The sequence below is a fragment of the Mycolicibacterium komossense genome, assembly GCF_025822605.1.
Classification (GTDB): domain Bacteria; phylum Actinomycetota; class Actinomycetes; order Mycobacteriales; family Mycobacteriaceae; genus Mycobacterium; species Mycobacterium komossense.
This window is the reverse complement of record NZ_JACKTY010000031.1, coordinates 1-115,343: the sequence shown is the minus strand read 5'-3', so window position 1 is coordinate 115,343 and position 115,343 is coordinate 1. Positions and strand designations below refer to the sequence as shown.

The window sequence follows — 115,343 nt, the reverse complement described above, 5'->3', positions numbered from 1 at the left end:
TCTGCGGACCTCCATTGAGCTCGGCGTCGATCCCGCGTCACTGGTGCATGCGCTGCAGAACCATGACGAACTCACCTATGAGCTGGTGCACTGGTCGACCGGGCACCGCGACGACATCTTCACCTACAAGGGTCAAGACATCACCGGTGAAGAGTTGGGCGCCTCCGTCCGCGCCGATCTGACCGAAGTGCTGACCGGGCCGAACGCGCCGTACAACCAGGTTTTCACCACCAACGGCATCGCCTCCACCACCGCGACGGTCATCACCGCGGCCTTGGGTATCACCGATTTGGACAGTGTCGACGAGTCCTTCGATATCGACCCGATCCGGCGGGCGCATCTGCTGCTGGCGATGTTCAACGCGCTGCAGCCCGGTGTCTTCGCGCTGTCCGGCTGGGACATCTGCGGCATGCTGACCCTGCCGCCCGACCAAGTGGCAGACCTGCTGCGCGAAGGTGACACCAGGTGGATTCATCGCGCCGGTCACGACCTGATGGGTGTCAACGACCGGGCTACCCGGTCGATGGCCGGAATGCCGAGGGGTAGAAGCCTTTACGGTTCGATTCCCGCGCAGCTCGCCGATGAGACCAGCTTCCTGCGGCAGCTGCAGGCGATCTTGCGTGTCCGCTCGCACTACGGCATCGCCACCAGCCGCCAGGTCGATATCCCTGAAGTATCCCATCGCGGCATGCTGGTGCTGGTGCACGAGCTGGAAACGGTCGGCCAGCATCAGCTCACCGTGCTCAACTTCGCCAACGAGGATATCGCGGGCACGGTGCGCTCGGAACATCTGCCGCCGCGGGCCCAAGTATCAGATATGTTCACCGGCAAGACTTTTGCCTCGGTTGACGACCTACACAGCTTTACCGTCGAAATGCCGGCACATCACGGGATGTCGCTGCTGGTCGAGGCACCCGGGCCCGACGACCAGGACTGAGCGGGCCCATCCTCAACCCGGTCTGATGTGCTGAAAAAGTGTTGGTGGCCGGCTGTCAGGTTTCCTGTGCGCCGCTTGTGGGTACAAACACGCCGCTGTCGGTCAACGACGATCCGTAAGGGGAAAACATGATGAAACGCGGCACACTTCTCATAGCTGGTCTCGCCGTTGCGGTATCTCTGAGCGGCTGCTCATCGGGCATCGTCAACCAGGGTGGCGACACGACGTGCAAGGACTTCCTGGGCCAGGACGAGAAGACTCAGAACGAGACGATCTCCAAGATGCTCAAGGACGAAAAGGGCACGGACCCCGCGAATCTGGAGCTCACCGGAACGCGGCTCTCAGCGCAGACCTACTGCCAGACCGCCGGGACGCAGGACACCAAGATCAGCCAGGCCCCGCACCTGTAGGGCGTTTAATCCATCCGGCCGGCGTCGACAAGACGGATGACCGCGACTCCTTCTTCGTCGGAGGCTTCCAGGTCGACCTCGACGTCGAAGCCCCAGTCGTGGTCGCCGGCCGGATCGTCGAATACTTGGCGAACCCGCCATACTCCGGGCTGGCGGTCGATGATCAGCAGCGCGGGGCCGCGGGCGTCGGCGCCAAGGCCCACGTCGTCGTGTTCGTCGAAGTACTCGTCGCCGACCTCGGCCCAGGTCTCGGCCGTCCAGCCCGAATCGAGTTGGGCGAGTTCGGCCCAGCGGCGGCGGGCGAACAGCTCGACACGCCGGAACAGCGCATTGCGGACCATCGCGGTAAAAGCTCGTTCGTTGCCGGTCAGCGGGCGTGGTCGGGCCGGCACCGCAACCGGGGCATCGATTGGTTGGTCCGGGCTGGTGAGCTGCTCCCACTCGTCGAGCAGGCTCGAATCGACTTGGCGCACAAGCTCACCGAGCCATTCGACGATATCGGTCAGCTCCTCGGTCCGGGCCGTGGCGGGTACGCCGGAGCGTAGCGCCTTGAACGCGTCGGACAGGTAGCGCAGCACGGCGCCCTCGGATCGGGTCAGCCCGTACACGCTGACGAACTCCCGGAACGTGAAGGCGCGCTCCCACATCTCGCGCACAACGGATTTCGGTGACAGTCGTGCGTCGGCCGCCCAGGGATTGCTCTGCAGATACACCTCGAAGGTGTGGGCCAGTAGTTCCTCCAGTGGCTTGGGGTAGGTGACCTCGTCGAGCAATTCCATCCGCTCGTCGTATTCGATACCTTCGGCCTTCATCTCGGCTACTGCTTGGCCGCGCGCTTTGTTGAGTTGCGCGGAGATGATCTGCCGGGTGTCCTCCAGCGTCGATTCGATCACCGAAACCACCTCCAGCGCATAGGTTTCAGCTTCCGGGTCCAGTACGTCGATGGCGGCCAGCGCGAATGTCGACAACGGCTGGTTGAGGGCGAAATCGGGCGGCAGATCGACGGTCAGTCGGTAGCGACGTCCGTCGGGCTCCGGTTCGGGGAGCCGTTCGAGCACACCGGCCTGCAGCAGGGAGCGCGCGATGCCGACTGCCTCGAGGATGTGCCGGAGCTGGCGTTTGCGCGGTTCGTGGTTCTCGGTGAGTAGCCGTCGCATCGCGATGAAAGGATCGCCGGGCCGGTCCACGACGTCGAGGATCATCGACGTCGACACCCGCATATTGCTCGTCAACGGCTCCGGCGTGGCCTCGATCAGCCGGTTCATGGTCTTCTCGCTCCACGGGACCATTCCCTCAGGTATCTTGCGGCGCACCAGCTTTCGCCGCTTCTTCGGGTCGTCGGCGACTTTGGCGAACTGTTTGAGGTTCTCCACTTCGTGATCGGGCGCCTGCACGACGACGGTGCCCGCGGTGTCGTAGCCGGCGCGGCCCGCCCGCCCGGCGATCTGGTGGAACTCCCTGGCATTGAGCATGCGCGTGCGGATGCCGTCGTATTTGGACAGCGCCGAGAAGACGACGGTCCGGATCGGCACGTTGATCCCGACGCCGAGGGTGTCGGTGCCGCAGATGACCTTGAGCAGCCCGGCCTGGGCCAGCTGTTCCACCAACCGCCGGTATTTGGGCAGCATCCCGGCGTGGTGCACGCCGATCCCATGCCGGACCAGCCGCGACAGCGTCGTACCGAAAGCCGACGAGAACCGAAAGGCGCCGATCAGATCGGCGATCGCGGCTTTCTCGTCTTTCGTGCTCACGTTGACGCTCATCAGTGCCTGCGCACGTTCCAACGCCGAGGCCTGCGTGAAATGGACGACATAGACCGGCGCCTGCCTGGTGTCGAGCAGGTCCTGGATCGTCTCGTGCATCGGCGTGGTCGCGTAGTAGTAGTGCAGGGGAACCGGTCGCTCGGCGTTGGCGACAAGCGCCGTGGCCCGTCCGGTACGCCGGGTGAGGTCCTCGCGCAGGAACGTGACGTCGCCGAGCGTGGCCGACATCAGCAGAAACTGGGCTCTGGGCAACTCGAGCAGCGGAACCTGCCAGGCCCAGCCGCGGTCGGGGTCGCCGTAGAAGTGGAACTCGTCCATCACCACCAGGCCGATATCCGCGTCGGCACCCTCACGTAGGGCGATATTGGCCAGCACCTCCGCGGTGCACGCGATGATCGGCGCGCCCGCGTTGACCGAGGCATCGCCGGTCAGCATCCCGACGTTGACTGCGCCGAATACGTCGCACAGGGCAAAGAACCGCTCGCTGACGAGCGCCTTGATCGGTGCGGTGTAGTAACTGCGGCGGTCGGCGGCCAGTGCGGCATACAGGGCTCCGGTGGCCACCAGGGACTTTCCGGAGCCGGTCGGGGTCGCCAGGATGACGTTGGCGCCGCTGACCAGCTCGATCAACGCCTCTTCCTGCGCCGGATACAGCACGGTGCCGCTCGACTCGGCCCAGCCGGCGAACGACGCGAACAGTTCGTCGGGGTCGGTGCCGTGCGCGCGGAGTGCGGACAAGTCGCTCGGGTCTCCCAGAAGCGCAGGTGCAGGAATGGCGGGAGGCATGGTGGACACCAGCCTGCCTGACGCTAGGGCCGAGTTCATCACCACGGTCGTGGTCGGTCGCGCTTTCTGCGGAATTCCGAGCAATTCGCAGCCTTGGTGATGAACTCGGCCCTAGCGCCTGGCAATGCATATCTCCCTCGGCGCGGCAGGTACGGATGGGGCAGGAGTTAATGGATGATGCAGGAGTGGTTGACACCGGTGTGATTGACGACAAGCCGACGACGGAAGCCGATCAGGTCGAGGCGCCCCAGGTAGAGCAGGTGACAGTCAGCGAGCCCCAAACGGCGCCCCGGCGCGGTTGGTCGATGCCGAAGGTCACGCGTCAGCAGACCGACGAGGTCGCGCGGGCAGCACGGCGCGTCGGCTCCGGGATCGCCAAGCTGCTCCGACGGATCGGCACGATGTGTGCCGCCGTGGCCGGGTTCGGCTGGCAGCTCATCAGGCAGGTGCCCCCGGCGCTGCAACTGCTCGGCGCCCTGGGATTGTGCACGCTGCTGAGCATCGCGGGTTCGGTGGCACTCGACGACGCCCTCGGAAAGACCTGTGCGGTGGTGTTCGTGCCGGGTTTTGCGCTGGCGCTCGGCGTCGTCGCGCATCACTGGTATCTGAGCCTCAGCACAGAGGATCGCACCCTGAAGAGCGGGTCCTCTTCCGCTCCGCTCGAACTACGGCGTTCCGTCGAATACGTGGACAGCAAGCTGGCGTTCGCGCTCAATGCGCTCGGCACTGACCGGCAACAGCAGGCGGTCATTGCGCTGATTCAGGCGAAAACCGCCACCGAACTCTCGTTCGGCCCCGGGCAGGAGCCCGTCCGGCCGAGCCTACGGCCGCGCATCAGGGCCGGCGGACTGACGAAAGCACAGCCGCGGGAGAGTGTTTCGGTAGCGGGGCTGGCATGACCGGCCCGCAGATCACCGGATCGGTGGCACTCCTCGAGGATGAGTACACCCTTGTCATCAACCGGGGCGCCGCCGCGGGCGTGACTCCGGGCATGGTGTTCGCGGTGTTCTCGGGTAACGGCCGGCTCGTCACCGATCCCGAGACGGGTCGAGAGTTGGGCCGGCTCGACGAGGAGAAGCTCCGGGTCAAGGTGTTCGAGGTCCGCGAACTGTTCGCCCGCGCCGAGACCTACAGCACCGGGGTCGGGCGCCCGTCGGGAACGCCGCTGGCCGAGCACCCCCGCACCTACGAGATCCCCATCTTCACCGGACCGGCGGAGCTGGCGCAGTTCGCCGGTGACACCCTCGTCGATGAAATGCCGACCAGCGCGCTGTCGTCCTGCGAGGTCGTCACGGTCAACGTCGGTGACGCCGTGGAACTGGTTGACACGCGGCAGCAATAGCTCACGGCCGGCGCTTTTGGATAGCTGCCCACCGCGCGGTGTGTGATAGACACTGCGCTATGTCCGCGCCGGATGATGGTCCCCTGCTTACCGCAGGCAAGACCTGCTGGCGGGTGGAGCGGGCCGATCAGTTCGCCTGCATCATCGACGCCGCCGACTACCTGTTCCATGCCAAGGCGGCGATGTTGCGTGCCGAGCACCGCATCGTCCTGATCGGATGGGATTTCGACACCAGGATCACCTTCGAGCGCGGCCGCAAGACGCTGCCGGGCCCCAACCAGCTGGGTGTGTTCCTGCGCTGGTTGGTCCGGTCACGGCCCACGCTGGAGATCTACCTGCTGCGGTCCAACGTCCGGCTGCTCCCGGCGTTCGAGGGACTCTGGGGCCGGGTGACGCCGGTGGCCCTGCTGAATTGGCTGAGCAACGAACGGCTGCAGTTCGCGGTCGACGGAGTCCACCCGATCGGCTCGGTCCCACACCAGAAGATCGTCGCCATCGACGACGCGCTGGCGTTCTGCGGCGGGATCGACTTCGCCGCCGACCGCTGGGATACCCGAGAACATTTGGACACCAACGCTTTACGCCTCTTCGCCGGGAAGAACTACGGGCCTCGCCACGAGGTGGCGGCGGCGGTGGACGGCGACGCGGCGAAAGCGCTCGGCGAGTTGGCCCGTGACCGGTGGCAGACAGCCACCGGCCGCGCCTTGGCGCCGGTCGATGCAGAGAACGCACCGTGGCCCCCCGGCCTCGAACCGACCTTGCGTGCCGTCGACGTCGGGATCGCCCGGACAGTGCCAGATCTGGAGCGCAGCAAAGAGATTCGCGAAGTTGAGACGCTGAACCTGGCGGCGATCGCCGCAGCGCGGCACGTCATCTATCTGGAGAACCAGTATCTGGCCTCGCGCACGCTCGTCGACGCGCTGGCGGCCCGGCTGCAGGAACCGGATGGCCCGGAGATCGTGGTCGTCATGCCGCGGAACTCCGAGAGTCGGCTCGAAGAGCAGGCGATGGACAGCGCCAGGTATCGGCTGCTGAACGTGCTCTGGGGTGCGGACCAGCATGAGCGCTTCGCGGTGTACTGGCCGGTGACTGCCAGTGGGACACCGATCTACGTGCACGCCAAGGTGATGACCATCGACGATCGCCTGCTGCGCATCGGCTCGTCCAACATCAACAACCGGTCCATGGGGTTCGACACGGAGTGCGACGTGGCTGTCGAAGCGGTCCCCGGTGCCGACGATCAGGACTACATCGGCGAAACGATCGAGTCGCTGCGCCACAGCCTGGTGTCCGAGCACCTCGGGGTGAGCACCGACGAGTTCGAGCGCGAGTTGGGCGAATGCGGGTCGTTCCTGCGGGCGGTCGAAGCGCTCCGCGGCGACGGCAGGACGTTGCGCCGCTTCACCAAGGACACGGTGGCGGGTGAGGCCAGTCCGCTCGCCGAGAACGACCTGATGGATCCCGACGAGGTGCCCCGGTCGCTGACCAGAAGCGTGCAACGGTGGATCGCCGGGTTCTCCGAATAGGGTTATCGTCCCTGACATGAGCGAAGGGGCGACTTCAGCCGGCCAACCCGGCCCAACGCTCGCCCCGACGAGTACGCGACGGGCTGTGCTGAACACGATCAAGGGCTCTGCCGGCAACCTCGTCGAGTGGTACGACGTCTACGTATACACCGTGTTCGCCACGTATTTCGAGGCGCAGTTCTTCGACAAGGCCGACACCAACTCCACGCTGTACATCTACGCGATCTTCGCGGTCACCTTCCTCATGCGACCGGTGGGGTCCTGGTTCTTCGGCCGGTTCGCCGACCGGCGCGGTCGCAAGTCGGCGCTGATGGTCAGCATCACGGTGATGTCGACATGCTCGTTCGTCGTGGCGGTGATGCCTACGCGTGAGGTCATCGGGTGGTGGGCGGCGGTGATCCTGGTCCTCGCCCGGTTGGTACAGGGATTCGCGACCGGTGGCGAGTACGGCACGTCGGCGACGTACATGTCGGAGGCGGCGACCCCGCACCGGCGCGGGTTCCTCTCGTCTTTCCAGTACGTCACGCTCGTCGGCGGTCAGGTGTTGGCGCAGTTCACGCTGCTCATCCTGCTCAGCATCCTCGACGTCGAGACGGTCACCGCCTGGGGGTGGCGGGTCGGTTTCTTCATCGGGGGCGCTGCCGCGCTGGTGGTGCTGTGGATGCGTCGCTCGATGGACGAATCGCTGAGTGAATCGCACCTCGAAGCGATCCGCGCGGGCAAGGACCGCGCGGCCGGATCGATGAAGGCGTTGTTCACCACGCACTGGCGCGCGCTGCTGCTCGTCTTCCTCATCACCGCAGGCGGGACGGTGGCGTTCTACACCTACACGGTCAACGCACCGGCGATCGTCAAATCGACCTTTGGTTCCGACCGGGCGTTGACGGCGACCTGGATCAACCTGCTCGGCGTGATCTTCCTGATGCTGCTGCAGCCGTTGGGTGGGCTGCTCAGCGACCGGGTCGGGCGCAAGGTCCTGCTGGTGTTCTTCGGCGTCGGCGGCGTCATCTACACCTACGTCCTGCTCACCTATCTGCCGCAGACCACCTCACCGCTGGTCGCGTTCGCCCTGACAGCCGTGGGCTACGTCATCCTCACCGGATACACCTCGGTCAACGCGATCGTGAAAGCCGAGCTCTTTCCCGCCGAGATCCGGGCGCTGGGTGTGGGATTGGGCTATGCGCTGGCGAACTCGGTGTTCGGGGGTACCGCGCCGCTGCTCTTCCAAGCGGCCAAGTCCGGGCATCATGTCGGCTGGTTCATCTGCTACGTCACCGTGGTGATCGCGGTCAGTTTGCTGGTCTATATCTTCGGGTTGAAGAACAAGGGCATCACCGTGCTCGATCGCGAACAGGGCAGCGCCTGGGCGGTGCCTACCGGTCGGTGATTTCCGGTCAGGTTCCCTTGAGGCTGCCGATGCCCAGTGAGGTGTCCTTCGGCTTCTGCGCCGGGCCGGCTTCGTCGACGTAGGTTTGTCGGCCGGCGGGCGCCAGAACTTTTCCAGCGCTTCACTTTTCGTCGATGACCGGGCTTGCAGGTAGTCGAGGCGGGCGAACTGCTCGCGGAACCAGTCGTGATCGGCGAGGATCAACATGGTGAAGTCGGCCATCGGGACTCCAGAGGTCTGCCGGGCGCGCTGCCGAGAGTCTAGCCGCGGCGGCGGGACGGTTCACGACGCCTCGGCGTCGTCGCGCTCCTCCTGCAGCCGGTCCTTGCTGCGCAGCAGGCGCAATAGGGTGACCAGCAGCAGCCCGCCCGCCATGTTGCCGACGATGGTGTAGCCGAACCATTGCAGCCAGTCGAGGTAACCGAACGGGGCGTCGCCGGTCGCCAGTGCCCCGAAGATCAGCAGAGAATCCAGGATCGAGTGGAACATCTGCAGGCCGGCCAGCAGAAATGCCCCGGCCACGGCGGCCGCGATCTTGCCGAACACCGAATCGGTGCCATGTTGCATCCGGGTCATCAACGTGATCGCCATGCCGCCGAGTAGTGCAAGAGTGACGGTTTCCGCCGACAGCGGTGCAGTCACGTAGTGCGCGGCGGATTCCACCGTCTGTGCGTGCAGTTTCGGGAATCCCGTCATGATCAGCCACATCAGCAGCCACCCGCCGGCCAGATTGGCGACCAGGGTGCCGCTCCAGAGCTTCGACAACTGTCGGATGCTGGCCCGTTTGGCGACCACCGTGGTGACCGGGACCAGGAAGCCCTCCGTGAACAGTTCGCTGTGCCCGAGCAACAGGGCGAGGAACCCGATGGAAAAGGCCAGTCCGGCAAGCAGATTGTCGTGTGTGGCGTTGAGCACCGAGAGGTAGGCGAGCACGCCCATCGCCACTTCGGTTCCGCCGAAGAAGCCGGTCACCAGCACCTCGCGCCAGGTGCGGTGAAGGCGCTGGCTACCTTCGTCGACCATTCTGTTGAAGGCGTCCTCCAACTTGTCCTCGATGGGGCTGTCGGAATCGCCGAGCTGGCGCTGGCTCGTTTCACTCACTTCGGATCCTCACGGTGACTCGGCTGGACCGTGTCGTGTACCCGTCCCGTGAGCAGGCGAAAAGCCCGCCGGTGCACATTTGATGCCCGGCCTGGTGACCCGCCGATCCTGAGCCCGCCTCCGGGGCACCTATGGTCAATCGGTGACCATCGCCTACGACGACGCGCTGCGCGACACGATCCGTGCCCACCTGGCCGGGCACGAGCGGCGGGCGGTGGCAGACCCGACGAAGCGGCGTGCCGCCGTCGCGATGGTGCTCGTCGACTCCGAAATCGGTGAAGACAGGGTGGACCCCGCTCCGGTGGTCGACTGGAACCAGGGGCGAACGATATCCGAGGACCTCGACGGCCGCATGGTCGACGTCTCCGGTGGTGCCGCTTTTCTGTTGTGCCGCAGGGCTTCTCGGCTACGATCCCACTCTGCCCAGTGGGCGTTGCCCGGTGGCCGATTGGACGCCGGCGAAACCGAGATCGACGCCGCCCTGCGCGAGTCGCAGGAAGAACTCGGCATCGAACTGGCCGAGTCGTCGGTGCTGGGGCTGCTCGACGACTATCCGACGAGGTCTGGCTACGTCATCACGCCGGTGGTGATCTGGGGTGGCGGTCGGCTCGATCTCCAGCCGGCGCCCGATGAGGTGGTGGCTGCTTACCGGGTGGGCCTGCACCAGCTGCAGCGCGACGATTCACCGCGGTTCATCACGATTCCGGAGAGCTCGCGGCCGGTGGTGCAGATCCCGTTGGGAAACGACCTCATCCACGCGCCGACGGGTGCGGTGTTGCTGCAATTTCGCTGGTGGTGCCTGGAAGGCCGCCATGATCGGGTCGACGAGCTGGAACAACCGGTGTTCGCCTGGAAGTAGTTCGACGAGGCCCCAACCTGTAACGCCTGACGACCCGGCTGACGATCTACCGGCTGAGTTGGAGGGAAGATTTTCGTGATTCGACGCACGTGTTCGGCCATCCTGATCGCCGGTATCGCAGCGGCGGGCCTGGCCACCGGTACTGCAACTGCTGCATCCACCTGCGCGGATTATCACTGGATCGGTGCTGCCGGCTCGGGTCAGCGAGACGGCGCGGGACTGACCGCGAACGGTGGCATGGGCAGGGTGGTCTACCAGTCCTACCTGCAGTTACGCGATGAACTGGCGGCAAACGGCCAGACGATCGACGCCGAAGCCGTGCAGTACCCGGCCGCGCCGGTCCCGCTGGAGGGCGGCTTGGGCGGTTGGCTCGACTTCCTCGGCAGCGTCAAAGACGGGACCACTGCGACAGCAGAGCAGTTCACCGCGTTCACCGCGCAGTGCCCCAACACCAAGGTGATCCTCGCCGGCTACTCGCAGGGCGCCATGGTGGTCCATCGCAACCTCTACGACCTGGCCGACGACCCGCACGTGGCGGCCGCGCTGCTGATCGCCGACGGGGACCGGTTGCCCGTCGACACCACCATCGATTTGGGTTCGACGGCCGTCACGCCCGGCGTCGGCCAGGGTGTCGGTCAGGAGCATTCCTTCCTGGCCTCGACGGACACGTCGAAGTTGCCGCCGGAGATCGGTATGCGCACCATCAGTGTCTGCGATGTCGGCGACCCGGTCTGTGACTACAACCCGGATACCACCGAGTTGTCGGCCGCGAACCTCGCGATCCACACCTCGTACGCGCCGACGTCGAGTGGTCCGCACGCCTGGGTCGCACCGCTGTACACCGTGGTCGCCGGCGCCGCTGCGGCACCGGCAGCCGCGACCGAGCTGAGCGCGCACGGCGCCTGACTCGTCGGGCTTCCAGCCGGGCCCGGGTCGACCCACCGTACCGACGCGATCAAGCCTGATTTCGCGACGAGTGTCCCGCGGGCGGCGCGGGCCGGTTCAGCAGTGCGAAGAAGCCGTGCGACGGGTCGGTTTCATCGGGTGCGCCCAGCGGCGTTCCGGCGGTGATCGGGTGGCTGAAGTTCACCGAGGACGGGTCGTTGACGTGGGCCCAATCGGTGACGATCATCCGCTCGACGAATTTCCATGTGCCGTCGCGGTTCTCGTATTTGTCGAGATAGCGGCCGCCGACCACGATATCGACGTCCCGGGCGCCGCCGGCGACAGTGTGGGTGGCGATCGTGTAGATCTCCCCTTCGGCCCTGGCGCCGCTGATGGCGAAGTTCACGGTGGTGATGTTGTGCTGCATCGACCGGATATAGGGCCGGGTGGCCGCGAGCTGGTCGAGAAACTCGGTGACGGTTCCCGGCGAAGACCCCGTCAGCGCGCCATGGCTGTCGAGCGCGTCGCGGTGGTAGAGACTACGCAGCCGGGCGAAGTCGCCGCGATCGACAGCACGGCAGTAGGTGTGGACGAGCTTGCGCAGCGCGAACTCGTCGAGCATCTCTTGGACTTCGGGATCCCTCGTTGGCATCGCTATAGGCTCGCACGTAAGCCCGGGTGTCAAGGTTGGGAGACTCGATGAGTTGCTGTCATTACCAGTCCGCCGGTGACGGATTCGAATCCGCATTCACCGTCGACGCGTCCAGGGTCACCTTCGGCAGGGGGTGTCTGGCCGAGCTCGGCGACCGTTCCGCGGCCCTCGGGATGACCCGGGTGGCGTTGTTCTCCGACGCCGCCGTGTCGCGGCTGGAGATCTTCCAGACCGCGCAACGCTCGTTGCGGGACGCGGGCCTGGACGTCGTCACCTACACCGATGTTCGGGTCGAACCCACTGATGAATCCTTCAAACAGGCAACGGAATTCGCGGTCGCCGCCAAGCCCGATGGCTACGTGTCCGTCGGCGGTGGGTCGGTGATCGACACCGCGAAAGCGGCCAACCTGTACGCCAGCTATCCGGCCGATTTCCTGGAGTACGTCAACGCCCCGGTCGGTGCAGGTACGCCGGTGCCCGGCCCACTGGCGCCGCATATCGCGTGCCCGACGACGTCGGGAACCGGCAGCGAGGTCACCGGTATGGCCATTTTCGATCTGCTGTCGTTGGCGGCCAAGACCGGTATCGCCGCTCCGGCGCTGCGCCCGACCGAGGCGCTCGTCGACCCCGACTGCACCGACACCCTGCCCAGCCAGGTGGTGGCGTGCAGCGGACTCGACGTGCTGTCACACGCCCTGGAATCGTTCACGGCACGGCCGTTCACCCAGCGGCCCGCCCCTGGCCCGGGTGCCCGGCCGATGAGCCAGGGCGCCAATCCGTGGAGCGACCTGGGGAGTCGCGAAGCCATGCGGTTACTCGGTCGGTACCTGGAGCGCGCCGTCCGTGACGCCGACGACCGCGAGGCGCGCGAACAGACCATGTGGGCCGCCACCCTGGCCGGTATCGCGTTCGGCAATGCCGGCGTCCATGTGCCGCACGCGATGGCCTACGCCGTGGCCGGACAGGTCCGCGGCTTCCATCCCGACGGGTATCCGGGGTCCGAACCGATGGTGCCGCACGGGATGGCGGTGATCCTCAACGCGCCGTCCGTTTTTCGTCATACCGCGCAGACCGACCCGCAGCGTCATCTGGAGGCCGCGCAGCATCTCGGTGCCGACACCCGCGGTATCGGTCCCGAGGAAGCCGGTGCGGTCCTGGCCGACGACCTGATCCGGATTATGCGTGCGGTCGGCATGCCCAACGGGCTCGCAGCGGTCGGTTATACCGAAGCGGACTGCGGTAGTTTGGCCGACGGCGCGTGGCCCCAGCAGCGGCTGCTGCAGAACGCGCCGATCGAAGGCGATAAGCCGTTACTGGAGAGCATGTTTCGCGGAGGGATCAGCTATTGGTAGCCGAAGTGCATAGTGTCGACGATTACCGTTACTTCCTGCCCATCACCACCAGGTGGATGGACAACGACGTGTACGGCCACGTCAACAACGTGACGTACTACAGCTACTTCGACACGGTGGCCAATCACTTCCTGATCCGCGAAGGCGGCCTCGACATCCACACGTCGCCGGTCATCGCCCTGGTCGTCGAGTCGATGTGCTCGTATCACGCGCCGGTGGCCTACCCGGACGAATTGGTCGCCGGTCTGCGGGTGGACAAGCTCTCGACCCGATCCGTGACCTACGGGACGGCGATCTTCACCACGACCGGGAAAGCCGCTGTCGCGCAGGGACATTTCGTGCACGTATTCGTCGACCGGGAAAGTCGCAAAGCCACCCCGATCCCGGATCCGATCCGTGCGGCGTTGGCGACGCTCGTCGTCGATTAGGTTTTCGCGGCCCGCTCCGCGGCATGGTCGTCGATGGCCTTACCGATGGCGTGTGCAGCCCGGTCGACGAACTCGGTCCCGCTACCCAGCACCCAGTCCTGTGATGCGGCGGGACCGGCGAGCTGACCGGTGAAATGTGGAATCACATACTGCGCGAACAGTTCGTAGCTGTGCGCCTTCGCCGCCGGGGCGGCCCAATCGTGGTCGAAGAGTAGGAACGCGCCGAAACCGCCGTTGCTCGCCTCGACCAACTCCTCGATCTTCGCCACCGCGTCGTCGGGGGTGCCGATCACCGCGAAACCGGACTGGCGGTTGTTGGCGATGATCTCCGCTACGGTGTCACCCTGCACCGGGCCGGCCGGCAGGATGTGCTTGAAATAGCGGGAGAACTGCGCGATGCCGTACTCGACCTCGCGTTCGGCCTGCTCGCGGGTGTCTGCGAGGTGCATCGGCCCGACGAGCCGCCATTTCGACCGGTCGGCGACGTGGCCGTGCTCGAGTGCCACCTCCTCCCATGTCTGCCAGTGCTGGGCCAGCAGGTCCATGCCCTGCCTGGCGGTGGCCGCGATCGACAGCATGCCGATGCCGTGGGTGCCGGCGCCCCGTGGCCCGGTGGGCGAGAAGGACGCTGCGACAGCGACATCGAAACACGGGTCGCTGTAGGGCTTCAGTTGCAGGCGGGCATCCTGCAACGTGAAACCGTCGGTGTGCATGGTCACGGTCTCGCCGCGCAGCAACCGCATGATCGCGCCGAGGCACTGTTCCATCCGCGGCCGTTGCTCGTCGGCGGGGATCCCGAGCATGTGCGCATCCGAGGTGAGCTGACCGGGGCCGCAGCCCAGCATGACTCGGCCCCGGGTGAGGTGATCCAGCAGCACCATTCGATCGGCCAGCATCAACGGGTTGTGGTACGGCAGTGAGCTCACGCCGGTGCCGAGCTTGATGTGTTTGGTGCGTTCGGCGGCGACGGCGATGAAAACCTCGGGAGAGGCGATGATCTCGAATCCGGCGGAGTGGTGTTCACCGACCCAGGCCTCGTCGAATCCGAGCCGGTCCATCGCGACGATCAGGTCGAGGTCGCGTTCGATCGCGAGCGTGGGATTCTGTCCAACGGCGTGGAAGGGGGCCATGAAGTTTCCGAAGCGCATCCGCTCATTGTGGATGCCGACCTCGTTTTGTGACCCGGGTTCCCAGGGAAAACACTGGCGCTTCGAGCTGCGATGATGATTGTCTTGGATCGAACGACGTTGACCGTCCAGCACAGCGCGGAAGCAACGTCTCCTGGTAGCGCCGACGAAAGGGACCCCGGTGGTCTTCCGCGCGGACGATGAGGTCGGTCGCGATCTTGCCGCGGTCGACTGGGAGTCCACCCCGCTGGGCCTGCCCGATGAGTGGCCGCAGAGCCTCCGCACCGCCGTCAGCATCCTGTTGTCCTCGCGGTTTCCGATGTGGATGGCCTGGGGACCGGACCTGACGTTCTTCTGCAACGCGGCGTACCGCCGCGACACGCTGGGCAGCAAGTACCCCTGGGCGTTGGGCCGCTCGGCCCGTGAGGTCTGGGCGGAGATCTGGCCGGATATCGGCCCGCGGATCGAGAGCGTGCTCACGACAGCGGAAGCCACCTGGGATGAGGGTCTGCTGCTCTTCCTGGAGCGGTCGGGCTACTCCGAGGAGACCTATCACACGTTCTCCTACAGCCCGTTGCGCGACGAAAGCGGGCTCGTGATCGGCATGCTCTGCGTGGTCAGCGAGGACACCGAGCGGGTCATCGGCGAGCGCCGAATGGCGACCCTGCGTGATCTCGGTTCTGACCCGAGCGTGCTGCGCACCGAACAGCAGATCATGGATTTCGTCGATGAGCAGCTCGACCGCAACCTCGCCGATCTGCCATTCACCTTGACGTATCTGTTCGATGACGACGGTGCCGCGCGGCTTGCCGGTGTCAGCGGAATCGAGCTCGGCCATCCGGCGGCGCCGCAGTCCCTGCCTGCCGGCACTCCCACGCTCTGGCCCGTCGACACGGTCGCCCTCGGCGAATCCGCGCTGATCGATTTCGACGACGCGCTCGAGCTGCCCACGGGTGACTGGGATGCACCGCCCGAGCAGGCGCTCGTGGTTCCGCTCCTGCAGCAAGGCGCCGCACCGGTGGGTTTCCTCGTCGCCGCGCTCAATCGCCACCGGACGCTCGACAAGGGTTATCACGGATTCGTCGACCTGGTGGCCGGGCACATCGCCGCCGGCATCGGCAGCGCGCGCAGTTACCGGACCCAGCAGCAGCGCGCGGAGGAGCTCGCCGAGCTGGACCGGGCCAAGACGACGTTCTTCTCCAACATCAGCCACGAGTTTCGCACCCCGTTGACGCTGATCCTGGGCCCGCTGGACGATCTGCGGCGCCGAACGTCCGGGGTCGACGAGCAGGCCCGCCAAGAGCTGGAGCTGGCCCACCGCAATGGTCTACGGCTGGCCAAGCTGGTCAACACCCTGCTGGACTTCTCGCGCATTCAGGCGGGCCGGATGCAGGCCCGGTTCGAACCGGTCGACCTGTCCACCGTCACCGCAGAACTGGCCAGCGTTTTCCACTCGGCGATCGACCGGGCCGGTCTGACCTTCACCGTCGACTGCCCACCGTTGGACGAACCGGTGTATCTGGATCGCGATATGTGGGAGAAGGTGGTGCTCAACCTGCTCTCCAACGCGTTGAAGTTCACCTTCGACGGCGGTGTCACGGTGCGGGTGGGCCGCGACGGCACGGACGCCGTCGTCACCATTGCCGACACCGGGATCGGCGTGCCGGCCGCCGAGATGCCGCGCCTCTTCGAACGGTTCCACCGCATCGAGAATGTCCGCGCCCGCTCCACCGAGGGCAGCGGAATCGGGCTGGCACTGGTCCGGGAATTGATCGGGTTACACGGCGGCACCATCACCGCCGACAGCCGCGAAGGTGCGGGAACGAGTTTCACCGTCCGGCTGCCTTTCGGGGCAACGCACCTGTCGGCCGATGATCTCGCCGCACCGGAGGACACCGCGGAAACCGCGCGGGTACTCGGCGAACCCTATGTGCAGGAGGCACTGCGCTGGCTGCCCGGCGAGGCGGAATCCGCCACGACCACGGCCACGAACGCGACCACGGCCACGACCGCGGACGCGCCGTCCATCGGTGGCGAACGCGCGCAGGTGCTGATCGCCGATGACAACGCCGATATGCGTGAATACCTGACCAACCTGTTACGGACCGCCGGCTATGACGTCCGCGCCGTCGACGACGGCAGGCAGGCACTGGATGCGGTCCGTTCCGAGCTGCCCGACCTGGTGATCAGCGATGTGATGATGCCGGTGCTCGACGGCCTCGGGCTGCTCGCCGCGTTGCGGACCGATCCGCGCACAGCCGCGTTGCCGGTGCTGCTGCTTTCCGCCCGTGCCGGTCAGGAAGCCTCCATAGAAGGTCTGCAGGCCGGCGCCGACGACTATCTGGTGAAACCTTTCGCGGCGGCAGAGCTGCTGGCCCGGGTGCGGGCCAACTTGCAGTTGACGCGGTTGCGTAATCACCACGCCCGCTGGCGTACTGCTCTGCTGGACTCGCTGCAGGAGGCATTCTTCGTCTGCGATGAGCGTGGTGCAGTCATTGAGGTGAACACGGCGTTCGCCGACATGCTGGGGTACGGACCTGAAGGTCTGCCCTACGAGGGCGCCCAGCCGTGGTGGCCGGACGCCGAGGCCGACCCCGAGTCGTACCGGCTGGTGGAGCAGGCGTTCAAGGGACTGCTCGATCATCGTCAAGGCGCCTTCACGGTTCCTGTCGAGCACCGCGACGGGCATCGGCTGTGGATTGCCGTGACCTTCAACCCGGCGGCCGATCCGGAGTCCGGGCGCGCGGTGATGGTAGGAACCTTCCGTGATGTTACCGCCGAGCACTACGCCGGCCAGCGCCAGAACGCGCTGGCGGCACTGAATCAGCAACTGGCACAGGCAGATACGCTCGATGATGCTCTTCGTGGCGCCATCGAGGAACTGCGCGGGGTGTGGCGGGCCCGGCGGGTTCTGGCCGTGACCTTCCCGGCCGATGCGGCGAAGGACGACCAGCCCGATCTGGTGTGCGCGGGCGATCCCGCCGAATGGGCAGACCTGGCGCCGCATCGGCGCGAACTCATCGAGTCCCTGCGCGACGCGGACCTGCTCACCACCGTGACCGCCGAGTCAGGCGTGGCCGGCATCGCGTTGCAGCACCCGCGCGGCGTCCTGGTCGTGTGGGTGGAGCTGGCTGAATCGCGGCCCTTCATTCCGGAGGACCACACCCTGCTCACAGTGCTGGCCGGCCGGCTTGGGCAGGGGCTGCAGCGCGTCTACCAGTTGGACGAGCAACGCGAAACCGCTGTGGCGCTGCAACATGCGATGCTCGGCCCCGCGAGGCTGCCCGAAGGTTTCGCCGTGCGCTATCGGCCGGCAAGCCGGCCGCTGCAGGTCGGCGGTGACTGGTACGACGTCGTCGAACTCGACGACGGCCGCGTCGCCCTGATTGTCGGCGACTGTGTGGGGCACGGTCTGGCTGCGGCCACCGTGATGGGGCAGCTGCGTAGCGCGTGCCGTGCGTTACTGATCGAACAGTCCAGTCCCAGTGCCACTTTGGCGGCACTGGACCGCTTCGCGGTGCGGCTGCCCGGCGCCAGGTGCACCACCGCGTTCTGTGCGGTGCTCACCCCGTCGACGGGGGAACTGGTGTACTCCAGCGCCGGGCATCCGCCACCGATCATGGCGCTCGCCGACGGCACCACCGTGATGCTCGACGGTGGTCGTGGGCTTCCGATGGCGCTGCGGCCGGACTGGGCCAGGCCCGAGGCGCAGGTGACGATGCCGGCGCGCGCGACGGTGTTGCTCTACACCGACGGACTGGTCGAACGCCGTGGAGTGTCGATGGACGACGGGATGGCCAAGGCCGCCGACCTCGTCCAGGGTGGCCGTTCGGAGGCGCTCGACGAGGTGGCGAACGAGTTGATGGCCCGGCTCGAGCCCACCGGCGGCTACGCCGACGACGTGGCCATGCTGCTGTATCGGCAGCCCGCGCCGCTGGCGATGAATTTCGCTGCCGACGCACAGCATCTCGCCCCGACCCGGGCGGCGTTGCGCAGCTGGCTGGTTCAGGCTGGAGTTGACCCCGAACAGATTCAGGACGTTCTCATCGCGACCGGAGAAGCCGTCGCCAATGCGATCGAGCACGGCCATCGTGACCGGCCTGAGGGGATGGTCTCGTTGCGCGCGTCCGCAGTCGTCGATCGATTGGAGGTGACTGTCACCGACACCGGTGTCTGGAAGACGCCACGTGAGATCGCCGATATCAGTCGTGGCCGTGGTCTCGCCCTCATGCGAGGTCTGATGGAGGACTTCAGCATTCACTCCGACGAGGCCGGAACCACTGTTCACATGTACGCGAGGATCCCGTAATGGCCACTCTGCTCACCTTGAACACCTATCGTGGCGCCGACGGAGCGCCCACGGTGGTCGCGGAGGGCGAGATCGACCTCAGCAACGTCGACGTGTTCACCGAGGAGCTGAACAACGCCAGCGCGGGCACCCGGCAGCCGATGACAGTCGACCTGAGTGCGGTCAAGTACTTGGACAGCGCGGGTATCAACGTGTTGTTCACGTATTCAGACGAAGTCGACCGTCTGCATCTGATCGTGCACCCCTTCCTGATGCGGGTCCTCACCATCAGCGGCCTGAGTGAGATCGCGGATGTCCTACCGGCTGAGGGAGTCGACCGCGAGGGCGGTCTCGGCTAGCGGGGGCATCGCGGAGATAGTTGGCCCGCCGCTTAATGTTTCGAAGTCCTAACGATCGTGTTGTATCTCGGCATCTTTGCGTGCGCAGATCGCGCGGGCATGGTCAGGTAGAAGAGATGAGCTCCTCCGTGAGGCCTTCCGTCCATCTGTTGACCGTGCCTGCGGCAGTATGTGCCGCACTGTTGGCACTCGTGATTCCCTTGGCCAGTGCCGAGCCTGGTACCGACAGCCAGGGCTTTGTCGATTCGACGGCGCGGTGCGCATCACCGGATACCGCCGCAGCGTTCGGCAGCACGGCGACGTCGCGCGTCGCGATCTGTGCGACATCGGGTGGCAAGTACACCTACCGCGGCGTGCGAATTCGCGACGGCGCCAGACTGATTCTGCCTGCGACACAGTCAAGCAGCGGGTTCGTCGCCGAGAACGACGGCATCACCTACACGCTGACGTCGAGTGCGTTGACGGTCAGCTCCGGTTCGACCGTGATTCGCCAGGAACCGATGCTCGACTACCACGGACCGCAGACGTCGACCACACCGTCACCGGCCACCTCAGCACCGGCTACGTCGGCATCGTCCGCGCCGACGACCCAGCCCTCGGCCAAGCCCGACCCGGTCCCGAACCCGACCCCGAACATTCCGCCGTTGCCCGCCGAAGTCGGTGGCAGCGGAAGTTAGCCGACCACAGGCGGGTTGCCACCTGCTGTCGGAAGTTCGTCAGCAGAATCCGGACGAGCAGGGCCCGGTCCTGTAGCCGGGCGGGTGGGTCGATGAGACCGCGGACGCGCAGGAATCGTTCGGCCACGGCGATATCGTGGGTGGCGGCTGTCAACGCCTCTCGTTGCATGCGGGCGCGCGCCCTGTGCCGCAGGGTTCGCGGGGTGTTCGGGGAAGGCCGCCGATCGGCGGCCTCATTCATCGTCCACACCGGTGTGATGTGTTCGGCCGCAGCGCAATAGAAGCGCCGGGCAAGGTTGGTGTTCCCTGCCCGTAGGCACTCCCGTAGGGCGTGCGCCTGCAGGGCGGCCATGGTCATGCCTTGGCCGTGGAGTGGATTGAGGTTGCACAGCGCGTCGCCGAGTACCAGATAGCCGCTCGGCAGCCGTGGCGCCCGGTCGTAGCGTCGCCAGCCTGCGGCGGTGTTTCGGGAGATCGCCAGCCCCCCGATGGGAGACGCATCGCGCAGAGCGGCCGTCATCGCGGCGGGCAGGATCTGTCCGGCCGCGTCGATCAACTCGGTGAAACTGCCGGGAGGAGTGCCGCATTCGATCGGGCTGGCGACGGCCAGCATCCAGGTGTCGTGCTCGTAGGCGACCAGCAGGGCGCCGGGTGCCATATTGCCCTGGCTGACGAACGCCATCCGCTCGGCGATACGCCCTGGCGCGATATACAGCAGTTGGCTGGAATACCCACATTGTGGTGGCACCCGGTCTTCTGTCGGGGGGCCGAAGCCGTGACTGTCCAGGTAGGCGCGCGTGCGTGCCGCGCGCCCGGTTGCATCGACGACGAGGTCGCCGTATACGGCATCGGCAATACCTTTGGTGTGGTTGATGATTCGTACACCCGTGACGGCGTCGCCGGAGATCACCGGTTCGATCACCTCGTGGTTGCCGAGGATGGTGACGCCTGGCAACGCGGCAACCCGACGGCGTAGGTGGAACTCCATAAACGGGCGGCTGGCCTGGTACGCCGCCAATGGCGCCGGATCGGCCAGCCGGCCCGCGGGCGCCAGCTCATAGCCGGCTACGCGGACGTAAATCCGGGACAGATCACCGGCATCATCGACAACGGCCCCGGCGGCCGCGAACTCGTCGAGAATTCCGGGGAACAACTCGCCGATCAGTTGCGTCCCGCGGCTGAGGAAGTTGTGCAGGTGTCGTCCCTGCGGAACCCCTTTGCGCTGGCTCGGATTGACGGGCAGTACGTCTCGCTCCACCACCGTCACCGACTCGTAGAACTCCGAGAGCACCCTGGCGGTCAGCAGCCCCGCCATACCGGCACCCAAAACCACAGCGTGCGAACCCGATCCGGCCATCACGGCCCCTTCCGTCGCCAGCGCAGACGCTCCGTTGGCCCTGCCGATGAGCACCGACCGTACCTCGAGTTTAAGAAAAATAAGACATAATTATGAATACTCTAAGAGTGAGTACGGGTGGGCTACAGGTACGGGTCGGCCCAGGCGCTGATGATGCGAGCGGCGCGCGCCGCCTGGTTTTTGCCGGTCAGTAGATGATCGGCGCCTTCGAGTGAAACAAAGCTGCGCGGGTGCCGGGCGGTGCGGAAAATGTCGCTGGCGTTCGCGATCCCCACGGTGTTGTCGGTCGGCGAATGCATCACCAGCAGGGCCCGGCGCAAGGTGCGGATCCGTTCCCGCAGATCCGCGGCGCGGACGTCCTCGATGAAATGGCGTTTGAGGGTGAGGGCTTTTCCACCCACCAGAAACGGCGCTTCGCCGTCTGCCTCGATCCGATGGACCAGCGCGTCGTAGTTGTGTTCGACATGGGCCGGCTCGTAGGGCGCGCCGATGCTGGCCACCGCAGCCACCGTGGGGCAGTCGTGGGCGCCGGCGATGGCGGCTGCACCACCGAACGAGTGGCCGACCAGCAGGCGCACCTCGCGTCTGGTGTCATTCATGAACTCGACGGCGCGGACCGTGTCGTCGACCTTGTGCGAGAACGAGCCGTCGCCCCAATCGCCTTCTGAATCGCCCAGGCCCAGGTTGTCGAAGCGCAGCATGCCGACACCCTCGCTGGCCAGCTGTTTGCAGATTCGGCTTGCGGCCGGGCAATCCTTGCCGAGCGTGAAACCGTGGGCGAACACCCCCCATCCGCGGACGTCACCAACCGGTAGGTCGATAACGCCGTGCAAGGTCGGTCCGGTGGTGCTGGGGAAACTGACACGTTCGGCCATTCGTGCCATTTTGTCACTGTCTCGGCGCATGCGGCTGTCTTCACCGCGCGCGAACGCGACAGCGGACACCTTTGTGGCGGACCATGCTGTCTGATTGCGAAGGGTGTGGCGCTGCAGCTGGCGGGGGTGCGTCCAAAAGCCTTGCCTGAAACTAGTTTTCAGGAAAATCGGTAACGAGAGGATCGCATACACATCGCCACAGGGCTCGATCCGAGCGCGCACAAGGTCTCCTTGCTCGACGGGGAGATCGTCGAGGAGTCCGACCTCGGATCTCGGGCACGTCGCGAAGGGCGGCTCCCGGATGACGATCATGAACCCGGACGGGACCTTGGACACCTGGTACCTGACCGAAGGCGACATGTATTTCGTCCCGCGCGCCTATCCGCATCACATCGAGGTGTTCGACGCGCCCGATCTGCATTTCGCGATCTTCTTCGACCAGCCGACGCCAGCCGATATCGGTTACCGCGCCTCGGCGAGCGCGTACTCACGTGAGGTTCTGGCGGCGACGTTCAACGCGCACATCGACGATCTGCCGAACTTCCCGTCCACCAAGTCCGACCCGCTGATCGTCAACCGCTGTTATCCGCTTGACCCGCGGACCTAGCCTGGCAGGGTGGACGACGAGGGAGCACGGCTGGGTGCGCAGGCAGCACGGCACCTGCGCGACTACACCCGTCAGATCGAGACGGGCCTGACCGAGGCGGAGTTCGCGCGTGTCGAAGGCCGCTTCGGATTTCAGTTCGCCGACGATCACCGGGCTTTCCTCGCTGCTGGGCTGCCGGTTGGTGAGCGCTGGCCGGACTGGCGCGACGGCGCTGACGAGGATCTGCTCGACAGGCTCGGGTGGCCGGTCGAGGGGGTGCTGTTCGACGTCGAGAACAACGCGCTGTGGATGGACGAGTGGGGTGAGCGCCCGGTCGAGATGGCCGACGCGCTGACGTTGGCCAGCCACAAGCTGGCCGGGGTACCTCAGATGGTGCCGGTGTATGGCCATCGGTACCTACCGGCTGGTCGCGGCACCTATGGTCACCCCGTGCTGTCGATCTACCAGGCAGACATCATCTGTTACGGCTTCACCCTGGTCGACTACCTCGACAACGAATTCGGGCCGGGCCCGGACAACCTCCGGTGGGCCAGCGCCGTTGGCCCGCAACCCACGGTGGAGTTCTGGTCGGAGCTGGTCTCCTAGTCGCTGCAGTCAACCTCGACTGCGCGAAAACTGTTCCACCAATGACTTTTTCAGCTCCGGGCGACTGGCAGCGACCAGCGTGAACGTCGCGTTGCGAGCCAGGAGCTGAGCGGGGGAGGACCGCAGGAGTGCCGCGCCGCCCGCGTTGGCGACCACAGCGGACGCGGCCCGCACCGCCAACGCGGCACCCTCGGCGCGGGCTTGCAGAAGCATCGTGGATTCGGCGAGCCCGGAGTCGAGTCGTTCGCGGACCGCGTCGGCATCGGCGGTGATCGCTGCGGCCGCGTCGGTGCGTCCGGCCGCGTCCAGTTGCTGGGCGCATCGCAGCGTGACGCCGATCGGCAAGGTGCCGTTGAGCCGTGACCCGAAGTTCTGGTTGGCCATGAACTCCGCCCGGGTGACCCGGCTGACGATGCGCTCGTCGGCAATCACCAGCCCATCGACATCCAACGACACCGTCCTGGTTGCGTCGGCGACGAACAGCGGTTGCGCGGTGACATCGGTGATCCCCGGCGTGCCCCCGGCCGGGACGATGCCAGCGATGATGTCTCCCGTGTCGGCGTCGACCGCCGACACCTGCAGCACGTCGATGATGCCCCAGCCGCTGACGAACGGTGCATGGCCCGACAGACGCCACCCGTCAGGGATCCGTTGCGCGTTCATCCGGGGTGGAATGGGGACCGCGCCGGCGAACGCGACTCCGGCCCGGATTCGCCCCGCGATCAGACCGGGTACCAGTTCGTCGCGCAGCGCGGTGTTCGTCGAGGCGGACAGCGACGCCAGGGCGCCGTGGTGCTGTACCCAGGTGAACGCCGTCGCCAGGCAGCCGCCGGCCACGTTCTCCAGAATCGCGATGAGATCGGGGAGCTGCAGCCCCGGCCCGCCGAGCGCGGCGGGTGCGGCGATGCCGTAGAGCCCCGCGTCGGCCAGCGCTTGCCAATGCGAATCGGGAATCGTGCCGGTGCGGTCGACGTCCAGGGCCGCCGGGAACAGGACGGAATCGGCGATCGTGCGCGCGGCGTCCACGAGAGGTGTCACGACGCAGACGCTAGCGGAAGTGCGGCGGCCCGGGGACGGTCCGATCTGCCCGCCTTGCAGCGAGTTGCCCGCCTGTCAGCGAATCTGACTGTGAAGTAGGGCTGCGGTCAGACGGGGAAATCCACCAGCGCTGGCGCCGGAATCCGGTCGCCGTAGGTATCGGCCGGCGGTGCGGGCTGACGCGCGGTCGCGGTGAACCAATCGCCATACGCCAGAGCAGCTTTCACCAACTCACCGCCGAATTTGCGGGACCTCTCGCTAGGCCTTCAGGAATTCCAGCAGGTCGGCATTGATGATGTCGGCGTGCGTGGTGGGCATTCCGTGCGGGAAGTTGTCGCCGTAGGTCTTCAGCGTTCCGTTCTGCAGTAGTGCGGCGGACTTCGGGCCGGCGGCGACGTAGGGCACGATCTGGTCATCGACGCTGTGCATCACCAGGGTGGGTACGGTGATCTTCTTGAGGTCCTCAGTGAAATCGGTCTGGGAGAACACCACGATCCCGTCGTAATGCGACAGCGCGTCGCCCATCATGCCTTGGCGCCACCAGTTTTCGATGATGGCCTCCGACGGCTCGACGCCGGGTTTGTCGTAGTTGTAGAACGGGCCCGAGGGCAGCGCACGGTAGAACTCCGAGCGGTTGGCCGCCAACTGCGCCTGCAGATCGTCGAACACGCTCTTGGGCAAGCCTTCGGGGTTGGCTTCGGTCTGCACCATCAGCGGTGGCACAGCACTGATGAGTGCGGCTTTCGCGACTCGGCTCTCACCGTGGCGGGCGATGTAGCGGACCACCTCGCCGCCGCCGGTGGAGTGCCCGACGTGGATGGCGTCGTGCAGATCGAGGTGCTCGACCACCGCCGCCAGATCGTCGGCGTAGTGGTCGGCGTCGTGGCCACCGGGGGTCTGAGTCGAGCGGCCGTGGCCCCGGCGATCGGCGGCGATCACCCGGTAGCCCTGCGCCAGGAAGAACAGCATCTGGTTGTCCCAGTCGTCGGACGACAGCGGCCAGCCGTGGCTGAACACGATGGGCTGACCCTGACCCCAGTCCTTGTAGAAGATTTCGGTCCCGTCGGAGGTGGTGACGTATGCCATTGTCGTACCTTTCGTTTCGGTGGTAGGAGAACAGGTCAGCGGGGGTCGACAGGGTTGACCCGGCTGACGACCAGCGGGTCGGCGGGGGTGAAGGGGAAGGCCGGCAGGTCGTCGATATGGGTGTTGAAGGCGGCGGCCAGCACTTCACGCGAGTATGCGCTCGCCGACGCGCGGTAACCGATATCGGCGGGGGTGGGCTGGTCGAAGAAGATCAGGAAGTGCCACGGGTCGGGTCCGATGTTTTCGATGTGGTGCGGGTAGGCGCGTGGGATGAAGTACATGTCGCCGGCCTTCATGGTCCAGGTGTCAAGTGTCCCATCGGGATTCATGATCGTCATGCGGGCGTCACCATGCTGGACGTAACCCAGCTCGGCGGTCACCGGATGCCAGTGCGGCTCACGCATCCCGTCCTCGGTGACCCGCAGCGAGTACATCGAGAGGTCCTTGAGTGCGGACCAGTACTGGTCGCGGGCGAAGCGCGCGTTGCCCGAGACATAGTTCAGCGGCGGCTCCTGGGCTTCGATGTCGAACTTGTGCGGATCGTTGAAATACGCGCTCGCCGGGATCACCGGATCGCCGATACGCGCGGCGAGCTTGTGGTCGACGGTTGAGCGGCGGATCTTTGCCAGGTCGGAGGCAGGCAGATCGTAAGTGTTACCCAGCACAGCGTCGCTGAAAGCACCCATGGTCGCGCCGAATCCGAAGTCCTCGGGGCGCTCGCTGCGGAACGCGATGATGAATTCGGCGACGTCGGTGCCGATGTTCTCGATGTGGTGCAGGGAGCCCGAGTTGGCGTGGAACATTTGTCCGGCGGTCACGACGAAACTGGAGAACGTGCTGCCGTCATCGAGGATGGAGACCAGCGCCGTGCCGGACACGCAGTAGGTGAGTTCGTTGGCGTTGGCGTGCCAGTGCGGGGTGCGCATCGCTCCGGGGTTGAGCAGCACTCGCTTGATGGACATGCCGTTGAGGATGGGGAGGTTGTCGGCCGTGACACGTCGCATCGAGCCCAACTCGGACTCCTCGACGATCTCACCGTCGAGAAGTGACGCCGTGTGGCTGCTGTGGATCAGGGACGTGGTCATGAGGCGCCTCCTCGAAGTTTCGCCGCTGGCCAGGGCAGCCGGCGGCCATGGGAAGTACTCTCGCCGAGGTGGGCGCCGGTGTCGTCAGCGCTGACCGCCATCTCGGCTACCGGCTAGCCCCCATACCGTCCGCTCCTGCGAAAGCCACAGCGTGGTCACAGCCAAACCCCCGGGTTCGACGGTCAAGATTGTCGCGAACAGTCAGCATCCGGCGTACGTCACTGCCGTCAGTGCCCGGGTGTCGTTGCCACACATCTAGATCGGGGCCCTATGACTCTCGCCATCCGCACGTCCCCCGCCACTGCCGGGTACGCCATCGACTGCCGCAGAGCCGTCATCCAGGCCTACGCCCGTGGCGTCGCGACGGTTCTGACCGTCCGGGGCAGCGTCGACGCCCTCAACGATGACTGCGTGTACCGCCATCTCTACCGGTTCACACGACTGGAGACGGCCTTGATCATCGACATCACCGAGGCTGCCGTCGCGGATCTGGATACTCTGCGCAGCTTTGCCGCCGGTGATCTCGGCACGGTGATCGCGATCGTCGCCCGTCCCGAGGACGCGGCGGAGATACGCGCGTCCGCCGACGGGCCTGCGGTTCCGGTCCACCGCACCGTCGCAGAGGCGGTTCAGGCCCTCGTTCGCGACATCCAGGCCCGTCGCGGCCCCCGCGCGCTGCCGCTTTTGCGGCTGGCTTAGGGGTTACTGCTTCTGGCCGAGCTCGGCTCTGATCGCCGCGGCGAACGCATCCACATCGGCTTCGGTGGTGTCCCAGGCGGTCATCCACCGTACTTCGCGGGCGGCGGGATTCCAGTCGTAGAACCGGAACTGCTCGCGCAGCCGGTCAGCGGCTCCCGGCGGCAGTACGGCGAATAACGCGTTCGCCTGGGTGGGTTGGGTGAAGTGAAGGGCCGCAACGTCATCGAGTGCACGCCGGAGCCGGGTGGCCATCGCGTTGGCATGACGGGCGGAGCGCAGCCACAAGTCCCCCTCGTACAGCGCGATCAACTGTGCCGAAACGAAGCGCATCTTGGAGCAGAGCTGCATCGACAACTTGCGCAGGAAGAGCAGCCCGGTGGCGGCGTCAGGATTGATCACCACGACGGCCTCGCCATAGAGCAGGCCGTTCTTGGTGCCGCCGAGGCTGAGCACATCGACACCGGCATCGGTTGTGAAGGTGCGCAATTCGGTACCGAGGGCGGCGGCGGCGTTGCTGAGTCGCGAGCCGTCCATGTGCAGCGTCATGCCGCGGGAATGCGCGTGATCGGCGATTGCGCGCACCTCATCGGGGGTGTAGAGGGTGCCCAACTCGGTGGACTGGGTGATGCTGACCGCCAGTGGCTGGGCGCGATGTTCGTCGCCCCAGCCCCACGCCTCGATGTCGATCAGCTCCGGTGTGAGCTTTCCATTCGGAGTGGGGACGGTGAGCAATTTGAGGCCGCTGACGCGTTCCGGTGCTGCGTTCTCGTCGGTGTTGATGTGGGCCGTGGTCGACGTGACGATCCCACCCCAGCGCGGCAGCATGCTCGTCAGGCCCGTCACATTGGCGCCCGTCCCGTTGAACACCGGAAACGACTCCGTCTGCGCGCCGAAATGCCCACGCAGCACTTCCTGCAGACGTGCCGTGTAGTCATCGCCTCCATAGGCGACCTGGTGCCCGCCGTTGGCCTCGCCGATTGCTGCCAGCACCTCAGGATGGGCACCGGCATAGTTGTCAGAGGCGAAACCGCGCGAGGAGGAATCATGCAGTGGGGTCACCGGATGAGTCTCCCAGGTGTCACTTAGGCCAGCTGCGGCGCCGGCCGGGGAAGGCACACTGGTGAGATGACCGCCATCCCCGAAGCCAGCTACACCGTCGGCGACTATCTGCTGGATCGACTCGCTGAACTGGGCGTCACCGAGGTATTCGGCGTGCCGGGCGACTTCAACCTGAAGTTTCTTGACCACGTCGTCGCCCATGACCGGATCCGCTGGGTCGGTGACGCCAACGAACTCAACGCCGGATATGCGGCCGACGGCTACGGCCGACTGCGCGGCATGTCTGCTCTGGTCACCACCTTCGGTGTCGGCGAGTTGTCGGCCGCCAACGCCATCGCTGGCGGCTATGCCGAGCACGTGCCGGTGGTCCACATTGTGGGCGCTCCGTCGAAAGACACGCAGGCGGCGCGACGGGTGGTGCACCATTCACTCGGAGACGGGGATTTCGAGCGCTTCCTTCGAATGGCGCGCGAAATCACTTGTGCACAGGCAAATCTGGTTCCGGCCACCGCCACCCGCGAAATCGACCGGGTGCTTTCGGAGGTCCGCGAACAAAAGCGGCCCGGGTATCTACTGCTGGCCACCGACGTCGCGGAGTTCCCCACCGAGCCGCCGTCTCAGCCGTTACCCCGCTACGCCGATAACACCAGCCCACGGGCTTTGGCCCTGTTCACCGAGGCGGCCACCGAACTCATCGGCACCCAGCAGCTGACCGTGCTGGCCGACCTCCTCGTCCATCGGCTGCAGGCGGTATCCGAACTCGAAGCGCTGCTGGCTGCCGATGTCGTACCGCACGCCACGCTGATGTGGGGCAAGAGTTTGGTGGACGAGAGCTCGCCGAGCTTTCTGGGCATCTACTCCGGTTCCGGCAGCCCGGAACCGGTCCGCAGGGGTATCGAACAGGCCCCGGTACTGGTGACGGCCGGCGTACAGTTCACGGATCTGGTGAGCGGCTTCTTCAGCCAGCGCATCGATACCGCGCGCAATATCGACATCGGCCCCTATCAAAGTGTGGTCGCGGGAAAGGTTTTCGCGCCCCTCGACATGAGAGCAGCCCTGCACGCGCTGACCGGGATTCTGCAGCATCGCGGCATCCGCTCCGTGGCACCAGAAACCGCGCCCAGCCCGCCGGCTGCGCCCCCGCCGGACCGCACTGAACCACTGACGCAGAAATCGTTGTGGGACAGCATCGCCGGCGCGCTGACTCCTGGCAATATCGTGCTGGCCGACCAAGGCACCTCGTTCTACGGAATGGCCGAACACCGGCTGCCGTCGGGGGTCACCTTCATCGGTCAACCCCTGTGGGCGTCGATCGGTTATACGTTGCCCGCCACGCTGGGCGCTGGGCTGGCCCATCCCGATCGTCGTCCGGTGTTGCTCATCGGTGATGGGGCCGCGCAGCTGACCGTTCAGGAATTGGGTTGTCTGGCAAGGGAAAACATTCCCGCCGTCATCGTCCTGGTGAACAATGGCGGCTACACCATCGAACGCGCAATCCATGGCGAAGACGCGTACTACAACGATATCGTCGCCTGGAAATGGCTCGACCTCCTCGGGGCTCTCGGTGCCCACGGACATTTGGGCTTCCGGGCGGAGAACCAGGCCGAACTGGACGAGGCACTTACGACGGCCGCCGCGCATCGGGACAAGATGGTGATCATCGAAGCCGTCGTACCCAGACTCGACCTTCCGCCGGTGCTCGCCGACCTGGCCCACTCGGCCGCCGCAGCGAATGCCGGTCCCGCTGGTGACTGAGGGCAGCATCGCCAAGGACGAACGCACACCCCGTGTGCGGTCCCGGCGCCGGTGGATGCGCCTGATCCTGGTGTTCGTCATCATGGCGGCCCTGCTGGCGGTGCCGTGGTGGACGCTGCTGGTCGCGGGGAACCGCTGGCCGACAGCGGTGCTCGCGGTCGGCTCGCTGGGGTTCGCGGCAGTATTCGCCGGGCTGCCCGCGGCGATGACGGGAGGGCACGGCCGCCGCCACCGCGACTGGGCGGCCATTACCGGTGACGCCCTGCTCGGCGGGATCTGGGTGCTATTCGTGTGGTCGGTCCTGGCCCAGCTGCTGCGCCTGGCGTTGGCCGTTGTCGGGGTCGCGGATCCGGTGCGCTCACGTGCGGTGGCCGGCGCTGTGGTCGTCGTTGTCGCAGCGCTTCTCGTGTGGGGTTACACCGAGGCCATGCGCGTGCCGCGAACTCGGCGCATCGACGTGGCCATCCCCCGGTTGGGGGCCGGGCTGGACGGCCTACGGGTGGTGATGATCACCGACACCCACTTCGGGCCGCTGAATCGCGAACGGTGGTCGGCGCGCGTGGCTGAACGCGTCAATGATCTCGACGCCGATGTCCTCTGCCACGTCGGCGACATCGCAGACGGCACGGCGGCAATGCGTGAAGGCCAGGCCAGGCCGCTCGCCTCGATGCGGGCGCGGTTCGCCCGGGTGTACGTCACCGGCAATCACGAATACATCAGCGAAGCGCAGGGCTGGCTGGACTATATGCAGGGCATCGGCTGGGATGCGCTGCACAACCGGCACATCGTCATCGAGCGCGGCGGCGACCGGCTCGTCATCGCCGGCGTCGACGATGCGACGGCCAAGAGTTCCGGCCTCGCTGGGCATGGGGCGAATCTGCAAGCGGCCCTCGGCAATTACGATCACACACTGCCGGTGTTGTTGCTGGCTCATCAGCCCAAACAGGTGCCGCAGGCCGTCGAGGCCGGCGTCGACCTGCAGCTCTCCGGTCATACCCACGGCGGGCAGATCTGGCCGTTCAACTTCCTGGTCCGGCTCGACCAACCGGTGGTCCACGGGCTGAGCAGACATAGCGAGCGGACCCAGCTCTACACCAGCCGCGGCACCGGATTCTGGGGGCCGCCGTTCCGGGTTTTTGCGCCCAGCGAGATCACCGTGTTGACGCTCAGGGCACCTGCCGGCTGAGTACAACAATGGCGCCACCCGTAGATGGCGCCATTGTTGTTGTCTTCGATCAGAATCCGTGATGGCCCAGCTGGGTGTGCGTTGCCGCACTGGTGTCGACGTCCGAATGCGTCGCCACTGCATCGTGACTCGTGTCGAACAGCGGGGCGTGACTCGAGGAGTCGGCCGATGCGGCAGCCGAGGAATCGACTGTCGAGTGATCGGGTGCGACGGCGGCCTGAGTCGACGCGCTGATCGCGGCGTGGTTGTCGACGGCCGCGTGGCTGGTGTCGACCGAACTCGGCTGACCCGCCGGCGCACTGCTTTCGGGCGTTGTGATGACCGATCCGCTGTGCGAGGTGACGCCGGTGTTGGCCGAGGTCGAGCCGGTGGTGTCGATGACGTGACCGGTCGAACCCGTCGAACCTGTGGCGGCCGTCGAACCCGTCGTGTCGATGACCTGACCGGTCGGAGCCGTCGAGCTGTGATCGGTGATGACGTTCTGGCTCGCGGTGGTGTGGCTGTTCAGCGCAGCACTCTCGTCGCCGAGAATGCTGCCGTGGCTGGTGCTGCCATTGACCGCGGTCGACGTGCTGCCGCCGGTCTGACTCGACAGTCCGGCACCGCTGAGCGACGTCGTCGCCTGGGTGGTGGTGTGTCCGCCCAGTGCGGCGCTTTCGTCGCCGAGGATGCTGCTGTGTCCGCCCAGTGCGGCGCTTTCGTCGCCGAGGATGCTGCTGTGTCCGCCGGCCGCGATGCCCGTGCTGGTCTGGCTGTTCAGCCCCGCACCGGTCAGTGAGCTAGCAGCCTGGACGTTGCTGTGGCCGCCCAGTGCGGTGCTCTCGTCGCCGAGGATGCTGCTGTGTCCGTCGGCCGCGGTGCCCGTATTGCTCTGCCCGGCCAGGCCGGCCGCGCCAAACGACGCGCCGCTCTGCAGGCCACTATGGCTGGCGAGGTTGGCACTCGTGCCACCGCCCAGTAGTCCGGCTGCGGCGACGTTGCCGCTGGCCGCCGCCTGGCTGGTGACGGTCGCTCCACCGAGGGGGCCCATGACGCCGGCCGAGGTTGCGTTGGCCATCCCGGCGCCGCCCTGGGCGGCCAACCCGGCGTTGCCCGTGCCGAACGATGCGCCACCGCCGGCCGCTGTCTGGCTGCCGACAGACACGCCGCCCACCGGGCTCGACAGCCCGGCCGAGGTGCTGTTGGAGAAGCCGGCACCGCTTTGACCCGAGAAGCCGGTGTTGCCCACGCCGAACGAGGTTCCGCCGCCGGCCGCTGTCTGGCTGCTGAGCGAAGCCCCTCCGAGCGGGGTGGCGACCCCGGCCGCGCCGCCGCCGGAGAACCCCGCTTGGCCTCCGGCGTTGACGCCGCCGCCAGTTCCGATCGCGGCATCGCCTGCGGGCCGGTCCGAGATCGTCGGTCGATCGTCGCGACGTTCCCCGAAGCCGGTCCCGCTCCGGCCGACCCCCTGTGCGTTCAACGCGGCATTTCCGCCGAGTCCTGCTGCGCCGTGGAGTCCGGCGCCACCGTGCGCACCGGCCGCGAGGCCTGCGCCTGCGCCGCTGCCGATACCGAGTCCTGCGCCGGCGTGTCCGCCGAGTCCGGCTTCGAATCCGCCGCCGAGTTCGGCGCCGCCGCCGAGGCCGAGGCCTGCGCCTGCGCCGCTGCCGATACCGAGNCCTGCGCCGGTGCCGCTGCCGGTTCCGAGTCCTGCGCCGGCGTGTCCGCCGAGTCCGGCTTCGAATCCGCCGCTGAGTTCGGCGCCGCCGCCGAGGCCGAGGCCTGCGCCGGTGCCGCTGCCGGTTCCGAGTCCTGCGCCGGCGTGTCCGNCGAGNCCGGCNTCNAANCCGCCNCCGACTTCCACGCCAGCACCGAGCCCGGCGCCTACGCCACTCTCAAGACCTGAGCCCAAGCCCAGGCCCAGACCGGCTTGTCCGGCGAGGCCGGCCTCAAAACCGCCACCGACTTCGGCGCCACCGCCGAGTCCGAGACCGACACCCTGGTTGCCGACGAAGCCGGTATTCACGCGGTCGTCGACAAACCCGTCCGCGGGCGCAACGTTATTGCCGAGCTCGACGGTGTTGTTGCTGAGCAATCCCCCCAAAACCCCGGGAATGACGTCGGGGGAGATGACGTCGGCGACGGGGGAGAGCAGGCTTGCCGCATTGTCGACAACGGTTCCGGCAACGGGCGCGAATCCGAACTGATCGGATACCGCCTGTTGCAGGCCGGCGACGGGATTGGCATTACCGAGGATCAGGCCGGGAACGGCACTGGTGGCCACCGACTGAAGGACGTCAGGGCTGACGTCTTGCAATCCGGCCGTCGCCAGCGCCATGTCGGGGTTTGCAACGAACTGCTGTGCGGCGGTTTCGTTGTTGAACAGATCCAGAATGAATTGGAGCACGTTGTCCATCGGAAGACCTTTCTCGTTTCTCGGAGAGCGCGTTGCCGGACTCGTCCGGTCACTGATAGCCACGCTATGGATCGCCGCAGCGAATGAACACGGGGTCGGTGCCCGTGCTCTCCCCGCAGCCCCCGGGGCTTACCGGCAAACCCGATTAGGGGGTTAGGGGATCCCCAGGGGATGACTAGGTAAATCCCATCAGCAACACAGGTGACGCAGCCGGTAGAACTTTGCCGGTCCCGTCCACGGCCGTCATAGGCCGACGTTTGACTCTCCACTTACGGCAGTGGGCATCGACCGCTGTAACAGGCTGCCCACCCGCCCGGGAAGACTCAGCAAAGAGGAGGCGGCAGCATGGGCACCACCGAACTGGTGGACCGCTACTTCGAGTTGGCGACGCACTTCGAAACGGCGCAGTATCTGGCGCGGTTCAGTGCGGTGCAGCCACGCACACCATCCGCCACCTAGAGGCTCTCTGTGACGTGACCGTCGCGCCCGCGCGGATCTCCGGCGGCTTCCCCGGTAGTCCGGTCGACCTGACGTTCCGCTTCACGTTCACCGACGCGGGCAGCATCCGCGCGCTCGCCACCAGAGCCTGACGTGCGGACCGACACCGAGGGGTTTCGCACTCTCCAGGCCATGGAAAGTCCGAGCGGATGAAGCGTTTCCTGGGAAGCGAACGCAAATGGCAGGTGACCAGGGCGACCAAGTGTGGTGCGTTGACTACCTGCCAACGGGCTTGTGCGGCGTTGATGAGCTTGTAGGACATGGCAATTCCTGCAGCCCAGAGCCTGGGCCCTTGGTGCCACTGGTCCGCAACCACACACTGGTACAAGTTGATTCGATCGGATTCGTCGTTCTCGAATGGATCCGATGCTCGGCGGGGTGATTGCACAACTTCAGGAGCACATCGTCGGCGTGAGTGCCATCGCGGACGATCTCACCCAAACAGCGACCGACCCGTCGCATTCGTTGGCTGATTCCGTGTCGTGAACTACCTGCACCTTCCCCGGCCAACTATCGACGCTCGTCCACGCAGATTTCGAGCATTGCTCAATTCGGCGGCGAAGTCGCCGATAGCTAGAGCGAAAGCATCGATAATCGCCGCGCAGGGCACTCGACCGTCGTTATGATCAGGGCTCGTCACAAAGGGAAACCCGACTCGATCAGTCGCACAGGCCGCTTGAGCCCGTTTCCCACACGGGGACAAGTCCACATGGGGGAGGTTTTTTCATCCGATGGCAACCGAACTCTCTCGGATCGCCGGAGTCCTGAAGAGACGATTGGAATCTTTTCATGGATCCATCGACGACTTGGCGCACGAATTAGTGAGGGTGCTCGGCGTCAATCGCACTGATCTACGAGCCCTTTTGCTCATTCTCATTGCGGGCGAGAAAGCCACGACGCCAGGATTTCTGGCCGACCAGCTCGGTCTCACTGCGGCCGGCACCACAATCGTGCTCAACCGCCTTGAGAAAATCGGCTACGTCACTCGATCGCTACATCCGACTGATCACCGCCGAGTAATCGTGTTGGCCACAGATCTCGCTGCTCACCGTTTTTCGGAACTCGTCTCCCCGCTGCTGGATCAGGGCCTCAAGATGTTGGTCAGCTATTACAACGCGGCGGAGATTTCTCTGATCGCCGGGTTCCTCGCCCGTTCGGACGAACTGCAACAAGCTCATCTGAACCGAATGCGTGAATTGGATCCCTTCCCCAATTAGGGGTGACCACCCGTCGTCGCATTCGATGTCCCACCACATCTGTACGACGGCAGGTGGACTCCTTCCGGTGACTATGCGACGAGCGATCTGGGCTTGAAAGTGGTTGTCTTATCGCTTGATTGCGCTGCCTTTGACTGCGTCGGGTCTGGCAAGTGCGGGGATGTCGCCGGCGCCAGGTGGTTTGACGATTCCGCTGACTGCGGCAGGTTGAGCCCGCGGCGTTTGTGAGACGTCGGTTGCAGCTGGGGACGTTGGGGCGACCCTCAGATTGTCGTCGGGCTGCTGGTGTGCCGGACCGGTACCGCCGAGCCTGCCGGCGTGGAGCAGTTCCTGGCGCGCGGCGTGTGGCTCTACAGGATGGGGCAGGTTGTGTGCCCGCCCGGGGTATTCGGTATTGCAATATCTTTGCCCTAATAGCTTTATGTAGTTAATTATCTGGGCGAGATAACTTTCTGCCGACAACTTTCAACACCGAATAACGATAAGGCCGCGCCAGATGCCCTGGGAGAGGCCAGAATAGGGGAGTTCTCAACCCAGCTGAGAAATTCTCAGACTTTCCGGTGGAATTAGGCCCGCGCGGCGATCAGAGTGAAGTAATTTACGACTTCAGGTTACCGATTACTGAGGGAGAGTTATGCAAACGTTTGCGCGGACCAGGATGACCAGCGGTGTGGCACTGATCGGGGCGAGTGTCATCGCGCTGTCGCCGATAGTGGTGGCACCGCAGGAGGTGCATCTGCCGGCGATCCCGGTGTCGAGCATCGCGGCGACGTTGACTGCGTCGGCGACCGCGACGGTCGATCCCATCAGCGAGTGGGTGCAGGTCCTGACGACAACGTTCAACAACCTGTCGGCCCTTGGCCAGCAGGTGCAGTCTGACCCTGCTCCCATCTTGGCGCAGATCATCGCCAACCAGATCGGCTACGCCACCACCATCTCCACAGCGCTCGGCAACGCCGGCGGCGCCTTTGTCGCGAACCTGACGGCACTCCCACAGGCGTTCCAAACGGCAGCTCAACAACTGGCCGCCGGCCAGATCAACAACGCCTTGGCCACGGTGTTTTTTGCCGCACTCGGGGTGGTGCAGTACCCCGCCCTCCAGTTGCTTCCGTTGCTCAACATCCCCGGCCAGGTTCTGCAGAACATCGTCAACGTAGTAAAGGCAGTCCCCACCGTGCTTATCGTCGCGGGCTTTTCTGCGCTCTCCGTGGTCAGCACCGTCGAGGGCGCGTTTGGGGATACCGTGCAAGCGGTGTACGACGCGGTGGGCGCCGGCGATTTCGGGGCGGCGGTGAACGCGATCGTCAACGCCCCCGCCGTGCTCACCAACGCCTTCCTCAACGGGTATGCACCGACGGGAGCCCCGGGGGTTCTGACCCCGGTCGGCGCCGGACAATCGGGTCTTGTCGCCGCATTGCTTGGCCTGCGCGACACCATCGCGCAAGCGCTGGGCGCACCGGTGTCATTCACGGCGGCGGCGGTCGCGTCCCCCAATGCGGCTGCAGCCCTACCGAAACCAGCTGCCACGGTGACACTGGACGCCACCCCTGCCACGGCTAGCCCACGCAGCACGGCTAGCCCACGCAGCACGGGGAGCGCACGCAGCACGGGGAGCGCACCCAGCGCGGTAACCGCATCCAGCGTGCCGAGCACGCTCCGCGCGGCAATCGCACCCAGCCCGGCGACCACGAAAGCCACACCCGCGGCATCCGACAACACCGGTGCGGGCAGCGCCAACAACGCACAACCCGGCTCCACCCAGGCTGGTAGCACTCACGACACCGGCTCCGGCGGTGCCACCGGCACCGGCCCCTCAGCACGAAAAACCGGGCACGCCAACCGCGCACACTAGACAGTCCAGGGAGGTTGTCCCTCCCGTTTATCGGTGCGCCTGTGTGACAGGGAAGGCCTCCTGGTTGTGAAGTGGAGCTGTCTAGGAACTGCTTCACCAACCAGGAGGCTTTCGCGTCCCATGCCAATGCTGCATTGACCCTCGCGCACGATTGACGCTCGCTCGGCTCGTCGTCGACATAGGCCTGGACCTACGCCGCAGTGGCCACGATGTTCTCGGTCGCCCAGCGGACCGCTAAGAATTGGGCCGTCAACGGCGAGCCCTTGCGGCGTTACGAGCACGGGCCGTCCCGGCTCACTGATCCACGTCGCTGTCACCGAGTTCGCCAACATCCCCGACGGCTACAGGCGCAGGTTTCCCAGCCGAGCGCAAAGCACACTCAACGCCCGGCAGACCGCCTATCGAACCGGCGATCGCGGCGATCCCGCCGAGAACTGACGCCCCAGGATCATCAATCACATTCATCCACAACGTGATTGATGATCACTCTCGGATGGCCTACGCCGCGATTCACTCCGACGAAGAGGTCGTCACCACGATCGCCGTGCTGCAGCGCGCCGTGGCGTGGTTCGCCGAGCACGGCGTCACCGTCGAGCGCGTCCTGTCCGACAACTAGCCGGCCTATCGCTGCTGCGACTGGTGCGACGCCTGCACCGACTGCACATCACCCACAAGGGCACCCGCGAGGATGGGCATAAGGCGCTCGCAGATGTTTGGCGGACGCGCATGAACCTTGCGCACAGGCTCGGAGGCAGTAGCCGGGATCGAACCCCAAGGGATAGTCGACGTCGACAAGGCGGCGCCCTCGATGGCGAACGGTGACACACCTGCCAGAGCGAACGTGCACCTCGACTGTTTGCGCAGTACCGCAGAGTGCACGTCCAAGATAATTCTGCAATCAATATCTTTGTGGAGATAGCTTTCTTTTACCAATTATCAACAATGAATAATAACTCCGGCGAATTACTAATAGCTGATAATGGATGCGACACTGCCACTAAAACGTGTTCAAAATGTGCCGTGAATTTCGGCGTAAGCGATATACATTTTATCCGCGGCGCGGCATCACGGCTACGTCGCTACCTTCACCCTATGGAGAAGAATATGCGATCAAATACGTCCACGCTGCTTCGTGCCGGAGCCATCACTCCGATGGCCCTTGCCGCCGCACTTTGTTTCGCCGGGACGGCACATGCAGCCGTCTCTGTGAACTGGAGTTGCCAGGCCTCCGTTGGGACATCGAGCCAGACGACGTCGGTCACCGGCACCGCGCCGAGCTCGGTAACCGCGGGTTCTCCCGTGGCCATTACCATTGCACCGGGTTCATCGACGGTTCCGTCATCTGTGCTCGGCTTTACTATCAATAACATCAACAACATGAAGATGATTATCCCGGTCCCGGCAAATTCGACATACGTCTCCTCCAGCGCAACCGGCGGTGGATCTTATCCGGGCTCGACGGCCCTCGTGGGTAGTAATGTCGTGCTTACCATTCCCGGCCCGATTCCCGGTGGCACGACATACACCCCGCCCTCCGTCACCATCAACGTGACGGCCACCGCTGCCGGCACGGTTACCAGCGCCTATGCGGGCACCAGTTACACCAACCCCGGTATGACCTTCAACACCAACCTTCCAGTTTTCGGTAACATCGCAACCTCGTGCTACCCGACGAGTCCTAATCCGACGCTCACCACCACGACTGTCACCTAACTCAGCAGTTCGGACAGACCAGCTGGTTAGTGCTGATCGGTTAGGCGGTGTGGGGAGGCTGGAGTCTCCCCACACCGTCTAGGTCAATTAACCGCGACCCCTCACACGTATCTGTCCGTCGACGGGGACACTCAACCCCGAATCAACAAACCCCGAGATCAAACCTCCAAAACACCGCCCACGCAACGCAATTTGGGTACAGTCGGGCTTGCGCCTCAATGGAAAACTGACTCGACCAGTCGGCGCAGGCCGCTTGCCCCCGTGTCGACTAAACGGCGCCAAGCCAGGTGTGGGGAGGTCTTTTCGTTCTATGTCAACCGAACTCTCTCGGATCGCCGTAGTGCTGAAAAAAGCAATGGAATCGCTTCATTCGTCCTTCGATGACGTGGCGCGTGAATTGGTGAGGGTGCTCGGCGTCAACCAGACAGATCGCCGGGCTCTGGAACTCATTCTCTGTGCGGGGGAGAAGGTCACGACGCCAGGACTTCTGGCCGATCAGCTCGGTCTCACTGCCGCCGGCACCACGATTGCGCTCGACCGCTTGGAGAAGCTGGGCTACGTCACTCGATCGCGACATCCGATCGATCACCGCCGAGTAATCGTGTTGGCCACAGATCTCGCCGCCCGCCGTGTCGCAGAATTGCTCTCTCCCCTGCTAGATCAGGCAGGCAAGGCGTTATTCAGCCATTACACCCCGGCGGAGCTTGCCCTGATCGTCGACTTCCTCACCCGCACAGACGAACTACAACAAGCTCATGTGAACCGAATGCGTGAACTAGATCCCTTCCCGCATTAGGAGTCATCATCGATCCCCAGAACCGCAGAAACTGCGGGGCGCGTTGGTCGATCGCCACCGACGACGATGAGATGCTGATTCCATCCGCGTCCTGGTCGTTAAACTGGTCAAACTCCCCAAGCTAAATCACCCCTTAAATATGGTTAATTGAATGTGCAACAAACTCTTCCAGTGTCAATGGTCATAGCTGATTCTCCCTCGGGATATCGCTACTAATTTGGTCCGTCGGGACGGAAACGGTAGCGGGTGAACGTGCGACTCGATCAGGTCGATGGTATTCACAACGCCCGCCGACCGCAGGGCCTTCTCTTGTCAATTCGTAATGCCGAATAGCTAACAGCAGTCGCACAGTGCGCAAATACGACCGTTCGGTCTGTTGCGAGGGGTGAACTGATCACCGAGCTGCGTCACCACTGAATCAGTGACGCTCCAGATCGACCACCAGGGGCCGGTGATCGGAGATGGGCATCAACGGTGTCTCGTAATTGCGGACGAAAAGCCCGGGGTCATCGGTCAGGATGTGGTCGAGTTGACGCTGCGGTTGTTCGGCGGGAAACGTCGGTGCTGCCGCGAGAGCGTGCAACCCCGACCATCGGCGCACAGCGGTCGGATTCAGATTGAGATCGCCGACGACGATGCGTGGACCCGGGAGGCCGCGGACATCGTTGATGATCCGGCGCAGTTGGCGCCGGTTCCACCCCGGGAAGAAGGACAGGTGGGTATTGACCACCGTCAGGGGGCCGACGGAGGTCTCGAATCGCGCGACGACGGCGGCTCGGGGTTCTTCGTCGACGACCATCACCCGGTTGGGACCGGGCAGAAACATCGGGAACCGGGCGGGGATACGCGGCAGGCGCAGCACCTGCCAGCTCGACGCCGGGAACCGGGAAAGCAGCGCGATCCCGTAGGCGGCCGCGCCGGGTTGTTCCTGTCCCGTCGCCGCGATCCAGGTCGCGCCAGGGGTGCCCGAAATCGCGGCCACGAAGCGGTGCGCCACCGCGCCCATCGCCTCAGCGGCCACCGCGGTCAAATCAGCCCGGCCGGAGCGCTCCTGATCAAGATCGACCTCCTGTAGCGCCAGGATGTCCGGATTCAGGCGCTGGATGCTGTCGCGGAGGCGGTCCGGGTCGACGATGTCGCCGACCGTTCGGCCATGCAGGATGTTGAAGGTCGCGACGCGCAGGACGATCACCTGATCTCGATGGTTCCGGGTTCGGTTCCAGTTGCCGCTGCCCCATTTTGATTCCGGCGTAGCGGCGTTGCCTCACGGCTGGGTCTCAGCCGGGCCGACGGCGCGGCTCCCGCCCGGGTGGCTGAGGGGGAGCGGGCAGCAGTGGAGTGCGGGAGACTACCGGCTTGGTCACCGGAGCGGAGGTGCTCAGTTCGAACTCCTCGTCGGCGTGCCGAAGCCGTAGGCGACCGTCCGGCCCGTCGCGCATGGTGTAGGTGACGCTGTCGTGGTCAACATCGACGGTCAGGCGAAAGCCTCTCCAGCGCAACCGGAATCGCAGGCGGGTGATGTCCTCGGGTAGACGCGGGTTGAAGCTCAGCACGCCCTCGCTGTCACGCAGTCCACCGAACCCCGCCACCAGTGCGGTCCATGCGCCGGCGAGCGCGGCCATGTGCAGCCCGTCGCGGGTGTTGTGATGCAGGTCGCGAAGGTCGACCAGGGCCGATTCTGCGGTGTAGTCGTGCGCCAGTTCGAGATGCCCGACCTCGGCGCACAGCACCGCCTGGGTGGCCGCCGACAACGACGAATCGCGGACGGTCCGTCGCTCGTAGTAGTCGACGTTCCTGGCCTTCTGTTCGTCGGTGAACTCATGACCGAGCCAGTGCATCGCCAACACCAGATCGGCCTGTTTGACCACCTGCGATGGATAGAGCCGGACGTACGGATAATGCAGCAGCAGAGGATATTTCGCGTCCTCGGTGAAGCGCCATTCACGCAGCCTGGTGAATCCTTCGCTCTGTTCGTGTACGTGCAGGCCCTCGTCGAACGGAATGTGGACCGCCTCGGCGGCATCGCGCCACGCGGCCATCTCCTCGGTGGTCACCTTCAGTTTGTCGGCGGCCTCGGGATGGCGGCCGCACGCCTGCGCTGCGATCCGAAGATTGTGCGCCGCCATCAGATTGGTGAAGACGTTGTCGCGCATCACCGCGGAGTATTCGTCGGGCCCCGTCACGCCGTCGATGTGCCAAACGCCGTACCTGTCGTGATGCCCCAGTGAGGCCCACAGCCGGGCCGTCTCGACGAGCACCTCCAGCCCACACTCGATTTCCAGCTTTACGTCTCCGGTGACGATGCGATAGCGCTCGAACGCCATCGCGATATCGGCGTTGACGTGCCAGGCGGCGGTACCGGCCGGCCAGTACGCCGAGCATTCCTGGCCGCAGATGGTCCGCCACGGGAAACTCGCGCCGGCCAGCGCCAGCTCCGCCGCCCGCTGTCGGGCCAGATCCAATGTCGAAGCGCGCCAACGCAATGCGTCAGCGGCGGCGTGCGGCGCGGTATAGGTCAGCACCGGCAGCACGAACCCCTCGGTATCCCAGAAGGCGTGACCGTCGTAGCCGGTTCCGGTCGGCCCTTTACCCGGGATCGCCCGGCGTTCGGCGCGGGCACTGGCCTGCAGAAGGTGGAACAGGCCGAACCGTACCGCCTGCTGGCATTCCGGGTCGCCCTCGACTTCGACGTCGGCGCTGTCCCAGAAGTCGTCGAGATACTCGCGCTGGGAATCCAGCAGTCCCTGCCAGCCGGTGTAGCGCGCACCGTCGATGGCCCCGGCGACCTGATCGCGCAGCGCGGGCCGTGATCGCAGGCTCGACCATCCATACGCCAGGAACTTGACGATCCGCAGCTGCTGCCCGGGCCGTAGCCCGCAGATGACTGTCGTGCGGGCCAGATCCTCGCCCGCCTCGGTCGTCACCTCCACTCGGCCCGGCACGTCGATGAGGTGGTCCATCGCGGCTGCCATCATCAGGCCACTGCCCCGGGTCCGGTGGATCAGCAGCGCCCGGTGATCGCCGTCGGCCTCATGCGCTACTGGCTCCAGCGGGCTGCTGAGCACGGCGGCGACCCGCGGGTCCGATGAGGGGCGGGGTTGATCCTCGTTGGTCACCAACTCCGATTGCACGGTGATGCGGGCGAAATCGCCGACGGCCTCCACGATGTACTCGATTGCGGCCACACTGCGGTGCACCAGGGACACCAGTCGGGTGGAGCGTACGATCACCGAACTCCCGGCCGGTGACCGCCAGGTGACACAGCGTGCCAGCGTTCCGGCCCGCAGATCCAGGATCCTCTCATGCTCCAGCAGTTCGCCGTATCGCACGTCGAACGGTTCGTCGTCGACCAGCAGCCGCAGCAGTTTCCCGTTGGTGACGTCGATCAGCGACTGGCCCTCTTCGGGATAGCTGTAGCCCGCCTCGGCGTACGGCAGCGGTCTTACCTCGTAGAACGAGTTCAGGTAGGTCCCGGGCAAGCCGTGAGGTTCCCCTTCGTCGAGGTTGCCCCGCAAACCGAGATGGCCGTTGGACAAGGCGAAGACCGACTCGGATTGGGCGAGCAGGTCCAGGTTGAGTTCGGTCTCCCGGACCTGCCATGGCTCGACCGGGAACGCGCTGTCGGGGATCATCGCGGCGCCAGCAGATCGGCGAGATCTTTGACGACGATGTCTGCACCGTTGTCCCGCAACGCTTCTGCATGCCCGATCCGATCCACACCGACCACCACACCGAAGTGGCCGGCTCGTCCGGCCTGCACGCCGGACAGCGCATCTTCGAACACCGCGGCGTGAGCGGGCTCCACGTGCAGCAGCTGGGCGGCTCGCAGATAGGTGTCCGGTGCCGGCTTACCCGGCAGGTTCTCGGTGCGGATGGTCACCCCGTCGACCCGGCACTGAACGAACTTCTCCAGGTCCGCTATCCGAAGCACCTCTTCGGTGTTGGCACTGGAAGACACCACGGCCACGGGGAGTCCGACATCGGTCACCGCCTCAAGGTAGCGCCGGGAGCCGTCGAAGACTTCGACACCGTCACGGTGCAACGAGATCTGGAACAGATCATTCTTGCGATTGGCCAGCCCGTGGACCGACTCGGCGCCCGAGTCGTCGTCGGGATCACCATCGGGCAGCGTGATGCCCCGGCTCTGCAGAAAACTGCGGACACCGTCGTCGCGCGTCTTGCCGTCGACATACTGCGGATAGTCGCTGTCCGCGGAGAATTCGCGGAACGGTTCGCCAGCCGATTTCGCCCGCTGAGCCAGGTAATCGTCGAACATCGTCTTCCAGGCCCGTCGGTGAACCGACGCGGTATCGGTCAGCACACCGTCCAGATCGAACAGGCAGACCGCTATGCCATCAGGCAAGCCCAGCACCCGCATACCTCGTTTCGTCGGCCGATGTCGCCGGGCGCATACCCGCTGACCCCGTCGGAGTAATCCTGGCCGAGCCTTCCGCGAAATGACCGGTGCGGCCGAAGTCAGCTCGTCGCCGACACGGCTTCCACCGAGTGGGCGTGCTCGCCCGTTACGGAGAACACCACGCGTCCTGCGATATCGCTGAGATGGTCGGCGAATCGGCCGTAGAACCGGCCGAGCAGCACGAGGTCGGCGGCCACCGTCGGGCCGTGAGCCCAACGGGGGTCGGTGACCAGAGCGAACAACTCACGGTGCAGCCGATCCATCGGACCGTCTTCATCGGCGGCGATGCCGAGGGCGGCCTGCGCATCGCTGGTGCTGACGGCGGCCTGCACCTCGTCGGCCTGGCTCAGGGCGACGCTCGCCATGGCGTCGATGTGAACAAGCCCCTCCGCGGGGACGGCCGGTAGCGGCCGGTGCCTGCGGGCGAGTTTGTCCACGTTGTTGGCGAGCCCGCCCATCCGGGCGGCCGCAGCGGCCATCGGGATGGCGGACACCACGATACGAAGGTCATGAGCGACCGGCGCCTGCAGGGCCAACAAGCTCATCACGCTGCGGTCCACCTCCGCGTGCAGCTGGTCGAGACGCTGCAGGTGTGGGGCCACCCGCCGGGAAGATCGGTCGTCAAGGTGGACCAACGACGCGGAAGCGCACTGCATGGTGGTGCGGGCGACAGCGCACATGTCACCCAGGTCTGCGGTCAACCGGTCGAGCTCGGCGCGGAAAGCGGTGCGCATGGCCACTCCTCTGCTCCGGCGCCTCATGATGCGGCGTCCGGTTACCCAAATTAACGCCAGGGTAATCACTGTTGCGACGGCGGGTGTCGCACCCGCGCCGTCAGGAATACGTATAACCTCAGGCGGCGCTGGCGTCGCCCGTTGTCGCAGGATCAGCCGTCGTGGGGAATTGCGTGTCGGTTCCGCCGAATAGGCGAAGCGCGGGATCGCCGAACAAACTGACATCAGCGGGCAGCGATGGCGCGTTGGGTTGAGTGTCCATGGTGGGGCTGGTGGGCCGTCGTGGTCAGATCAGCCGTCAGGTCAGACGGCGCCAGCTGTGTCGACCGTGGCGGTCGGGCAGGACGAGCACGCGGAACTGTCGAGATCGAATTGTCCGCAGGTGGGGCAGATGAAAGGAATCATGGGCAGGGCCTTCGGCTAGCGGTCCGACGCCGACGTGCTGCGACGTTACTGGTCTGTACCCCTGGAATTTTCAGTCGAAACGTGACGAAGTCGGTTCGTTGCGAGGTGTCTTTTCGCGGCCCGGTCAAAGACGAACTGATCTCCAAGATTCGCAACAGCTGACCGCCGCCCATGGCCTCACTGCTTCAGCGGCACCGGGGCGGCCTTGCGCTCAGCGATCAGGCGTTCGCCCAGATCGTAGTCGGCGTCGGCGTCGGCGTCGGCGTTGTAGGTCAGCACTCCCACGGCGACGCCGGCGGTCTCATACCAGACGGTGAAGCCGTCGCCCCAGGCCTGGTACTTCAGGTCGGCCTCGCCGATAGTGGACCAAAAGCCCGGTACCCGAGACCATTTCGCGGATTGTCCGGCAGCGTAGATCCCGTCGACAGAGGTCAGCATGTCGGCGCCCACCGCGACCCCGCCGACGTAACGTACCCCCGCAACCTCCAATAGCGGACGGATGCGCGTACCCGCCTCGGCGCCAAGCCTTTTCGCCTGCGGTACCGCGTGGGGGCGATCAGTGTGGTGTTCAGGCCGTGCATCGCCAGCGATGCCGCCGCTTCACACCCGATGAAACCCGCGCCGATCACCACCGCGGAACGGGCTTGTCGGCTCGCCCCGCGCAGCTTCACCGCGTCCGCCAGCGACCGCAGCTGCAATGGGATGTCCCCGCCGGGCACGGGAAGTGGCGTGGGACCGCTGCCGCAGGCCAGCACCAGGACGCGATACGGCAGCCGCGCCGCGCCGGCCGTGACAGTGCGGTCGCTGGGATGGATAGCGTCGACCGGTCCGGTGTGGCGGATCTCGATACGACGGTCACTGAACCATTGCGCGTCGTGCAGTGCGACGTCCTCGGTGTCCCCCGCGCAGGTAGTCCTTGCTCAACGGTGGCCTGGCGTACGGCAGGTGGGGATCGTCGGTCACGATCGTCACCGGCAGGTCGGCATTGTGTTCGCGAAAGGCCTCTGCGGCGCTGACCCCGGCGGGCCCGCTGCCGATGACGATCAATCCGGATTCGGTCATGTCCCGCGGTTACCCGATGGGTGACACTTCACACCCGGGTACGTGGGGTCCCTCGGGCGGGCCGCCGGCCCAGGTAGCCACGTACGTAGATACCTACGCAGCCAGGCGCAGAAGGGCCTCGTTCAACGTCGGATACACCGAGATGAGCTCGGTCAGGCCGATCAGGATCATCGGCCTGGCAGTGATCGGGCCCTCGGCGACAACCAGAAACTCGGTTTCCGGGCTCTTCCCGTCGTGGGCGTCGATGAGTACCCGCATGCCGTGCGATGCCAGGAAATCCACCTCGGTGAGGTCGACGATCAGCGCGGACGGATGCGCGGCCAGCGCAGATTCGATCGCGGCCTGGAGCTTCGGCATTGTCAACATGTCGACAGTCCCGATCACGGCAAGCACCGCGGTGCTCCCCGACCAGGTCTGGTCGACGGTGCAGTCGGACAGCGGAGCATGGGTCAAAGAAGGATCGGACATTGGTACCTCGCAAAAGTTCAGCCGGGTGATGCAGAAGCGCCGGGGACTCACAGGGCTATATGGCTGAACCGGGCAAGTGATTGCGCACTGCAAGTCTAGCAGCGGCAAAATGGTGGGCGCGAACTTCTGCGCCGCGGAGTCACGGCAGCCTGTGGTCGAGGGCTGTCGAAGTGAGTGCAGACGCAGCTGTGGTAATTGTTGGCGAACCCGGGAGCGTCCGGCAAGAAGGAGATCAAGCATGGTCGACGAGGCTGCTGAGCCTGACCGCCAACGACCGTCCGAGCCAGGTGGGTGCGCTCTGGCTACCGACTGGGTCGGTCGCGTAGCTGTGGTGAGCGCTGCGGGAACCGTGGATGTGCTGACCGCACCGCAGCTGACCGAAGCGGTCGACGCGTTGGTGCCGCAGACACCGACTGCCGTAATCGTCGACCTCACGGCCGTCGAATTTCTCGCCTCGGCCGGCATGAGTGCGCTCATCGATGCCCGCGAAAAGGTGGCCGGCTTCGCCCATTTCGGTGTGGTCGCCGCAGGGCCGGTGACCAGTCGTCCGATGAAACTGGTCGGACTGCACGAGGTCATCTCGATGTACGAAACGCTGGACGACGCGATGAAGGGCGCCGGCGATGAGTGACCACCGTCCGATGTGGGTATGCCGCTCGCACTTATGAACCACTCGGACGATTCTCGAACCCCTCCGAAGGCGATTGACGCGTCTCAATTCGCCTGGGAGCAGGCTGCTGCGGACCCGATGACGGCGGCGCGGGTCCGCACTGAGTTGGGGACCTGGTTGCGCACCCGATTCGCCGACGACGAGCGGGTCGACGACATCCTGCTGGCCGTGTATGAAGCGTTCGCCAACGCCGCCGAATACGCCTATCTGGAGCACGCTGCGCCAGGCACCGTCGACGTTCTGGCGAGAATCGATCCTCAGGCGAACACGTTGACCGTCACCGTCACCGACCATGGACACTGGAGACAGCCCCGCATCGATCACACCGACCCGGCGCACCAGTTGCGCGGCCGGGGCATCCCGTTGATGAAGGCACTCGCCAGCGAGGCATCGATCCGGACGACAGGGCTAGGCACCCAGGTCCAGCTGACCTGGCGGCATCTGTTGGGAGCAACCTCGTAACGTGCGGCCGGAACGCCCGCTCACCGCGGCGGAAGACGGACCACCTGGACGAAGAACTGATCGATCTGGCGGACGGCGTTCAAGAACTGATCGAGGTCGACCGGCTTGGTGACATAGGCGTTGGCGTGCAACTTGTAACTGCGCAGAATGTCCTCTTCTGCCGATGACGTGGTCAAGACGACCACCGGGATGTGTCGCAGCTCGGCATCGGATTTGATCGCTTCGAGCAGTTGCCGTCCGTTGTACTTCGGCAGGTTCAGATCGAGCAGAATCAGGTCGGGCCGGACGGCATCGGCGAACTGGCCGCGCCGGAAAAGGAAATCCAGCCCCTCCTGACCGTCGTGCGCGACGTGCAGATTGTTCGCAATCTTGTTGTGCTCGAATGCTTCTCGGGTGATCAGTTCGTCGCCGGGATCGTCTTCTATCAGAAGTACGTCGATCGCTTCACCGGGCGGTCTCATCCGATCGGATACCCCACGTCAGTCGTCGTCACTGTCGGTGCCATCGCTTTCATCGGCTTTGGTGTCGTCACCATCATCGTCGGCATCGTCGTCGTTTTGCGGCGCCGCGCCGCCGACCGCCGTGTCATCGCCGTCCTCGCTCTCTTGCGCAGCTACGACTCATCGGCGATCTGGCGGCGGGTCTCGTGCCCGCCGGGTGCGTTCGGATCGTCGCTCTGATGATCCAATTGGTCCTGCAGCTCGCGCTGTTCCGCCGTCGCCTTGGTCGCGTCTTTCGGCGTCGGTGGGGGAGTGTTGGTCTGTTCCATGCCAGAGCCTCCGAGCGTCGTGGTTATCAAGAACCAGAGTCTCCACATTCGCGCCCGGCGAAACCCAGGCCTCGGGTCAGGAGTCGGCGTTCGCCTCGAGCGCGTCCTGCAGCTGGGGGAAGAGCCGGATGATCGAATCGATCGACATCAGCTTGAGAGGCCTGCTGGTGGTCGGACCGTCGGCGACGACCGCGAACCCGGCATTGACCTTCGACGTGACGTACTCGTGCGCCGATACCAGCACCGTGATCCCGGCGGATGCCAGGAACTCCACTGCGGAAAGGTCGATGATCATCACCGACGGCTGTTCGGCGGACACGTCGAGAATCTTCTCGGTCAACTGCGGTGCGGTCAGCGCGTCGATATCCCCGCGAACCGATAGCACCGCAGTCCGTCCAACCCAAGTCTGCTCGACCCCGAATGCCACGCGAACCTCACTTTGTGCACATACCCACCGTGTTTGTGGGCGCGGACCGGCGGCTGTCAGCTCAACCCCAGGCGAAACGATGTTGGCCAGCCTATCGGAGCCGGATAGGGCGCTGTTTTTCCGAGCGATGCAGTCACCGGCATGCCGAGTGGGAGGATCGACACCGTGGATGTGTACACCCGCAACAACGTCAGGATCGTCGGGGTCGAGGACGGTCCGGTCGTCATGCTGGCGCATGGTTTCGGGTGCGACCAGAACCTGTGGCGGCTGGTGACGCAGCGATTGGCCCCGATGTTCCGGATCGTGCTCTTCGACCACGTCGGGGCAGGTGCATCGGACCCGTCGGCGTGGGACGCCGAGCGTTACAGCTCACTGCTGGGGTACGCGTCGGACGTCGTGGACATCGTGCGGGAGCTCGATCTGCGCGACGTCGTCTACGTGGGGCATTCCGTTGCGGCGATGATCGGGGTGCTCGCCGTGACGGCCGAACCGGACCGTTTCGCCAAGCTGGTGCTGCTGACTCCCTCGCCGCGCTACCTCGACGACGACGGTTATCGCGGCGGCTTCTCCCGTGCCGATATCGACGAGTTACTGGACTCCCTGGAGAGCAACTACCTCGGGTGGTCGCAGTCGATGGCGCCGAACATCATGGGCACCCCCGACCGGCCGGAACTCGGCCAGGAGCTGACCGACAGCTTCTGCCGGACGGACCCCGCCAAGGCGCTGGTGTTCGCGCGCACCACGTTCCTGTCGGACAACCGGGCCGACCTGCTCCGCGTCCCGGTGCCATCCCTGGTCATCGAGTGCGCACACGACACGCTGGCGCCCCGCGAGGTCGGCGCCTACGTACACGAGCAGATCCCCGACAGCACACTGATCACCCTCGACGCGACGGGCCACTGCCCCCACCTGAGCGCCCCGCAGGCGACCGCGGCCGCCATCGCCGCGTTCGCCGGCCAGGCCTGATGCCGAGCAGCGTTGACGTCGACATCGAGGACTACTACGAGAATGCGCCGTGTGGCCACGTGCTCGTCTGGCCGGACGGCCGGATAGCGCGGATCAACGCGACGATGGCCGACTGGCTGGGGCAGGACCGGGCGGCCCTCCTGGGCATTCCGTTCACCGACCTGCTCACCGTCGGTGCTCGCATTCACTACGAGACCCACTTCAGCCCACTGCTGCACACGCAGCACCAGATCAGCGGGATCGCGGTGGATCTGGTCGCCGCTGACAACACCCGACTACCGGTGTTCGTCACTGCCAACGTCAAAACAGGGGACGACGGAACTCCGGTCCTGGTGCGGATCACGGCGCAGGACGCGCGGGATCGCCGCTCCTATGAGCGGGAACTGTTGGAGGCGCGTCAACGGGCCGAGCATGAACAAGCCCGGGTGCAGGTGCTGGCGACGACGCTGCAGCGCTCCCTACTCCCGCCGATCCTGTTCCCGCCCGACGGCCTGGAGACCGCCGCCTACTACCACCCGGAATCCGACGACGAGGTGGGCGGTGACTTCTACGACCTCTTTCCGCTGTCATCGGGCAAATGGGGTTTCTTCCTCGGCGATGTGTCGGGCAAGGGGCCCGGTGCGGCCGCGGTGACATCGCTGACGCGGTACACGCTGCGGGCTGCTGCGGTCTTCGACGATGATCCGGTCGCGGTGCTGCAGAATCTGAACACCGTGTTGAGGCCGGAATTCCATGGTGACGATCCTCGGTTCTGTACCGTCATCTTCGGCGTTCTGAGCAAGGTGGACAACGGTTTTGGCGTGGACATGGCCGCGGGCGGTCATCCGCCGGCGTTGGTACTGAACGCCGACGGCACCGCGCGCTATATCGAGACCGAAGGCGGTCATCCCATCGGTCTCCTCCCGAGCCCCCGCTTCGTTTCCCGCCAGTTCCATCTCGGTCCCGGCGACACCCTGGTGCTGTATACCGATGGGCTGACCGAGGCCCGCACGGGTGTAGGCGCCACGCGCTATGACGATGACAATGCGCTGCTGTCTTTCGCGGGCGACCATGCGCCCTGCAGCGCGACGGAGATCGTAAGTGCTTTGCACGCACTGCTGGTGGGGTTCGGCAGCGGGCTGCAGGACGATGCTGCGGTGCTGGCGCTCGGGGTGCCTCCGACCGCTGGCTGAGTAGCGCAGCGGTATCGGGTGACAAATCGGTCGAGCGGTAAGGAAGCCGCCGGCCCCCTGCTGGCCGCGCTCCGGTCAGCGGCCGCCTGACAGCAGCTGCCCGATCGGGCTGTCCTCTATCTGCGCGCAGAGTGCGAGGGCATTCTCGAAAACGGCGCTGGCACCGGCTTCTTCGAGCTCAGCGCGGGATATGCCGCCGCTGAGCACCCCGATACTCCGGACCCCGGCGCGGCCGCTCGCCTCGGCATCCCACACGGCGTCGCCGACGAACACCGCCCGGCCCGCAGAGACCCCGGCTCGGTCAAGGGCGACTTCGACGATGTCGGGTCGAGGTTTTGCGGCCGCGACGTCGCCGGACGACGTCGCGGTGGATATCACGTCATCACGGTCGAGAACCTTACGCAGGGTTGCCAATTCATCTCCGGGAGCTGAAGTGGCCAGCACCACCTGCAGGCCCAGCGACGCCACCCGGTCCAGAAGTTCGCGGGCACCCGGCAGGGGTCGCAGCGCAGACGTGCTCTCCTGGTAGTACTGCGAGTGCAGGTCCGTCAACCGCTCGGCCACCTCGTCGTCCGCGCCGCCGGAGAGCGATGAGATCAATTCGGCTCCGTCCATGCCGATGGACCGGTGGATCCGCCAGGTCTCCACCGGGATGGCGACTTCGGCGAAGGCTCGTGCCCACGCGTGGACGTGTAGGTAGTTCGAGTCGACCAGGGTGCCGTCGACGTCGAACAAAACCGCTGGGGCTCGCTGTTCTTCGGTCACCGTTGCACAGGTGCCCCGGCCGGTGCGATCCCAAACGTCGATGTCGTGGCCGAGTCGGACGAGGCGGGTATCGGCGGGCTTCTGGCGTAATCTCCTGGGGGCGCCAACCGGGCCCGAACTGGCGATGATGTGGGGAACTCGAGTCATGGTCACCGAAGCCGACCAGCTTCGTCGCCTGGTGCGTGCCCGCGCGGCCGTGTTCTGCCTGTTTGCGTCGTTCGGGCTGGTGACCGCCACCTGGGCGGTGCATCTACCGTCGGTCAAGCAAACCACCGGCATTTCCACGTCGCTGCTGGGCGTCATCCTGTTGATGCTCGGCGCGGGCGCGCTGGTCGGCATGCAGGTCAGCGGCAAACTCGTCGACCGGTTCGGCAGCGGCCCCGTCGGCGTCCTGGGTGTCGCGGGAATGGCGCTGGCACTGCTGGTTCCGCTGGCGGCGGGCACCTGGCCATGGGCGGCGGCGGGCGCGGTGCTCCTCGGCTTCGCGACAGGTACCGCCGAAGTCGGGATGAATGCCGCCGCAGTCGACGTCGAGCGTGACTACGGCCGGCCGATCATGGCGGCGTTTCATGCGGTGTTCTCCATCGGCACCGTCCTCGGCGCGCTGCTCGGCGCAGCCGGTTTCGCCCTCGCTGCAGGGGTTTTCGCGACGGGACTAGTGATCGCGGTCATCGCACTCGTGGTGGTCGGGCTGGCTGCGGTGATCCTGCTGCGCCGTCGGACCCCGTCGTCCAGTGCGCAGGCTGAGGATGCCGAATTTGGCGACGACGACGCACCGCCCCGCCGCCGGGTCGTGATCCTCGGCGTCCTCGCGTTTCTTCTTCTGATGGCGGAGGGCTCGGCGATGGATTGGAGCAGTCTGCACGCTCAGCAGCATCTCGGCGCGAGCCCGTCGATCGGTTCGTTGGCGTTGGGCGGCTTCGTCGCGGCGATGACTGTGGTGCGCTTCACCATCGACCGGATCGTGGAGCGGGTCGGGCCGGTGCAGGTGGTGCGCTGGTGCGCGTCGACTGCCGCGGCGGGGTTCGCGATCGTGATGGCCTCGCCGTTCCTGGCGCTGACCCTCGTCGGCTGGGTGGTGGTCGGCCTCGGGCTGTCCGGCGGTGTGCCTCAGGTGTTCACCGCCGCAGGCAACGTGGGGGGTGGCTCGGGACGCGTGCTGTCAAGGGTGGTCGGCACCGGCTACCTGGCCGTCCTGGCCGGGCCTGGCGTCATCGGTTGGCTGGCCGACTGCGTCTCTTTGAACACCGCGTTCGCGCTACCACTGTGCGGGGTGCTGATCTGTGCGGGAATGGCGCGTGCCGTCGCCCCTCGCCGATAGTCGTGCAACGATCCGACGGTGGCGTCGGCGCGGTTCCTGCATCTGGGGTTGAGTGGCCCGCGGTGGCCGGTGGCGGTGGCCGCCGCCCTGACCTTCGGTACCGGTGCGCTCGATGTTCTCACGCTCACCCATCTGGGCGGGGTTTTCGCCAGCGTGATGACGGGCAACCTCGCGCTGATGGGGCTGGGGGTGGCGCGCCTCGACACCGGCATCCTGATCCATACCGCGATCGCCGTTGCCAGCTACATCGTCGGGGTCGCCCTGGGTACCCGGATCGTGGGCGTAGACCGTGAGGTCGGTGCGCTGTGGCCGCGGCGGGTGACGGTGACATTGGCTGTGCAGTTGGCGGTGTTGGTCGGCCTGGCCATCGGTTGGGTCCTCACCCGCGCCGCTCCTGCCGGAAACACGCAACTGGCGTTACTCGCGGCCGCCGCCGGCAGTATGGGCATGCAGAGCGCTGCCATGCGCGGGCTGGGCGCGGCCGTCGCCACCACCTACCTGACCGGCACTCTCACCAGCCTGATCGCCGGCTGGCTGGGCCGACCTGGGCCACACAGCGATACCGCGGGGGTCGCGTCGCTGGTCGCGGCCGTGGCCGGTGCGGCAGGTGGCGGCCTCCTGCTGCTGACCGTGCCCATTGCGACGCCGCTGTTGACGGTGGCGCCGTTGGTCGTGGTCCTCGCCACCGCCGGTTACCGCCACGGCAGTGCTACCGGACTTTGAGCACGACCTTGCCTCTGGCAGTCCGGTTCTCCAGTGACGCGATCGCTTCGCCCGCGCGCTCCAGCGGGTAGACGTCCGGCTCCGGGGCGGGCACCGCACCGGAGGCCAGCAGCGGTTCCAGCTCCGCCCACTGTTCGGCGAGATAGCCGGGGTGCGTCATCGTCCAGGCGCCCCAGCCGACGCCGACGGCGTCAACGTTGTTGAGCAACAACCGGTTCACCTTGACGGTGGGGATCTCGCCGCCGGTGAAGCCGACCACCAGCAGCCGTCCACCCGGCGCCAGCGAGCGCAGCGAGTCGGTGAACCGGTCGCCGCCGACCGGGTCGACGACGATGTCGACACCACGGCCGTCGGTGAGGTCCTTGACCGCGTCTTTGAATCCGTCGGCCAGGACGACGTCGGTGGCGCCGGCGGCAGTGGCCACCTGGGCCTTCTCAGCGCTGCTCACCACCGCGATCGTCCGGGTGGCGCCGAAGGCCGGTGCCAGCCGCAGCGTCGAGGTGCCGATCCCGCCGGCCGCCCCGTGCACCAGCACCGTCTCACCTGTGCGCAATCGGCCGCGTTCCCGCAGGGCGAAGTGCACGGTCAGGTCGTTGAACAGGATGCCGGCGCCGGCCTCGAACGAAACTGCATCGGGCAGTGCGAAGACCCGCTCCGGTTCCAGCGTCACCACTTCGGCCATCGCCCCGAAGAGCATCGTCAGACCGGCCACCCGGTCGCCGGCGACGACATGCGCACCGGCGGGGGCGCTGCGCACCACGCCCGCGATCTCCGCCCCGGGCACATAGGGCAGCTCAGGCTTGTATTGGTAGAGACCGCGGGACTGCAGTGCATCAGGAAAGGCGACACCTGCCGCGTGGACGTCGATGACGACCTTGCCGTCGTCGTGTGGCTCGTCGAGTTCGACGAGCTCGACTGCTTCTGGCCCGTCGAGCCGGGTGATCTGGATGGCACGCATCGCGGTGTTCCTCTCGTCGTCTGTTACTTAAGCACTCGACGTCGTGGCGATCTCCGGGGCCGTCACGACGGTCGAATATCTCCGCAACGATCCGACGATGGTGCGGCAGCGTTACGCTGCACAGGCGGTGGACGGCGCGGTAATCGCCGGTGTCAACGAACACGGAGACGATTTCGTCATCGCGATCGAAGAGGACCCCGAGGCCACCTGACCCGAGCAGTGAGAACGGTGTGAGCTACCGCCAGAGCAATGTTTCCGTCGGGAAGTTCGACTCGCAGACCCAGCAATGGACCGATATCGGCGCCGCAGGCGCAGTCGACTGTGACGCGCTGACACTGTCCACCTTCAACATCTGGTTCAAACCGTATTTCGCCGACGAGCGGTACCGGGCGATCACGGAGCTGCTGTCCCGAATCTCCCCGGATGTCATGGTGTTCCAGGAAGTGACCCCGGCGGCGGTGACCGCTTTCCTGGCGCAGCCGTGGATCCGGGAGCGCTATCTGCGCGCCGTCGTCGCCGGTGGTGCACACGGAAACTACGGGATGCTGATGCTGTCGCGGTTGCCGATCAACCGCGCCACTTACACCCCGCTGCCGACCAGAGCGGCCCGCGGCTTCCTTTCGGCGGAGTTCACGATCAACGGCCGGCCCCAGGTCATCGGTTCGATCCATCTCGACAGCGGAAGGTCGTCCTGGTGGCTGCGGGCGTGGCAGCTGCGGCGGATCTCCCGGGTGTTGAGGCGCTTCCCCGACGTCGTGCTCCTGGGGGATTTCAACATGCGCGACACCGAGAACCATCGGATCGGCGCCGGCTATCGCGATCTCTGGCCGGTCCTGCGCCCCCAGGACGACGGCTACACCGAAGACACGTCGATCAATCTGATGCGATTCGACAGCAAGACCGAGCATCGTCAGGTTCGCTTCGACCGGGTGCTCCTGAAAGGATCGCGGTGGTCGCCCGCGGGTATCGACCTGCTCGGCACCCAACCGATCTCGGATGCCCAACCGCGAGTGTTCCCGTCCGATCATTTCGGGGTGCACTGCCACCTCACCCGCAGCACAGACACGAAAGGGCAACACGATGGCGGAAACCGCTGAGGACCAGCCCCCCTCGTACACCGACGTGCCGGTCGGATTGGCCGCGACCGGTACGCGCAGCGAGTTCGACAGCCTCGGCGCTGTCGACGTGCCCTCAGACCGGTACTGGGGTGCGCAGACTCAGCGCTCCCTGCTGCACTTCTCGATCGGCAACGACCACATGCCGATCGAGGTGTACCGCGCCTACGGGTTGGTGAAGAAGGCCTGCGCGCTGGTCAACGAACGTGCGGGCCGCCTGGCTGACTGGCGCTCGAAGGTGATCGTGCAGGCAGCCGACGAGGCGATCGCCGGCGCACTCGACGGCGAGTTCCCGCTCTTCGTCTGGCAGACCGGCTCCGGCACCCAGAGCAATATGAACGTCAACGAAGTCCTGTCCAACCGGGCCATCCAGCTTCTCGGCGGCGAGCTCGGCACCCAAAGACCGGTCGGCCCGAATGACCACGTCAACATGGGGCAGAGCAGTAACGACACCTTCCCCACCGCCATGCACATCGCTGCCGTCACCGAACTCGACGACCGGTTGATCCCCAAAGTGCAGGCGCTGCAACAGGAAATCGCGGCCAAGGCGGCGCGGTGGAGCGATGTCGTGAAGATCGGCCGCACGCATCTCGAGGACGCCGTCCCGCTGACCGTCGGGCAGGAATGGTCCGGGTACGCCGCGCAGCTGGCTGCTTGTATCGGCGATCTGCTTCATGCGCGGGAAGGATTGCTGGAACTGGCCGTCGGTGGCACCGCAGTCGGGACGGGCCTGAACGCGCCCGCGGGTTTCAGCGTGGACGTCGCAGCCGAGCTCGCCGAACTGACCGGTGTGGCGTATGTGACGGCCCCCAACAAGTTCGCCGCCCTGGGCTCGCTCGACCCGATGGTGCGGGCCCATGCCGCGTTGCGCGGTCTCGCGGTCGCTTTGATGAAGATCGCCAACGACATGCGCTGGCTGGCGTCCGGCCCGCGCTGCGGCTTCGGTGAACTGCTGCTGCCGGCCAACGAACCCGGCTCGTCGATCATGCCGGGCAAGGTGAACCCCACGCAGTGTGAAGCGTTGGTGATGATCGCCATTCAGGTGATGGGCAACGACACCGCGGTCTCGATCGCCGGATCGCAGGGCAACTTCGAGCTCAATGCGATGCGGCCCGTCATCATCAACAACTTCCTGCATTCCGCGCGGATCCTCGGCGATGGTTGCGAGAAATTCCTGGACTACTCCGTCCGCGGGACCACGCTCAACACCGAGCGGATCGAGAAGTACGTTGCGGAAAGCCTGATGCTGGTCACGTCACTGAGCCCGGTGATCGGCTACCAGAACGCCGCACACATCGCCGAGGATGCGCTGGCCAACGGCACCACGTTGCGGGAGGCCGCCGTGGCCTCCGGTCACGTCACCGCCGAGCAGTTCGACGCCAACGTCAACGCGCTGAAGATGGTGGGCGACGGACCGGGTGGCGCTTGATGCCCAGCGGTGATCAGTCCGACGACGCGATCGACATCGTGCTGGACGCCGCCACCCTGCTGTACGTCAACGGCCAATCCACCACGATGACGCTGACCGCGGTCGAACGGCTGAACCGGGGCCTGGGCACGTCCAGCACGCTGATCCCGGCGTGGGCATCGCTCCTGCTCGTCGGGCCACGTAACACCATCCGGGTGGCCGCCGTCTCGCCGACTGCCGTCAGTATGCGCCGGGTCGCCGCGACCATGGCGTCGGTCGACCGCGCCCAGGACGGTCCGTTGGACCCGGCGGTGGTGCGGCGGGAACTGGCGGCGGCGCACCAGGAATCGGTGTCGAACTTCCTGGTCTTCGCCGCTGCCTGCGCCACCGGGGCGGGTGCGCTCGCGGTGATCTTCGGCGCGCACCATCCCGTCACCGTGGTGATGGCTGCGCTGAGCGCAGCGCTCGGCGGCTTAACCCGACGGGGCTTGGGCCGCTTGGGTTTCGGCATCCTCACCCAGGGATTTGTGGCCGCGCTGATCGCTGGGCTGATCGGAGTCGCCGCCGTCCATGACGATGCGTTGAGCCTGGTGGTGCTGTGCCCGGCGATGGTGTTGGTGCCAGGACCGCACATCCTCAACGGCGCCCTGGATCTGCTCGACCTGCGGATGACGCTGGGCATCGCTCGACTGGGCTACGCCGCCCTGGTGCTGTCGGCGATCGCTGCCGGGCTGATCATCGGGCTGGCCGCCGATGGTCGCAGCCTGTCGGTCGCCCAGACCGGCGCCGCGGTACCGCTCTACGTCGACGTGCTGGCGGCGGGGGTCGCCGCCGGCTCGTATCCGGTGTTCTTCTCGATGCCGTACCGGATGATCGGCTGGCCCGTCGCGGTGGGGATGCTCGGTCACGCCACTCACTGGTGGGCGCTCACCGTGTGGCACACCGATATCGCCACCGCTGCGCTCATCTCCTGCCTGATCACGGGCACGCTGCTGATCCCGATATCGCACTCGCTGCGAATACCGTTCGCCGCCATCGGGTTTGCCTCCGTTGTCGCCCTGGTGCCAGGTGTCTACGTGTTCCGGATGCTGGCCGGGCTGGTGCAGTTCGCGACAGCGCCGACCTCGGAGCTGCTCACCACCCTGACCTCCGACGGCGCGGTGGCGGCACTGATCATCAGCGGGATGGCGACCGGTCTGGCCGTGCCCATGCACCTCTATGCGGTCTTGGCCGATCGGCGCAGGTAGCAGGACCATCCGGTCGAACGGGTCACCGTGGCGTCACGGCGTACCCCCTTTGGCTCCAGCTAAACCTCCTCCAGTAACTCCGCAGCATCTCGGCAGGTGAACCGACAGCGAATTCTCGGCTGCTTTGTAGTGCTCACCTGCGATGTCACCGGTCTTTGCAGGTGAAAGGCGTTTACGCTCAGCCATATTGAGAGCGAATGGTTCTCGTCTCGTTACCTAATCCACAGCGGGCGCCTAGCGCAGCTAAAGGGTGGACCCAACTGCCGTAGTTAACCTCACACTGTGCAGCGAACCTCGTAGCGCGAAATGGCAAGTAGAGAAATGGAGTTGACTATGAACCTCAAGCGCATGGCGTGTGCCACCGCACTGGCCGCCGGAGTAGGTGTCGCAGGACTGTTGGGCGTCGGGGCCGGCACGGCGGCCGCAGATCCCGGCTGTGGTGGGTGGAACCAACCTCAGTGCGGGCATGACAACAACGGACCTGGCTGGCAGAACAACAACAACAACAACAACAACGGTCCTGGCTGGCAGAACAACAACAACGGACCCGTCGACTGGCAGCACCGCAATATCGATCAGGCGCGTCAGGACCATCAGCCGTTCCAGTGGATGGGCCAGCAGGTTCAGCCGATGCCCGCCGGTAACGGCATGGGCTGGGGCTTCTGGTTCCTCAATCAGTGGATCCCGCTGTGATGATCAACTGAGATATCACGGAAACCGAACGGCCACCGGCACCCCCGGTGGCCGTTGGGAGGTCACCCAGGAATCGGGGACACCGTCGGAGCCATGGAGCCAGTCTGAAGCGCCATTCGCGCACAGTTTCCCGATTCGCAATGCGGCGACGGTAGCTTCGCGATCGTGACCTCGGCCGTCGCCATGCCCGCGCTGCTCGACCCGATGTTCTGGCTGGGTCAGGACGGTCCCTTCGGGGCGGCCGTCCTTATCGGTGTCGTGGTGATCATTTTCATCGAGACCGGCTTGCTCTTTCCGTTTCTGCCGGGCGACACCTTGCTGTTCACCGCAGGGGTGATCGCCGCGCAGGCGGCTCCGGCGGTCGATATCTGGACTCTGACGCCGTGTGCGGCCGCCGCGGCCTTCCTCGGTGGTCAGTGCGCGTATCTCATCGGCCGACGGCTGGGGCCTGCGCTGTTCAAGAAGAGTGATGCGCGCTTCTTCAAACAGCGTTATCTGACGTCGTCGCACGAGTTCTTCGTCAAGTATGGCGCCAAAACCCTTGTGATTGGCCAATTCATTGGTGTGGTAAGGACATTCGCACCGGTAGTCGCGGGCATCTCCGGTATGCCTTACCGGACGTTGGTGATCTTCAGTGCGCTGGGCAGCGCGGCCTGGGGCGTCGGCCTGCCTCTGGTGGGCTACTTCCTCGGCAACATACCGTTCGTCGAACAGCACGTCGAACTGATCGTCCTGGCCATCGCGTGTCTGTCGACCATACCGGTAATCATCTCCGCGGCAAGGACATTGCTGTCCCGCGGCAGGCTCGGCGACGTCAGCAATTAGCGACCCTCAGCCGCCGGTTGGCGGCGTGGCGGTGCAGGGGTCGTACCGCGCGTTGTAGTCGGACTAGGCTGAGGGCGACCACGCGCCCCAGATTGTCAGGAGATATGCCATGCCGGTCACCGTCCTTCTCGAGCTGAGAATCAAAGCCGAATCAGTCGCCGAGGCAGCCGAAGTGTTTCGTCGCGAGCTGGTCAAGACCCGCGCTTTCGACGGAAACCTCGCTACCGACGTGCTCATCGACGAGGACGATCCGGGCCACTGGGTCATCTACGAGAGCTGGGAGTCCGTCGAACACGATGAGGCCTACCGCAGCTTTCGGGCCGGCGAGGGAAAGATCACCGATCTGCCCCCGCTGTTGGCCGCCCCACCGGTCAAGACCAGATATACGACATCCGATATCTGACCAATTGCGTTATGCGGCTAAGGAGTTCGACTGCTGGTAGCGCCTGCTGACCCCGTCGGGAGAGACGACGAAGTCGATGGCACCGAGACGACTTTCGGCGCGCTCGATCAGCCGGCGCACCTGGTCCGAGTCCGAGGTGTCCGCGGCGATCGCGAGGACGCGGTCTGAGCTGTAGCCGTGGGTGATGCGCACGAGTGACGTGGCCGAGATGTCGGTGACCACCACCCGGTGGCCGGCGAGCAGCAGATCACGTGCGATGCGGCGGCCCGATTCGGTGCCGGCGTTGGTGACGAGGAAGACGTGCATGAGATCAGTCAACGCACTCAAGCTTGGAGCCAGATGGGTCTGACCTAGGTACTCGATCATCGATCCCGTCGCTGGGGCCCCTCGGCTCAGGGTTGGAACAGAGTGCGCAGGCTCGGGTAGAGAGTGGCGTAGCGCTGATAGAGCGACTCATAGGTGTCGGTGAGCTCGGGCCGGGGGCTGAAGGTCCGCTCGGTCCTGGCCATTTTCTGTGCAGCAGTGGCCAGGTCGGGATGGACTCCGGTCGCGCAGGCGGCGAGCATCGCCGCCCCTAGCGCGGTGGTCTCCGACTCGGCACAGACTTCCAGGCGACGCCCCGTCACGTCGGCGATGAGCTGCGACCACATCGCACTTCGCGACCCGCCGCCGGTGGTCAGGAAGTGGGTGACCTGGACGCCGGTATCAGCCTCGACCCCGTCGATCTGCAGGCGGATCTCGAACGCGATCCCTTCCAGTAGCGCCCGGTAAAGGTGGGCACCGGTGTGCACGCCCGACCAGCCGATGACAGCTCCGCGGGCGTCGCCGTCCCAGTAGGGTGTCTGCGCGCCGTTCCAGTAGGGCAGCGCGACCAGGCCTTCGCAGCCGGGCGCGATGACGGCCGCCCGCTCTTCCAGGTCTTGTTCGTCCGCGACTTCGCATCCGCCGGTGGAATTTTCGGCCATCAGAGACGGCGAGAATCTGTTGACGAACCACGACACCAGATAGGTGCCCGACTGAGTGAACGTCTCGAGTAGGTAGCCGTCGCCCGGCGCATCGAGCACTGTCCGGTAGCGCCGCGACCACAGATAGTCCGGGGAGGCGTACCCGGCGACCAGAGCGGTACCGACGTTCAGGTACATCGCATCCGGCTCCGACAAACCCGTACCCAGGGCTGCGCACTGCCCGTCGCCGGCACCTGCTACGACGGGGGTGCCCCGTTGCAGACCGAGCAGTTCGGCAGTCTCGGGAGCGAGGGAGCCGATAACACTGCCCGGTGCGACGATCTCGGGCAGTTGTGAAGGCAGTACGCCGGCGATCGCGCAGAGCGGCTCCGACCACCGCTGCGTGGACAGATCCATCAGCCCCATCGAATCGCCGCTGGAGGCGCTCGTCACCCAGCGGCCGGTCAGTTTTGCGTTGAGAAACGCCGAGACATCGCCGATTCGTGCACTGCGCGAGAGGGTTTCGGGCTCGTGCTCCTTGAGCCAGGCCAGCTTGAAGATCGACGGAGTGATATCGGGGACGCGTCCGGAGATGCGGTGTGTCTCGTCCGACCCGTACTGGGTCACCTGCGGTACCGAACGGCCGTCGGCCCAGACGATGGCCGGGCGAATCGGCCTGCCGTGGTCGTCGAGGCAGACGAACGTCTCGCGCTGATGGGTCACGACCACAGCGGCGATCCGGGTGGTGTCGATATCGGTGCCAGCGCGTGCGATGGCGGCGGAGGTCGCGCTCCACCAGTCGTCGGCGTTCTGCTCGTGCCGACCCGGCGCTGGGCGTTGCAGGTCGAACGACTGCTTGCCCGAGGACACCGAATGCCCGTCTGCGGTGAACACCACGGCCTTCGCGCCGCTGGTGGAGCAGTCGACCGCCAAGAGCAGATCGCGAGCGCCGGTCACGGTCTTGTCGCTCTCCATGGTGTTAGTTATAACATGTCATCTGTTATAAACGGACCTGTTCGCCGACAACCCACACCGACACCGGAAGTGACGTGATGACATGCCCGATTCTGGAGCAGCTCTCGACGAGGCGCGCGAGGAGGTCGTCCGGGTTGCCAAGCGGATGACCACGGATCGCTTGGTGGTCGGAACGTCTGGGAATGTCTCTATCCGCGTCGGCGATCTGGTCTGCGCCACGCCATCGGGGGTGGACTACGCGACGATGACGGCCGAGGACATCCCCGTGGTGCGCCTGGACGGCACCGTTGTCACGGGTGATCTCACTCCCACCACCGAACTGCCCATGCATCTGCGGTGCTACCGGGATTTCGACGCGGCAGCTGTGGTTCATACGCATTCGGTTGCGGCAACAGCACTTTCGCTGCTGCGCGATGCCGTCCCGCTGGTGCACTATCAGACGGCGATGTTCGGGGGGCAGGTCCGGGTCGCCCCCTATTGCACGTACGGGACGGGCGAACTGGCGGATGCCATGGCGACCGCACTGGAGGGCCGTAGCGCCTGCATCCTGGCCAATCACGGAACCATCGCGTTCTCGAATTCGCTGTCCCACGCTTACGACAAGGTCAGTCAGCTGGAGTGGTTGTGCGATGTCTGGTTGCGGGCTTCCAGCGTGGGTGTGCCCAAGGAGATCACGCCCGACCAGTTGGCTGTCGTCGTCGAGAAGTTCGGCACCTACGGCCAGCCGAAGCGGCGGTGACCAGAGCCACATAACAACAAATACTTGCTCTAGATCACGTCAGTAATGTTAGATATCACATATGAATGTGAAGCGAACAAGAGTGATGGCGGGGCTCGTCGGAGCGACGGCGCTCGTCGGAGCCCTGACCGGATGTGGCGCCGGGGACACCAGCGCCAACGACGGTCGTAAGACCATCGGTGTGACTGTCTACGACATGAGTTCGTTCATCACCGAAGGCCAGCAGGGCATGCAGCGTTACGCCGATGCCAACAACATCGACCTGGTCTGGAAATCGGCCGGGAGTGACGTCAACACGCAGGCCAATCAGGTCGAACAGTTCATCCAGCAAAAGGTCGACGCGCTGATTGTGGTGCCGGTGCAGGCCGACTCGCTGCAACCCCAGGTCGACAAGGCCAATCAGGCGGGAATCCCGGTGCTCGCGGTCAACGCCGCCCTCTCTGACGACTCCAAGCTCGCGGCCACGGTGCTGCCCGACGACGTCGCGGCGGGCAAGCAGGAGATGCAGCAGATGGTCGATCACCTCGGTGGCAAGGGAAACATTGTCGTCCTGCAGACCAAGCTCGGTGCCTCATACGAGATCGACCGAACGGCCGGCAACAAGGCGGTGCTCGATGCCAATCCCGGGATCAAGGTGCTCGCGATGGACACCGGGAACAACACCCGCGACGAAGCCGTCAACAAGATGAAGAACTGGATCACGGCCTTCGGCAACCAGATCGACGGGATCGTCGCCCAGAATGACGATATGGGCCTGGGTGCGTTGCAGGCGACCAAAGAAGCCGGGGTGAAGATCCCCATCGTCGGCATCGACGGTATCGAGGACGGTCTGCAGGCCGTGAAGAGCGGTGAGTTCATCGGGACTTCCTTGCAAAACGGCACAATTGAGCTCGCGGACGGCCTGGCGGTGGCCAACAAGATCGCCAAGGGTGAGACTGTCGAAAAGAATCTGCGGTACGTCATGCCGCCGGTCAACAGCACCAATATCGACGAGGTCCTGCGCAATGTCGTCACCGATAGGCAGGCGCTCCTGGATCGACTGCCCGAGCTGATCGACAAGAATATCCAGACTGGAGATTTGGCGAACGAGAATTAGCCGCCAGTCGATAGGCTCTGGAGCGATCACCAGGCGGGCCAGACGGGGAGGAGCCGGGCAGATGGACAGCCTCGGCCAGAATGGCAAAGCGGCGTCTCGGCAAGCGCAGCGCCATCGACTTCTGACCGAGGCGGTGATGGCGGCCGGGACGATGACCATCGAGGACCTGGCGAAGACGTTGAACGTCAGCGTGATGACGGTGCATCGCGACCTGGATCAGCTCGAAGCCCAGAACGTGCTCCGCAAATCGCGGGGGGCGGCAACGGCCCTACCGTCGAGCACGGTCGAGTCCAATGACGCCTATCGCAGAGCTCAACAGCGTTCGGAGAAGGTGGAACTCACGGCCGCTGCGCTCGAGTTCATCCAGCCTGGGCAGACCGTCATGCTGGATGATTCCACGACGCTGCTACCACTGCTCGATCACCTCGGGGCCAGAGCGCCGTTGACGGTGGTGAGTAACAGCTTGAGTGTGACCAACTCGCTGGTCGACGTCGAGGACATCCAGCTCGTCCTCATCGGCGGCGAGTATCGAAGCTGGTGCAACGCGTTCATGGGCCAGATGGCCGTCGATGCCATCTCGACCCTGCATGCCGATGTTCTGGTCATGTCCACCTCCGCGGTGATCGGCGACGCCTGCTACCACCAGCAGCAGGACACCGTCTCGATCAAGAGGGCCATGATGGGCGCCGCCAGCAGCAGGGTGCTGTTGGTCGATCACACGAAGTTCGCGCGCCGAGCCATGTTCCGGCTCTGCGGCCTCGACGAATTCGACCACGTGGTCGTGGATTCGAAGACGCCCGATGAGGTTGTCGCCTCCATTCGGGCGCGGAACATCGACGTGACCGTGGCGCAGAGCGCTCCCTGACGTTCGCCTCCGGTGGCCGATCAGTCACCATTTTCTATGTTAAATCAAACGTTATTTATGTTATCTTTGGCGTGGCGACGGGAAGTCCGTCCGACGAAGGGAATGACCTGAATGAGAGCCGCAGTGTTCTACGGGCCAGGGGATCTGCGGATCGAAGAGGTCGAGACCCGGGAGCCCGGCCCCGGCGAGATCGCCGTGACGGTCCACGGCGCCGCCACCTGCGGTACCGATCTCAAGGCGTACCGACGGGGTCACCACAAGCTGTTCAAGAGCTACCCCGCGCCGTTCGGCCACGAGTTCGCCGGTGTCGTCTCCCGAGTTGGCGAGGGTGTCACCGCTTTCGAGCCGGGAATGCGGGTCGTCGCCGCGAACTCCGCGCCGTGCGGCGGCTGCTGGGCGTGTAAAGCCAACCGGCAGAGCCTGTGCGAGAACCTGCAGTTCCTCAACGGAGCCTTCGCCGAAGAGGTCGTCATTCCCGCGCCTATCGTTGCGCGCAATACCTATCAGATCGCCGACAGCACCGCCTTTGCGTCGGTGGCTCCACTGGAGCCGCTGGCGACCGTTGTCCACGGCATGTACGTCAGTGGAATCGAGCTCGGTGACGTTGTGGCAGTGAATGGTTCGGGCCCCATCGGTCAGATGTTCATCAAATTGGCGACGTTGCGTGGGGCACATGTCATCGCCGTCGACCAGTCGCCCTTCCGTCTGGATGCCGCAAAGAAGATGGGCGCGAAGGAAATTGTCGACATCTCGCAGTACGAAGGTACTGACGAGGTGGCCGCGGCAGTGCGCTTACTTACCCCGCACGGGAAGGGTGCCGACGTCGCTATCGAAGCCGTCGGCCTGCCTGCGGTGTGGGAGCAGACCGCCAAATGCATCCGGCCGGGTGGTACCGCCGTGATGTTCGGTGGCCCGCCGGTCGGTGCGGAGTTCTCGCTCAACGCCAACGATATGCACTACTTCGAGTACACGATCAAGGGTGTCTTCCATCATGAGCCTCTCTACGTCGAGCGGGCCCTGCGGCTCATCGAGAGTGGCCAACTGGACGGCCAGGATCTGATCACCGAGGTCCGGCCGCTGGACCGGCTGGTGGAGAGCCTGGAGGATATGGCGCTCGGACGGGGCAGCAAGTATCTGATCGACCCGCGCTTGGCGTAGGCGAGTGCGGCGCCGCTAGACGCGGGCGGCCACGAACGTCGCCGCCTGGTCGACGAGTCCGGTCGGCACATAGCGGCCGTGGTTGGCGACGCTGCCGCCGTCGGAGCACACCGGGTCTCCCGGCACACACAGGTCGGTGGTTTTGTCTGCGTACAGCGGACCGATGGTGACGGTCGGCTCCTCGACCGCGGCCATGAATTTGGGTGACGGTTTACCGAACAGCGCGACCGCCGCGACGTGGTCAGCCACGCTCGCAGGCATCGGCGACGGTGCGCCGGGTGGCGACCCGGCGGGTATCGCATCGGCGGTGACGAAGCCCATCACCGCGGCGCCCTGCGAGTAGCCGCCCAGCACGATCCTGGTGTTCGGGCAGTTCGCCGCGGTGTTTTGGATATGGGCGCTGGCGTCGCCGATGCCGATCACCCCGGTCGGGAAGTCGGTACTCGCCGGATACTGCACCGCGTACACCCCGACGGATTTCGGGCTGACCCTCGACCGGACATCGTCGACGAAGGACTGGCCGATCCCGCCGACGCCGGGCGCTTCGGTGGTACCGCGAGCGAAGATCACCTCCACATCGGGGCAGGCTGCAGCTGACGCCGGTGCCGTGGGCACACCCAACAGTGCCGATGCCGCCATCGGGGCCGCGGCGAGGATCCGGATGATTCCCAGGACCGACGTCCCGGCTCCGGTCGGCGCCGCACCGCGTTGCCCGCCGGTTGCTCCCCGAACTGCGTAGCGTCCGTCCATCGTTTCAGTCTGCCCGAGCGTTCGTCAGCGGACCGGATTGCGCGACCGAACGACGGGGTACGTGCACTGCGTGACGGACACCGCACCGGCCGGCGGCCATGCCCCAGTTCTGCGTTGGCAGGACATCCCCGGCTGGTTCCAGTGGCGCGACGCGCAGGACGAGGCGGTGGCGCACTTCCCAGACGGCAGCGTCTTCGTCGAAGTCGGCAACTATCTGGGCAAGAGCCTGTGCTCGCTGGCCGAGGCCGTCACCGCCAACGGCCGGCGAATCACGATCGTGGGAGTCGACACCTGCCGCGGCAGTGGTCCGGAGGGGCGCCGTGCGATCAACGCCCACGGTGCGGCGGTCGCCGACGGCGGGGGCACCTTCGCGGGGCAGTTGCACCGCAACATCATCGATTGTGGGTTCGCCGACCGGGTCCACCTGGTGATCGGAGCATCGGTGCCCGCCTCGGCGCTGTTCGCCGACGGTTCCCTGGCCTGGGTGCACATCGACGCCAGGCACGACTACGACAGCGTCGCCGCAGATATCGCCGCCTGGGGTCCCAAAGTTGTCTGCGGTGGCTGGCTCTCCGGCGACGACTACGACGCCGTGCAGTGGCCTGGGGTCTTCACCGCGGTGCGCGACTCCCTGCCGACAGCCGAACCGTGGTCGTTGTGTCAGTGGCGCTGGGTGAAACCTGGCTGAATAGGCCGGATCAGATGGCGCCGGCCCCGACTGGCGCGGCGTCAGCCGTGCGACGATTGTCGCGATGCTTCCCGCCGATAATCACGTGCACTCCGAATTCTCCTGGGACACCGGCGTCAACGCGTCGATGGAAGAGACCTGCCGCCGCGCGGTCGAGGTCGGCCTGCCGTCGATCGCGTTCACCGAGCATGTCGATTTCACCGAGTGGGGCGACCACGACCACCCGCCCCCCGCGGGCGATGTCGCGCAATCCGCGGATGTCCCGGCGGAGATCGCCGAGCGTGAACGGGTGCACGCGATCGACATCGAGGGATACCTGGCCAGTATCGAACGATGCCGGGGCATGTTCCCGGACCTGCGCATCCTCTCCGGTATCGAAGCCGGCGAGCCGCATCACTTCGAGGGAAGTGTGACGGCCGTGCTCGCGCAGGGCCGCTTCGAGCGGGTGCTCGGCTCATTGCATTCGGTCGTGCACAACGGCCGGCTGATCTACGCGGACCGGCTGTTTCGCCAGCTACCGGCACACGTCGTCGTTCGCGACTACTTCGAAGAGCTCCTCCGACTGGTCGAGGGTTCCGGGGTGTTCCAGGTGCTGGCGCACTGCGACTACCCGCGTCGATACTGGCCCGCCGCCCGCGAGGGGGAGTACCGCGAGGCAGATTTCGAGGAGGAGTACCGGGCGGCCTTCCGCGCGCTCGCGAGTTCCGATCGGGCGCTTGAGCTCAACACCACCAGCCCGCTCGCCTCGACCACGCTGATGCGCTGGTGGTACGAGGAGGGCGGCGGTGCGGTGTCATTCGGCAGCGACGCCCATGTTCCGCTTCGGGTGGGTCGGCTGTTCGACGTGGCCGTCGACATCGTCGAGGCGGCCGGATTCCGGCCCGGCCGCGACGAGTACGACTTCTGGCGGCGTTGAGCCGACGATGTCCGCTCTCGTCCGCCCTGGGCAATTGGCCGGGACCAGAAGCGAACTGGAGCAGCTGCGACGAGAAGGGCACGTCGCTATGAGGAGCCTGCTGGTCGATCAGAAGTAGTGGCCCTTGTCGAGATCCTCGATCAGCCCCGGCTGGGTGGGGCGCCAGCCCATGAGCTCCTGGGTGATGGCGCTGGACGCGGGGGTGTCGACACCGAGAAAGCCGCCGAGCCAACCGAAATGCTCGCCGGCAGCCTCCGGCGAGAGAGCGGTCACCGGGATGTCGAGGTGTCGCCCGATCACCTCGGCGACCTCCCGCAGCGGCACGCCCTCATCGGCCACCGCGTGTAACACCGTTGCGGCCGGCGCGTTTTCGAGTGCGAGACGGAACAAGCGGGCGGCGTCGATCCGGTGTACGGCCGGCCAGCGGTTGGTGCCGTCGCCGATGTAGCCCGCGACCCCCTTATCACGGTCGGCGTCGATGGCGCGGGGGATGAAGCCGTTGTCACCTTCGCCGTGGACGGTCGGGGGAAGCCGAAGTACCGAGGAGCGCACGCCCCGCTGGGCCAGCGCCAGCACCAGCGCCGCATTTGCTTGCCGACCTGCTGGGCCGCCGACTGTCGTATTCGGGTCGACATCGCGACCGTCCTCCTCGGTGGCCACCGTGCCGAGTGCCACCCCGACGATTCCGGATGCGAGGACCAAGGGTTTGTCGGACCCGGCGAGCGCGTCACCGAACACCTCGATGACGCGACGATCGGCCTCGACCGCACTGTCGAAATCGCCGGAGAAGGCGACGTCGTGCTTGAACGCCAGGTGGATGACGCCATCGGAATCCGCTGCGGCAGAGCGCAGGACATCGAGATCGTCCAGGTCGCCGCGCAGGGCCTCGGCTCCCGCGGCCGTCAGCCCCTGCGCGGAGGCCTCCGACCTGGCGAGGCCGACCACCTGATGACCAGCGCCGATGAGGTCGGGAACGACGGCGGAGCCGATCCAGCCGGACGCACCGGTGACGAGAACACGCATGAGAACCTCCGCAAAGTGATGTCAGCTACTGTCATGGTCACCGTAGTCCTGATGTCAGCTCCTGTCATCAATTACTATCCTCGGATGAGTCGATGGGAGCCGGATGCGATCGGCCGCCTGCAGAAGGCGGCGTTGGAGCTCTTCGGCGAGCGGGGATTCGAACCGACCACGGTGGCCGATATCGCCGCGCGCGCCGGACTGACCGAGCGGACGTACTTCCGGTACTTCAGCGACAAGCGTGAGGTGCTGTTCGCTGGTTCAGCTGGTCTGCAGGCGCTCCTCGCCGACGCCGTTGCCGGAGCGCCCGAATCGGTGGCCCCCATCGACGCCGTCGCGACGGCCCTCGACGCCGTCGTCGGTGTTTTCGAGGGCCGCATCGAACACGCGCGCCAGCGGCAGGCGGTGATCAGTGCGAATCCGAGCCTGCAGGAGCGCGAGCTGATCAAGATGGCCGCCTTGTCCGAGGCGGTCGCCGAGGCTTTGCGTGGCCGCGGAGTCGGTGACCCCGCGGCGACACTGACGGCAGAGGCGGGGATCTCCGTGTTCAAAGTCGCATTCACGCTCTGGATCGATCCTGGCAATCAGCGAAGTTTCCCCGTGGTGGTCCGGGATACCCTGGCGAAGCTGAAAGCGGTAACCGCAGAATAGGACTCGCGGGTCACCCCAACGCCGGCCGGTGACGGTAGGGGAATCGGCCATGAGTCGCCGCCTCGGTCGACAGTGCCGCCTGCGCCTCGCCGCGTGCGTACGCTGACTCGCGTGTCTCGGATCGCGGCTCGGTGTACCGCACTTCTTGCGGCTGTTCTGGTTGTTTCGGTTCCCACCATCGCCACCGCAGGCGCGGATCCCAATGCGCTGTGGGCCATCGTCCACGACAAGTGTCTGCCCGACGAACAGCTGCACGACGATCCGGCACCGTGCGCACTAGTCGATCTCAGCGGCGGCAAGGACGCCGGCCAGCAGACCGGCTACGCGGTGTTAAAGGACCTCGTCGGGAACAACCAGTTCCTTCTCATCCCGACTGCACGCATCGCGGGGATCGAGAGCCCCGAGGTTCTGGCGCCGGGCGCCGCAAACTACTTCGACGCCGCCTGGCGGGCCAGGACCTTCGTCGACCAGCGGGCAGGCTGGTCGCTCCCGCGGGACTGGGTGAGCCTGGCGATCAACTCGGCGGACGCTCGTTCGCAGAACCAGCTGCACATCCACATCGACTGTGTGAGTGCACCGGTGCGGTCGGCATTGAACGAGCACGCGGGCGATATCGGTCGCCGCTGGGCGCCGTTCCCGGTGCCGTTGGCAGGGCACCCGTATCAGGCCATCGCTGTCGAAGGTGACAACCTCGACGCCGTCAACCCGTTCGTCGCCTTGGCGGATGGTGTTCCTGGCGCCCGTGGCGATATGGGGAGCCGGACGCTGGTGGTGGTCGGAACCGAGGCTCCCGACGGCACGCCCGGATTCGTGATTCTCGCGGGGCAGGTCGACCGTGCGACCGGTGATCTGGCAGAGGGCGAAGAGCTGCAGGACCACGGGTACTGCCCACCGCCACCGGCTACCTAACCGCAATTCGCTGACTAAGCGGGCACCTCGGTTAAACACTTCCCAACGCCGCAACGATCGCGCGGTCCAGGTGGTTGTGCAGAAATGGGGCGACCTGGTGATCGGCTAAGCCTCGTCGAGCCGCTCGATCTGAGCGGTGTAGATGCCGGGGAGGCTGGCGGCCAGCCGAGGATCGAATGGGCCGCCGACCGGCCCCGGGGTGTACTGCGCGCTGACCAGGACACCGCGGTAGTAACCGGCGATCAGTGCGATATCCCAGCTGGTGGTCTTTCCGCCGGTGACCGACCGGCAATGCATCACCGTGGCGATCGTGCCTGCCGGCAGGTTGGGAACATCCAGCGGCGCCAACTCGACGCTCGACTGGGTCGGACCGCCGTCGAAGGTGAACGAACTGCACTCGTGCGCGAGGGCGCCCAGATCCTGCGCGGTGTCGGTGATCGCCAGTTCGATGCCGATTGCGGTGCCCCTGGCCGAGCGCATCGCCAGTCCTTCCTGGGAGGCCTCGGCCTGCGACAGGAAGAGTCCGCAATCCGGTGGCGACACCGGGGGCGCAACCCCGCGGGGCACCGCCACCATCCGACCCCAGGTGGTGCCCGCGACGGGCGGGACAACGTTCTCTTCGATGAGCATGGACTCGGTGAGAGCGGACAGGTCGGATGCTTGCTCGCTATATGAAGTGTCGTCGTCGTCGGTGTCGACGCGGTCGAGTCCCTGCACGCCGAGCACGATCAGGCCGCCCGACAGCGTCACCGCCAGGCAACCTGCGGCGATCAGTGCGAGTCGGCTGCGCTTCGTCATCTGAGCATCGACTTCCAATTCTCGCCGCCGCGCGCGCGATTGGCCATGACTTATTGGTGACGACACCGTCGGGGACGGCGCTCGGGCGCTTCCCGCCGGCGAGATGAATTAGGTTAGCCTGCACTGCATGGGGATTGTGGGTGGCGTCGTCGCCGGAGTCGCCGATATCGGACCGCGGATGCGGCGCGTCGTCTTCGACGTGCCCCACCTGGCCGAACTGCCGCTGCCGGGGGCCGGTGATGAAGCGCTCGGCATTTATTTCGATCCCGCCGACGAAGAGACGGGCCGCAACTACACCGTCCGCCGTCGTGGGCCGGACACCAACCAGATCACCTGCGATTTCGTCCTGCACCAACGTGGGGTGGCCAGCGACTGGGCGCGGACGGCACGCATCGGCGACCAGGTGACGTTCGACCACGCCCGCAGCTGGTATCGGCCGGAGCCGGCCAGCAGCTGGCAGTTGCTGATCGCCGATCTGGCCGGGCTGCCCGCCCTGGCCAGGATCATCGACGAACTTCCGCACGGTACGCACGCGACGGTGATCGTCGAAGTCGCCGATGCGGCCGACCTGGCCTATCTCCCGGCGCGGCCGAATCTGCCCGTGGTCAGCTCGGTCGGCACGGGTAACGGCTACGCACCCAGCCGGTTGGCCGAGTTGGTCCGTGCTCACATCCATCCCGACGGGCGCGGCTACTGCTGGTTCGCCGGGGAAGCGGTCGCCACCCGCGAGGTCCGCAAGTACCTGCGCAGCACCCACGCCTGGGTGCCGGACCAGTACGACATCGTCGGCTACTGGCGCTTCGACTCCGAAACCTGGGAGCGCCGGTACGAAGCCGTCAGTGACGAGATGCTGGCGGTGTACGAACAGGCCCTCGCCGACGGCAAAGGGGACAAACTGGCGGCCGAGGAGTACGACATCGCCCTCGAAAACGCCGGGCTCTGACTCTTGGACATCGCAACAGCTGTCGGTGGCGACACCGAACGCACGGCCCGCTCCGAGAGCGGCCCCGCCTCCCGCCGCGTGGTCGGCCTGGCGGTCATCGTCGCCGCCCTGGCGGTGGTGTGTGTGCTGAGTCTGGCCGTCGGCACGCAGAACATCGGCCTTGGCACGGTGTGGCGCGCCGTCAGCGATTACACCGATGTCGGCGACCAGTGGATCGTGCACGATCTCCGGATCCCGCGCACCATTCTCGGGATCGTGGTGGGAATCGCGTTGGGGCTCAGTGGTGCGCTCATCCAGGGCTTGACCCGAAACCCCCTGGCCGACAGCCAGATTCTCGGAATCAACTCCGGCGCCGGCCTGTTCGTCGTCGCGGCGATCGCTTTCCTGGGGCTGCGCTCGCTGTGGTCCTACATCTGGTTCGCCTTCCTCGGGGCCTTGGTCGCGATGCTGCTGGTCTACCTGGTCGGGATGACGGGCCGGGCGGTGGTGACGCCGGTGCGGATGCTGCTGGCGGGCGTGGCGATCGGTGCGGTGATGGAAGGCATCTCGTTCTCGATCCGCCTGCGTAACCCCAGGGCATTCGACTCGATGCGGTACTGGGACGCCGGCGCGCTCGACGGCCGGCCACTGGCCGTCGCCGCGGTGGTCGCACCGTTCGTCGTGCTCGGGGTGGCTGGCTGCCTCTACGTCAGTCGCGGTCTGAACGCCATCGCCCTCGGCGACGATCTCGCGGTTGCCATGGGCGGAAACATCATTCGCACTCGTGTTGTCGGGCTCATCGCCGTCACGCTGCTCGCCGGAGCCGCCACCGCTGCCGCCGGACCGATCGGCTTCGTGGGACTAATGGTGCCGCACGCGGTGCGCTGGTTCACCGGGCCCGACTGGCGCTGGATCTGCGCGTACTGCGTCTTCGCGGCGCCGGCCCTATTGCTCGCCGCAGACGTGCTGGGCCGGGTCGTCGTCAGACCGGGCGAACTGCCGGCGGGTATCGTCACCGCCTTCATCGGCGCACCGGTGTTGATCTGGCTGGTGCGCAGGCGAAACGCGGCCGCATTGTGAGCCTGCCTTCGATCGACTTCGGCCACCGCCAGCTCGTTGTGCGCCGTGAACCCGCCGTCGCGCTGCGGGCCTCGTGGCGCAGCATCATCGTGGTGACGATCTTGGTGGTGGCCGCATTGGCGCTGGCGGTGCTCGCGTTGGGTGTGGGTCAGTACCCGGTATCGCCCGCCCAGGTGATCGCGATCCTCGCGGGGCGAGACGACAGCTTTGCCAGCGTGTTGGTCTTGCAGTGGCGGATGCCGCGCATCCTGTTGGCGCTGCTCATCGGTGGTGCGCTGGGAGCCTCGGGTGCGATCTTCCAGGCGCTGACCCGCAATCCGCTCGGCAGCCCGGACGTGATCGGTTTCGACTTCGGCGCCTACACCGGCGCACTGATCGCCATAGCCGTCCTGGGCGGCGGCTACTACACGACCGCGGTCAGCGCGGTGATCGGTGGGCTGGCTACCGCGATCGTCGTCTACCTGTTGTCCTACAAGAACGGTCTGGCGGGCTTCCGGTTGATCATCGTCGGCATCGCGGTCGCCGCGGTGCTGAGCTCGGTAAGCCAGTGGATCATCTTGAAAATCAAGTTGCACCAGGCGATTACCGCCGCGATCTGGCAGCAGGGGTCGCTCAACGGGCTGGAGTGGGCCCAGGTGTATCCGATGGTGGGCGGCCTGCTCATCGCCTGCGCACTGCTGGCCTTCGTCGGCCCGCAATTGCCCATCCTGGAGCTGGGGGACGACGCGGCCGGCGCGCTCGGGATCCATCCGGAGCGAGCGCGGTTGGCGTACTTCGCAATCGGGGTACTGCTGATCGCCGTGGCCGCGGCGACGGCCGGCCCGATCTCCTTCGTCGCGCTGGCCGCACCGCAGCTGGCACGGCGTCTGACCGGCGCGCCGGGGGTCGGGCTGATCTCGGCGGCTGCCATGGGTGCGTTTCTGTTGTTGTCCAGCGACCTGATCGCGTTGACGATCTTCGCGCCGACCGAACTGCCCGTCGGGGCGATCACCGTGACATTGGGAGGGCTCTATCTCGTGTATCTGCTCATCGTGCAGGCGCGGCGGGTCTGATGGCGCTCTCCGGAGAGAAGACGGACGAGGTTCGGCTCGGCGCCCGCGACCTGTCGCTGAGCTATGGCGGCACCCCTATCGTGGGCAGCCTCACCGTGGACATCGCCGCGGGCGCGGTCACCGCGATCGTCGGGCCGAATGCCTGTGGTAAATCGACACTTCTGCGTGGCCTCGCCCGTCTGCTGAGTCCGTCGGGCGGTCAGGTCATTCTGGACGGCACGGATATCGCCAGCCTCAAGACCAAAGATGTGGCGCGACGGCTCGGGCTGCTACCGCAGTCGTCGATCGCGCCCGACGGCATCACCGTCGCCGACCTGGTGACCCGCGGCCGGTTCCCGCACCAGAAGCTGCTGCGGCAGTTCTCGCGCGCCGACCAACAGGCCGTGGCCGAGGCGATGGAATCGACGGGGGTGAGCGCCATCGCCGGCCGCCCGGTTGACGAGCTCTCCGGCGGACAGCGTCAACGCGTGTGGGTCGCCATGGTGCTGGCGCAGCAGACACCGTTGATCCTGCTCGACGAACCGACCACCTTCCTGGACATCGCGCATCAGATCGAACTGTTGGATCTGTTCGCGGAGCTCAACATCCAGCAGGGACGCACCATCGTCGCGGTCCTCCACGACCTCAACCACGCGTGTCGGTTTGCCGACGAGATCATCGCGATGAAGGCCGGCTCGATTGTCGCCAAGGGTGATCCGGCAGCGATCGTCACCGCCGAGCTGGTGGAAGAGGTTTACGGTCTGCGTTGCCAGATCATCGACGATCCCGAGACCGGGACCCCGCTGGTGATCCCGCGGGCGTCCAGCCAGTTACTGGCCCGCAAACAGCAAGCCAAGGTCGAATGAAATAAATTGCCCGGCACCACCATTGGTGATGCCGGGCAATGGAACGGGTGAGTTCGCGGTCAGGAATCGGAGAGGTCGGCGACGGGCTTGCCCTGCAGGGCGTTGCCGATCTGCGGGACCAGCAGATCGAGCGCGTAGAGCTTGGCCTCCGGTCCACCGAAGGCGAGGGCACCACTGAGCGTGGAGTCCGAGCCCGCGTACAGCGTGCGGCCCTCCCGAACGACGTTGAGCCGCTGGAACGCCGGCACCTCGGACATCTGCTGCTTGGTCAGCCCGTTGACGAACAGTACGTTGCCGTCGAGCAAGGACAGCTTCTCCTCGGACACGTCACCCACGGTGTCCTTGGTGTCCAACCCGAGCCCGTCGAAGATCGCGTTACGCGGGTCGCCCTTACCGATCAGGTAGTGGGCATTAGCCTCGGACGTGAAATCCGAGATGAGGGTCTTACCCGCGAACTCGGGGTGGGCGGCCTTGGCCTCGTCGAACTTGGCGTTGACCTGGTCCACCAGTTTCTGTGCCTGCGCCTCTTTGCCGAGCGCTTTGCCGGTGGTGAGAAGCTGGACGTCCCAAGGAGTTTCCTCGTCGGGATAGTCGGCCGACTGGACAACCGTCGGGGCGATCTGAGAGAGCCGGTCATAGGTCTTCTGGTCGATCGTCTCGTTGATGGCGAAGATCAGATCCGGCTTGGCCGCGGCGATGCCCTCGAAGTTGATGGTATCGCCGTCGATAGCCGGCACGCCCTTGCCGTCGGTCTCCTGCTTGACCCAGGGGAAGTCGTTGTAGTTCTCGAAGTAGCCGCCGCGGGTACCGACCGGCACCACCCCGAAGGGCAACACGTAATCCTGGTCGATCCACCCGGCAGTGACGATCCGCTGGGGGTTCGCCGGGATCGTGGTTTCACCGAACTTGTGTTTGATGATCACGTCCTCGCCCTGCGCGGCGGCGGTACTGCTGCCGGAAGAGCTGGCGGAGTCGGTTTTTGCGGAGCTGCCGCAACCGGCGAGGACCACCACGCCGATCGCGCAAACTGCCAGGTAGGTACTGCTTCGTTGCAGGGAGACACCTAATTTAGTCGGCCACATAAGGTTAGGATAACCTACGAATATTCTGTGGGGATCTGTCGGGGGGCCGATGATGTCGACACTACTGGAGGACTTTTCATGCTCCGAACAATGCTGGGCGGCAAGGTGCATCGCGCCACGGTCACTCAGGCCGACCTGCACTACGTCGGATCGATCACGATCGACCAAGACCTGATGCGGGCGGCCGACATCCTGGAAGGTGAACAGGTCGACGTCGTCGACATCACCAACGGGGCGCGTCTGACCACATATGCGATCACCGGCGTACCGGGCTCCGGGGTGATCGGAATCAACGGTGCAGCAGCACATTTGGTGCTGCCAGGCGACCTCGTCATCATCATGTCGTTCCGCAGTCTCGATGACCGCGAGATCGACGGCTATGTGCCCAGGGTGGTCCACGTCGACGAGCGCAACCGCATCGTCGCGCTCGGATCGGACCCCGCTCAGCCGGTGCCGGGTGCGCTCGACCAGTGGGCGAGCCGGTGATGGCCTCGACGACGAACGGCATCCTCGGCGTGGTCGGGGTGGGCTTCGGCCCTTCCAACCTCGGTCTGGCCATCGCGCTCGAAGAGCACAATGAGACCGCCGAAGCGCCCATCTCGGCTGAATTCCTGGAAGCCAAACTGGAATTCGGCTGGCACACCGACATGCTCATCCCCGGCACCACCATGCAGATCTCGTTTCTGAAGGATCTGGCGAGTCAGCGCAACGTACGCAGCCGGTACACGTTCCTGAACTACCTCACCGAGCGCGGCCGGCTCAACGAGTTCATCAACCACCAGACATTCTTTCCCACCAGATTGGAATTCCACGACTATCTGGAGTGGGCCGCCGAGCGGGTGGACGCCACGGTGCGCTACGGCACGCGGGCAGTGGCGGTACGCGACGAGGGCGATTGCCTGGCTGTCGATGTCGAAGGTGCACAGACCACGACATTGCGGGCCCGCGCGGTCGTCCTGGCGGGCGGACTTCATCCGCAGCTTCCGGGTGGGGTGGTCGAGACGCCACGCCAGTTCCACAACCACGGGCTGCTGACGAAGATCTCCGAACTGCCGTCGATTACGCACAACCGGTTCGTGGTGGTGGGCGCCGGCCAGAGTGCCGCCGAAGTCACCGACTACCTGCACACGACGTACACAAACGCCGAGGTGCACGGGGTCTTCGCCAAGTACGGATACAGCCCGGCCGACGACAGTCCCTACGCCAACCGGGTTTTCGACCCCGCGGCGGTCGATGATTTCTACATGGCCGACCCGTCGGTTCGGCAGCGGTTGATCGACTACCACCGCGCCACGAACTACTCCTGCGTCGATCTACCGCTGATCGAGACGCTCTACGCGCGCGAATACGCCGAGCGGGTCGCCGGCCACCGCCGGCTGTATTTCCACGGCGCATCCGGCGTGCAGTCGGTCACCGAGGACGGTGCCGGAGTGCAGGTGGCGATCGAACATCACCCGACCAAGACGGTCGAGACGATGGTCTGCGATGCCGTGGTGTACGCCACCGGCTTCGCCCCGATGCCGCTGCCGGACATCCTGGGTGATCTGTGTGATTCGGCGGTGTACGCCGCCGACGGACCCGCCGTCGAGAGGGACTACCGCCTGCGGACGTCACGGGAGATCCCCGGTGCGATCTACCTACAGGGTGGTACCGAACACACGCACGGGCTCAGTTCTTCGTTGATCTCCAACATCGCGGTGCGCTGCGGTGAGATCGTCGAATCTATTGCCCGCGAAGCGGAATTCGGTGCCGCCAGCGGACAGGTGGTCCGCGGCGGCGCTTACGGCTGATCGTTCAGATAGCCGCCACCGCGGCCGAAGAACTCCAGGGCGGGCAGTTCGGTGCCGTCATCCAGCCGCACCGACTGGATGACCAGCCCGGGTCCGTCGCCGCGGTGGGCATCTGCCCCGGCGACGATCACCATGCCGTCGCCCTCGGCGATGAACACCCGGCCCGGGGTTCCGCCATAGCGGCAGCGCGACACCGTGGCGCGCAGGACACGAATCCGCTGACCCCGGTAGTAGGTGACGGCATTGGGATACGGATCCGACAGTGCCCGCACGAAGCGTTCCAATTCCGTTGCCGACCAACGCCAGTCGATGATGCTGTCCCGAGCCGAGCGCTTGTGGAAGAAGGTGCGGTCGTCCAGGTTCTGCGCGGTCCAGGTGGCCGTACCCTGCTCGATCAGGTCGAGGGACTCCAGCAGTACCTCGGGGATCAGCTCGATCGTCGCGCGCACCAGGCTGGTGCCGGTGTCCTCGGGACCGATCGGAATCGCCCGCTGAAGAACGATATCGCCGGTGTCGAGCTCGTCGTCCATCCGATGGGCGGTGAGGCCGACCTCGGTCGCGCCACTGATCATCGCCCAGATCACCGGCGAGAAGCCGGTGAATTTCGGTAGCAACGAATCATGAAGATTCACAGTGCCGTGCGGGGGTAGGTCGAACAGCTCCCGCGGCAGCCACGTCCGCCAGTTGTTGGCGACGATGATGTCCGGCTCCGCCTGCCGCACGCGCGCGATCAGGTCGTCGTCGGGTCGCTGCGCCAGGTGGACGGGAATGTTGTGGTCACGGGCGAGCTGCTCGACCGAGTCAGCCCAAATCGACTCGTAGGGTTGATCACTCGGCGGATGGGTGACTGCCAGGACGACTTCGTGGTTTGACTTGATCAGTGCTTCCAGGGTTTTGTGTCCCCAGGTCTGGTATCCGAACGTCGCTACCCGCATATCCCACCCTCTCTATGTGCCTTACTTTGGCAAGCCTAACCTTTGATAGGGTGGCGTAGTTCAAGCGGGCGTGCCGGGGGCGCGTCGGGACGCGGTTTTGTAAGTCCACGTCAATTTCAGACTCATTGTTGAGGAGAGCACGTGTCGGGCAACCCTTTTGACGACGAGACAGCCACCTTCTACGTACTGGTCAATGACGAAGAACAGCACTCCCTGTGGCCGACCTTCAAGCAGGTGCCCGGCGGCTGGACCATCGTGTTCGGCGCCGACGGCCAGGCCGGCCGACAGGCGTGCCTGGAGTACGTCGAGGAGAGCTGGACCGATATGCGCCCGAAAAGTCTGCGGCTGAGGATGGCAGCGGCCGCCGGCGCGTCGGAGGCTGACGTCTCATCGTAGTTTCGACTGACTCAGCGATGCCCGAGGTAGAGCAATCGCGCCGCAGCGCTTCGATTCTGCGGCGAACCGTCACCCGTAACGCCCGCCTGCTGACGGTCGGATCCCTGCTGATCTGTGGCCATCAGCTCTGCGAGGCGGCGGTCCCGATTCTGATCGGGCTGGTCATCGGCCGGGCTGTCGAGACCGGCGATATCGGGCAGCTGGTCGGGTGGGTGGCGGCCCTGGCGGCACTGTTCGTCGTATTGACGACCTGCTATCAGAGCGGCGCCCGGTTCCTCATGCGTGCGATCGCCACCGAGGGGCACCAACTGCGGGTCGACCTCGCGGTCAGGATTCTGCACCCGTGGCGGCTGCGGACGCGGTTGCGCAGCGGCGAGCTGCTGTCCATTGCCAGCACCGACGCGGACAACACCTCCTACCTGCTGGACTACGTGCCGCGGATCGCGGGCGCGGTCACCGCCATCGTCGTCTGTGCCGGCGTGCTGCTGACCATCGACATACCCCTGGGCCTGGTGGTGCTGATCGGTACCCCGGTGATCCTGTTCCTACTGCAGTTCGGCGGCCCGGTGATCACCCGTCGGGTGGCCGACCAGCAGGAACTCGCCGGTCGCGCGACCGCGATGTCGGCGGACCTGGTCGCCGGGCTGCGGCCGCTGAGCGGAATCGGCGCACAGGATGCCGCCGCCGCGCGCTATCGGGCCGTCAGTCGGGACGCTCTGACGGCCACGGTGCGAGCCACCCGTTCGCAGAGCATCTTCATCGGCTTCTCGAACGCAATGAGCGCACTGTTGGCGGTCGGTGTGGCGGTCACGGCGGGGTGGTTCGCACTGCGCGGCGAGATCTCGATCGGCGAACTCATCACCGTCATCGGGCTCGCGCAGTTCCTGCTGGAGCCGTTCACCACCATGGCCGAGGTACCCAGCTGGATCGCCGAAGCCCGGGCCTCGGCGGAGCGGGTCGGCTGGATCGAGGATGCGCCGGTCGCGCTGGCGCCGGGCACCGCAGCGCTCGCCGGCGGCCCGCACGGGCTCGACCTCGACGACGTGCACCACGGCACCCTCGACGGTGCCACCCTGTCGGTTGCTCCCGGCGAGATGGTCGGGGTGGTGGCGGTCCGGTCCGCTGATGCGGATGCACTGGTCACGGTGTTGTCGGGGCAGCTGCCGCCGGCGGAATACACCGGTCGGGTCCGGGTTGGCGGGGTGCCACTGGAAGATCTCGACCTGGCGGAGTCGCATCGGGTGCTGCTGGTCGAACCGCACCGGACCGATCTCTTCACCGGTTCGCTGCGCTCGAACCTGACAGCGCGCACCGACATCGCAGACGACGGCGCGATCGACGCCGCACTGCGCTCGTCCTGCGCGATCGACGTCATCGACGTGCACCACAAGGGTCTCGAGCACACGGTCACCGAACGTGGGGCCAGCCTGTCCGGCGGCCAGCGGCAGCGGTTGACGCTGGCGCGGGCGCTGTTGCGCCGCGCCCCGATACTGGTGCTGCACGAGCCGACCACCGCGGTGGATGCGGTCACTGAAAGTGCAGTGGCCCAGGGGATTATCGACATGCGGCACAGCGGTCCGGGGCAGGAGTTCACGACGTTGGTGGTGACCTGCAGCCCGGCGTTACTGGCCGCGACGGCGCGGGTCGCCCTGCTGGATGCCGGCCGGGTGGTGGCCACGGGCTCGCACGCGGAGCTGATGGAACGCCAGGACTATCGCGCGGCGGTGCTGCGATGAGTCAACCGACGATCCTGCCGATCGCCACCGGCCGGGAGACCTGGCGGTGGCTGCGCCGTGAATTACGCGCGCGCTCCGGCTCGGTCACGCTGACAGTGATTGCCGGGCTGGTCGCCGCTGCGACGGCGGTGCTGCCGGTTTACGTGCTGGGCGTGCTCGTCGACCGCATCATCGATCGGTCGCCGGTCTCGGTGATCATCACGATCGGCATCATCGTCACCTGCGCGGCCCTGGTCGGCGGGTTGGCCGGTGGTGTGTCCAACTACCTGATCGGCCGGCTCGGTGCGGTCGCACTGGCTGACCTGCGGGAGGCGGGCGTCGAGCGCGCACTGTCGTTGCCGACGACCACGGTCGAGCGAGTTGGCCGGGGAGACATCCTGTCTCGGGTCAGCACGGACGTCGCGACCATCGCGAAGGCGGTCTCCGATGTGATCCCGACGATGTTCGCCTCGGTCCTGCTCGGATTGCTGTCGTTGATCGCGATGCTCGGCCTGGACTGGCGGCTCGGGGTGGCCGGGGCCGTCGCGGTGCCGTTCTACGTGCTCGCGCTGCGCTGGTATCTGCCGCGATCGGCACCTCGCTATGCCGAGGAGCGCCAGGCGATCGGTGAGCGGTCGCAGGTGCTGATGGAAAGCATGATCGGCTCGGCGACCGTGCACGCCTATGACATGCATGCCGAGCACCAGAGCGCCGTCGAGGTCGCATCGGCCCGGGTACGAGATATCTCCATCGGGGTGTTCACGCTCTTCACCCGCTTCGTCGGGCGGATAAACCGGGCCGAACTCATCGGCCTGTCGACAATCTTGATCACCGGCTTCTGGCTGGTCAAAACCGGTACCGTATCGGTCGGCCAGACCACGGCCGCGGCGCTGCTGTTCCATCGATTGTTCAGTCCGATCAGCAGTCTGCTCTTCACTTTTGACGAGGCACAGGATGCGGGCGCCAGCCTGGCGCGGCTGGTCGGGCTGGTCCACTTCGCCGGTGACCCCGCGGTGCCGCCCGCGACGCCTGGGCCGGAGCCCAGCGACACGTCGCTCGAGCTGACCGACCTCGACTTCAGCTACGACGGTGAGCATTCCGTGGTGAGCGGAGTGAGCATCCGGCTCGAACCGGGCCAGCGCGTCGCTCTGGTGGGCTCGACCGGTGCGGGCAAATCGACGGTGGCGGGTATCGCCGCGGGTTCGTTGACGCCACAGCGGGGCAGCGCCACCATCGGCGGGGTCGCCCTGGGGGAGATGTCGCCCGAGCAGCGACGCAGACACATTGCGATCGTCAGCCAGGAAGTGCACGTCTTCGCCGGCCCGCTGATCGACGACCTGCGGTTGGCCGATCCGGACGCGACCGATGCCGAGGTCCGCGCCGCGCTGAGCGTGGTGGGCGCCGATGACTGGGTGGCCGCGCTGCCGGAGGGCGTGGACACGATCGTCGGTGAGGGCGGTCACCAACTCACCTCCGCACAGGCGCAACAACTTGCGCTCGCGCGCCTGATGCTGGCGAACCCCTCGGTCGCCGTCCTGGACGAAGCCACCGCCGAGGCAGGCAGTCAGGGCGCCCGCGAGCTCGAGCGTGCCGCGGCCGCCGTCACCGCGGGTCGTACGACGTTGGTCATCGCCCACCGGTTGACCCAGGCAGCGACGGCGGATCGGATCGTGGTGATGGCGCATGGTCGCGTGGTCGAAGAGGGCACTCATGACGAGTTGGTATCGGCGGGCGGACGTTACGCCCAACTGTGGCGCGCCTGGGCGGCACAGCATTCCTACGCGGAGCAATCACAGACATGACGACAACCGAGATCGACGACGGCCTGACCCCGAGCGATCGGCTGAACTTGTTGCGGCAGTGGAACAACCAAAGCTTGCCCACCAGCACGACGACGGTTCCGGCGGCGTTCGCCGAGCAGGTCAGGCGCACGCCCGACGCGTTGGCGGTGGCCGCCGGCGAGACCCGGTTGACGTACCGGGAGCTGGCCGACCGGGCCTACCAGCTGGCTCGTCAGCTGCGCGACCGCGGCGTCGTGCACGAACAGATGATCGCCATCGCGCTGCCGCGGTCGGCCGAGATGGTGGTCGCAGTGCTGGCCGTGCTGGCCGCCGGCGCTGCGTTCGTGCCGGTCGATCCGCAGTGGCCGGCGCAACGCCGTCGGCAGGTGCTTGCCGAGACCAGGGCGACCACGGTCCTCGTCACACCCGGCGGGGGCGGCGACGACGATCCTAACCCCCTCGAAATCGACTTGGAGAGCTGGGCTTTCGGAGGCCTTCCCACTCAGGCGCCGGCGGTCGATATCGACGGTAGTCAACTGGCGTATGTCATCTTCACATCGGGCTCGACGGGGAAACCCAAGGGCGCGATGATCCGGCACGAGGCGATCGCCGAACGCCTGAGCTGGCAGGTGGAGGAGATCCTCGGCTTCGGCCCCGGCGACGCGTCGCTGTTCAAAGCGCCACTGTCATTCGATATTTCGATCAACGAGATTCTGCTCCCGCTGGTATCCGGCGGCTACGTGGTGGTCGCCGAGCCCGGCGGTGAACGCGATCCCCAGTACCTGCTCGAGCTGATCGCCACCGAGAAGGTCACCTTCGTCTACCTGGTGTCGTCGATGCTCGACGTGCTCCTGGATCTGGCCGACGGCACGACACTACTTTCCGGACTCAAGCACGTGTGGTGCGGCGGCGAAGTGCTCACACCCGCTCTGTTCGAACGATTCCGGGCCCAGCTGAGCACGACCCTGTACCACGGTTACGGCCCAGCCGAGGCGACCATCGGGGTGTCTCATGTGATCTACCGCGACAAGGCGGAGCGGATCGAGACGTCCATCGGCCGCCCGAACCCGCACACGCAGCTCTACGTGCTCGACGACGATCTCCGACCGGCCCCCGTGGGTGTCGGCGGCGAACTCTACGCCGCGGGATTCCTGTTGGGCCGCGGCTACATTCACGCCCCGGCACTGACCGGCTCTCGATTCGTCGCGAACCCGTTCGGCGACGACGGCTCACGGATGTACCGCACCGGCGATCTGGCCCGCTGGACCGCCGACGGGGTGCTCGAATTCCTCGGCCGCGCCGACAACCAGGTCAAGATTCGCGGAATGCGGGTGGAACTGGAAGAAATCGAAGTCACCCTCGCTGCCCATCCGATGGTCCGGCACGCCGCGGTGGTGTTACGCCAAACTCCCTCCGGTGGAGCACAGCTGACCGGCTACGTGGTGTCCAATACCGATATCGAGCCGGATGAGCTGACCGCATGGTGCGCGGCGAGACTTCCCGAGCACATGGTGCCGGGCACCGTGCAGGTACTCGACGAATTCCCGGTCACCGCGAACGGAAAGATCGACCGGCGGGCCTTGCCCGTGCCGGCGGCGCCGCCCCCCAGCGAACTGTCCACCGATGCGGATGTCCCGAACGATCCACTGGTGCAGTCGCTCTGCTCGATCTTCGCGGACCTACTCGGGGTGCCGGCCGTCGGCGCCGGTGACGACTTCTTCGCCCTCGGTGGGGACAGCATCGTCGCCATGGGACTGATCAGCAGGGCGCGCAAACTCGGTCTGAAGCTGCGCCCCCGCGATATCTTCGCGATGCGTACCCCGGCCGCCCTGGCCACGGCCGTCGGCGAAATCGCGGTAGCCAAGGCCGATCCGATCGAGGCGGTCGGCGAAGTCGGCGCTACCCCGATCCTGGCGTGGCTAGCCGAGGTGGGTAACGCGCTGGACGGCTTCTACCAATCGGTCACCCTCCACACCCCGGCCGGGCTGACGATGGCGGCCCTGACGGCTAAGGTCGACGCCCTGCTGGACTGCCACGACGTCCTGCGAGCTCACCTGAGCGCGGTGGATCCCGCCGGCCTGACGGTGCCCCCGAATGGTGCGGCCACCGCGCACGCCGTGTTGAGGCGAGTACCGGTCGATTCCGATATCGACGAGCTGACCACCGCCGAACACGCGCTGGCCGTCGCCCGGCTCGATCCCGGTGCCGGGCGGATGTGCCAGGCAGTCTGGCTCGACGCCGGAGCGGACCGGTCCGGGCGCCTGTTACTGGTGGTTCACCACATCGTCGTCGACGGTGTCTCGCTGCGGCTGCTCGCCGAGGACCTCGCGCTCGACGGGCTACCGCAGAAGGCCGACACCAGTTTCCGGGCATGGTCGACGGAGCTGCGCTCGGCGGTCGCCCGTGGCGATTTCGCCGAGGACGAAGACCACTGGTTGCGGGTCGTCGACCAGGCCCGCGCAACGGACGGGCTGATCGGGAGCCGGGCGCTCGACCCGGCCGTCGACGTGGTGGCGACCGAGGCGAGGCTGGTGATCCGCCTCGACGAGGACACCACGGCGCGACTGCTGGGCCCGGTGCCCGCCGCCATTCGTGGCGGCGTGAACGACGCGCTGGTGGCGGCGCTGGCGCTGGCGCTGGTCGCGTGGCGCGACGCCGGTTCGGGGGTGCTGCTCGAACTTGAGGGGCACGGCCGCGAAGCCCAGCACCTCGGCGCCCACGGCGATCATCTCGACCTGTCCCGCACCCTGGGCTGGTTCACCACGCTGTTCCCGGTACACCTCGACCCGGGGAGCGCGGCCTGGGAGGTGCTGATGGCCGGTGGCCCCGAACTCGGTGCCGCGGTTAAGGCCGTCAAGGAGCAGCTGCGTGCCGTACCGCGCAACGGGCTCAGTTATGGTGCGCTGCGCTATCTCTCGGCCCGGCCCCGCCCCGAGCTGGCGGTCAGCCCGCAGGTGTTGTTCAACTACCTCGGCCGGTTCAGCGCAGCGGCGGACGGGCCGTGGGCGCTCACCTCCGACGGCGTGGCGGAGGACCGGGACCCACGGATGCCGCTGCCCAGGGTCATCGAAGTCAACGCCGTCGTGGTGGACACCGGTGCGCAGGCCGGCGCGCGGCTCGAAGCAACCTTCAGCTGGCCCTCCGCGGTGCTGGACCGCGATCAGGTGGACACCCTGGCCGGCTTGTGGGTCGCGGCACTGAATGCGATCGCCGCCAGCGCGGCCGTCAGCGGACCGACACCATCGGATTTCCCGTTGGTGACCATCACCCAGTCCGATATCGATGCGCTGCCCGAACGTCAGATCGTCGACCTCCTCCCGCCCTCCCCGCTGCAGGCCGGGATCTACTTCCACTCCACTTACGCCGACGCCGATCCCTATGTGGTGCAACAGGTCGTAGACCTGCGCGGGCCCGTGAATCCGGACCGCCTGCGGGCGGCCGCCGATCTGCTGGTCCGCCGGCACCGCCATCTTGGGGCGGCCTTCCGCGCCATCGGCGATGGCAGCATCGTCGCGGTCGTCGGTGCGGCGCCGCCAGTGCCATGGCATTTCGAGGACGTCACCGCTCTCGACTCCGACGCGGCCGAGAGCCGGATCGCTGATCTCGCCGCGGAGCAGCGGGCACAGCCGTTCGACCTCGCTCAGCAGCCCCTGATGCGCTACGCGCTGCTGCGGGTCGGTGCCGAGCGGCATGTGCTGATCCAGACCGTGCACCACCTGATCGCCGACGGCTGGTCCGTGCCGATCGTGCTGCGGGAACTGGCCGCGCTCCACGACGATCCGGATGCGCCGCTACCCGCGGCGCCCCGCTACCGCGACTACCTGCAGTGGATCGCCGACGCCCCGGTCGCGGCGGCCATGGACGCCTGGCGCACCGAACTCACCGGCGTCGCCGAACCCACCCGGCTGGCAGAAGCGTTGCCGCCCAGCCGAACCGGGGAAACGGGCTTCGGCAAGGTCAGCATGGACCTGACCGCTGACGTCGCCGACGGGATATCCGGTTGGGCGCGGGCACACGGTGTCACCGTCAGCGCCGTCGTCGGCGCGGCCTGGGGGATCGCGATCGGCCGCCTGACCGGCCGGACGGACGTGGTTTTCGGTTCGACGGTGTCGGGACGCGGCAGCGACGTCACTGGTATCTCCGACATGGTCGGGCTACTGATCAACACCGTGCCTGCCCGGACCCGCTGGGCGTCGACCGACTCCCTCGAGGCGGTGGTCCGCCGCTTCGCCGACACGCAGTCGGCGCTCGTCGACTATCACCATGTCGCCCTCGCCGATATCCAGCACGCCATCGGTGTTGCCGACCTGTTCGACTCGCTGATCGTGATCGAGAACTACCCGGCCGCCGATGACCTCGACTCGCCGATCCGCGTGGCATCGATCGACGTCATCGAAGCACCGCACTATCCGCTGACCCTGATGGTGAAACCGGCCGGCCGGTTCACCATCGCGCTGACGCACGACCGGTCGTCGATCGACGCGGAGACCGCCGAACAGATACTTGCGCTGTACCGGCGAATTCTGACCGCAGTCGTCGTATCGGACGAAACACACTGCAGCGAGATCGAACTGATCACCGCGGGCCAGCAGAGGGCGATCCTGGAGGCGGGTGCCGGCGCGCCCGGCCGGCCGGGGACTGTGGTGGACCTGTTCGACGCCCAGGTGCGCCGTACCCCCGCTGCCGTGGCGCTCACCGACGCCGACGGACAACTCACCTTCGCCGAACTCGATGACCGCGCGGCCCGGTTGGCCGGCGCGCTCGTCCACTCCGGCGTGGCCCGCGGCGACATCGTCGCGGTGGCCACCGGCCGCACCAACGCGATGGCCATCGCGATTCTGGCGGTATTGCGTTGCGGCGCCGCCTATCTACCGGTCGACCCGCAGTATCCCCACGCCCGCATCACGTTCATGCTCGACGATGCGCGACCGCGCGTGCTCGTCACCGATGGTCAGGTACTGCCGCCGCATGACCTGCCGACCGTCGATATCGGTGCTGAGGCCGAGCCGCCCGGAGCCCGGGTAGTCGAGCCCGACGACGCCGCGTCGATCGTCTACACCTCCGGCAGCACCGGTCGCCCGAAGGCTGTCGTGGGAACGCATGCCGCACTGGCGAACCGGTTGGCGTGGGCCGCTGAGGCGTGGTCACACACCGCGGGGGATACCCGCGTCGCCAAGAGTTCGATGAGCCTCATCGACGGCGCCACGGAACTGCTCGGTGCGCTCATCGCGGGGGCCACCACGGTGATCGCCGGTGAGGAGACCGCCAGGGACGGCGCGGCGCTGGCAACCCTGGCCGATAGCGTATCGGCGGCCCAGCTTTTGGCGGTGCCAAGCCTGGCTGCCGCGATGGCGGAGGTGGCGCCCACGCAGCTCGGTTCGATCCGGCGGTGGATTTGCAGCGGCGAGCTCCTCGACAGCGCCACCGTCGCCGCCCTGCGGCTGGTGTCGCCGGATGCCGAGATCGTGAACTCCTACGGCTCATCGGAAGTCGCGGGCGACGTCCTCGCCGGACCGGTCTCCGGCGCGGTGACACTGGGCCGGCCGGTGCCCGGCACCCGCATCTATCTGCTGGGGCCGGACCTGATGCCCGTGGCGCCCGGCGCCGTCGGTGAAATCTATGTCGGCGGAGTGCAGTTGGCACGGGGCTATCTCGGCCAGAGTTCAAGTACCGCAGCCTGTTTCGTCGCCGATCCGGTCGGCCCGGCCGGGGCGAGGCTCTACCGCACCGGCGACCTCGCTCGCTGGACATCGCAGTGGTCGGTCGAGTTCCTCGGGCGCGCCGACGATCAGGTCAAGATCAATGGATTCCGGGTCGAGCTCGGCGAGATCGAGGCTGCGCTGAACGAGCTGCCCGATATCTCCGAGGCTGTCGTCCTCGCACGTTCCAGCACTCCCGGGGCCGCCCGCCTCGACGCCTATGTCGTCGCGAGATCGGGGCAACAGCTCGACCCGGCCGCGGTGCGCTCGGCGCTGGCCGACCGGCTGCCCGCTCACCTCGTCCCGGCGACGGTGACCGAGCTGGCCGATATTCCGCTGCTGCCCAACGGGAAACGTGACCGCACAGCGCTGCCAGATCCAGTCGTATCGGGGTCCGGCGTTGCCGCCCGCACCGACCGCGAAGACCTGATCTGCCGCACGTTCGCCGCAGCCCTCGGCCTCGACGCGGACACCCCGATCGGTATCGACGACGATTTCTTCGCTCTCGGTGGCGACAGCCTACTGGCGCTACGGGTGGTCAACCGGCTCACCAGTGCGGGTGTGACGCTGCAGACCAGGGAGGTGTTCCGGTTGCGGACTCCGCGCGCGCTCGAGGATGCCCTGGCCCGCCGTACGGCAACCGAACAGACGGGGCTCGAACCCCCGGCAACCGAACAGACGGGGCTCCAACAGGTGGCCTGGCATGGTCTCACCGATGAGGAGGTGGACCGCCTGGTCGCGCAGTGCCCGGTCGAAGTACAGGATGTCTGGCCGTTGTCCCCGCTGCAGCAAGGCGTGTACTACCAGTCCACGTTCACCGACGACGTCAACACCTATCTGGCCCAGAACGTCTTCGATTTTGACCGGCACCTCGATGTCGACACGATGCGCACCGCGTTCAGTGCGTTGCTGTCCCGGCATGACAATCTCCGGGCCGGATTCACCAGTGACGACCTGGCCCGGCCGGTGCAATACGTGGGCCGCTTCGTGCCAGCGAACGTGACTGTGGTCGATCTTGCCGATCAGTCCGTGGACCGCGCCGAGGCCCGCCTGGCGGAGGTGATGCGTGCCGATAGCGCCGAACCCTTCGACTTGCGAATGCCGCCGCTGGTCCGGCTCACCGTCATCCGACTGCCCGATCGGGGCGACCGACTGCTGCTGACCTGCCACTTCCTGCTGTGGGACGGCTGGTCACGCGAGCTGGTACTGCGGGAACTGTTCGCGCTGTACAACTCCGGCGGTATCCGCGGTGCGCTGCCCCCTGCGCGCAGCAGCTACGTGGACTATTTGCGCTGGGTGGACGCGCAGGATCAGAACCACTCGGTCCGGGCGTGGGCCGATGCGCTGGCCGGTCTGCCCGAGGCGACGCTGGTGGCACCCGATGCAGCCGGTCGTGACCCGATGCTCCCGGAGCGGGTCTACGGGGAGCTGAGCCCGGAGACGACGGCGCGCCTGAACGCGCACACCCGGACCCAGGCGACTACGGCCAACACCGTGCTGACCGCCGCCCTGGGGCTGGTACTTGGTTACGAAACCGGAAGCACCGACATCGTATTCGGGACCACGGTCGCGGGTCGGCCGCCGGAGCTGGCCGGTATCGAGAACGTGATCGGTCAGTTCCTCAACACCGTGCCGGCCCGCGTGCAGTCAGCACCGGCGGCGCCGGTCGCCGAACTGCTTCGGCGGGTCGAGGACTTCCGGCTGGATCTGATGGCGCACGAGTACGTCGGCCTCGGGGATATCACCCGCAGCGCGGGCTACCAACCGCTGTTCGACACGCTGTACGTGCTGCAGAACTTTCTCGACGATGACACCTTCACCGAGTTCGAACGTGAACAGGGCATCGTCGGTGTCGATTTCGTCGACACCACGCACTATCCGCTGACCTGGGTGCTGACGCCGGGGGAGCGCCTGCGCATCAAACTCGAGTACCGGCCCGACGTGGTTGACGCCGACGCCGCCGCGGCGATGGTGCGGCGATTCTGTGTGGCGGTGGAAGCCCTTCTTGCGCAACCGGATACCGCTGTGGGCGACCTGGACCTGACGCTGGAGAGCGAACGAGCCACTCAGCTGGAGCGGTGGGACGGCGTCGAACACGAGATCGGCGAGGACACCATCGCCGATCTCCTCGCCGACCGGGCCCAGCGCTGCCCTGACGAGGTGGCACTGGTCTTCGGAGCAGAACAGCTGACCTACGCCGAGCTGGACGGCCGGATCAATCAGTTGGCGCGGCAGTTGCTGGCCGGTGGCGCCGGACCGGAGCGGACCGTCGCGTTGGCGCTGCCGCGGTCGGTGGACATGGTGGTCGCGCTGTTCGCCGTGCTGCGAACCGGGGCGGCCTATCTGCCCCTGGAGCGCGACTATCCGCTGGCCCGGCTGACCGGAATGCTCGATGATGCCCGGCCGGTACTGCTGGTGTGTGACAGCACCAGCACGGAGTTGGCCGACCACCAAGACGGTCTCGGCGGCGCCGTCCTGACCCTCGACCAGGCCGGGCAGATGCTGGGCGGCCACTCGACGGCACCGCTGTCGGACGACGAACTGGGCACCTTCGCGAAAAGTACTGGGCCGCAGCGGCTCGACCATCCTGCCTACGTGATCTTCACCTCCGGATCCACCGGGCGGCCGAAGGGGGTGGTGACGCCGTATCGCGGACTGACCAACATGCAGCTCAATCACCGCAGCGCGATCTTCGAGCCGGCCATCGCCAAGGCCGGGGGCCGCCGGTTACGGGTGGCGCACACCGTGTCGTTCTCCTTCGACATGTCCTGGGAAGAGCTGCTCTGGCTCGTCGAGGGTCACGAGGTGCATATCTGCGACGAAGAGCTACGCAGGGACGCAACGGCTTTGGTTGCCTACTGCCAGGCGCACCTGATCGACGTGATCAACGTGACGCCCAGCTACGCCCACCACCTGTTCGAGCAGGGCCTATTGGATGCGGGCGGACATCCGCCGACGCTCGTCCTGCTGGGCGGCGAGGCCGTCTCCGACGAAGTCTGGCGGCGCCTGCGGGACACCCCTGGCAGTACCGGGTACAACCTGTACGGCCCGACCGAGTACACGATCAACACCCTCGGCGCCGGCACCGATGACAGCGCCACCCCCACCGTCGGGCAGCCGATCTGGAACACCCGTGCCTACGTGCTGGACTCGTGGTTGCGCCCGGTCGGGGACGGCGTGGTGGGCGAGCTGTACATCGCCGGCACCGGCTTGGCCCGCGGGTACCTGGACCGGGCCGGTCTGACCGCGGACCGCTTCGTCGCCGACCCCTTCCTGGAGGGCGGCCGAATGTACCGGACGGGAGATCTGGTGGCCCGCCGGTCGGACGCCAGCGGAACCCTGGACTTCCTCGGCCGCAGCGACGACCAGGTCAAGATCCGCGGATACCGGGTGGAACTCGGAGAAGTCGCGGCAGCGCTGTCCGCACTGCCCGGCGTGCGGCAGGCGGTGGCGATCGCCCGAGCCGGTCGATCGTCGGCTGCCAAGCAGCTCGTCGGTTACGTTGTGCCCGAAGGTGATACCTCCGACGCGGCCCTCATGGCCGCCGAGCTTCGGACCGCACTGACCGCGACCCTGCCCGACTACATGGTGCCGGCCCTGTACGGCGTGGTCGGTGCGATACCGCTGACCGTCAACGGCAAGCTCGACGTTCGCGCACTACCCGAGCCCATTGCGCCCTCAGCCGGCTCGTCCCGCGACCCGCGGGACGAGCGAGAGCGACTGCTGGCGGACATCTTCGGCGAGGTTCTCGGATTGCCGCACATCGGCATCGACGACGACTTCTTCACCCTCGGCGGCGACAGCATCTCCTCGATCGCGGTCTCCGGCAAGGCTCGCAAATCGGGTCTGCACATCACGCCGCGTGATGTCTTCCGGCGCCGCACCGTCGCCGCTCTGGCCGCCGCCCACAGCGATGCACCGGCCGCCACCGCCGAGCCCGACAGCGGGATCGGCACCATCGCGCTGACCCCGATGCTCGCCGAAACCGCGCAGGCGAACACCCCGCTGGCCAACTTCTACCAGTCGATGGTGCTGGCCACTCCGGCCGGAATGACCGGCGAACGAATGGAACTCGTCCTGCAGGCACTGCTGGAAACCCACGACATGCTGCGGGCCCGCCTCGACATCGCCGCGGACGGCTGGACGTTGCACGTTGCACCGGCGGATCCCACGGCCGCCTCGGTACTGACGATGACGACCGGGGTGCTCACCGCGCCGGATCTCGCAGCCGCGGCATCCGCCGCGGCTGCGGAACTGGCACCCGAAGCCGGGGGTATGGTCCGGGCGGTCTGGTACGACGCACCGGGTGAGGCCGGTCAATTGCTCTTGGTCGTCCACCATCTGGTGATCGACGGGGTGTCCTGGCGCATCCTCATCGACGATCTGGCCCGAGCCTGGGCAGAGGATCGCCTCGACGATGTCCCGACCTCATTCCGCACCTGGTCGACGGCCATCGCCGCGGCCAGGTTCGACACCGAGACGCAGTACTGGGACCAGGTGCTGGCCACTCCCGATCCGCAGCTCGGCAACCGGGCACTCGACCCGGTGATCGATACCGCTGAAACCGTTCGCAGTCATAGTGTCTCGCTGCCCGTCGAGGTCAGCTCGGCGCTGCTGTCGGCAGTGCCCGCAGCCTTCTACGCCGGAGTCAACGATGTCCTGCTGACCGGGCTTGCCCTGGCGTTGGCCCAGTGGCGCGCCGACCGCGGCCACCGTGACTGCACCGCGGCGATCCTCAACCTGGAAGGCCATGGGCGCGAGGACGACCTGGTCCCGGGTCATCTCGACCTGTCCCGCACGGTGGGGTGGTTCACCGCGATCTATCCCGTGCGCATTGACCCCGGCCCGGTGCCGTGGACCGAGGTACTGAACGCCGGCGAAGCACTGGCGGCGGCCGCGAAGTCGGTCAAGGAACAGCTGCGGACGATACCGAGCCGCGGCCTTGGCTACGGCGTGCTGCGACACCTCACCGAGCCGCCCGCGCTCCGTGGCGCCGGTCCGCAGATCCTGTTCAACTACCTGGGCCGGTTCGCCGGTGGCAGCGGCCGCGACTGGGAGCCGGTGGCTGAGATCGGTTCCCTACGTGAGGGTGTCGATCCCACCAACCCCGCAGCGGCGCTGGAGATCAACGCTCTGGCCGAGGACGGGCCGGCGGGCACCACGTTGACGATGACACTGTCGTGGCCGGCCGGTCTGCTGGATGCGTCCGACGTCGACGAACTGGCCACGCTGTGGGCCGACGCCCTGACCGCGCTGACCCGGTGCGCTGCCCTGGCCGGACACACCCCGTCGGACTTCCCGCTGGTCAGTGTCGCGCAGTCCGACCTGGACGGCTGGCAGGAGTCGGGGCCGGTAGAGGACGTACTGCCGCTGCTACCGCTGCAGGAAGGGATGTACTTCCACGGCGCCTTCGCCGAGGACGGTGACGGCCACACCGACACCTACCGGATCCAGCAGATCGCCGAACTGTCCGGGCCGGTCGACCCGGAGGCATTGCGGGCCAGCGTGGCCGCGGTACTGCACCGACACCAGGCGCTGCGGGCCAGCTTCCGTGAACTCCACGACGGCCGACTGGCGCAGGTGATCTGGGCCGACGCTCACGTCGACTTCGACGTGATCAGCTCTGGTGATATCGAAGCCGTTGCCCGCGAACAACTTTCCCGCCCTTTCGATCTCGGGGTCGCACCGCTGGTCCGCTACGTACTGGTGTCCCTCAGCCCCACCGAGCACCGTCTCATCCAGACCATGCACCACATCGTTGCCGACGGCTGGTCCTACCCGGTGATCTTCGGCGACCTGGTGGCGCACTACAACGCCGCGGTCGGGGCGGGCGTCGCCCTGTCGCCGCTGACGGTGACACTTCGCGACCACATCGAGACCGTCCGGGGCGGCGATCTGGAAGCGGCGCGAGCGGTGTGGGCGACGGCGCTGGCCGGTGTCGAGCCGACCACCGTGTTCCCGGTCGACGAGCAGAGCATGGTCGGCGAGCATCGCAGTTCCGTGCGTCGACTCTCGGGCGGCCTCACCCGGACGCTCACCCGCACCGCTCGCGAGCGTGGCGTCACGCTGAGCACCGTTCTGCACGGGGCATGGGGCCTACTGTTGGGCCGGCTGCTTCAGCGGCAGCGGGTGGTCTTCGGGTCGACGGTGTCCGGGCGCGGTGGGGAACTGTCGGGTACCGAAGCGATTGTCGGGCTGTTGATCAACACCATTCCGGTACCGATGTCGTGGGAGCGGCAGTCGCCGGTTGCCGCCGTGTTGGCAGATCTGCAGGAACAGCAGAGCGCCGTGCTCGATGCCCAGCATCTGGGCCTGGCCGAACTGGCCCGGCTCGCGGGGGTCCGCGACTTCTTCGACACCATGGTGGTGGTCGAGAACTTCCCCTCGGTCACCGACGATGCGCCCGATAACCCGAGGGCACTGCAGTTCCACGGGTTCACCGGTACCGACTCACCGCACTACCCGGTGTCGTTCGTCGCCTACCTCGACGACGAGCTGGCCGTGGAGATCAAATACGACGCCGCCCGGGTGAGCGCCCAGGAGGCCGACCGGTTCGCCGAGCGGATCGAGCGCATTCTGACCGCCTTCGCCGGGGACCCCGATATCCCGGTCAACGCCATCGACCTGCGGACCGAGGCCGAACGTGACCTCGTCGCGGGTAGCGAAACCCGTTGCGGCCCTGACCGAAATCTCGCTGACATGTTCACCGCGGCGGCGCGGGAGTTCGCCGATAAGGTGGCGGTAACCTGCGGCCACGACCAGCTGACCTACGCTGCGCTCGACGCGCGGGCCTCGGCCGTTGCCGCCACCCTGGTGGACCTCGGCGTGCGGGCGGAGACCAGGGTGGCGGTCGCACTGCCCCGATCGGTCGACCTGATCGTCGGACTGCTGGCGGTGATCAAGGCCGGCGGAACCTACGTGCCGCTCGATTTCGATTCCCCCGCAACACGTCTGCAGCACATCGTGGCCGACTCGGCACCGGTCTGCGTGCTGGTCGACGGTCCGGGCCGGCTATCGGGCGTCGCGCTGCCCGCCGACACCCCGGTGGTCATCCTCGACGAGGCGAGCCGCCACGAACCCTCTGTGGGCGTCCCGGTGCATGCCGACCACGCCGCCTACATCATCTACACCTCCGGCTCCACCGGCGTGCCCAAAGGCGTCGCCGTCACCCACCGCAACGTCGCAGCCCTGTTCGAACGAACGTCAACCCTGTTCGACTTCGGGCCCGACGACGTCTGGACGATGTTCCACTCCGCGGCCTTCGACTTCTCGGTGTGGGAGTTGTGGGGACCGCTGCTGCACGGTGGCCGCCTGGTGATCGTCGAACACGCCGTCGCCAGGGACCCGGACCGATTCGCCGAGCTGCTGTCCACCGAACGGGTCACCGTGCTGTGCCAGACCCCGTCGGCGTTCTACCCGCTGATCGAAGCCGATCGGCGCGACCGCCGGGCACTGGCGCTGCGGTACGTGATCTTCGGCGGCGAGGCCCTGGACGCGGGCCGGCTGGCCGCCTGGTACGGGCATCACGAGTCGGCGTCGCCGCAGCTGGTCAACATGTACGGCATCACCGAAACCTGCGTGCACGTCACGTATCGTGCGCTGGAAGCGGCCGATGCCGAGGGCGTTGTGACCGCGATCGGCGATCCGATTCCGGGTCTGCGCATCCACCTGCTCGACGATGCGCTGCAACCGGTTCCGGCCGGGGTGGTCGGCGAGATGTACATCGCCGGCGGTCAGCTGGCGCGCGGCTACGTCGGCCGGCCGGGGCTGAGCGCGACGCGATTCGTGGCGAATCCGTTCGACGGCGCCGGTGAACGGCTCTACCGCAGCGGCGACACCGCGATGTGGACCGACAGCGGTGAGCTGGTTTACGTCGGACGCTCCGACCAGCAGGTCAAGGTGCGCGGCTACCGCATCGAACTCGGTGAGGTGGAATCCGCTCTGGCCGCGCTGCCCGGTATCGCGAACGCGGCCGCCGCGGTGCGTCAGGACGATACGGGTCGCAGCCGCCTGATCGGCTATCTCGTCGGCCGCGATTCGATCGATATCACCGAGATCCGCACCCGGCTGGGGCAGCGGCTGCCGGACTACATGGTGCCGTCTGTGCTGGTCGTCCTGGAGGCGCTCCCGCTGACCGTCAACGGCAAACTGGACCGTGGCGCCCTGCCCGCGCCGGCCGAAGCGCCCGCGGCCCCCAGCGTCGCAGCGAGCCGGCCTGACGGCACGGCCGAGCAGTTGGCCGCGATCTGTACCGAAATCCTCAGTACGGCAGTCGGTGTGGACGACGACTTCTTCACCATGGGCGGAGACAGCATCGTTGCGATCCAGCTGGTCAACCGGGCCCGGCGCCTCGGCATCCGCATCACACCCCAGCAGGTGTTCGTCTGCCGCACGGCGACGGCACTGGCGGGCGTGGTCGGAGACTCCGGCCCCGCGCCGGCCGCGTCCGACGATGCCGGACCCGACCGCGGCGAGGTGACGCTCACCCCGATAGTGCAGCGCCTGGCCGAACTCGGCGGGACTGTGGCGCGACTCAACCAGAGCGAGCTGCTGCTCTGTCCGGCCGGAGCCACCCAGGAACACCTCGACGCGGCGATCAACGCCGTCATCGGGCGCCACGATGCTCTGGGTCTGCGGCTGCATCGGCCCGTGCCGATGTTGTGGTCCTTGGAAGTCGCCGCCGCACCATTGGTTTCGGTGCGGCGGGTCGATGCCGAGCACTTCACCGACGACGAGCTGCGCGACGCGATCGGGCTGCACTCCGATGCCGCCGCTGATCGGCTGAATCCCGACACCGGGGGATTGGTCGCGGCGGTCTGGTTCGACCGCGGATCGCAACGCCAGGGCCGACTACTCCTGGTCGTCCACCACCTGGCCGTCGACGGCGTGTCATGGCGAATTCTGATCGAGGACCTGAACGAGGCATTCGACCAGGTGCGTGCCGGACGGCCTGCCACGCTGGCGCCGGTACCCACCTCGATCCGGTCCTATGCGCGGGTCGTCAACGAAAACGCCCAGCAGGCAGCCCGATTGGCGGAATTCGAGCACTGGATGAACACCCTCGCTCCGGGTGCCGAGCTCGACCCGCACGCCGATACCACCGGTCTGACCGTGGCCGCGACCCGCGACCACGAGATTCGCCTGACGGCGCAGGAGACGGCCCCGTTGCTGACCACCGTCCCCGCGTTGGCCAACGCTGATATCACCGAAACCCTCCTCGCAGCTGTGCATCTCGCGATCAAGCGATGGCGGGTAACTCGTGGTGGAGCGCCGGACGCCCCGCTGGTGCTGGATGTGGAACGCCATGGCCGCGACGGCTGGGGCGCCGAGCTCGATCTGTCCCGGACTGTCGGGTGGTTCACCGCGATCGCGCCGGTGCGGCTTACTGCCGGCGAGCACGAGGACCACATCGCCGTGCTCAAAAAGGTCAAGGAACAGTTGCGGGCAGTACCCGACGGCGGTCTCGGATTCGGGCAGCTGCGCTACTGCAACCCCCGCACCTCCGCCGCGCTGGGCAGGCTGCCCGCACCACAGCTGCTGTTCAACTATCTCGGCCGGTGGACCGCCGACGGTAGCGGCGACTGGGACTCCGCACCGGAGGTCGATGCCCTCCGGGTCGAGCCAGACCCCGACCTGGGTACGCCGTATCTGCTGGAGATCAACGCAATCTGCGATGACACCGTCGACGGCCCGGTGCTGCGGGCGACACTGACGTACGCCGACGGCGAGGCGAGTGGTGGCCTCGACGAGGCGGGGGTGGCCGAGCTCGCCGAGCACTGGCGCACGGTGCTGCGGGAACTTGGCCAACTGGCGGGCGAGGTATCGCCGGAGGGTGCCCTGACGCCGTCGGATCTGCCGATGGTCAGCCTGTCTCAGGCCGATGTCGACTCGGTGGTAGCGGCCATACCGACGGCGGTCGAAGATATCTGGCCACTGTCGCCGCTGCAGGAGGGGGTCTACTTCCAGGCTCGCTACGCCCAGGCCGCGGTCTACATCGTCCAGAACGTGTTCGATTTCGTCGAACCCATCGACATCGAGGCGTTGCGAACCGCGTATTCGGCTGTGATGAAGCGCAATCCGGTATTGCGGTCGGCATTCCTGGCTGATGATCTGCCGCAACCGGTCGCGGCGGTCGTCGTCGATCCGGTCTGCGAACCCGAGCTGATCGACCTCGGCGCCTTGTCTGGACAGGACATCGCGGAGCGGCTCGCCGAGATCACGGCGGCCGACCGGCTGCGCACCTTCGATCTCACCGCACCGCCGCTGGCGCGGCTGACCGTCGTCCGGACATCCGAAGCCGACCGGCTGATCTTCAGCTATCACTTCCTGCTGCTCGACGGCTGGTCACGCGAGCAGCTGCTCCGCGAGCTCTTCGCCGAATATGCCGCCGCCACAGCAGGGTCCACCGCGAGCCTGCCCGATCCGTCGGCGCGTTTCACCGACTACCTGCGCTGGCTCGCCGCGCAGGACCGCCACGTGTCAGCCGACCGGTGGGCGACCGCACTGAGCGGTCTGGCCGGACCGACCCTGCTGGTACCCGCCGCGGTCGGCACCGAACCGACTCTGGCGTTACGGCTGGACTTCACCCTGACCGACGAACAGACGGCGCAGCTCACCCGCACCGCGCGGGAGGCCGGGGTGACCCTCAACGCGCTGATCGGTACCGGCCTGGCATTGGTGCTGGCCTATGAAACAGGAAGCCAGGACGTGGTATTCGGGTCGACGGTGGCAGGCCGACCGACCGACCTCGACGGTATCGACTCCGTGATCGGGCTGTTCCTGAACACGGTGCCGACCCGGATACGGCTGGTACCCGACCGGACGATCGCCGACACGATGCGAGCGGTGCAGTCCGATCGTCTGGAACTGATGGACCACGAGTATCTGGGGCTGGGTGATATCCAGCGCGCGCTGACCGGCGCAGGAGACAGCGCGTTGTCCGGTGGCGGCCCGCTGTTCGACAACCTGTACGTGCTGCAGAACTTCCTCGACGACGACACATTCACCGATATGGAGACCGAATACGGTATCTCCGGACATGACTCGATCGATGCCTCGCACTACCCGCTGACCTGGGTGGCCTCCCCGGGCCGGCGGCTGTGGGTGAAGCTCGAGTATCGGCCCGACGTGGTGGAGCGTGCCTATGCGCAACGCCTGCTGAACCGGTTGCATCACGTGTTGCTGGGGATGGCCGATTCAAGGGAAACCCTCGCAGCGGTGCCGATTCTTCTCCCCGAGGAGTGCACTGCATTAGCCGCCCAGGCGGATTCGACCCGGCACGAGCTGCCGGCGGCGACAGTGATGGATCTGCTTGCCGAACGGAGCGATCGGTCGACGGAACTGACCGCGCTGGTCTGCGGTGCCGACCGTATCGACTACCGCGAGCTGGACGTGCGCGTCAACCGGCTCGCCTGGCTGCTGAGGGACCGCGGTATCGGGTCGGAATGCACTGTTGCCCTGGGTATTCCGCGGTCGATTGATGCGGTGGTCGCCCTGTTCGCGGTGCTGCGCGCCGGTGCGGCCTATCTGCCGCTGGAATTGGACTATCCCGATGAGCGATTGACCGTGATGCTCACCGACGCCCAACCGGTGGCGGTGCTCACGACAGCGGCCGTCGCCTCCAGAATCGTCGGTGTGACACCGCAATCGTCTCCGGTGACCGTGCTCGACGATGCCGACACCCTGGCGACGCTCGCCGCCGCCAGAACGGATTGGGACGGCTACTCGCCTGGCCTGGACGATCCGGCGTACGTGATCTACACCTCGGGCTCGACCGGCAAACCCAAGGGTGTCGTCACCCCGCACCGGGGCCTGACGAACATGCATCTCAACCACCGGGAGGCGATCTTCGCACCGGCCATCGCCAGGGCCGGTGGCCGCCGGCTGCGGATCGCGCACACCGTTTCATTCTCCTTCGACATGTCGTGGGAAGAACTGTTGTGGCTCATCGAGGGTCACGAGGTGCACATCTGTGACGAGGATCTGCGCCGGGATGCCACGGCACTGGTCCGGTACTGCCACGAGCATCGGATCGACGTCGTCAACGTAACGCCCACCTACGCTGCATCGCTCTTCGAGCAGGGCCTGCTGGCACCAGGCGGGCATCCACCGGTACTGGTCCTGCTCGGTGGTGAGGCGGTGTCGCCCACGGTGTGGAATCGGCTGCGCGACAGCGACACCAGCTACGGCTACAACCTGTACGGCCCCACCGAATACACCATCAACACCCTCGGCGGGGGCACCGATGACAGCGCCACCCCGACGGTCGGGCAGGCGATCTGGAATACCCGAGCGCATATCCTGGATACCTGGCTGCGGCCGGTGCCGGACGGTATCGCCGGCGAACTTTACATTGCCGGGGCCGGTCTGGCCCGCGGTTACCTCGGTCAACCGGCGCTCAGCGCCGGCCGGTTCGTCGCGGACCCCTTCGACCCACACGGCGCCAGTCGCATGTATCGGACCGGGGATCTGGTGCTCCGCCGCCAGGATGGCAACCTCGAATTCCTCGGCCGCACCGACGATCAGGTGAAGATTCGCGGCTACCGGGTGGAACTCGGCGATATCGAAAGTGCACTCGCCGCCCACCCGGCGGTCCAGCAGGCGGCCGTGATCGCCCGGCCGGACCCGACGACCTCGGGCTCGCATCGCGTGGTGGGCTATGTGGTGTCGACCGCGGTGAACACCGATGGCGCAACCGATTTCATCGCGGAACTGCGTACCTACCTCAAGGGCTTACTGCCGGCGTACATGGTGCCGTCGGCCATCGCCGTGCTGGACGAGCTGCCACTGACCGATAACGGCAAACTGAACATCAGGGCGCTCCCCGAGGTGGACCCGGCCGGCCAACGCAGCGCCAGTCGGCCGCCGCAGTCGCCGACCGAGGAAACGCTGTGTGGTCTCTTCGCCGACATCCTCGGCTGCGGTGACGTAGGCGTGGACGACGATTTCTTCGATCTGGGTGGCCATTCCCTGCTCAGCATCCGGCTGATCAACGGAATCCGAGCCACCCTCGGTCTAGAGATCTCGATCCGGGACGTGTTCGACGCCCCTACGGTGGCTCAGCTGGCGGCAAGGTTGGCAGCCGAGCCCAGCACGGTCCTGGTCTCGCGGCCGGAACTGGTCGCCGGCCCGCGGCCCGACCGGCTGCCCACCTCGCCCGCGCAGGAACGCCTGCTGATCCTGGATCGCCTCGGCGAGACTGGTGCCGCATACAACTACCCGCTGGTGTTCCGGGTCCGCGGTGCCCTGGACTTCGATGCGCTGGCCGGCGCGGTCGGTGACCTGGTCGACCGGCACGAAGCCCTGCGCACGGTTTTCGTCGAACATGATGGCGTCCCGTGCCAGCGCATCCTTCCGGTCGGAGCCCGCCCACCGGTGCGGCTGATCGAGCGGGACCCCACGCGGGTCGACGCCGAGGTCGCGGCGGCGGCGCATTACCGTTTCGACCTCAGCATGGAGATTCCCCTGCGGGTGACCGTCATTCGCGTGGGCGCCGACGATTACACGGTGGCGCTGGTGCTGCATCACATCGCCACCGACGAATGGTCGGACGGACCGTTTGTCGCGGATCTGAACACCGCCTATCAGGCGCGGATCGCCGGAACGGCCTCGGCGTTGCCCGCGCTGGCAGTGCAGTACGCGGATTACGCCCTGTGGCAGCGTGAATTACTGGCCCGTATCGGTGAGCAACAGCTGCAGTTCTGGCGGGACACCCTCGCCGGCGCCCCGGACGAACTGACGCTGCCCAGTGACCGGCCGCGACCGGCCCGGCCCAGCGGCGAGGGGGGCGCCCTGCACATCGATATTCCGTCGGAAACGGCTGCGGCACTTCGGGATTTGGCCGCGCAACGCCAGGTCAGCATGCTGATGGTGTTGCATGCGACCGTCGCGGTGCTGCTGCACCGACTCGGTGCGGGTGACGATATCGTCGTCGGTACGCCGGTCGCGGGGCGTGCCGAGACCGCGTTGAACGAGCTGATCGGCTTCTTCGTCAACACCGTCGTGTTGCGGGCCGACCTCCTCGGCAACCCCTCCTTCGAGGAGCTGCTGACACGTGTCCGCGACACCGACCTGGCGGCCTTCGCGCACCAGGAGTTGCCGTTCGAGCGGCTCGTCGAGGAGCTCAACCCGCCCCGGGTCGCCGGGCGAAACCCGTTGTTCGGCGTCTTCATCGGCTATCACCTGCGTGACGGTGCGGACTCCACCATGTTCGGTCTGCGCACCGATTGGGCCGAACCGCCGGTCACCGCAGCGATGTTCGACCTCGGCTTCACACTGATCGACGAGCGCGCCGACGGCGGAGCCACGATCATGGCCGAATACAGTGCCGACCTGTTCGACGAGTCGACGGTACGTACGTTGGCCCACCGGCTGGTCACGATGTTCGGTCGGTTGGCCGCCGATCCCGCTGTCGCGATCGGTGCCGTCGACGTGCTGGGCGACGGTGAATACGACGATCTCGTCGCGGGACGTAACAACACGTCTCAGGAAATCGATCCGGTTGCGTTGGGCACGTTGGTGTCTCGGCAGGCGCAGCGCACCCCCGACGCGACCGCCGTCGTATACGACGAAGACGAACTGAGTTATGTCGAACTCGAGGCCTGGTCTGATCGGCTGTCCGCGGCCCTTGCCGCGGACGGCGCCGGAGCAGGCATGATCGTCGGGATCTCGCTGCCCAGGTCCATCGAGCTGATCGTCGCGCTACTGGCGGCGGCGAAGTCGGGGGCGGCGTTCCTGCCGCTGGATCCGGACTATCCGTCGGACCGCCTGGAGTACATGGCCTCTGATGCCGGCCCGGTCATGGTGCTCGACGATCCGGCGTTTGTGCGAGCCCTCCGGGACGGATATGACGCAGAGCCCACCTCCCCGCAGCACGAGGTGGATCCGGCGTCCCTGGCGTACGTGCTGTACACCTCCGGGTCGACGGGCCGGCCGAAGGGCGTCGCAGTGCCGCACGCCGGCATCGTCAACCGCATTGCCTGGTTGCAGCACGCCTACCCACTTGCGGTCGAGGACCGGATGCTGGTCAAGACACCGATCAGTTTCGACACCTCGGTGTGGGAGGTGTTCTGGCCGCTGAGTGTCGGGGCGACGGCGGTGGTGGCCCGCCCCGGCGGGCATCGTGACCCCGCCTATCTGGCGGAAACCATTGTGGCGCAACGGGTGACTGCGGTGGACTTCGTGCCGTCGATGCTCGAGCTCTTCCTGGAGGAACCGCGGTCGACGTCGTGCACCTGCCTGACCAGAGTGACCGTCGGGGGTGAGGCGTTGTCGGCGGAGGTGGCCACCAGGTTCACCGAGGCTTTCGCGGTGCCCCTGCACAATCTGTACGGCCCGACCGAGGCCTCGGTCGACGTCCTGGGCTGGACCGCCGACGGCGGCCCGGTGGCACTCGGCGTGCCCGGTTGGAATGTGCGGGCCTACGTGCTCGACAGCTACCTCAACCCGGTGCCGGCGGGGGCTCCCGGGGAGCTGTACCTGGCCGGCGTGCAGCTCGCGGAAGGCTACCTGCATCGTCACGGGCTGACCGCGCAAGCCTTTGTCGCCGATCCGTTCGACATGGGCGCACGGATGTATCGCACCGGTGACCTGGTCCGGTGGCGCCGGGACGGCCAGCTGGAATACCTGGGCCGCACCGACGATCAGATCAAGTTGCGTGGCGTGCGCATCGAGCCGGGCGAGATCGAGACCGTGCTCGCGGCGCATCCCTCGGTGTCGTCGGCCCGGGTGGTCGTCCGCGGCGACCGGTTGGTCGCCTACTATGTGCCGGCCGGCCCGGCAGCGGTATCACTTCGCGAACACGCGGCGGCGGCGTTGCCGATCCACATGGTGCCGTCGGCCTATGTGGAGGTGGCGGCGTTCCCGCTGACTCCCAGTGGCAAGCTCGACCGCAACGCCCTTCCTGAACCCGAGGTGACGGCGGGCACCGGCCGGACGGCGGTGACCGATCAACAGAAACGCCTGTGCGCGTTGTTCTCCGAGGTGCTCGGCGTCAGCGTCACCGGTATCGACGACGACTTCTTCGCACTCGGCGGGCATTCGCTGCTGCTGGTGCGGCTGGCGGCGATGATCCGGCGGGAGCTGGCCGTCGAGATACCGGTGGCCGCCCTGATGGTGGCGCCCACGGTGGCCGAGGTCGCCGCTCTGCTGGCCGAGGATGGGCAGGCGTCCGACAGCTTGGCGCCGGTACTGCCGTTGCGGGCAGGCGGCACCGAGCCGCCGCTGTTCTGTCTGCACCCGGCCAGCGGTCTCAGCTGGCAGTTCGCCGGGCTGAAACGGTATCTGCCGCAGGATGTTCCGATCTACGGGCTGCAGTCCCCGCTGTTCTCCGGCGCGAGTCTTCCGGCCACCATCGGCGAACTCGCGGCGCAGTACGCCGATGCCGTCGTCGCGACGGCACCCGCGGGGCCGGTCCGGTTGCTCGGCTGGTCGTTCGGCGGGTCGATGGCACTGCTGGTCGCCCAGGAACTCACCCGTCGTGGTCGGCAGGTCGACTTCGTCGGGATGCTGGATGCGCGAACCGATGTAGCGGTCGAGCCCGCCGACTTCGATCCGGCGGCCGTGCTGGGCGGTCTGCTGCGGGAGATGGGCTTCGCCGTCGACCCCGGCGCCAGGGTGACCGTGGACGAGGCCGTGGCACTGGTGCGCAGCAGCGGTGATGCGATCGCGATCCTGGATGACGCGCAGATTGCTCAGGTCGTCGAGAACTATGTCGCTGCAGAGCGATTCACGGCCGAAGCGAACTACGGACGCTATGACGGTGAGGTGTTCTTCGTCGACGCCACGGTGCCCGAACAGGATCTGGTCGGTGTCGCCTCGCAGGGCTGGCGCGAGCACGTCCGCGGGGAGCTTCGCGTCGTCACACTCGACTGCCGCCACTCCGAACTCATGGACGCCGACGTCCTGGACCGGCTCGGGCCTATGATCGCGGCGGAGATTACTCGCTGAGGCGTCGTTCTCGTGTTCTGCGCTTCCCTTCGTGCATCGCCGCCACCCACGCAGCCGGGGACTGTAGGGCGCGGCGACCGTCGCCCCGCCCGCCCACGCAACACCCGCAGCACGGTCAACGGCCGGCCGGCCAGTATCCGGTCGGCGATGGCGTCCAGGTAGTCGACCAGGTCGCGTTTGGTGGCCCCGGCGTCCGGGGTCAGGGGCTGGTCGAGGTTGGTCAGCTCGACGCCGTCACGTTCTCGCTGGTGGCCACCACGTCATTGTTCCCGCGTTGTCATCGTTCCCGCGTTCACACGCGATGTTTGACGGTCGGCGACATCGGGGTAGTCGGTGCACAGGTGTTCACTGAAGACCGTTCACTGAACCATCCGTCTCGACCAATGCAGGGAGCCGCGATGAATTCGAAGATTCGTAGTCTGACCCGCTGGAGCGCCGCGCCCGCCAAGGACGTGGAGACTGCCCGTTCACCGAAGATCAACCTGCTGCGGGGGTTGGCCGCGCGGGCCACCACGCCGTTGTTGCCGGACGACTACCTGAAATTGCTCAACCCGTTGTGGTCGGCGCGCGAACTCCGCGGGGAGATCGTCCAGGTCAGCAAGGAAACCGAGGACTCGGCCACCGTCACCATCAAACCCGGCTGGGGTTTCACCGGCGATTACCTGCCGGGTCAGTACGTGGGTATCGGCGTGCGGATCGACGGTCGCTGGCACTGGCGGTCCTACTCGCTGACGTCGATCCCGCGTCGCGACGAGAAGCTGATCTCGATCACCGTGAAGGCGACGCCCGAAGGCTTCCTGTCCAGCCATCTGGTCAACGGCGTGAAGCCGGGAACCATCGTTCGTCTGGCCGCGCCGAAAGGGGACTTCGCGCTACCCAACCCACCGCCGCCGAAGGTGCTGCTGGTGACGGCGGGCAGCGGCATCACGCCGGTGATGGCGATGCTGCGATCGCTGCAGCAGCGCGGACATCGCCCCGACATCGTGCACATCCACTCGGCCCCGAGCGCCGACGACGTCATCTTCCACGACGAACTGCGCGATCTCGCCGACGGTGAGAACGAGTACGCCTTGCATCTGCGCCTGACCAAGGACGACGGCCACCTCGAGTTCGGCGACGACCTCGACAGCCTCGTCCCGGACTGGCGGGAACGGCCGACCTGGGCGTGCGGCCCGCCTGACATGCTCGACACCATCGAAACCCGGTGGACCGACTCGGATGCGCTGGCCAACCTCCACATGGAGCGGTTCGTCATCGCCCGCACCGACAAGGGTGGCGAGGGTGGCACCGTCACCTTCGCCGTCTCGGACAAATCGGTCGAGGTCGACGGCGCGACCTCCCTGTTGGAGGCGGGCGAGAAGGTCGGCATCCAGATGCCCTTCGGCTGCCGGATGGGTATCTGCCAAAGCTGTGTGCTGCCTTTGGAATCGGGCCACGTCAGAGATTTCCGGTCGGGCACCGAACACGGCGAGGGTGACCGCATTCAGACCTGCATCTCAGCTGTATCCGGCGACTGCACCATCAACATCTAGGAGACTTTTATGGCTATCACCGATATCAAGGAATACGCCCATCTCAGCGAGGCCGACGTCGAGGAGTTGGCCCGCGAACTGGACGCCATCAGGACCGACATCGAGGAATCCCGCGGTGAGCAGGACGCCCGCTACATCCGCAGAGCCATCCAGCTGCAGCGTGCGTTGGCCGCGGGCGGTCGAATTGCCTTGTTCGCCAGTGGAAACAGGGCGGCCCGCATCGCCGGGACCGGCATGCTGGCGACGGCCAAGATCATCGAGAACATGGAATTGGGCCACAACATTACCCACGGTCAGTGGGATTGGATGAACGACCCTGAGATCCATTCGACCGAATGGGAATGGGATACCACCTCGCCCAGCGTCCACTGGAAGAAGTCGCACAACTACATCCACCACAAGTACACCAATGTCGTTGGGATGGACGATGATATCGGCTACGGCATCATGCGACTGACCCGCGATCAACGCTGGGAACGGTGGATGATCGGCAACCCCGTCTACAACCTGCTACTCGGCACGCTGTTCGAGTGGGGAGTGGCTGCGCACGGCCTGGAAACCACGAAATTCCGCAAGGGCGAGAAATCCAAGGGTGAAGTGCTGCGCGACCTGAAGATCATCGGCCGCAAGGTTGGTAAGCAGGTCGGCAAGGACTACCTCGTCTTCCCCGCCCTGGCGGGCAAGAACTGGAAGCAGACGCTGAAGGCTAATGCCGTGGCGAACCTGATCCGCAACTACTGGTCGTACGCCGTCATCTTCTGTGGCCATTTCCCTGACGGCGCAGAGAAATTCACCAAGGAGGAGTACGACACTGAGACCCACCCGGAATGGTATCTGCGACAGATGCTGGGCTCGGCCAACTTCCACGCCGGTCCGGTGATGGCCTTCATGAGCGGCAACCTGTGCTACCAGATCGAGCACCACCTGTTCCCCGATCTGCCCAGCAACCGGTACGCCGAGATCGCCGTGCGGGTGCAGGCGCTGTGTGACAAGTACGACCTGCCCTACACCACGGGTTCCCTTGCGCGGCAGTATCTCCAGTCGTTCATGACGATTGCGAAGCTCGCGCTGCCGAACCGTTTCCTGCAGGCCACCGCCGACGATGCGCCCGAGACGCATTCGGAGCTGAAATTCCGGATTAGGGGCGGCGTCCGCGACACCTTCGGGGTCGACCCCGCCACCGGCAAGCGTCGCGGGCTGCGGACCGCCATGTGTGAGCTTCAGTCGACGGGGATTGCGACCACCTAGGCCTCGTCGGGGGCCGTCGACAGATGCTCGTGCACCGCGACCAGGTCCTCGCCGTCGAGCACGAAGACAATCGTCTCCCGCTCACGGGTGGCGGTGTGCTCCTCGCCGACCGAGGTGACGGTGTCGACGGTGTGGGTGAACACGGCGACCTCGCCGTAGATCTGCACGAGCTGAGCCGTGCTCTGGCACGACACCACCCGCCAGCCGTCCTCGAGCCAGGACGCCCACAGCTGTTCGTAGGCAGCCCGGTCATCGAGGCGGTGCGGCTCGGGATGAAAGACGAAGGTGGCGTCGGGGGAGAAGCAGGCGAAATAGGCCGCGGTGTCGGTGGCGCCGAAGGCCGCGATCAGTTCTTCGGCGGCGGTCAGCACACGAGCGCGAGTCAACGTTGTCATAGCGCCTATCCTTGCCGGGGTGTCCAGACCGTCCGTAGATGAGGTACGCGAGCTTCGCGCGCGTCTTGACGGTGTGACCATCCGTGACGCCGCCCGGCTCGACCGCCGGCTGCGCGGTGTGCGTGGCGACAACCCCGCCGCACTGGCCAAGATCGGCCAGCAGATCGCTGCCGCGGAAGGCCTGATCGCCACCCGGGCGGCGGCGGTTCCGGTCATCACCTATCCGGATCTGCCGGTCAGCGAGCTGCGTGGCGAGATCGCGTCGGCGATCAGCGCCAACCAGGTCGTCGTCGTCGCAGGCGAGACGGGCTCGGGCAAGACCACCCAGCTGCCCAAGATCTGCCTGGAACTCGGGCGCGGTATCCGCGGCACGATCGGGCACACTCAGCCCCGTCGTCTGGCCGCGCGGACCGTCGCGCAGCGCATCGCCGACGAACTGGCGGTGCCGCTCGGCGATGCCGTCGGGTACACCGTCCGCTTCAACGACCATGCCAGCGACCGCACCCTGGTCAAGCTGATGACCGACGGCATCCTGCTCGCCGAGATCCAGCGCGACCGGCGTCTGCTGCGCTACGACACGCTGATCCTCGACGAAGCCCACGAACGCAGCCTCAACATCGACTTCCTACTCGGCTACCTGCGGGAACTGCTGCCGCGGCGGCCCGACCTCAAAGTGATCGTCACCTCGGCGACCATCGAACCCGGCCGGTTCGCTGAGCATTTCGGCACCGGCGGGGCGCCGGCCCCGATCGTCGAGGTGTCGGGCCGCACCTATCCCGTCGAGATCAGGTACCGGCCGCTCGAGGTTCTCGCGGGCGCCGACGAGGGCGAGGATCCCGACGATCCCGACCACGAGATCGTCCGCAGCGAGATCCGCGACCAGACCGAGGCGATCATCGACGCGGTCCGCGAGCTCGAAACCGAGCCCCCCGGCGACGTGCTGGTGTTCCTGTCCGGAGAACGGGAGATCCGTGATACCGCCGAGGCGCTGCGGGGGGTGGTCAGGAACACCGAAGTGCTGCCGCTGTACGCCCGGCTGCCCACCGCGGAGCAGCAGAAGGTGTTCGAGCCGTCGCACACCGGCCGCCGCGTCGTGCTGGCCACCAACGTCGCCGAGACCTCGCTGACCGTGCCCGGCGTCCGCTACGTCGTCGACCCCGGCACCGCCCGGATCTCCCGCTACAGCCGTCGCACCAAGGTGCAGCGGCTGCCCATCGAGCCGATCTCACAGGCGTCGGCGGCCCAGCGGGCCGGCCGGTCCGGACGCGTCGCGCCCGGCGTCTGCATCCGGCTCTACTCCGAACAGGATTTCGACGCACGCCCGCGCTACACCGACCCCGAGATCCTGCGCACCAACCTGGCGGCGGTGATCCTGCAGATGGCCTCGCTGCAGCTGGGCGATATCGAGGCGTTCCCCTTCCTGGATCCGCCCGATCAGCGCAGCATCCGCGACGGTGTGCAGCTGCTGCAGGAACTCGGCGCCTTCGACGGGCATGGCGCGATCACCGATCTCGGCCGGCGCCTGGCCCAGCTGCCGCTGGACCCGCGAATCGGGCGGATGATCCTGGCGGCCGATGCCGAAGGCTGTGTGCGGGAAGTGCTGGTGCTGGCGGCAGCACTGTCGATCCCCGACCCGCGGGAAAGGCCGTCGGATCGGGAGGAGGCGGCGCGGCAGAAGCATGCCCGGTTCGCCGACGAGCACTCGGATTTTGTTTCCTACCTGAACCTCTGGCGCTACCTGGGCGAGCAGCGCACCGAGCGGTCGGGTAGCTCGTTTCGGCGGATGTGCCGCGATGAATTCCTGCACTATCTGCGAATCCGCGAATGGCAGGACCTGACCGGGCAGCTGCGCAGCATCGCCAAGGACATGGGTATCAGGGAGTCCGGCGACCCCGAGCCGGCAGACCCGGCCCGCGTGCACGCCGCGCTGATCGCCGGGTTGCTCTCGCATATCGGTCTGCGGGAAGGGGAGACCCGTGAATACGCGGGGGCGCGGAACTCGAAGTTCGTGTTGGCGCCCGGCTCGGTGCTGACCAAGCGCCCGCCCCGCTGGATCGTCGTCGCCGACCTCGTCGAGACCAGCCGACTGTTCGGGCGGATCGCCGCACGCATCGAGCCCGAACCCGTCGAACGCATTGCGGGGGATCTCGTCAAGCGCAATTACAGTGAGCCGCACTGGGATTCCCAGCGCGGCGCAGTGATGGCCTGGGAGCGCGTCACGCTCTACGGGCTGCCGCTGATCCCGCGCCGCCGCATCGCTTACGCCGACATCGATCCGGAGGCGGCGCGCGACCTGTTCATCCGGCACGCGCTCGTCGAGGGGGACTGGCAGACCCGCCACCACTTCTTCCGCGACAACACGGCGTTGCGGGAGGAACTGGCCGAGCTCGAAGAACGCGCCAGGCGGCGCGATCTCCTCGTCGGTGACGAGGAGATCTACGCCTTCTACGACAAGCGGGTGCCCGCCGAGGTGGTTTCGGTGCGGCACTTCGACGGTTGGTGGAAGAAGCAACGTCATCGCACGCCTGATCTGCTCACGTTCACTCGAGATGACTTGCTGCGCAACGATACTGATGCAGCTGATCAGCCCGATTCCTGGCAGGCCGGTGACCTGTCGTTGCCGGTCAGCTACCGCTTCGAACCGACGGCCGAGGACGACGGTGTCACGGTGCACGTCCCGGTCGAGGTGCTGGCCCGCCTTGGCGGCAACGAGTTCTCCTGGCAGGTGCCTGCGCTGCGGGAGGAGCTGGTCACGGCGTTGATCCGATCACTGCCAAAAGACCTGCGCCGCAACTTCGTTCCCGCACCCGATACCGCGCGCAAGGTATTGGCGACGATCGAGCCGGGGCCGGAACCGCTGCTGGAATCCGTGCAACGCGCGCTGCAGCGGCTCTCGGGCCTGCTGGTGCCGATCGGCGCCTTCGATATCGAGAAACTTCCGCCACACTTGCGGGTGACGTTCGCCGTCGAAGCCGCCGACGGCACCGAGCTGGCCAAGGGTAAAGACCTCGAGGCGCTGCAGGAGAAGCTCGCCGCCCCGATCCGGCAGGCCGTCGCCCAGGCAGTGGCCGGTGGGCTGGAACGGGCCGGACTGCGGTCCTGGCCCGACGATCTCGACACGCTGCCACGCACAGTCGAATCCACTACCGGTAGCCGCACGGTGCGTGGCTACCCGGCGCTCGTCGACGCGGGTGCTGCGGTGGACCTGCGGGTGTTCGCCACCGCAGCCGAGCAGGCTGCGGCCATGCCATCCGGCACCCGCCGACTGCTGAGGCTGGTCGTGCCGTCGCCGCTGAAAGCAGTCGAGAAGGCGCTGGACACCCGGACCCGACTGGTCCTCGGCTCGAACCCCGACGGCTCGCTGGCCGCCCTGCTCGACGACTGCGCCGACGCTGCAGTCGCGGTTCTGGCACCCGGATCTGCCTGGACCAGAGCCGAATTCGAAGGGCTCCGGGCCAGGGTGGCCGCCAATATCGTGCCCACCACGCTCGACATCGTCGGCCGCGTGCAGAAGGTGCTGGGCGCCGCCCATGAGGTGGAGCTGGCGCTGCCCGATCGGCCGCTCGCGGCCCACGCCGAGGCAGTGGCCGATATTCGCGCGCAGTTCGCCCGTTTGCTGCCAGGCGGTTTCGTCGCAGCCACCGGTGCGCAGCACTTGGGTGACCTCACCCGCTATCTCACGGCCATCGGCCGTCGGCTGGACACCCTGCCACGTGGGGTGGTCGCCGATCTGGACCGGATGCGGCGGGTGCACGCGGTGCAGCAGGAGTATGACGAACTGGGTGCGGCGCTGGCCCCTGGCCGCGCTGCCGCCGACGATGTCCGTGAGATCGGCAGGCAGATCGAAGAACTCCGGGTCAGTCTGTGGGCGCAGCAGTTGGGCACTCCGCGCCCGGTCAGTGAGCAGCGCATCTACCGGGCCATCGACGCCGTTCGCGCCTAACTCCAGCGGCTCAACATTTCCGCTGCCTCGGCGCACAACCGCTGCACCACCTCGGCCGCCGAGTGCACCGCGGTCAGGCCGCCCACGCCCTGTCCGGCATTGATCGACGTTATCTCGTTGCGCAGCACTCGTTCTGGGAGATGCGACGGCCAGGTGTAGCCGTCGGCGATGTCGAATTCACGGGTGAGCATGGTGTCGGTTTCCCGCGCGGCGAGGAGAGCCTGACGCGTCGTCTCGGAACTCAGTGATTCGGTGCAGGCGGCGAATGCGGTGCCCAGCCACGCTCCGGACGCCCCGGCGGCCAGGACCGCGGCCAGCCCACGGCCGGACGAGATGCCGCCTGCCGCGAGCACGGGTATCTCGACCCCATCGAGGACAGCCGTCAGCAACGGCAGGGTTCCGATCTGCGGCTCGCCGTGACCGCCGCCCTCGGCGCCGCGCGCGACCAACACGTCAACGCCTGCCGCTTGCGCCCGTTGTGCTTCGTGCAGATCGGCGATCTGGGTGGCAGTGGCGATGCCCGCGTCGTGGACCTGTGCCACCCACTCCCATGTCGAGGCGAAGCTGACCGAGATCAGTGCCGGGTTGGCCGCGATGGCAGTCGATAGCAGCAGTGGGTCGCGCGCCATCGAGACCTCCACCAGGCCGATCCCGAATGGCCGGTTGAGGCCTGCGAAGAACGCGAGCTGTTCGGTCAGCTTCGAGGCCGAGCCGGTGCTACCCATCCCGACCATGCCCAGCCCACCCGCTCGGGAGACCGCCGTCGCCAGTGCGCCGCCTGCCGTCCCGCCCATCGGTGCGTTCACGATCGGTGCGGTCATGCTCAGCGCGCGAGACCACTCGGTCGATAAGGCCACGGGGTTCAGGTTAGCGGCGCCTGTTTCGTCGGTGGTTCGACCTAGTGTTCGAGTAGGGCGTCGATCGTGGTGACCAGGCATGAGGATCCGGTGTTCGCCGCCCTCAATGCTGTCGACGCGGCCGTTGCGTCGGTGGTTCGACCTAGTGTTCGAGTAGGGCGTCGATCGTGGTGACCAGGCATGAGGATCCGGTGTTCGCCGCCCTCAATGCTGTCGACGCGGCCGTTGACACTCTGCTCTCCGCAGAGGTGAGCTCTCGCTCGACCCGTGAGCAGGTGCAACTTCTGCGCCGCCTGGAGATCATCGCCAGCCGGCTGCCTGCCGTGGGGCACCGCCTGCTCAGCGCGCTACGCGAGACCGCCACCCCGCCGAGTTGGGTGACCCGCTGGCCACCGCGGTCGCCAACGCCCTGCACATCACCCCCCACGAGTCACCCCCCACGAGGCGAAAACCCGGGTCGCTGACGCCGCCGAACTCGGCCCCCGCCGNGCCCTGTCCGGGGACCCCATGGCGCCGTGGCNGCCGNCTTGTGCTCCGGGGAACTCGGTCAACTCAACGGCCTCCCCGCCACCATCATCGTCACCACCACCGTGACCGAACTCGAATCCGGCACCGGGCACGCCCTGACCGCCGGCGGCACCCTGCTCCCGATGACCGACGTGCAACGCCTGGGGCGGCACGCCTTCCATTACCTGGTCATCTTCGACCGCAACGGCCTACCCCTGGACTTATGGCGCACCCGGCGCACCGCCTCCCCCAGCCAACGGATCGTGCTACTAGCCCAAGACCGCGGCTGCACCCGCCCCGGCTGCACCGCCGACGGGCACCACACCGAAGTGCACCACCGAATGGCTACCCCCACCCCACCTCGACACCGGCCAACACACCACCAACGCCTACCACCACCCCGACCGACTCCTCAG

At 66.4% G+C, this 115,343-nt stretch carries 91 protein-coding genes and 6 pseudogenes (1 of these 97 running past the window's edge); 60 read left to right on the top strand and 37 right to left on the bottom strand.

Going from position 1 to position 115,343, the window contains the following annotated elements; translation table 11 throughout:
* On the top strand, positions 1-937 hold the final stretch of the coding sequence (gene treS / locus H7J73_RS18405) for a maltose alpha-D-glucosyltransferase (protein WP_264068994.1). The gene continues 1,310 nt to the left of window position 1, outside the view; only the last 937 of its 2,247 coding nucleotides appear in the window; its start codon lies off the left edge, out of view; it ends in the stop codon at positions 935-937.
* 128 nt (positions 938-1,065) lie between these two features.
* Positions 1,066-1,347 (top strand): hypothetical protein, encoded by a 282-nt coding sequence (locus H7J73_RS18400; RefSeq protein ID WP_264068993.1) that lies wholly within the window; start codon positions 1,066-1,068, stop codon positions 1,345-1,347.
* Between the two features lie 5 nt (positions 1,348-1,352).
* Here H7J73_RS18400 and H7J73_RS18395 read toward each other — a convergent pair whose 3' ends face one another.
* Positions 1,353-3,896: a DEAD/DEAH box helicase gene (locus H7J73_RS18395; RefSeq protein WP_264068992.1), complete on the bottom strand. Its 2,544-nt coding sequence runs from the start codon at positions 3,894-3,896 to the stop codon at positions 1,353-1,355.
* A 170-nt stretch (positions 3,897-4,066) separates the two neighbouring features.
* On the opposite strand from H7J73_RS18395, the gene H7J73_RS18390 reads away from it, so the two are divergent.
* Genes H7J73_RS18390 through H7J73_RS18375 form a run of 4 tightly spaced genes read left to right on the top strand, consistent with a single transcriptional unit; the run spans position 4,067 to position 8,151 of the window.
* Positions 4,067-4,795, top strand: a complete 729-nt coding sequence (locus H7J73_RS18390) for a hypothetical protein (RefSeq protein ID WP_264068991.1) — start codon at positions 4,067-4,069, stop codon at positions 4,793-4,795.
* Positions 4,792-5,238 (top strand): hypothetical protein, encoded by a 447-nt coding sequence (locus H7J73_RS18385; RefSeq protein ID WP_264068990.1) that lies wholly within the window; start codon positions 4,792-4,794, stop codon positions 5,236-5,238. Before H7J73_RS18390 ends, H7J73_RS18385 begins: the two co-directional genes overlap by 4 nt.
* 59 nt (positions 5,239-5,297) lie before the next feature.
* The gene (locus H7J73_RS18380; protein WP_264068989.1) at positions 5,298-6,764 is read left to right on the top strand and encodes a phospholipase D-like domain-containing protein; all 1,467 of its coding nucleotides are present in this window, start codon (positions 5,298-5,300) and stop codon (positions 6,762-6,764) included.
* A gap of 16 nt (positions 6,765-6,780) precedes the next feature.
* Positions 6,781-8,151 (top strand): MFS transporter, encoded by a 1,371-nt coding sequence (locus H7J73_RS18375; protein WP_264068988.1) that lies wholly within the window; start codon positions 6,781-6,783, stop codon positions 8,149-8,151.
* Positions 8,152-8,235: 84 nt separating this feature from the next.
* Here H7J73_RS18375 and H7J73_RS33715 read toward each other — a convergent pair.
* Positions 8,236-8,373, bottom strand: a pseudogene (locus H7J73_RS33715) (hemerythrin domain-containing protein); the annotation flags it as partial.
* A gap of 60 nt (positions 8,374-8,433) precedes the next feature.
* On the bottom strand, positions 8,434-9,252 hold the full coding sequence (locus tag H7J73_RS18370; protein WP_264068987.1) for a formate/nitrite transporter family protein: 819 nt from the start codon (positions 9,250-9,252) through the stop codon (positions 8,434-8,436).
* A 142-nt stretch (positions 9,253-9,394) separates the two neighbouring features.
* Here H7J73_RS18370 and H7J73_RS18365 point away from each other — a divergent pair, with 142 nt between their 5' ends.
* Together H7J73_RS18365 and H7J73_RS18360 are read left to right on the top strand one after the other, a co-directional pair.
* Positions 9,395-10,111: an NUDIX hydrolase gene (locus tag H7J73_RS18365; protein WP_264068986.1), complete on the top strand. Its 717-nt coding sequence runs from the start codon at positions 9,395-9,397 to the stop codon at positions 10,109-10,111.
* Between the two features lie 75 nt (positions 10,112-10,186).
* Positions 10,187-11,017: a cutinase family protein gene (locus H7J73_RS18360; protein ID WP_264068985.1), complete on the top strand. Its 831-nt coding sequence runs from the start codon at positions 10,187-10,189 to the stop codon at positions 11,015-11,017.
* Positions 11,018-11,066: 49 nt separating this feature from the next.
* On the opposite strand, the gene H7J73_RS18355 is transcribed toward H7J73_RS18360, so the two are convergent.
* Positions 11,067-11,648: a nuclear transport factor 2 family protein gene (locus tag H7J73_RS18355; RefSeq protein ID WP_264068984.1), complete on the bottom strand. Its 582-nt coding sequence runs from the start codon at positions 11,646-11,648 to the stop codon at positions 11,067-11,069.
* 47 nt (positions 11,649-11,695) lie between these two features.
* Here H7J73_RS18355 and H7J73_RS18350 point away from each other — a divergent pair, with 47 nt between their 5' ends.
* Entirely contained in the window at positions 11,696-13,000 is a 1,305-nt protein-coding gene (locus tag H7J73_RS18350; protein ID WP_264068983.1) for a hydroxyacid-oxoacid transhydrogenase, read from the top strand.
* A gap of 5 nt (positions 13,001-13,005) precedes the next feature.
* Positions 13,006-13,428 (top strand): acyl-CoA thioesterase, encoded by a 423-nt coding sequence (locus tag H7J73_RS18345; protein WP_264068981.1) that lies wholly within the window; start codon positions 13,006-13,008, stop codon positions 13,426-13,428.
* Here the strand turns inward: H7J73_RS18345 and H7J73_RS18340 are convergent.
* Positions 13,425-14,576 carry an LLM class flavin-dependent oxidoreductase gene (locus tag H7J73_RS18340; protein ID WP_264068980.1) on the bottom strand — a complete coding sequence of 384 codons (1,152 nt, stop codon included), beginning with the start codon at positions 14,574-14,576 and terminating at the stop codon, positions 13,425-13,427. The genes H7J73_RS18345 and H7J73_RS18340 overlap by 4 nt on opposite strands.
* A 160-nt stretch (positions 14,577-14,736) precedes the next feature.
* Here H7J73_RS18340 and H7J73_RS18335 point away from each other — a divergent pair, with 160 nt between their 5' ends.
* The 3 genes from H7J73_RS18335 (at position 14,737) to H7J73_RS18325 (ending at position 19,879) form a co-directional block, all read left to right on the top strand.
* Positions 14,737-18,864: a SpoIIE family protein phosphatase gene (locus H7J73_RS18335; RefSeq protein WP_264068978.1), complete on the top strand. Its 4,128-nt coding sequence runs from the start codon at positions 14,737-14,739 to the stop codon at positions 18,862-18,864.
* Entirely contained in the window at positions 18,864-19,202 is a 339-nt protein-coding gene (locus tag H7J73_RS18330) for an STAS domain-containing protein (RefSeq protein WP_264068976.1), read from the top strand. Before H7J73_RS18335 ends, H7J73_RS18330 begins: the two co-directional genes overlap by 1 nt.
* A gap of 116 nt (positions 19,203-19,318) precedes the next feature.
* On the top strand, positions 19,319-19,879 hold the full coding sequence (locus H7J73_RS18325; RefSeq protein WP_264068975.1) for a hypothetical protein: 561 nt from the start codon (positions 19,319-19,321) through the stop codon (positions 19,877-19,879).
* Here the strand turns inward: H7J73_RS18325 and H7J73_RS18320 are convergent.
* On the bottom strand, positions 19,764-21,290 hold the full coding sequence (locus tag H7J73_RS18320) for an FAD-dependent oxidoreductase (RefSeq protein WP_264068973.1): 1,527 nt from the start codon (positions 21,288-21,290) through the stop codon (positions 19,764-19,766). The genes H7J73_RS18325 and H7J73_RS18320 overlap by 116 nt on opposite strands.
* A gap of 68 nt (positions 21,291-21,358) precedes the next feature.
* The gene (locus H7J73_RS18315) at positions 21,359-22,111 is read right to left on the bottom strand and encodes an alpha/beta hydrolase family protein (RefSeq protein ID WP_264068972.1); all 753 of its coding nucleotides are present in this window, start codon (positions 22,109-22,111) and stop codon (positions 21,359-21,361) included.
* A gap of 262 nt (positions 22,112-22,373) precedes the next feature.
* Between H7J73_RS18315 and H7J73_RS18310 the strand changes: the two are divergent.
* Positions 22,374-22,718 (top strand): annotated as a pseudogene (locus H7J73_RS18310) (cupin domain-containing protein); the annotation flags it as partial.
* Between the two features lie 9 nt (positions 22,719-22,727).
* A complete protein-coding gene (locus H7J73_RS18305; protein ID WP_264068971.1) occupies positions 22,728-23,303 on the top strand; it encodes a hypothetical protein in 576 nt (191 codons plus the stop codon).
* 9 nt (positions 23,304-23,312) lie between these two features.
* On the opposite strand, the gene H7J73_RS18300 is transcribed toward H7J73_RS18305, so the two are convergent.
* The 3 genes from H7J73_RS18300 to H7J73_RS18290 form a co-directional block, all read right to left on the bottom strand.
* Entirely contained in the window at positions 23,313-24,341 is a 1,029-nt protein-coding gene (locus tag H7J73_RS18300; RefSeq protein ID WP_264068969.1) for an acyl-CoA dehydrogenase family protein, read from the bottom strand.
* A 258-nt stretch (positions 24,342-24,599) separates the two neighbouring features.
* Positions 24,600-25,427: an alpha/beta fold hydrolase gene (locus H7J73_RS18295; protein WP_264068967.1), complete on the bottom strand. Its 828-nt coding sequence runs from the start codon at positions 25,425-25,427 to the stop codon at positions 24,600-24,602.
* A 35-nt stretch (positions 25,428-25,462) separates the two neighbouring features.
* Complete coding sequence (locus H7J73_RS18290; RefSeq protein ID WP_264068966.1) at positions 25,463-26,512, bottom strand: cupin domain-containing protein; 1,050 nt, start codon at positions 26,510-26,512, stop codon at positions 25,463-25,465.
* Positions 26,513-26,782: 270 nt separating this feature from the next.
* Between H7J73_RS18290 and H7J73_RS18285 the strand changes: the two genes are divergently transcribed.
* The gene (locus H7J73_RS18285) at positions 26,783-27,211 is read left to right on the top strand and encodes a hypothetical protein (RefSeq protein ID WP_264068964.1); all 429 of its coding nucleotides are present in this window, start codon (positions 26,783-26,785) and stop codon (positions 27,209-27,211) included.
* Positions 27,212-27,214: 3 nt separating this feature from the next.
* On the opposite strand, the gene H7J73_RS18280 is transcribed toward H7J73_RS18285, so the two are convergent.
* Positions 27,215-28,270 (bottom strand): threonine aldolase family protein, encoded by a 1,056-nt coding sequence (locus H7J73_RS18280; protein ID WP_264068963.1) that lies wholly within the window; start codon positions 28,268-28,270, stop codon positions 27,215-27,217.
* Between the two features lie 66 nt (positions 28,271-28,336).
* On the opposite strand from H7J73_RS18280, the gene H7J73_RS18275 reads away from it, so the two are divergent.
* Positions 28,337-30,025, top strand: a complete 1,689-nt coding sequence (locus H7J73_RS18275) for an alpha-keto acid decarboxylase family protein (RefSeq protein WP_264068962.1) — start codon at positions 28,337-28,339, stop codon at positions 30,023-30,025.
* A 55-nt stretch (positions 30,026-30,080) separates the two neighbouring features.
* Positions 30,081-31,211, top strand: a complete 1,131-nt coding sequence (locus H7J73_RS18270) for a metallophosphoesterase (protein ID WP_264069285.1) — start codon at positions 30,081-30,083, stop codon at positions 31,209-31,211.
* Between the two features lie 49 nt (positions 31,212-31,260).
* On the opposite strand, the gene H7J73_RS18265 is transcribed toward H7J73_RS18270, so the two are convergent.
* On the bottom strand, positions 31,261-33,606 hold the full coding sequence (locus tag H7J73_RS18265; protein ID WP_264068960.1) for an IniB N-terminal domain-containing protein: 2,346 nt from the start codon (positions 33,604-33,606) through the stop codon (positions 31,261-31,263).
* A 685-nt stretch (positions 33,607-34,291) separates the two neighbouring features.
* Positions 34,292-34,509, bottom strand: a pseudogene (locus H7J73_RS18260) (IS256 family transposase); the annotation flags it as partial.
* Here H7J73_RS18260 and H7J73_RS18255 point away from each other — a divergent pair.
* The 6 genes and pseudogenes from H7J73_RS18255 to H7J73_RS18230 all read left to right on the top strand — a co-directional run bounded on the left by H7J73_RS18255 (position 34,462) and on the right by H7J73_RS18230 (position 39,682).
* Positions 34,462-34,590, top strand: coding sequence for a hypothetical protein (locus H7J73_RS18255; protein ID WP_264069305.1), 129 nt, complete (start codon positions 34,462-34,464; stop codon positions 34,588-34,590). The pseudogene H7J73_RS18260 and the gene H7J73_RS18255 sit on opposite strands and share 48 nt — an antisense overlap.
* A gap of 245 nt (positions 34,591-34,835) precedes the next feature.
* Positions 34,836-35,321: a MarR family winged helix-turn-helix transcriptional regulator gene (locus tag H7J73_RS18250; RefSeq protein WP_264068959.1), complete on the top strand. Its 486-nt coding sequence runs from the start codon at positions 34,836-34,838 to the stop codon at positions 35,319-35,321.
* A gap of 634 nt (positions 35,322-35,955) precedes the next feature.
* The gene (locus H7J73_RS18245) at positions 35,956-37,173 is read left to right on the top strand and encodes a RodZ family helix-turn-helix domain-containing protein (RefSeq protein WP_264068958.1); all 1,218 of its coding nucleotides are present in this window, start codon (positions 35,956-35,958) and stop codon (positions 37,171-37,173) included.
* 77 nt (positions 37,174-37,250) lie between these two features.
* Positions 37,251-37,890 (top strand): annotated as a pseudogene (locus H7J73_RS34000) (DDE-type integrase/transposase/recombinase); the annotation flags it as partial.
* A gap of 375 nt (positions 37,891-38,265) precedes the next feature.
* Entirely contained in the window at positions 38,266-38,886 is a 621-nt protein-coding gene (locus tag H7J73_RS18235) for a hypothetical protein (protein ID WP_264068957.1), read from the top strand.
* Between the two features lie 310 nt (positions 38,887-39,196).
* Positions 39,197-39,682 (top strand): MarR family winged helix-turn-helix transcriptional regulator, encoded by a 486-nt coding sequence (locus H7J73_RS18230; protein ID WP_264068956.1) that lies wholly within the window; start codon positions 39,197-39,199, stop codon positions 39,680-39,682.
* A 418-nt stretch (positions 39,683-40,100) separates the two neighbouring features.
* On the opposite strand, the gene H7J73_RS18225 is transcribed toward H7J73_RS18230, so the two are convergent.
* The 8 genes from H7J73_RS18225 to H7J73_RS18190 all read right to left on the bottom strand — a co-directional run bounded on the left by H7J73_RS18225 (position 40,101) and on the right by H7J73_RS18190 (position 46,768).
* Positions 40,101-40,865 (bottom strand): endonuclease/exonuclease/phosphatase family protein, encoded by a 765-nt coding sequence (locus H7J73_RS18225; protein WP_264069284.1) that lies wholly within the window; start codon positions 40,863-40,865, stop codon positions 40,101-40,103.
* A gap of 94 nt (positions 40,866-40,959) precedes the next feature.
* Positions 40,960-43,314 carry a glycoside hydrolase family 65 protein gene (locus H7J73_RS18220; RefSeq protein ID WP_264068955.1) on the bottom strand — a complete coding sequence of 785 codons (2,355 nt, stop codon included), beginning with the start codon at positions 43,312-43,314 and terminating at the stop codon, positions 40,960-40,962.
* Positions 43,311-44,060, bottom strand: a complete 750-nt coding sequence (locus H7J73_RS18215; RefSeq protein WP_264068954.1) for a beta-phosphoglucomutase family hydrolase — start codon at positions 44,058-44,060, stop codon at positions 43,311-43,313. The genes H7J73_RS18220 and H7J73_RS18215 overlap by 4 nt, the downstream gene beginning before the upstream one ends.
* 98 nt (positions 44,061-44,158) lie before the next feature.
* On the bottom strand, positions 44,159-44,833 hold the full coding sequence (locus H7J73_RS18210; protein WP_264068953.1) for a phosphate signaling complex PhoU family protein: 675 nt from the start codon (positions 44,831-44,833) through the stop codon (positions 44,159-44,161).
* A 582-nt stretch (positions 44,834-45,415) separates the two neighbouring features.
* A complete protein-coding gene (locus H7J73_RS18205; RefSeq protein WP_264068952.1) occupies positions 45,416-45,676 on the bottom strand; it encodes a hypothetical protein in 261 nt (86 codons plus the stop codon).
* The gene (locus H7J73_RS18200; protein ID WP_264069283.1) at positions 45,670-46,053 is read right to left on the bottom strand and encodes an FAD-dependent oxidoreductase; all 384 of its coding nucleotides are present in this window, start codon (positions 46,051-46,053) and stop codon (positions 45,670-45,672) included. The genes H7J73_RS18205 and H7J73_RS18200 overlap by 7 nt, the downstream gene beginning before the upstream one ends.
* 40 nt (positions 46,054-46,093) lie before the next feature.
* Positions 46,094-46,300: an FAD-dependent oxidoreductase gene (locus tag H7J73_RS18195; RefSeq protein ID WP_264068950.1), complete on the bottom strand. Its 207-nt coding sequence runs from the start codon at positions 46,298-46,300 to the stop codon at positions 46,094-46,096.
* A gap of 93 nt (positions 46,301-46,393) precedes the next feature.
* Positions 46,394-46,768: an STAS domain-containing protein gene (locus H7J73_RS18190; RefSeq protein ID WP_264068948.1), complete on the bottom strand. Its 375-nt coding sequence runs from the start codon at positions 46,766-46,768 to the stop codon at positions 46,394-46,396.
* A 238-nt stretch (positions 46,769-47,006) separates the two neighbouring features.
* Here H7J73_RS18190 and H7J73_RS18185 point away from each other — a divergent pair, with 238 nt between their 5' ends.
* Together H7J73_RS18185 and H7J73_RS18180 are read left to right on the top strand one after the other, a co-directional pair.
* A complete protein-coding gene (locus H7J73_RS18185; protein WP_435405526.1) occupies positions 47,007-47,399 on the top strand; it encodes an STAS domain-containing protein in 393 nt (130 codons plus the stop codon).
* Between the two features lie 18 nt (positions 47,400-47,417).
* Entirely contained in the window at positions 47,418-47,900 is a 483-nt protein-coding gene (locus H7J73_RS18180) for an ATP-binding protein (protein WP_264068945.1), read from the top strand.
* Positions 47,901-47,920: 20 nt separating this feature from the next.
* Here the strand turns inward: H7J73_RS18180 and H7J73_RS18175 are convergent, their stop codons facing one another.
* The 4 genes from H7J73_RS18175 to H7J73_RS33710 all read right to left on the bottom strand — a co-directional run bounded on the left by H7J73_RS18175 (position 47,921) and on the right by H7J73_RS33710 (position 49,096).
* Positions 47,921-48,361 carry a response regulator gene (locus H7J73_RS18175; protein WP_264068944.1) on the bottom strand — a complete coding sequence of 147 codons (441 nt, stop codon included), beginning with the start codon at positions 48,359-48,361 and terminating at the stop codon, positions 47,921-47,923.
* Positions 48,358-48,489, bottom strand: coding sequence for a hypothetical protein (locus H7J73_RS18170; RefSeq protein ID WP_264068943.1), 132 nt, complete (start codon positions 48,487-48,489; stop codon positions 48,358-48,360). Before H7J73_RS18170 ends, H7J73_RS18175 begins: the two co-directional genes overlap by 4 nt.
* Before the next feature lie 24 nt (positions 48,490-48,513).
* The gene (locus H7J73_RS18165; RefSeq protein WP_264068942.1) at positions 48,514-48,669 is read right to left on the bottom strand and encodes a hypothetical protein; all 156 of its coding nucleotides are present in this window, start codon (positions 48,667-48,669) and stop codon (positions 48,514-48,516) included.
* 76 nt (positions 48,670-48,745) lie between these two features.
* Positions 48,746-49,096, bottom strand: a complete 351-nt coding sequence (locus H7J73_RS33710) for an STAS domain-containing protein (RefSeq protein ID WP_264068940.1) — start codon at positions 49,094-49,096, stop codon at positions 48,746-48,748.
* A gap of 165 nt (positions 49,097-49,261) precedes the next feature.
* Here H7J73_RS33710 and H7J73_RS18155 point away from each other — a divergent pair, with 165 nt between their 5' ends.
* Positions 49,262-50,062 (top strand): alpha/beta fold hydrolase, encoded by an 801-nt coding sequence (locus H7J73_RS18155; RefSeq protein WP_264069282.1) that lies wholly within the window; start codon positions 49,262-49,264, stop codon positions 50,060-50,062.
* Positions 50,062-51,234 (top strand): PP2C family protein-serine/threonine phosphatase, encoded by a 1,173-nt coding sequence (locus H7J73_RS18150; RefSeq protein ID WP_264068939.1) that lies wholly within the window; start codon positions 50,062-50,064, stop codon positions 51,232-51,234. Before H7J73_RS18155 ends, H7J73_RS18150 begins: the two co-directional genes overlap by 1 nt.
* A 75-nt stretch (positions 51,235-51,309) precedes the next feature.
* Here the strand turns inward: H7J73_RS18150 and H7J73_RS18145 are convergent, their stop codons facing one another.
* Positions 51,310-51,999 (bottom strand): HAD family hydrolase, encoded by a 690-nt coding sequence (locus tag H7J73_RS18145; protein WP_264069281.1) that lies wholly within the window; start codon positions 51,997-51,999, stop codon positions 51,310-51,312.
* Between the two features lie 145 nt (positions 52,000-52,144).
* Here H7J73_RS18145 and H7J73_RS18140 point away from each other — a divergent pair, with 145 nt between their 5' ends.
* A complete protein-coding gene (locus H7J73_RS18140) occupies positions 52,145-53,320 on the top strand; it encodes an MFS transporter (RefSeq protein ID WP_264068938.1) in 1,176 nt (391 codons plus the stop codon).
* An 18-nt stretch (positions 53,321-53,338) separates the two neighbouring features.
* Complete coding sequence (locus H7J73_RS18135) at positions 53,339-54,043, top strand: YoaK family protein (protein WP_264068937.1); 705 nt, start codon at positions 53,339-53,341, stop codon at positions 54,041-54,043.
* On the opposite strand, the gene H7J73_RS18130 is transcribed toward H7J73_RS18135, so the two are convergent.
* Entirely contained in the window at positions 54,030-55,001 is a 972-nt protein-coding gene (locus H7J73_RS18130; protein ID WP_264068935.1) for an NADPH:quinone oxidoreductase family protein, read from the bottom strand. The two genes, H7J73_RS18135 and H7J73_RS18130, sit on opposite strands and share 14 nt — an antisense overlap.
* 43 nt (positions 55,002-55,044) lie before the next feature.
* On the opposite strand from H7J73_RS18130, the gene H7J73_RS18125 reads away from it, so the two are divergent.
* The 7 genes from H7J73_RS18125 to H7J73_RS18095 all read left to right on the top strand — a co-directional run bounded on the left by H7J73_RS18125 (position 55,045) and on the right by H7J73_RS18095 (position 60,692).
* A complete protein-coding gene (locus tag H7J73_RS18125) occupies positions 55,045-55,212 on the top strand; it encodes a hypothetical protein (protein WP_264068933.1) in 168 nt (55 codons plus the stop codon).
* Between the two features lie 19 nt (positions 55,213-55,231).
* Positions 55,232-56,098: an endonuclease/exonuclease/phosphatase family protein gene (locus tag H7J73_RS18120; RefSeq protein ID WP_264068932.1), complete on the top strand. Its 867-nt coding sequence runs from the start codon at positions 55,232-55,234 to the stop codon at positions 56,096-56,098.
* Positions 56,082-57,545, top strand: coding sequence for a class II fumarate hydratase (fumC, locus tag H7J73_RS18115; protein WP_264068931.1), 1,464 nt, complete (start codon positions 56,082-56,084; stop codon positions 57,543-57,545). Before H7J73_RS18120 ends, fumC begins: the two co-directional genes overlap by 17 nt.
* On the top strand, positions 57,545-58,771 hold the full coding sequence (locus H7J73_RS18110; protein WP_264068930.1) for a threonine/serine exporter family protein: 1,227 nt from the start codon (positions 57,545-57,547) through the stop codon (positions 58,769-58,771). Before fumC ends, H7J73_RS18110 begins: the two co-directional genes overlap by 1 nt.
* Before the next feature lie 333 nt (positions 58,772-59,104).
* On the top strand, positions 59,105-59,464 hold the full coding sequence (locus tag H7J73_RS18105; RefSeq protein ID WP_264068929.1) for a hypothetical protein: 360 nt from the start codon (positions 59,105-59,107) through the stop codon (positions 59,462-59,464).
* Between the two features lie 165 nt (positions 59,465-59,629).
* On the top strand, positions 59,630-60,289 hold the full coding sequence (locus tag H7J73_RS18100; protein ID WP_435405525.1) for a DedA family protein: 660 nt from the start codon (positions 59,630-59,632) through the stop codon (positions 60,287-60,289).
* Positions 60,290-60,398: 109 nt separating this feature from the next.
* Complete coding sequence (locus H7J73_RS18095) at positions 60,399-60,692, top strand: putative quinol monooxygenase (protein ID WP_264068928.1); 294 nt, start codon at positions 60,399-60,401, stop codon at positions 60,690-60,692.
* A 9-nt stretch (positions 60,693-60,701) separates the two neighbouring features.
* On the opposite strand, the gene H7J73_RS18090 is transcribed toward H7J73_RS18095, so the two are convergent.
* The gene (locus H7J73_RS18090; RefSeq protein ID WP_264068926.1) at positions 60,702-61,010 is read right to left on the bottom strand and encodes an SDR family NAD(P)-dependent oxidoreductase; all 309 of its coding nucleotides are present in this window, start codon (positions 61,008-61,010) and stop codon (positions 60,702-60,704) included.
* Positions 61,011-61,084: 74 nt separating this feature from the next.
* Positions 61,085-62,611, bottom strand: coding sequence for a xylulokinase (locus H7J73_RS18085; RefSeq protein WP_264068925.1), 1,527 nt, complete (start codon positions 62,609-62,611; stop codon positions 61,085-61,087).
* Between the two features lie 82 nt (positions 62,612-62,693).
* On the opposite strand from H7J73_RS18085, the gene H7J73_RS18080 reads away from it, so the two are divergent.
* From H7J73_RS18080 to H7J73_RS18065, 4 genes are all read left to right on the top strand, one after another.
* Positions 62,694-63,350, top strand: coding sequence for a class II aldolase/adducin family protein (locus tag H7J73_RS18080; protein ID WP_264068924.1), 657 nt, complete (start codon positions 62,694-62,696; stop codon positions 63,348-63,350).
* 85 nt (positions 63,351-63,435) lie between these two features.
* A complete protein-coding gene (locus tag H7J73_RS18075; RefSeq protein ID WP_276031451.1) occupies positions 63,436-64,446 on the top strand; it encodes a substrate-binding domain-containing protein in 1,011 nt (336 codons plus the stop codon).
* Positions 64,447-64,507: 61 nt separating this feature from the next.
* A complete protein-coding gene (locus H7J73_RS18070; protein ID WP_264068921.1) occupies positions 64,508-65,311 on the top strand; it encodes a DeoR/GlpR family DNA-binding transcription regulator in 804 nt (267 codons plus the stop codon).
* 111 nt (positions 65,312-65,422) lie between these two features.
* Positions 65,423-66,469: a zinc-dependent alcohol dehydrogenase gene (locus tag H7J73_RS18065; protein WP_264068920.1), complete on the top strand. Its 1,047-nt coding sequence runs from the start codon at positions 65,423-65,425 to the stop codon at positions 66,467-66,469.
* Between the two features lie 15 nt (positions 66,470-66,484).
* Here H7J73_RS18065 and H7J73_RS18060 read toward each other — a convergent pair whose 3' ends face one another.
* A complete protein-coding gene (locus H7J73_RS18060; protein ID WP_264069279.1) occupies positions 66,485-67,108 on the bottom strand; it encodes a cutinase family protein in 624 nt (207 codons plus the stop codon).
* Positions 67,109-67,289: 181 nt separating this feature from the next.
* On the opposite strand from H7J73_RS18060, the gene H7J73_RS18055 reads away from it, so the two are divergent.
* Together H7J73_RS18055 and H7J73_RS18050 are read left to right on the top strand one after the other, a co-directional pair.
* Complete coding sequence (locus tag H7J73_RS18055) at positions 67,290-67,907, top strand: class I SAM-dependent methyltransferase (RefSeq protein ID WP_264068919.1); 618 nt, start codon at positions 67,290-67,292, stop codon at positions 67,905-67,907.
* 64 nt (positions 67,908-67,971) lie between these two features.
* On the top strand, positions 67,972-68,823 hold the full coding sequence (locus H7J73_RS18050) for a PHP domain-containing protein (RefSeq protein WP_264068918.1): 852 nt from the start codon (positions 67,972-67,974) through the stop codon (positions 68,821-68,823).
* Positions 68,824-68,931: 108 nt separating this feature from the next.
* Here the strand turns inward: H7J73_RS18050 and H7J73_RS18045 are convergent, their stop codons facing one another.
* Complete coding sequence (locus tag H7J73_RS18045) at positions 68,932-69,846, bottom strand: SDR family oxidoreductase (RefSeq protein WP_264068917.1); 915 nt, start codon at positions 69,844-69,846, stop codon at positions 68,932-68,934.
* A gap of 84 nt (positions 69,847-69,930) precedes the next feature.
* Here H7J73_RS18045 and H7J73_RS18040 point away from each other — a divergent pair, with 84 nt between their 5' ends.
* Together H7J73_RS18040 and H7J73_RS18035 are read left to right on the top strand one after the other, a co-directional pair.
* Positions 69,931-70,494, top strand: coding sequence for a TetR family transcriptional regulator (locus tag H7J73_RS18040; RefSeq protein ID WP_264068916.1), 564 nt, complete (start codon positions 69,931-69,933; stop codon positions 70,492-70,494).
* A gap of 111 nt (positions 70,495-70,605) precedes the next feature.
* A complete protein-coding gene (locus H7J73_RS18035) occupies positions 70,606-71,403 on the top strand; it encodes a CDP-diacylglycerol diphosphatase (protein ID WP_264068915.1) in 798 nt (265 codons plus the stop codon).
* Between the two features lie 105 nt (positions 71,404-71,508).
* Here H7J73_RS18035 and H7J73_RS18030 read toward each other — a convergent pair whose 3' ends face one another.
* The gene (locus H7J73_RS18030; protein ID WP_264068914.1) at positions 71,509-72,201 is read right to left on the bottom strand and encodes a hypothetical protein; all 693 of its coding nucleotides are present in this window, start codon (positions 72,199-72,201) and stop codon (positions 71,509-71,511) included.
* Positions 72,202-72,328: 127 nt separating this feature from the next.
* Between H7J73_RS18030 and H7J73_RS18025 the strand changes: the two genes are divergently transcribed.
* The 4 genes from H7J73_RS18025 to H7J73_RS18010 are packed head-to-tail and all read left to right on the top strand — an operon-like array spanning position 72,329 to position 76,100.
* Complete coding sequence (locus H7J73_RS18025; RefSeq protein ID WP_264068913.1) at positions 72,329-73,144, top strand: siderophore-interacting protein; 816 nt, start codon at positions 72,329-72,331, stop codon at positions 73,142-73,144.
* A gap of 9 nt (positions 73,145-73,153) precedes the next feature.
* Complete coding sequence (locus H7J73_RS18020; protein WP_435405534.1) at positions 73,154-74,203, top strand: iron chelate uptake ABC transporter family permease subunit; 1,050 nt, start codon at positions 73,154-73,156, stop codon at positions 74,201-74,203.
* 2 nt (positions 74,204-74,205) lie between these two features.
* Positions 74,206-75,255, top strand: a complete 1,050-nt coding sequence (locus H7J73_RS18015) for a FecCD family ABC transporter permease (protein ID WP_264069275.1) — start codon at positions 74,206-74,208, stop codon at positions 75,253-75,255.
* On the top strand, positions 75,255-76,100 hold the full coding sequence (locus H7J73_RS18010) for an ABC transporter ATP-binding protein (protein WP_264068912.1): 846 nt from the start codon (positions 75,255-75,257) through the stop codon (positions 76,098-76,100). Before H7J73_RS18015 ends, H7J73_RS18010 begins: the two co-directional genes overlap by 1 nt.
* Before the next feature lie 59 nt (positions 76,101-76,159).
* On the opposite strand, the gene H7J73_RS18005 is transcribed toward H7J73_RS18010, so the two are convergent.
* The gene (locus H7J73_RS18005) at positions 76,160-77,182 is read right to left on the bottom strand and encodes an iron-siderophore ABC transporter substrate-binding protein (RefSeq protein ID WP_264068911.1); all 1,023 of its coding nucleotides are present in this window, start codon (positions 77,180-77,182) and stop codon (positions 76,160-76,162) included.
* A gap of 78 nt (positions 77,183-77,260) precedes the next feature.
* Between H7J73_RS18005 and panD the strand changes: the two genes are divergently transcribed.
* Complete coding sequence (panD, locus tag H7J73_RS18000; RefSeq protein WP_264068910.1) at positions 77,261-77,668, top strand: aspartate 1-decarboxylase; 408 nt, start codon at positions 77,261-77,263, stop codon at positions 77,666-77,668.
* Positions 77,668-78,972: a lysine N(6)-hydroxylase/L-ornithine N(5)-oxygenase family protein gene (locus tag H7J73_RS17995; protein WP_264069273.1), complete on the top strand. Its 1,305-nt coding sequence runs from the start codon at positions 77,668-77,670 to the stop codon at positions 78,970-78,972. Before panD ends, H7J73_RS17995 begins: the two co-directional genes overlap by 1 nt.
* Here the strand turns inward: H7J73_RS17995 and H7J73_RS17990 are convergent.
* Positions 78,963-79,907, bottom strand: a complete 945-nt coding sequence (locus H7J73_RS17990) for a methionyl-tRNA formyltransferase (RefSeq protein ID WP_264068909.1) — start codon at positions 79,905-79,907, stop codon at positions 78,963-78,965. The two genes, H7J73_RS17995 and H7J73_RS17990, sit on opposite strands and share 10 nt — an antisense overlap.
* 141 nt (positions 79,908-80,048) lie before the next feature.
* Here H7J73_RS17990 and H7J73_RS17985 point away from each other — a divergent pair, with 141 nt between their 5' ends.
* The 4 genes from H7J73_RS17985 to H7J73_RS17970 are packed head-to-tail and all read left to right on the top strand — an operon-like array spanning position 80,049 to position 106,445.
* Positions 80,049-80,303, top strand: coding sequence for an MbtH family protein (locus H7J73_RS17985; protein ID WP_264068908.1), 255 nt, complete (start codon positions 80,049-80,051; stop codon positions 80,301-80,303).
* Positions 80,304-80,320: 17 nt separating this feature from the next.
* Positions 80,321-82,039: an ABC transporter ATP-binding protein gene (locus H7J73_RS17980; protein ID WP_264068907.1), complete on the top strand. Its 1,719-nt coding sequence runs from the start codon at positions 80,321-80,323 to the stop codon at positions 82,037-82,039.
* Positions 82,036-83,820: an ABC transporter ATP-binding protein gene (locus H7J73_RS17975; RefSeq protein ID WP_264068906.1), complete on the top strand. Its 1,785-nt coding sequence runs from the start codon at positions 82,036-82,038 to the stop codon at positions 83,818-83,820. The genes H7J73_RS17980 and H7J73_RS17975 overlap by 4 nt, the downstream gene beginning before the upstream one ends.
* Positions 83,817-106,445 carry a non-ribosomal peptide synthase/polyketide synthase gene (locus tag H7J73_RS17970; protein WP_264068905.1) on the top strand — a complete coding sequence of 7,543 codons (22,629 nt, stop codon included), beginning with the start codon at positions 83,817-83,819 and terminating at the stop codon, positions 106,443-106,445. Before H7J73_RS17975 ends, H7J73_RS17970 begins: the two co-directional genes overlap by 4 nt.
* Positions 106,446-106,531: 86 nt before the next feature.
* On the opposite strand, the pseudogene H7J73_RS17965 reads toward H7J73_RS17970, so the two are convergent.
* Positions 106,532-106,669 (bottom strand): annotated as a pseudogene (locus H7J73_RS17965) (ATP-dependent DNA ligase); the annotation flags it as partial.
* A 174-nt stretch (positions 106,670-106,843) separates the two neighbouring features.
* Here H7J73_RS17965 and H7J73_RS17960 point away from each other — a divergent pair.
* On the top strand, positions 106,844-107,977 hold the full coding sequence (locus H7J73_RS17960) for a ferredoxin reductase (RefSeq protein WP_264068903.1): 1,134 nt from the start codon (positions 106,844-106,846) through the stop codon (positions 107,975-107,977).
* Positions 107,978-107,986: 9 nt separating this feature from the next.
* Positions 107,987-109,225 (top strand): fatty acid desaturase family protein, encoded by a 1,239-nt coding sequence (locus H7J73_RS17955; RefSeq protein WP_264068901.1) that lies wholly within the window; start codon positions 107,987-107,989, stop codon positions 109,223-109,225.
* Here the strand turns inward: H7J73_RS17955 and H7J73_RS17950 are convergent.
* A complete protein-coding gene (locus H7J73_RS17950; RefSeq protein WP_264068900.1) occupies positions 109,222-109,620 on the bottom strand; it encodes a YybH family protein in 399 nt (132 codons plus the stop codon). The genes H7J73_RS17955 and H7J73_RS17950 overlap by 4 nt on opposite strands.
* 19 nt (positions 109,621-109,639) lie before the next feature.
* Here H7J73_RS17950 and hrpA point away from each other — a divergent pair, with 19 nt between their 5' ends.
* Entirely contained in the window at positions 109,640-113,563 is a 3,924-nt protein-coding gene (gene hrpA / locus H7J73_RS17945; RefSeq protein WP_264068899.1) for an ATP-dependent RNA helicase HrpA, read from the top strand.
* Here the strand turns inward: hrpA and H7J73_RS17940 are convergent.
* Positions 113,560-114,420: an NAD(P)H-dependent flavin oxidoreductase gene (locus tag H7J73_RS17940; protein WP_264068898.1), complete on the bottom strand. Its 861-nt coding sequence runs from the start codon at positions 114,418-114,420 to the stop codon at positions 113,560-113,562. The two genes, hrpA and H7J73_RS17940, sit on opposite strands and share 4 nt — an antisense overlap.
* Positions 114,421-114,587: 167 nt before the next feature.
* On the opposite strand from H7J73_RS17940, the gene H7J73_RS17935 reads away from it, so the two are divergent.
* A complete protein-coding gene (locus H7J73_RS17935; RefSeq protein ID WP_264068897.1) occupies positions 114,588-114,884 on the top strand; it encodes a hypothetical protein in 297 nt (98 codons plus the stop codon).
* Positions 114,885-114,941: 57 nt separating this feature from the next.
* Positions 114,942-115,343: pseudogene (locus tag H7J73_RS17930) on the top strand (DUF222 domain-containing protein); the annotation flags it as partial.

Excerpts from the sequence above, each read along its gene's own strand:
- H7J73_RS18400 (WP_264068993.1), top strand. The coding sequence starts at position 1,066 with ATGATGAAACGCGGCACACTTCTCATAGCTGGTCTCGCCGTTGCGGTA.
- H7J73_RS18395 (WP_264068992.1), bottom strand. The coding sequence starts at position 3,896 with ATGCCTCCCGCCATTCCTGCACCTGCGCTTCTGGGAGACCCGAGCGAC.
- H7J73_RS18390 (WP_264068991.1), top strand. The coding sequence starts at position 4,067 with ATGGATGATGCAGGAGTGGTTGACACCGGTGTGATTGACGACAAGCCG.
- H7J73_RS18385 (WP_264068990.1), top strand. The coding sequence starts at position 4,792 with ATGACCGGCCCGCAGATCACCGGATCGGTGGCACTCCTCGAGGATGAG.
- H7J73_RS18380 (WP_264068989.1), top strand. The coding sequence starts at position 5,298 with ATGTCCGCGCCGGATGATGGTCCCCTGCTTACCGCAGGCAAGACCTGC.
- H7J73_RS18375 (WP_264068988.1), top strand. The coding sequence starts at position 6,781 with ATGAGCGAAGGGGCGACTTCAGCCGGCCAACCCGGCCCAACGCTCGCC.
- H7J73_RS18355 (WP_264068984.1), bottom strand. The coding sequence starts at position 11,648 with ATGCCAACGAGGGATCCCGAAGTCCAAGAGATGCTCGACGAGTTCGCG.
- H7J73_RS18350 (WP_264068983.1), top strand. The coding sequence starts at position 11,696 with ATGAGTTGCTGTCATTACCAGTCCGCCGGTGACGGATTCGAATCCGCA.
- H7J73_RS18340 (WP_264068980.1), bottom strand. The coding sequence starts at position 14,576 with ATGCGCTTCGGAAACTTCATGGCCCCCTTCCACGCCGTTGGACAGAAT.
- H7J73_RS18330 (WP_264068976.1), top strand. The coding sequence starts at position 18,864 with ATGGCCACTCTGCTCACCTTGAACACCTATCGTGGCGCCGACGGAGCG.
- H7J73_RS18325 (WP_264068975.1), top strand. The coding sequence starts at position 19,319 with ATGAGCTCCTCCGTGAGGCCTTCCGTCCATCTGTTGACCGTGCCTGCG.
- H7J73_RS18315 (WP_264068972.1), bottom strand. The coding sequence starts at position 22,111 with ATGGCCGAACGTGTCAGTTTCCCCAGCACCACCGGACCGACCTTGCAC.
- H7J73_RS18295 (WP_264068967.1), bottom strand. The coding sequence starts at position 25,427 with ATGGCATACGTCACCACCTCCGACGGGACCGAAATCTTCTACAAGGAC.
- H7J73_RS18290 (WP_264068966.1), bottom strand. The coding sequence starts at position 26,512 with ATGACCACGTCCCTGATCCACAGCAGCCACACGGCGTCACTTCTCGAC.
- H7J73_RS18285 (WP_264068964.1), top strand. The coding sequence starts at position 26,783 with ATGACTCTCGCCATCCGCACGTCCCCCGCCACTGCCGGGTACGCCATC.
- H7J73_RS18275 (WP_264068962.1), top strand. The coding sequence starts at position 28,337 with ATGACCGCCATCCCCGAAGCCAGCTACACCGTCGGCGACTATCTGCTG.
- H7J73_RS18270 (WP_264069285.1), top strand. The coding sequence starts at position 30,081 with ATGCGCCTGATCCTGGTGTTCGTCATCATGGCGGCCCTGCTGGCGGTG.
- H7J73_RS18255 (WP_264069305.1), top strand. The coding sequence starts at position 34,462 with ATGGATCCGATGCTCGGCGGGGTGATTGCACAACTTCAGGAGCACATC.
- H7J73_RS18250 (WP_264068959.1), top strand. The coding sequence starts at position 34,836 with ATGGCAACCGAACTCTCTCGGATCGCCGGAGTCCTGAAGAGACGATTG.
- H7J73_RS18245 (WP_264068958.1), top strand. The coding sequence starts at position 35,956 with ATGCAAACGTTTGCGCGGACCAGGATGACCAGCGGTGTGGCACTGATC.
- H7J73_RS18235 (WP_264068957.1), top strand. The coding sequence starts at position 38,266 with ATGGAGAAGAATATGCGATCAAATACGTCCACGCTGCTTCGTGCCGGA.
- H7J73_RS18230 (WP_264068956.1), top strand. The coding sequence starts at position 39,197 with ATGTCAACCGAACTCTCTCGGATCGCCGTAGTGCTGAAAAAAGCAATG.
- H7J73_RS18220 (WP_264068955.1), bottom strand. The coding sequence starts at position 43,314 with ATGATCCCCGACAGCGCGTTCCCGGTCGAGCCATGGCAGGTCCGGGAG.
- H7J73_RS18215 (WP_264068954.1), bottom strand. The coding sequence starts at position 44,060 with ATGCGGGTGCTGGGCTTGCCTGATGGCATAGCGGTCTGCCTGTTCGAT.
- H7J73_RS18210 (WP_264068953.1), bottom strand. The coding sequence starts at position 44,833 with ATGCGCACCGCTTTCCGCGCCGAGCTCGACCGGTTGACCGCAGACCTG.
- H7J73_RS18205 (WP_264068952.1), bottom strand. The coding sequence starts at position 45,676 with ATGCTGACCTCTGTCGACGGGATCTACGCTGCCGGACAATCCGCGAAA.
- H7J73_RS18195 (WP_264068950.1), bottom strand. The coding sequence starts at position 46,300 with ATGACCGAATCCGGATTGATCGTCATCGGCAGCGGGCCCGCCGGGGTC.
- H7J73_RS18190 (WP_264068948.1), bottom strand. The coding sequence starts at position 46,768 with ATGTCCGATCCTTCTTTGACCCATGCTCCGCTGTCCGACTGCACCGTC.
- H7J73_RS18185 (WP_435405526.1), top strand. The coding sequence starts at position 47,007 with ATGGTCGACGAGGCTGCTGAGCCTGACCGCCAACGACCGTCCGAGCCA.
- H7J73_RS18180 (WP_264068945.1), top strand. The coding sequence starts at position 47,418 with ATGCCGCTCGCACTTATGAACCACTCGGACGATTCTCGAACCCCTCCG.
- H7J73_RS18175 (WP_264068944.1), bottom strand. The coding sequence starts at position 48,361 with ATGAGACCGCCCGGTGAAGCGATCGACGTACTTCTGATAGAAGACGAT.
- H7J73_RS18170 (WP_264068943.1), bottom strand. The coding sequence starts at position 48,489 with ATGACACGGCGGTCGGCGGCGCGGCGCCGCAAAACGACGACGATGCCG.
- H7J73_RS18165 (WP_264068942.1), bottom strand. The coding sequence starts at position 48,669 with ATGGAACAGACCAACACTCCCCCACCGACGCCGAAAGACGCGACCAAG.
- H7J73_RS18150 (WP_264068939.1), top strand. The coding sequence starts at position 50,062 with ATGCCGAGCAGCGTTGACGTCGACATCGAGGACTACTACGAGAATGCG.
- H7J73_RS18140 (WP_264068938.1), top strand. The coding sequence starts at position 52,145 with ATGGTCACCGAAGCCGACCAGCTTCGTCGCCTGGTGCGTGCCCGCGCG.
- H7J73_RS18130 (WP_264068935.1), bottom strand. The coding sequence starts at position 55,001 with ATGCGTGCCATCCAGATCACCCGGCTCGACGGGCCAGAAGCAGTCGAG.
- fumC (WP_264068931.1), top strand. The coding sequence starts at position 56,082 with ATGGCGGAAACCGCTGAGGACCAGCCCCCCTCGTACACCGACGTGCCG.
- H7J73_RS18110 (WP_264068930.1), top strand. The coding sequence starts at position 57,545 with ATGCCCAGCGGTGATCAGTCCGACGACGCGATCGACATCGTGCTGGAC.
- H7J73_RS18105 (WP_264068929.1), top strand. The coding sequence starts at position 59,105 with ATGAACCTCAAGCGCATGGCGTGTGCCACCGCACTGGCCGCCGGAGTA.
- H7J73_RS18095 (WP_264068928.1), top strand. The coding sequence starts at position 60,399 with ATGCCGGTCACCGTCCTTCTCGAGCTGAGAATCAAAGCCGAATCAGTC.
- H7J73_RS18085 (WP_264068925.1), bottom strand. The coding sequence starts at position 62,611 with ATGGAGAGCGACAAGACCGTGACCGGCGCTCGCGATCTGCTCTTGGCG.
- H7J73_RS18080 (WP_264068924.1), top strand. The coding sequence starts at position 62,694 with ATGCCCGATTCTGGAGCAGCTCTCGACGAGGCGCGCGAGGAGGTCGTC.
- H7J73_RS18075 (WP_276031451.1), top strand. The coding sequence starts at position 63,436 with ATGGCGGGGCTCGTCGGAGCGACGGCGCTCGTCGGAGCCCTGACCGGA.
- H7J73_RS18070 (WP_264068921.1), top strand. The coding sequence starts at position 64,508 with ATGGACAGCCTCGGCCAGAATGGCAAAGCGGCGTCTCGGCAAGCGCAG.
- H7J73_RS18065 (WP_264068920.1), top strand. The coding sequence starts at position 65,423 with ATGAGAGCCGCAGTGTTCTACGGGCCAGGGGATCTGCGGATCGAAGAG.
- H7J73_RS18060 (WP_264069279.1), bottom strand. The coding sequence starts at position 67,108 with ATGGCGGCATCGGCACTGTTGGGTGTGCCCACGGCACCGGCGTCAGCT.
- H7J73_RS18050 (WP_264068918.1), top strand. The coding sequence starts at position 67,972 with ATGCTTCCCGCCGATAATCACGTGCACTCCGAATTCTCCTGGGACACC.
- H7J73_RS18045 (WP_264068917.1), bottom strand. The coding sequence starts at position 69,846 with ATGCGTGTTCTCGTCACCGGTGCGTCCGGCTGGATCGGCTCCGCCGTC.
- H7J73_RS18040 (WP_264068916.1), top strand. The coding sequence starts at position 69,931 with ATGAGTCGATGGGAGCCGGATGCGATCGGCCGCCTGCAGAAGGCGGCG.
- H7J73_RS18030 (WP_264068914.1), bottom strand. The coding sequence starts at position 72,201 with ATGACGAAGCGCAGCCGACTCGCACTGATCGCCGCAGGTTGCCTGGCG.
- H7J73_RS18025 (WP_264068913.1), top strand. The coding sequence starts at position 72,329 with ATGGGGATTGTGGGTGGCGTCGTCGCCGGAGTCGCCGATATCGGACCG.
- H7J73_RS18010 (WP_264068912.1), top strand. The coding sequence starts at position 75,255 with ATGGCGCTCTCCGGAGAGAAGACGGACGAGGTTCGGCTCGGCGCCCGC.
- H7J73_RS18005 (WP_264068911.1), bottom strand. The coding sequence starts at position 77,182 with ATGTGGCCGACTAAATTAGGTGTCTCCCTGCAACGAAGCAGTACCTAC.
- panD (WP_264068910.1), top strand. The coding sequence starts at position 77,261 with ATGCTCCGAACAATGCTGGGCGGCAAGGTGCATCGCGCCACGGTCACT.
- H7J73_RS17995 (WP_264069273.1), top strand. The coding sequence starts at position 77,668 with ATGGCCTCGACGACGAACGGCATCCTCGGCGTGGTCGGGGTGGGCTTC.
- H7J73_RS17990 (WP_264068909.1), bottom strand. The coding sequence starts at position 79,907 with ATGCGGGTAGCGACGTTCGGATACCAGACCTGGGGACACAAAACCCTG.
- H7J73_RS17980 (WP_264068907.1), top strand. The coding sequence starts at position 80,321 with ATGCCCGAGGTAGAGCAATCGCGCCGCAGCGCTTCGATTCTGCGGCGA.
- H7J73_RS17975 (WP_264068906.1), top strand. The coding sequence starts at position 82,036 with ATGAGTCAACCGACGATCCTGCCGATCGCCACCGGCCGGGAGACCTGG.
- H7J73_RS17970 (WP_264068905.1), top strand. The coding sequence starts at position 83,817 with ATGACGACAACCGAGATCGACGACGGCCTGACCCCGAGCGATCGGCTG.
- H7J73_RS17960 (WP_264068903.1), top strand. The coding sequence starts at position 106,844 with ATGAATTCGAAGATTCGTAGTCTGACCCGCTGGAGCGCCGCGCCCGCC.
- H7J73_RS17955 (WP_264068901.1), top strand. The coding sequence starts at position 107,987 with ATGGCTATCACCGATATCAAGGAATACGCCCATCTCAGCGAGGCCGAC.
- H7J73_RS17950 (WP_264068900.1), bottom strand. The coding sequence starts at position 109,620 with ATGACAACGTTGACTCGCGCTCGTGTGCTGACCGCCGCCGAAGAACTG.